General features: G+C 59.0%; 100 protein-coding genes and 4 pseudogenes (1 of these 104 running past the window's edge). 56 read left to right on the plus strand and 48 right to left on the minus strand.

Translation table 11 applies throughout. The annotated features are described in order from the left end of the window. Positions 1 to 6,231, minus strand: partial view of an AAA domain-containing protein gene (locus tag ACODR6_RS27540; protein ID WP_489025486.1) — the 5' portion only. It extends 105 nt beyond the left edge of the window; only the first 6,231 of its 6,336 coding nucleotides appear in the window; its start codon is at positions 6,229 to 6,231; the stop codon falls past the left edge of the window. After that, complete coding sequence (locus ACODR6_RS27545; RefSeq protein ID WP_489025488.1) at positions 6,228 to 8,534, minus strand: hypothetical protein; 2,307 nt, start codon at positions 8,532 to 8,534, stop codon at positions 6,228 to 6,230. Before ACODR6_RS27545 ends, ACODR6_RS27540 begins: the two co-directional genes overlap by 4 nt. Before the next feature lie 405 nt (positions 8,535 to 8,939). On the opposite strand from ACODR6_RS27545, the gene ACODR6_RS27550 reads away from it, so the two are divergent. Continuing rightward, positions 8,940 to 10,145, plus strand: coding sequence for a DNA sulfur modification protein DndB (locus ACODR6_RS27550; protein WP_489025490.1), 1,206 nt, complete (start codon positions 8,940 to 8,942; stop codon positions 10,143 to 10,145). Positions 10,146 to 10,158: 13 nt separating this feature from the next. Here the strand turns inward: ACODR6_RS27550 and ACODR6_RS27555 are convergent, their stop codons facing one another. The 14 genes from ACODR6_RS27555 to ACODR6_RS27620 all read right to left on the minus strand — a co-directional run bounded on the left by ACODR6_RS27555 (position 10,159) and on the right by ACODR6_RS27620 (position 21,954). Then, entirely contained in the window at positions 10,159 to 11,025 is an 867-nt protein-coding gene (locus tag ACODR6_RS27555; RefSeq protein WP_489025492.1) for an HAD family hydrolase, read from the minus strand. Further along, positions 10,979 to 11,878: a hypothetical protein gene (locus ACODR6_RS27560; RefSeq protein WP_489025494.1), complete on the minus strand. Its 900-nt coding sequence runs from the start codon at positions 11,876 to 11,878 to the stop codon at positions 10,979 to 10,981. Before ACODR6_RS27560 ends, ACODR6_RS27555 begins: the two co-directional genes overlap by 47 nt. Further along, the gene (locus tag ACODR6_RS27565) at positions 11,875 to 12,438 is read right to left on the minus strand and encodes a VUT family protein (protein ID WP_489025496.1); all 564 of its coding nucleotides are present in this window, start codon (positions 12,436 to 12,438) and stop codon (positions 11,875 to 11,877) included. The genes ACODR6_RS27560 and ACODR6_RS27565 overlap by 4 nt, the downstream gene beginning before the upstream one ends. Positions 12,439 to 12,451: 13 nt before the next feature. Further along, on the minus strand, positions 12,452 to 13,153 hold the full coding sequence (queC, locus tag ACODR6_RS27570; protein WP_489025498.1) for a 7-cyano-7-deazaguanine synthase QueC: 702 nt from the start codon (positions 13,151 to 13,153) through the stop codon (positions 12,452 to 12,454). Between the two features lie 13 nt (positions 13,154 to 13,166). Beyond that, positions 13,167 to 13,523 carry a 6-carboxytetrahydropterin synthase QueD gene (queD, locus tag ACODR6_RS27575; protein ID WP_182208017.1) on the minus strand — a complete coding sequence of 119 codons (357 nt, stop codon included), beginning with the start codon at positions 13,521 to 13,523 and terminating at the stop codon, positions 13,167 to 13,169. Then, the gene (queE, locus tag ACODR6_RS27580) at positions 13,520 to 14,152 is read right to left on the minus strand and encodes a 7-carboxy-7-deazaguanine synthase (RefSeq protein ID WP_489025500.1); all 633 of its coding nucleotides are present in this window, start codon (positions 14,150 to 14,152) and stop codon (positions 13,520 to 13,522) included. Before queE ends, queD begins: the two co-directional genes overlap by 4 nt. After that, positions 14,152 to 15,270, minus strand: coding sequence for a DGQHR domain-containing protein DpdB (gene dbpB, locus ACODR6_RS27585; protein WP_489025502.1), 1,119 nt, complete (start codon positions 15,268 to 15,270; stop codon positions 14,152 to 14,154). Before dbpB (ACODR6_RS27585) ends, queE begins: the two co-directional genes overlap by 1 nt. Beyond that, the gene (gene dpdA / locus ACODR6_RS27590; RefSeq protein ID WP_489025504.1) at positions 15,188 to 16,555 is read right to left on the minus strand and encodes a tRNA-guanine transglycosylase DpdA; all 1,368 of its coding nucleotides are present in this window, start codon (positions 16,553 to 16,555) and stop codon (positions 15,188 to 15,190) included. The genes dbpB (ACODR6_RS27585) and dpdA overlap by 83 nt, the downstream gene beginning before the upstream one ends. Then, positions 16,552 to 17,673, minus strand: coding sequence for a DGQHR domain-containing protein DpdB (dbpB, locus tag ACODR6_RS27595; protein ID WP_489025506.1), 1,122 nt, complete (start codon positions 17,671 to 17,673; stop codon positions 16,552 to 16,554). The genes dpdA and dbpB (ACODR6_RS27595) overlap by 4 nt, the downstream gene beginning before the upstream one ends. Continuing rightward, positions 17,670 to 18,584 carry a DUF6884 domain-containing protein gene (locus ACODR6_RS27600; RefSeq protein ID WP_489025507.1) on the minus strand — a complete coding sequence of 305 codons (915 nt, stop codon included), beginning with the start codon at positions 18,582 to 18,584 and terminating at the stop codon, positions 17,670 to 17,672. The genes dbpB (ACODR6_RS27595) and ACODR6_RS27600 overlap by 4 nt, the downstream gene beginning before the upstream one ends. A 422-nt stretch (positions 18,585 to 19,006) precedes the next feature. Continuing rightward, complete coding sequence (locus ACODR6_RS27605) at positions 19,007 to 19,588, minus strand: dienelactone hydrolase family protein (RefSeq protein WP_489025509.1); 582 nt, start codon at positions 19,586 to 19,588, stop codon at positions 19,007 to 19,009. A 162-nt stretch (positions 19,589 to 19,750) separates the two neighbouring features. Beyond that, entirely contained in the window at positions 19,751 to 19,951 is a 201-nt protein-coding gene (locus ACODR6_RS27610) for a hypothetical protein (RefSeq protein ID WP_489025511.1), read from the minus strand. 132 nt (positions 19,952 to 20,083) lie between these two features. Beyond that, positions 20,084 to 20,533: a response regulator gene (locus tag ACODR6_RS27615; protein ID WP_489025512.1), complete on the minus strand. Its 450-nt coding sequence runs from the start codon at positions 20,531 to 20,533 to the stop codon at positions 20,084 to 20,086. Further along, on the minus strand, positions 20,530 to 21,954 hold the full coding sequence (locus ACODR6_RS27620) for a sensor histidine kinase (RefSeq protein ID WP_489025514.1): 1,425 nt from the start codon (positions 21,952 to 21,954) through the stop codon (positions 20,530 to 20,532). The genes ACODR6_RS27615 and ACODR6_RS27620 overlap by 4 nt, the downstream gene beginning before the upstream one ends. A gap of 972 nt (positions 21,955 to 22,926) precedes the next feature. Between ACODR6_RS27620 and ACODR6_RS27625 the strand changes: the two genes are divergently transcribed. Then, positions 22,927 to 24,639, plus strand: coding sequence for a sensor domain-containing diguanylate cyclase (locus ACODR6_RS27625; protein ID WP_489025516.1), 1,713 nt, complete (start codon positions 22,927 to 22,929; stop codon positions 24,637 to 24,639). A gap of 39 nt (positions 24,640 to 24,678) precedes the next feature. Here ACODR6_RS27625 and ACODR6_RS27630 read toward each other — a convergent pair whose 3' ends face one another. Together ACODR6_RS27630 and ACODR6_RS27635 are read right to left on the minus strand one after the other, a co-directional pair. After that, positions 24,679 to 25,164 (minus strand): NUDIX hydrolase, encoded by a 486-nt coding sequence (locus ACODR6_RS27630; protein ID WP_489025518.1) that lies wholly within the window; start codon positions 25,162 to 25,164, stop codon positions 24,679 to 24,681. A gap of 725 nt (positions 25,165 to 25,889) precedes the next feature. After that, positions 25,890 to 26,606 carry an SDR family oxidoreductase gene (locus ACODR6_RS27635; RefSeq protein WP_489025520.1) on the minus strand — a complete coding sequence of 239 codons (717 nt, stop codon included), beginning with the start codon at positions 26,604 to 26,606 and terminating at the stop codon, positions 25,890 to 25,892. A gap of 135 nt (positions 26,607 to 26,741) precedes the next feature. On the opposite strand from ACODR6_RS27635, the gene ACODR6_RS27640 reads away from it, so the two are divergent. Continuing rightward, positions 26,742 to 27,677 (plus strand): AraC family transcriptional regulator, encoded by a 936-nt coding sequence (locus ACODR6_RS27640; protein ID WP_489025522.1) that lies wholly within the window; start codon positions 26,742 to 26,744, stop codon positions 27,675 to 27,677. Positions 27,678 to 28,289: 612 nt separating this feature from the next. Further along, positions 28,290 to 28,487, plus strand: coding sequence for an alpha/beta fold hydrolase (locus ACODR6_RS27645; RefSeq protein WP_489025524.1), 198 nt, complete (start codon positions 28,290 to 28,292; stop codon positions 28,485 to 28,487). Between the two features lie 126 nt (positions 28,488 to 28,613). Here the strand turns inward: ACODR6_RS27645 and ACODR6_RS27650 are convergent, their stop codons facing one another. The 3 genes from ACODR6_RS27650 to ACODR6_RS27660 form a co-directional block, all read right to left on the minus strand. Then, complete coding sequence (locus ACODR6_RS27650; RefSeq protein WP_489025526.1) at positions 28,614 to 29,558, minus strand: NmrA family NAD(P)-binding protein; 945 nt, start codon at positions 29,556 to 29,558, stop codon at positions 28,614 to 28,616. Positions 29,559 to 29,781: 223 nt separating this feature from the next. Beyond that, positions 29,782 to 31,083: a beta-ketoacyl-ACP synthase II gene (fabF, locus tag ACODR6_RS27655; protein WP_489025528.1), complete on the minus strand. Its 1,302-nt coding sequence runs from the start codon at positions 31,081 to 31,083 to the stop codon at positions 29,782 to 29,784. An 88-nt stretch (positions 31,084 to 31,171) separates the two neighbouring features. Continuing rightward, a complete protein-coding gene (locus ACODR6_RS27660; RefSeq protein WP_489025647.1) occupies positions 31,172 to 31,759 on the minus strand; it encodes a TetR/AcrR family transcriptional regulator in 588 nt (195 codons plus the stop codon). A gap of 166 nt (positions 31,760 to 31,925) precedes the next feature. Between ACODR6_RS27660 and ACODR6_RS27665 the strand changes: the two genes are divergently transcribed. The 4 genes from ACODR6_RS27665 (at position 31,926) to ACODR6_RS27680 (ending at position 36,055) form a co-directional block, all read left to right on the plus strand. Continuing rightward, the gene (locus ACODR6_RS27665) at positions 31,926 to 32,741 is read left to right on the plus strand and encodes an oxidoreductase (protein ID WP_489025530.1); all 816 of its coding nucleotides are present in this window, start codon (positions 31,926 to 31,928) and stop codon (positions 32,739 to 32,741) included. Positions 32,742 to 33,158: 417 nt separating this feature from the next. Continuing rightward, complete coding sequence (locus tag ACODR6_RS27670; protein WP_489025532.1) at positions 33,159 to 35,120, plus strand: methyl-accepting chemotaxis protein; 1,962 nt, start codon at positions 33,159 to 33,161, stop codon at positions 35,118 to 35,120. After that, a complete protein-coding gene (locus ACODR6_RS27675; RefSeq protein WP_489025534.1) occupies positions 35,120 to 35,416 on the plus strand; it encodes a hypothetical protein in 297 nt (98 codons plus the stop codon). The genes ACODR6_RS27670 and ACODR6_RS27675 overlap by 1 nt, the downstream gene beginning before the upstream one ends. Before the next feature lie 114 nt (positions 35,417 to 35,530). Beyond that, positions 35,531 to 36,055 (plus strand): AraC-like ligand-binding domain-containing protein, encoded by a 525-nt coding sequence (locus ACODR6_RS27680; protein WP_489025536.1) that lies wholly within the window; start codon positions 35,531 to 35,533, stop codon positions 36,053 to 36,055. A gap of 200 nt (positions 36,056 to 36,255) precedes the next feature. On the opposite strand, the gene ACODR6_RS27685 is transcribed toward ACODR6_RS27680, so the two are convergent. Beyond that, positions 36,256 to 38,352, minus strand: a complete 2,097-nt coding sequence (locus ACODR6_RS27685) for a sensor domain-containing protein (RefSeq protein WP_489025537.1) — start codon at positions 38,350 to 38,352, stop codon at positions 36,256 to 36,258. After that, on the minus strand, positions 38,349 to 39,029 hold the full coding sequence (locus ACODR6_RS27690; protein WP_489025539.1) for a hypothetical protein: 681 nt from the start codon (positions 39,027 to 39,029) through the stop codon (positions 38,349 to 38,351). The genes ACODR6_RS27685 and ACODR6_RS27690 overlap by 4 nt, the downstream gene beginning before the upstream one ends. A gap of 754 nt (positions 39,030 to 39,783) precedes the next feature. Here ACODR6_RS27690 and ACODR6_RS27695 point away from each other — a divergent pair. Next, positions 39,784 to 40,782: a helix-turn-helix transcriptional regulator gene (locus tag ACODR6_RS27695; protein WP_489025541.1), complete on the plus strand. Its 999-nt coding sequence runs from the start codon at positions 39,784 to 39,786 to the stop codon at positions 40,780 to 40,782. Between the two features lie 617 nt (positions 40,783 to 41,399). Here ACODR6_RS27695 and ACODR6_RS27700 read toward each other — a convergent pair. Continuing rightward, on the minus strand, positions 41,400 to 41,678 hold the full coding sequence (locus ACODR6_RS27700; RefSeq protein ID WP_489025542.1) for a hypothetical protein: 279 nt from the start codon (positions 41,676 to 41,678) through the stop codon (positions 41,400 to 41,402). Between the two features lie 193 nt (positions 41,679 to 41,871). Between ACODR6_RS27700 and ACODR6_RS27705 the strand changes: the two genes are divergently transcribed. Further along, on the plus strand, positions 41,872 to 42,804 hold the full coding sequence (locus ACODR6_RS27705; protein WP_489025544.1) for an NAD(P)-dependent alcohol dehydrogenase: 933 nt from the start codon (positions 41,872 to 41,874) through the stop codon (positions 42,802 to 42,804). A 37-nt stretch (positions 42,805 to 42,841) separates the two neighbouring features. Beyond that, positions 42,842 to 43,435: pseudogene (locus ACODR6_RS27710) on the plus strand (helix-turn-helix transcriptional regulator); the annotation flags it as partial. A gap of 87 nt (positions 43,436 to 43,522) precedes the next feature. Here ACODR6_RS27710 and ACODR6_RS27715 read toward each other — a convergent pair. Both ACODR6_RS27715 and ACODR6_RS27720 read right to left on the minus strand, forming a co-directional pair. Next, a pseudogene (locus ACODR6_RS27715) lies at positions 43,523 to 43,777 on the minus strand (DinB/UmuC family translesion DNA polymerase); the annotation flags it as partial. A 12-nt stretch (positions 43,778 to 43,789) separates the two neighbouring features. Beyond that, positions 43,790 to 44,089 (minus strand): annotated as a pseudogene (locus ACODR6_RS27720) (transposase domain-containing protein); the annotation flags it as partial. 231 nt (positions 44,090 to 44,320) lie between these two features. On the opposite strand from ACODR6_RS27720, the gene ACODR6_RS27725 reads away from it, so the two are divergent. The 3 genes from ACODR6_RS27725 (at position 44,321) to ACODR6_RS27735 (ending at position 46,331) form a co-directional block, all read left to right on the plus strand. Then, positions 44,321 to 45,112: an AraC family ligand binding domain-containing protein gene (locus ACODR6_RS27725; RefSeq protein WP_489025546.1), complete on the plus strand. Its 792-nt coding sequence runs from the start codon at positions 44,321 to 44,323 to the stop codon at positions 45,110 to 45,112. A gap of 96 nt (positions 45,113 to 45,208) precedes the next feature. Further along, the gene (locus tag ACODR6_RS27730) at positions 45,209 to 45,601 is read left to right on the plus strand and encodes a cupin domain-containing protein (RefSeq protein ID WP_489025548.1); all 393 of its coding nucleotides are present in this window, start codon (positions 45,209 to 45,211) and stop codon (positions 45,599 to 45,601) included. Between the two features lie 43 nt (positions 45,602 to 45,644). Beyond that, positions 45,645 to 46,331, plus strand: coding sequence for a GNAT family N-acetyltransferase (locus tag ACODR6_RS27735; RefSeq protein ID WP_489025550.1), 687 nt, complete (start codon positions 45,645 to 45,647; stop codon positions 46,329 to 46,331). Here ACODR6_RS27735 and ACODR6_RS27740 read toward each other — a convergent pair. From ACODR6_RS27740 to ACODR6_RS27750, 3 genes are all read right to left on the minus strand, one after another. Further along, the gene (locus tag ACODR6_RS27740) at positions 46,321 to 46,530 is read right to left on the minus strand and encodes a diguanylate cyclase domain-containing protein (protein ID WP_489025552.1); all 210 of its coding nucleotides are present in this window, start codon (positions 46,528 to 46,530) and stop codon (positions 46,321 to 46,323) included. The two genes, ACODR6_RS27735 and ACODR6_RS27740, sit on opposite strands and share 11 nt — an antisense overlap. Before the next feature lie 484 nt (positions 46,531 to 47,014). Further along, positions 47,015 to 48,181, minus strand: coding sequence for an IS110 family RNA-guided transposase (locus tag ACODR6_RS27745; protein ID WP_489025554.1), 1,167 nt, complete (start codon positions 48,179 to 48,181; stop codon positions 47,015 to 47,017). Positions 48,182 to 48,288: 107 nt separating this feature from the next. After that, the gene (locus ACODR6_RS27750; protein WP_489025556.1) at positions 48,289 to 49,284 is read right to left on the minus strand and encodes a LacI family DNA-binding transcriptional regulator; all 996 of its coding nucleotides are present in this window, start codon (positions 49,282 to 49,284) and stop codon (positions 48,289 to 48,291) included. 180 nt (positions 49,285 to 49,464) lie between these two features. Between ACODR6_RS27750 and ACODR6_RS27755 the strand changes: the two genes are divergently transcribed. The 7 genes from ACODR6_RS27755 (at position 49,465) to ACODR6_RS27785 (ending at position 55,098) form a co-directional block, all read left to right on the plus strand. Beyond that, the gene (locus ACODR6_RS27755) at positions 49,465 to 50,418 is read left to right on the plus strand and encodes a sugar ABC transporter substrate-binding protein (protein WP_489025558.1); all 954 of its coding nucleotides are present in this window, start codon (positions 49,465 to 49,467) and stop codon (positions 50,416 to 50,418) included. 124 nt (positions 50,419 to 50,542) lie between these two features. Then, positions 50,543 to 51,664: an ABC transporter permease gene (locus ACODR6_RS27760; protein WP_489025560.1), complete on the plus strand. Its 1,122-nt coding sequence runs from the start codon at positions 50,543 to 50,545 to the stop codon at positions 51,662 to 51,664. Beyond that, positions 51,664 to 52,452 (plus strand): ATP-binding cassette domain-containing protein, encoded by a 789-nt coding sequence (locus ACODR6_RS27765; protein WP_489025562.1) that lies wholly within the window; start codon positions 51,664 to 51,666, stop codon positions 52,450 to 52,452. The genes ACODR6_RS27760 and ACODR6_RS27765 overlap by 1 nt, the downstream gene beginning before the upstream one ends. An 81-nt stretch (positions 52,453 to 52,533) precedes the next feature. Beyond that, a complete protein-coding gene (locus ACODR6_RS27770; RefSeq protein ID WP_489025564.1) occupies positions 52,534 to 53,328 on the plus strand; it encodes a TIM barrel protein in 795 nt (264 codons plus the stop codon). Positions 53,329 to 53,354: 26 nt separating this feature from the next. Further along, on the plus strand, positions 53,355 to 54,374 hold the full coding sequence (locus tag ACODR6_RS27775; RefSeq protein WP_489025566.1) for a Gfo/Idh/MocA family oxidoreductase: 1,020 nt from the start codon (positions 53,355 to 53,357) through the stop codon (positions 54,372 to 54,374). A gap of 54 nt (positions 54,375 to 54,428) precedes the next feature. Continuing rightward, positions 54,429 to 54,722 carry a MurR/RpiR family transcriptional regulator gene (locus ACODR6_RS27780; RefSeq protein WP_489025568.1) on the plus strand — a complete coding sequence of 98 codons (294 nt, stop codon included), beginning with the start codon at positions 54,429 to 54,431 and terminating at the stop codon, positions 54,720 to 54,722. A 19-nt stretch (positions 54,723 to 54,741) separates the two neighbouring features. After that, complete coding sequence (locus ACODR6_RS27785; protein WP_489025570.1) at positions 54,742 to 55,098, plus strand: hypothetical protein; 357 nt, start codon at positions 54,742 to 54,744, stop codon at positions 55,096 to 55,098. Between the two features lie 235 nt (positions 55,099 to 55,333). Here ACODR6_RS27785 and ACODR6_RS27790 read toward each other — a convergent pair whose 3' ends face one another. After that, positions 55,334 to 55,795, minus strand: coding sequence for a MarR family winged helix-turn-helix transcriptional regulator (locus tag ACODR6_RS27790; RefSeq protein WP_489025572.1), 462 nt, complete (start codon positions 55,793 to 55,795; stop codon positions 55,334 to 55,336). A gap of 477 nt (positions 55,796 to 56,272) precedes the next feature. Here ACODR6_RS27790 and ACODR6_RS27795 point away from each other — a divergent pair, with 477 nt between their 5' ends. Both ACODR6_RS27795 and ACODR6_RS27800 read left to right on the plus strand, forming a co-directional pair. Further along, positions 56,273 to 58,198, plus strand: a complete 1,926-nt coding sequence (locus ACODR6_RS27795; protein ID WP_489025649.1) for an FAD-binding monooxygenase — start codon at positions 56,273 to 56,275, stop codon at positions 58,196 to 58,198. 303 nt (positions 58,199 to 58,501) lie between these two features. Beyond that, positions 58,502 to 58,873, plus strand: a complete 372-nt coding sequence (locus tag ACODR6_RS27800) for a winged helix-turn-helix transcriptional regulator (RefSeq protein WP_489025574.1) — start codon at positions 58,502 to 58,504, stop codon at positions 58,871 to 58,873. Between the two features lie 194 nt (positions 58,874 to 59,067). Here the strand turns inward: ACODR6_RS27800 and ACODR6_RS27805 are convergent, their stop codons facing one another. Next, entirely contained in the window at positions 59,068 to 60,015 is a 948-nt protein-coding gene (locus ACODR6_RS27805) for a LysR family transcriptional regulator (RefSeq protein ID WP_489025576.1), read from the minus strand. A gap of 174 nt (positions 60,016 to 60,189) precedes the next feature. On the opposite strand from ACODR6_RS27805, the gene ACODR6_RS27810 reads away from it, so the two are divergent. From ACODR6_RS27810 to ACODR6_RS27840, 7 genes are all read left to right on the plus strand, one after another. Further along, positions 60,190 to 61,038: a class II aldolase/adducin family protein gene (locus ACODR6_RS27810; RefSeq protein WP_489025578.1), complete on the plus strand. Its 849-nt coding sequence runs from the start codon at positions 60,190 to 60,192 to the stop codon at positions 61,036 to 61,038. A gap of 61 nt (positions 61,039 to 61,099) precedes the next feature. Further along, positions 61,100 to 62,602: an aldehyde dehydrogenase family protein gene (locus tag ACODR6_RS27815; protein ID WP_489025580.1), complete on the plus strand. Its 1,503-nt coding sequence runs from the start codon at positions 61,100 to 61,102 to the stop codon at positions 62,600 to 62,602. Beyond that, a complete protein-coding gene (locus ACODR6_RS27820) occupies positions 62,599 to 64,401 on the plus strand; it encodes a thiamine pyrophosphate-binding protein (protein WP_489025582.1) in 1,803 nt (600 codons plus the stop codon). The genes ACODR6_RS27815 and ACODR6_RS27820 overlap by 4 nt, the downstream gene beginning before the upstream one ends. After that, positions 64,398 to 65,255 carry an ABC transporter ATP-binding protein gene (locus ACODR6_RS27825; protein ID WP_489025584.1) on the plus strand — a complete coding sequence of 286 codons (858 nt, stop codon included), beginning with the start codon at positions 64,398 to 64,400 and terminating at the stop codon, positions 65,253 to 65,255. Before ACODR6_RS27820 ends, ACODR6_RS27825 begins: the two co-directional genes overlap by 4 nt. Further along, positions 65,252 to 66,022: an ABC transporter permease gene (locus tag ACODR6_RS27830; RefSeq protein ID WP_489025586.1), complete on the plus strand. Its 771-nt coding sequence runs from the start codon at positions 65,252 to 65,254 to the stop codon at positions 66,020 to 66,022. The genes ACODR6_RS27825 and ACODR6_RS27830 overlap by 4 nt, the downstream gene beginning before the upstream one ends. Beyond that, entirely contained in the window at positions 66,001 to 66,801 is an 801-nt protein-coding gene (locus ACODR6_RS27835; protein ID WP_489025588.1) for an ABC transporter permease, read from the plus strand. Before ACODR6_RS27830 ends, ACODR6_RS27835 begins: the two co-directional genes overlap by 22 nt. A 131-nt stretch (positions 66,802 to 66,932) precedes the next feature. Next, positions 66,933 to 67,910, plus strand: coding sequence for an ABC transporter substrate-binding protein (locus tag ACODR6_RS27840; protein ID WP_489025590.1), 978 nt, complete (start codon positions 66,933 to 66,935; stop codon positions 67,908 to 67,910). 337 nt (positions 67,911 to 68,247) lie between these two features. On the opposite strand, the gene ACODR6_RS27845 is transcribed toward ACODR6_RS27840, so the two are convergent. From ACODR6_RS27845 to ACODR6_RS27885, 9 genes are all read right to left on the minus strand, one after another. Next, a complete protein-coding gene (locus ACODR6_RS27845; RefSeq protein WP_489025592.1) occupies positions 68,248 to 68,436 on the minus strand; it encodes a tautomerase family protein in 189 nt (62 codons plus the stop codon). A gap of 80 nt (positions 68,437 to 68,516) precedes the next feature. After that, a complete protein-coding gene (locus tag ACODR6_RS27850) occupies positions 68,517 to 69,950 on the minus strand; it encodes an NAD(P)(+) transhydrogenase (Re/Si-specific) subunit beta (protein ID WP_489025594.1) in 1,434 nt (477 codons plus the stop codon). 20 nt (positions 69,951 to 69,970) lie between these two features. Beyond that, positions 69,971 to 71,539 (minus strand): Re/Si-specific NAD(P)(+) transhydrogenase subunit alpha, encoded by a 1,569-nt coding sequence (locus ACODR6_RS27855; RefSeq protein WP_489025651.1) that lies wholly within the window; start codon positions 71,537 to 71,539, stop codon positions 69,971 to 69,973. 285 nt (positions 71,540 to 71,824) lie between these two features. Then, complete coding sequence (locus ACODR6_RS27860; RefSeq protein ID WP_489025596.1) at positions 71,825 to 72,787, minus strand: ABC transporter substrate-binding protein; 963 nt, start codon at positions 72,785 to 72,787, stop codon at positions 71,825 to 71,827. A gap of 47 nt (positions 72,788 to 72,834) precedes the next feature. Then, positions 72,835 to 73,614 carry an ABC transporter permease gene (locus ACODR6_RS27865; RefSeq protein WP_489025598.1) on the minus strand — a complete coding sequence of 260 codons (780 nt, stop codon included), beginning with the start codon at positions 73,612 to 73,614 and terminating at the stop codon, positions 72,835 to 72,837. Then, positions 73,611 to 74,390 (minus strand): ABC transporter ATP-binding protein, encoded by a 780-nt coding sequence (locus tag ACODR6_RS27870; protein WP_489025600.1) that lies wholly within the window; start codon positions 74,388 to 74,390, stop codon positions 73,611 to 73,613. Before ACODR6_RS27870 ends, ACODR6_RS27865 begins: the two co-directional genes overlap by 4 nt. Before the next feature lie 3 nt (positions 74,391 to 74,393). Then, positions 74,394 to 74,903 carry a cupin domain-containing protein gene (locus tag ACODR6_RS27875; RefSeq protein ID WP_489025602.1) on the minus strand — a complete coding sequence of 170 codons (510 nt, stop codon included), beginning with the start codon at positions 74,901 to 74,903 and terminating at the stop codon, positions 74,394 to 74,396. 8 nt (positions 74,904 to 74,911) lie between these two features. After that, positions 74,912 to 76,135: a M24 family metallopeptidase gene (locus tag ACODR6_RS27880; protein WP_489025604.1), complete on the minus strand. Its 1,224-nt coding sequence runs from the start codon at positions 76,133 to 76,135 to the stop codon at positions 74,912 to 74,914. Positions 76,136 to 76,156: 21 nt separating this feature from the next. Then, positions 76,157 to 77,128: an NAD-dependent epimerase/dehydratase family protein gene (locus ACODR6_RS27885; RefSeq protein WP_489025606.1), complete on the minus strand. Its 972-nt coding sequence runs from the start codon at positions 77,126 to 77,128 to the stop codon at positions 76,157 to 76,159. A gap of 204 nt (positions 77,129 to 77,332) precedes the next feature. On the opposite strand from ACODR6_RS27885, the gene ACODR6_RS27890 reads away from it, so the two are divergent. Together ACODR6_RS27890 and ACODR6_RS27895 are read left to right on the plus strand one after the other, a co-directional pair. Continuing rightward, positions 77,333 to 79,228 (plus strand): methyl-accepting chemotaxis protein, encoded by a 1,896-nt coding sequence (locus tag ACODR6_RS27890; RefSeq protein WP_489025608.1) that lies wholly within the window; start codon positions 77,333 to 77,335, stop codon positions 79,226 to 79,228. 288 nt (positions 79,229 to 79,516) lie between these two features. Next, a complete protein-coding gene (locus ACODR6_RS27895) occupies positions 79,517 to 80,230 on the plus strand; it encodes a TetR/AcrR family transcriptional regulator (RefSeq protein WP_489025611.1) in 714 nt (237 codons plus the stop codon). Positions 80,231 to 80,504: 274 nt separating this feature from the next. Here ACODR6_RS27895 and ACODR6_RS27900 read toward each other — a convergent pair whose 3' ends face one another. From ACODR6_RS27900 to ACODR6_RS27910, 3 genes are all read right to left on the minus strand, one after another. Then, complete coding sequence (locus ACODR6_RS27900) at positions 80,505 to 81,173, minus strand: dienelactone hydrolase family protein (RefSeq protein ID WP_489025613.1); 669 nt, start codon at positions 81,171 to 81,173, stop codon at positions 80,505 to 80,507. Positions 81,174 to 81,297: 124 nt separating this feature from the next. Then, entirely contained in the window at positions 81,298 to 82,185 is an 888-nt protein-coding gene (locus ACODR6_RS27905) for a carotenoid biosynthesis protein (RefSeq protein WP_489025615.1), read from the minus strand. A 218-nt stretch (positions 82,186 to 82,403) separates the two neighbouring features. Beyond that, on the minus strand, positions 82,404 to 82,760 hold the full coding sequence (locus ACODR6_RS27910; RefSeq protein ID WP_489025617.1) for a hypothetical protein: 357 nt from the start codon (positions 82,758 to 82,760) through the stop codon (positions 82,404 to 82,406). Positions 82,761 to 83,064: 304 nt separating this feature from the next. On the opposite strand from ACODR6_RS27910, the gene ACODR6_RS27915 reads away from it, so the two are divergent. Both ACODR6_RS27915 and ACODR6_RS27920 read left to right on the plus strand, forming a co-directional pair. After that, a complete protein-coding gene (locus tag ACODR6_RS27915) occupies positions 83,065 to 84,018 on the plus strand; it encodes a LysR family transcriptional regulator (RefSeq protein ID WP_489025619.1) in 954 nt (317 codons plus the stop codon). Between the two features lie 218 nt (positions 84,019 to 84,236). Beyond that, positions 84,237 to 84,629, plus strand: coding sequence for a hypothetical protein (locus ACODR6_RS27920; RefSeq protein WP_489025621.1), 393 nt, complete (start codon positions 84,237 to 84,239; stop codon positions 84,627 to 84,629). Between the two features lie 4 nt (positions 84,630 to 84,633). On the opposite strand, the gene ACODR6_RS27925 is transcribed toward ACODR6_RS27920, so the two are convergent. After that, positions 84,634 to 85,638, minus strand: coding sequence for an AraC family transcriptional regulator (locus ACODR6_RS27925; RefSeq protein ID WP_489025623.1), 1,005 nt, complete (start codon positions 85,636 to 85,638; stop codon positions 84,634 to 84,636). Between the two features lie 156 nt (positions 85,639 to 85,794). On the opposite strand from ACODR6_RS27925, the gene ACODR6_RS27930 reads away from it, so the two are divergent. From ACODR6_RS27930 to kce, 6 genes are all read left to right on the plus strand, one after another. Then, positions 85,795 to 86,919, plus strand: a complete 1,125-nt coding sequence (locus ACODR6_RS27930) for a sugar ABC transporter substrate-binding protein (RefSeq protein WP_489025625.1) — start codon at positions 85,795 to 85,797, stop codon at positions 86,917 to 86,919. Positions 86,920 to 86,992: 73 nt separating this feature from the next. After that, the gene (locus ACODR6_RS27935) at positions 86,993 to 88,528 is read left to right on the plus strand and encodes a sugar ABC transporter ATP-binding protein (RefSeq protein WP_489025627.1); all 1,536 of its coding nucleotides are present in this window, start codon (positions 86,993 to 86,995) and stop codon (positions 88,526 to 88,528) included. Next, positions 88,525 to 90,564, plus strand: a complete 2,040-nt coding sequence (locus ACODR6_RS27940; RefSeq protein WP_489025629.1) for an ABC transporter permease — start codon at positions 88,525 to 88,527, stop codon at positions 90,562 to 90,564. The genes ACODR6_RS27935 and ACODR6_RS27940 overlap by 4 nt, the downstream gene beginning before the upstream one ends. Before the next feature lie 44 nt (positions 90,565 to 90,608). Further along, positions 90,609 to 91,157, plus strand: coding sequence for a cupin domain-containing protein (locus ACODR6_RS27945; RefSeq protein ID WP_489025631.1), 549 nt, complete (start codon positions 90,609 to 90,611; stop codon positions 91,155 to 91,157). After that, positions 91,157 to 92,089 carry a 3-hydroxyacyl-CoA dehydrogenase NAD-binding domain-containing protein gene (locus ACODR6_RS27950; protein WP_489025633.1) on the plus strand — a complete coding sequence of 311 codons (933 nt, stop codon included), beginning with the start codon at positions 91,157 to 91,159 and terminating at the stop codon, positions 92,087 to 92,089. The genes ACODR6_RS27945 and ACODR6_RS27950 overlap by 1 nt, the downstream gene beginning before the upstream one ends. Before the next feature lie 16 nt (positions 92,090 to 92,105). Further along, positions 92,106 to 93,038 carry a 3,5-dioxohexanoate:acetyl-CoA acetone transferase gene (gene kce / locus ACODR6_RS27955; RefSeq protein WP_489025635.1) on the plus strand — a complete coding sequence of 311 codons (933 nt, stop codon included), beginning with the start codon at positions 92,106 to 92,108 and terminating at the stop codon, positions 93,036 to 93,038. 207 nt (positions 93,039 to 93,245) lie between these two features. On the opposite strand, the pseudogene ACODR6_RS27960 reads toward kce, so the two are convergent. Further along, positions 93,246 to 93,518: pseudogene (locus ACODR6_RS27960) on the minus strand (IS66 family transposase); the annotation flags it as partial. Positions 93,519 to 93,629: 111 nt separating this feature from the next. Between ACODR6_RS27960 and ACODR6_RS27965 the strand changes: the two are divergent. From ACODR6_RS27965 to ACODR6_RS27995, 7 genes are all read left to right on the plus strand, one after another. Continuing rightward, on the plus strand, positions 93,630 to 94,748 hold the full coding sequence (locus ACODR6_RS27965; protein WP_489025637.1) for an NADH:flavin oxidoreductase: 1,119 nt from the start codon (positions 93,630 to 93,632) through the stop codon (positions 94,746 to 94,748). Between the two features lie 440 nt (positions 94,749 to 95,188). Beyond that, entirely contained in the window at positions 95,189 to 95,437 is a 249-nt protein-coding gene (locus ACODR6_RS27970) for a LuxR C-terminal-related transcriptional regulator (protein ID WP_348529280.1), read from the plus strand. 309 nt (positions 95,438 to 95,746) lie between these two features. Further along, complete coding sequence (locus ACODR6_RS27975) at positions 95,747 to 95,923, plus strand: hypothetical protein (RefSeq protein WP_162854294.1); 177 nt, start codon at positions 95,747 to 95,749, stop codon at positions 95,921 to 95,923. A 178-nt stretch (positions 95,924 to 96,101) separates the two neighbouring features. Continuing rightward, a complete protein-coding gene (locus tag ACODR6_RS27980; RefSeq protein ID WP_142859880.1) occupies positions 96,102 to 97,130 on the plus strand; it encodes a DUF3991 and toprim domain-containing protein in 1,029 nt (342 codons plus the stop codon). 66 nt (positions 97,131 to 97,196) lie between these two features. Next, positions 97,197 to 97,802, plus strand: coding sequence for a DUF1419 domain-containing protein (locus ACODR6_RS27985; RefSeq protein ID WP_142859647.1), 606 nt, complete (start codon positions 97,197 to 97,199; stop codon positions 97,800 to 97,802). Positions 97,803 to 97,815: 13 nt separating this feature from the next. Next, entirely contained in the window at positions 97,816 to 98,217 is a 402-nt protein-coding gene (locus ACODR6_RS27990) for a DUF3085 domain-containing protein (protein WP_142859646.1), read from the plus strand. A 112-nt stretch (positions 98,218 to 98,329) separates the two neighbouring features. Next, entirely contained in the window at positions 98,330 to 103,441 is a 5,112-nt protein-coding gene (locus ACODR6_RS27995; protein ID WP_142859644.1) for a DEAD/DEAH box helicase family protein, read from the plus strand. Here ACODR6_RS27995 and ACODR6_RS28000 read toward each other — a convergent pair. Continuing rightward, a complete protein-coding gene (locus ACODR6_RS28000) occupies positions 103,438 to 103,869 on the minus strand; it encodes a type II toxin-antitoxin system MqsA family antitoxin (protein WP_142913686.1) in 432 nt (143 codons plus the stop codon). The genes ACODR6_RS27995 and ACODR6_RS28000 overlap by 4 nt on opposite strands. Before the next feature lie 2 nt (positions 103,870 to 103,871). Next, positions 103,872 to 104,183 carry a type II toxin-antitoxin system MqsR family toxin gene (locus tag ACODR6_RS28005; protein ID WP_142859641.1) on the minus strand — a complete coding sequence of 104 codons (312 nt, stop codon included), beginning with the start codon at positions 104,181 to 104,183 and terminating at the stop codon, positions 103,872 to 103,874. Positions 104,184 to 104,497: 314 nt separating this feature from the next. Here ACODR6_RS28005 and ACODR6_RS28010 point away from each other — a divergent pair, with 314 nt between their 5' ends. The 6 genes from ACODR6_RS28010 to ACODR6_RS28035 all read left to right on the plus strand — a co-directional run bounded on the left by ACODR6_RS28010 (position 104,498) and on the right by ACODR6_RS28035 (position 110,261). Continuing rightward, positions 104,498 to 106,252 carry a ParB N-terminal domain-containing protein gene (locus ACODR6_RS28010; protein ID WP_142913687.1) on the plus strand — a complete coding sequence of 585 codons (1,755 nt, stop codon included), beginning with the start codon at positions 104,498 to 104,500 and terminating at the stop codon, positions 106,250 to 106,252. 99 nt (positions 106,253 to 106,351) lie between these two features. Next, positions 106,352 to 106,825 (plus strand): hypothetical protein, encoded by a 474-nt coding sequence (locus ACODR6_RS28015; protein ID WP_142859637.1) that lies wholly within the window; start codon positions 106,352 to 106,354, stop codon positions 106,823 to 106,825. Next, complete coding sequence (locus tag ACODR6_RS28020; protein WP_142913688.1) at positions 106,822 to 107,715, plus strand: DUF7007 domain-containing protein; 894 nt, start codon at positions 106,822 to 106,824, stop codon at positions 107,713 to 107,715. The genes ACODR6_RS28015 and ACODR6_RS28020 overlap by 4 nt, the downstream gene beginning before the upstream one ends. Beyond that, positions 107,712 to 108,047, plus strand: coding sequence for a hypothetical protein (locus ACODR6_RS28025; protein WP_142913689.1), 336 nt, complete (start codon positions 107,712 to 107,714; stop codon positions 108,045 to 108,047). The genes ACODR6_RS28020 and ACODR6_RS28025 overlap by 4 nt, the downstream gene beginning before the upstream one ends. Positions 108,048 to 108,433: 386 nt before the next feature. Further along, positions 108,434 to 109,021: a hypothetical protein gene (locus ACODR6_RS28030; RefSeq protein WP_142859631.1), complete on the plus strand. Its 588-nt coding sequence runs from the start codon at positions 108,434 to 108,436 to the stop codon at positions 109,019 to 109,021. A 313-nt stretch (positions 109,022 to 109,334) separates the two neighbouring features. Continuing rightward, entirely contained in the window at positions 109,335 to 110,261 is a 927-nt protein-coding gene (locus ACODR6_RS28035; RefSeq protein WP_142859629.1) for an ArdC family protein, read from the plus strand. A 3-nt stretch (positions 110,262 to 110,264) separates the two neighbouring features. Here ACODR6_RS28035 and ACODR6_RS28040 read toward each other — a convergent pair whose 3' ends face one another. Further along, entirely contained in the window at positions 110,265 to 110,441 is a 177-nt protein-coding gene (locus ACODR6_RS28040) for a hypothetical protein (protein WP_162854295.1), read from the minus strand. Between the two features lie 454 nt (positions 110,442 to 110,895). On the opposite strand from ACODR6_RS28040, the gene ACODR6_RS28045 reads away from it, so the two are divergent. From ACODR6_RS28045 to ACODR6_RS28055, 3 genes are all read left to right on the plus strand, one after another. Then, the gene (locus ACODR6_RS28045; protein WP_142913690.1) at positions 110,896 to 111,204 is read left to right on the plus strand and encodes a DUF736 domain-containing protein; all 309 of its coding nucleotides are present in this window, start codon (positions 110,896 to 110,898) and stop codon (positions 111,202 to 111,204) included. 170 nt (positions 111,205 to 111,374) lie between these two features. Next, positions 111,375 to 112,430, plus strand: coding sequence for a Fic family protein (locus ACODR6_RS28050; protein ID WP_109461990.1), 1,056 nt, complete (start codon positions 111,375 to 111,377; stop codon positions 112,428 to 112,430). 421 nt (positions 112,431 to 112,851) lie between these two features. Further along, on the plus strand, positions 112,852 to 113,156 hold a 305-nt coding region (locus ACODR6_RS28055), incomplete at its 3' end, for a DUF736 domain-containing protein (RefSeq protein ID WP_269835454.1).

Raw genomic sequence — 113,156 nt, forward strand, 5'->3', positions numbered from 1 at the left:
ACCATCAAAGCATAGTGTCCCGTTCAACCTGGCGACCTGATCGGTAAGCCTGCCCTCGGGGCTCAGAGCTTCCTCGAGGACCGCGTCTTCCAGACCACCATATGCCGCCAGAAGCTTGCCCAAATGCCCGTCAGGCTCCTGCTGAGCCCGCTTCACAGCGAAACTGGCCAGTTCCCACAAGGTTGGCCGACGTTGTGATTGGCTGATAAAATCGGCATTGACCTGTTGCACGGCAGTCGAAAGTTCATACAGCGAGGAACGTTCGGCACCGATTGTTTCGGTTCCGTAGAGAACCCGAAGGATTGGGCTCGGGACGGGTCTATCGTCAAGTTGAAGCGTCGCGGATATTGCTGCAAGAGACCCCGGATCGTACGGGTCGAGGTCCTGCCAAGAGGCATGGCGATCGTGATTGTCGAGGAAACGGCGATAGATCGCGTCTTCGTCCGCGTTGGGGCACCGGCCGAGCCCCTCGACCCAGTCGTTCTGAAACGCGGCAAAATTGGCGACGAAAGCGCGCGCCGTACCATCGCCAAAAGCGCCGGCTTCGCAGACTGTGATCTCCAGATCCTCTGAATCCTTGAATTGGATTGGCAGGCGTGCGTGGGCGATAACACGCCTCTCGTCACCGCCACCGAATTGAGAGAAGGAGGCCTTGATCCGATTGGCCAAGCTGTGAATGAGCGCACTCTTCAGGTAACGCCGGAAGCTGCCCTGATCCGAAACCGAGGAGATGGCGTCCTGGAAGATTTTCTGAAACCGCTGATCGGAGAGCGATTTTGCGACCGCCTCGGTGCGGGCCACTGTCAGAAGCGGATGTTGCGAAAGAAGCGATGACCGCGTTTCTTCGAACAGTTCATAAAGGGCCTTCTCACCCCAGAATGTGCGCAACCGGGTAATCTTGCGACGCAGGTCTGGATCTGCAGCGGCGCTGACGATCAGTTCGGCGCCTCGCATCGCCTCGTAGCTGTTGACACCGGCAAACGTCGCCTTGCTCTCGATCAAGAAGCGAAGCATCTGGCCCGATCGCCATCGTTTGAGTTGCTCATCCTGGTCGAGGTCGGCGAGTTCAGCATCAACCACCCGGTCAAGCATTGCGGCGTTCAGACGAAGGCTGACCCCTTCCGTCTGCACATGGTAGCCATGCAGCATTGGCCGATTGTCGCCGGGCGCCGTGAACGTCTGGGTGAAGGTGACCGGCTCGAGACGGGAATCCTCCAACTTCGCTTCGGCATCGGCACCCCAATAGACTTTGGCAAGCGCAAGTCCGGTTGTCTGCCCTCCCATGCCATCGCCCTTGTAGTACTCGACCTGGTCGATCCAAGGACCAAGCGGGCCGGGATCTATCGCGGTTGCTGCGGCGTCCTGTTTCTTGATGATCGGGAACCCGCGTAAGGTGCTGCGTGAATCATGTCGAATACGCTGTGGCTTGTCCGTTCCCGCGGGCGTCATCCGGGCAGTTGCCCCGTTAATGCTCCAGTCGGACTGCCACGCCGCCCCAAACATCTGCCCGAGCCTTTGAGCCGTCACGCGGCCCGGCCTGAAGTAATCGGGGACAAGATCCTTGAGGAGGTGGCTCGCATCGTCGGGAAGCCTTTGCAACCACGCATTGGCATCGTCGCCGAAGGGCCTCTTTTGATAGCCCGCCTGATAGTCATCTGGCGCGAACCAAGGCTCGTTTCCATTCGCCGGGGGGATCCACACCACATCCGTGCCGTCATATCGCCTCGACGCATTCCCAGGTGCGAGCGTGGCGAGGCCGATCGTGACATCCTCCGGCCGGTCGTCCTTACCGGCGACTTCTACGATGATCCGTGGCAGATTGATGGTATCGAACAGGAGGTCGGGTATCCAATCGCACCGTGTTCGCAAGACCCTTGCATCGTCGTTGGGATCGCCCCCGGTGGTGTTTGCCGTCGCCGCGCTCCATAGCGATGAAAGGGATTCCCTTTCAAATTGACGCCAAGCCTTTTCACCGAAAATCGCTTCGACGAACAATTCCGCCGCTTCCATAGCCGCCGCCGGCGGGTTCCAATAGTTGATGGCGACCCGATGTGTGCGCTGGTAGCGCGATAGCGCGTCCAGGGTTGCCGAAAGGACATGCCCCCGCCGGACAAAATAGTTCCCGGGATTCATCGGCGTTTCAAAACCAATCGGCTCGATCATCTCGCGCGGCTTCTGGAACCACCACGTGTCTCGGTTTGAGTAGATCGAGAGCGTCACCGCGGTCGTGGGACGATCGTCTGCACCACGGCCGCCGCGCCCCTTGCGCTGAACAAAGCTCGCAAGATTAGCGGGTGAGTAATGCTGATAAACCATCGAGATTTCCGGATCGTCATAGCCGACTTCCAAGGACGAGGTGGTAAAAACGATATCGGAAGAACGGATGAGCGTTTCTATCCGCCCAGTCGCGCCGGAGAATACAGGTTGATTGGCAACCGTCAGAGGGCTGCCGGGAACCTTTCGGCCGCCGGCCGAGATTTGTGCCTGATCATTGGCTGCAAAATACCAGCATTCGCCGTTTCGAAATGCGTCACACCCATGCGGTTCACCGCAGCAGACCGAGCGCTCGTTGCCAGTCACGGGATCATCGGGGAAGTCTGCAATTCGTAACTTTGCCAGCGCTTTATTTTCCGCATCTTGATAGGCGGCATGTAACCGTCGAACCTTGTCGATGGAATCCAGGAAGACAAGGCTGCGGAAGCCGCCAGCCTTGCCTGTCCTTCGACGCATTCCATGCCCCAGGCACATGATGGACTGAATGGAGGTCGAGGCTCCGGCGATGTCCTTTCCTCTCGATTCCACTTCGGGCTGGATGAAATAGAAGTACTCCCGGCCTTTGGGGTTTCGCTGCTTTTCCTTCGCTTCCGGTGACAGCAGGTCCGCCGCTTTCGATGCACCGATCAGTTTTGCCCATGCCGCACCCGGACTGCCGAGAGTGGCACTCATTCCGATCATCAGCATCGGATCGTGAGGATTGTTCACGCCAATCCGAGCCGCAAGGCGCTGAAATGTGTAGCCGACCTGGGCACCGTGAATGTGCGAATAGAGATGGATCTCGTCAGCGACGAGGATTTTCGGCGAAAGCCAGCCCGGATCGTCGCCAAAGATGCGTCCGTATCCAGGATCGTGCATCCATTGATGAAGCGAGTCTGTTGTTGGAAGGAAAAATGCCGGCGGCGTGCGCTGCAGTTTATCCTTAGAGCCAATCCATCCGTCGAATGCCCAGTCGCAGGAGGTGCATGCAATGCGATCGGCGTCCGCCCGGCCGGCGTCGACCTTCAGCGTCAAATCTGACGAGCAGCGGGGACAATTGAACAGCGGGAAGCTGAATTCGTTGGTACCAAGTGTCTGCCAACCTGCATTCACATCGTGGTCGCGCAGATTTGCAAAGGACCGAGGGACTTGCGCAATCTGCACACCGAGCGTCAGAACCGGCATGCCCATTTGAGTGTTGAACTTCGCCAGATAGCCAGCAATGCGCTGGGCCTGATTTGTCGCCAGACGAACACGAGGATAAGCGAGAATCGCGCGCACGCCGCGCTTGCCCGACAGGTAATCCGCAGACGCGCCAGCGATTAGCGGCAAGATCGCTGCCTCTGTTTTGCCCGAACCTGTATCAGCTGCAATCGCCAAAGCAGTTGTGCTGCCCGTATTCCATGCACGCGTGATCGTCCCAAGGCTCCTGGCCTGAAATCCTGCGATCTGCGGATCCACCCCCCAGAGTTCTTCCAGCATGCCAAATAGTGCATCGAGAGACTTTACGTGTGCCGCGGTGACGTCAGGCTTGAGGGCGTCGATCGTTTTTTTGAGCGAGACGTTGCGCTCCGGCTTGTCCCGGTCACGCAGTTCCACTTTGAGACTGCGGACTAGGAATGGCCTTTCGTCCGCGTCATCATTTTCGAAACGCTGTTTGACGTAGCGGATCTCGCGGGCAAGTTCTGCCATACGCGAGCGTATTCTGCCTTCACCGGCCATCATCAACCAGCCATTGGCGGCCAGTTTCGGCAATGCCGCGGCGACCTCCAATCGAGACCGGCCGGTGGTGTCCGCAAGTCCTGCCGCAGACGTCCACCCCTCAAAGACGCCAAAGTTGATCCGATTGGCCTCGATGTCTTCCAAGGCGTTGAGGATCTCGAAGTCGCTGTCGTCGAGTCTCGGCGGTTCTTCCAGTGGCGTCGAATTTTGCTCAGACGTTTTGTCGTTCCACTCCAGCAACCTCGTTGTGCCGCTTACACGCCATGCAACAAGTCCCTCGGCGTGAAGCCGATCGATCTGTGGCTTCAATAGGTCAGATCCGGCTCCGTCCATCCATGCGTATGGCTTTCGCACCTTGTCGTAGAAGGCGAACGTACTGCCGCTGGTATTGCGAGCGATGACATCCTTGAGGGTCCGGCGGACAGTGTCTATCTCGACATCAAAGACCTTTCGACGCTTCTCGAATGGCTTGGCGCGCCAGAAGTGGCCGTATGACCCGGGACGGTGCTCGAGGCCGAGATATCCCATGGCATGGAGTTGTGCGAGGCCGGGCAAGACATCATCTTTGCGCGCCAGCGCCCGCTGGATCTTGGCAATAGTAGCACTTCCGTGTGGATCGACCAGCGAGACTTGCTCAACGGCCCGAAAGAGAAGATTAAGATGCTCGGGCAGGGCATCTCCTTCGTTCTCCTGGTCATCTTCGATCGGCTCGAAGGGCTCGATTGCAGGACTGTTTTTGAACCCGAATGACCGGATTTCGATCGGTACCTTGGCACCGGCATTGTCCGCGACGAGAGCCGAGCCCCGGACAGGCGCACTCATCGCGAATTCTCGCAGGAGTTCCGCCTTGTCCATCTGCTCTTGATCCGTGGGTATGGCATCGAGCAGGCGTCGTCCGACGAGCATCACCAGTTTCTTGCGCGCTCGTGTGATCGCCACATTGAGCCGCTCCGAGGCGAATATGAAGTCAGCTTCGGCGACAGCGAATTCGGGGTCCGAAACGCAATAGGAAAGGAAAATCGCATCCCGTTCCTTGCCTTGAATGCGATCGACGGTCTCAACGAAAGCATTGGCTCGCAAGTCGATCGGCAAGCCGTTGCGGAGGGCGGCATTTTGCGCGCGATGCGGACTGACGATGGCCAATCGCTCTGACCAAAAGTCGGCAGGCAAGCCACCCGTCTGCTCCTTTGCCGCAACGCGTTCTGCAAATTTCTCAGCCAGTCTCGATACCAGGCTGGCTTCAAAGGGATTGCTGGTGGCTGCGGTTGGACCATCGTGCAGTATCACGACGACCGGATAGTCCGGATCGAGTGCCGCAACTTCCCAATCCTGCAAACCATCTTTCCAGCCGGGTGCAAATTGAAGGCGGCTCTCGGGAACAGCCGATCGGTAGGAACCTGGATAGAATTTCGTTTCCGGATAGTGGGCAAGTGGTTGGTTGAGCCGGAAAGTCTCGTCGAGCGCGAACTCTGGCACCGCAGCCGACTTCAGGAAGCCGTAGAGGGATCCTCCCAGTTCACGTTGTCCCATCTTTATCTCACGCCCCGAACGGATCGGCGGGAGCTGGCGGTCGTCCCCCGCAACGATCAGTCGGCCGCCGACGCGGAGCCCCGCTGTCGCCATCAGCCCGTGGGACAGAACCATCTGTGAGGCTTCGTCAATACAGACGAGATCGAACGTGTCGGAGGTGAAACCGTCGCCGTTCTTCGACGCGCCAAGAAGTCGATTTACCGTCCAAACCGACGCGCCCAGTACGAACGCATCTTCAGCGAGATCGTCAAGGGCACTGGCGACAGTATCGTTGCTGATGATCTTGCGGTGCTGCACATCGGATCGAAGTCCGCTGGCAGGGCCATTTCCGAAATAGCGGACGTCGACGCTTGCCGGGCAGTGCTCAGCGGTGCTTCTGGCTACTGCATCGATGACATTGCCGATAGCGTTGCGCGTGAAGGCGGTCACCAGCACCCTTGCACGTAGACCCGCCGCCCTTCTCGAATGGATGTATCCGAGTATCAGCCAGCTCAAGAGATGCGTCTTGCCTGTCCCCGGAGGGCCGAGAATGAGGCCGGTTCTGGTCGATGCGAGGCCCTGCCACGCGGCGACTTGCGCCGGGCGCAGAGGATGTTGGCGCTCTTTCGCGAGATTTGGTACCGCAAAATCCGTCAGTCCAGACAGCCATATGTCCGGGTCGTCTGCCCCTTGGGCAAACGAAGCTGGATCGCGCAGGAATGACAGCGTTTGGCTACGGATATTCACTTGGTATCTCCTGCGGCGAGATAGCTGAGAAAGCGTGCTGCCCGATCGGTGTTGACGTCGAAAAATGCCTTGTCGACGAACCAATTGTTTCGCCCGTGGCGCTGCATGACGCCCTGAAACATCGGGCCTTCGAACACCGCGCGATCCATCTCCAAGTGAAGGACATGGGGGTCAGGTGCTGCAGTGTTCGCCTGTTGTCTGATGCGGCATGCAAATGCCGGCCAGAGAGCGGGATTGAGCCGGTTATCGGGGTCGTCGTCGGTGAGGATCAGTCCAAATTCGCCAGCATTCAGTTCCGCACTTTGGCTTTCGATCGGCACCGAAAATTGCATAAAGACCTTGCCGCCGCGCTTTTGAGAATCGCGAAAGTAGAGGTTGGCGAAGCACTTTCCGGTGTCGCGGCGCCGCTCGGCCGGCTTGGCGAGGTTGATCAACGCGTCGAGCATCCCGGCGCGGTTTTCGAGAAGTTCGCAGGCAAGCAGAACGTCCAAGTCGACAGCGTTCAAAGGGTCGAAGGTAGCCTGGAACCGAAAGGGCTTTTTAGCCAGGCGCAGCAGAGCCTTCCCGCTCGAGGCCGCTTTTCGGTTTTCAAGCAATATCCAGTCCGTCAAAGCCTGTATGGCAGACAGTCTGTCGGAGACGTCCCGGCGCACATCGTCAAAGGAGGTTCTGATTTCACCGTTCTCGCGCAAGTCGCGAATGACGTCGATCGACAAGAGCGATGAGAAGGGGCGCTCAAACTGGGGTGCGGGACTGTAGGCGCGCGGATCGGCGGTGCCGAGTATCGCCTGGGAGACCTGACGAAGATCGTATGCGACGCTGACAGGCACGGCCCACAATTGCTCGATGACGGACCTGAGCGCTGTGGCTGGAAGATGGTGGACTCCCCGCAACTCCGGCTCGGGAACAAGATGGTCGGGCGGGAACAGGCGCACGAGATGGAGCAGCCCCGATCTGATCCTTTCATCGTCAAGGTGGCGTCCAATTGCCGCTTGAAGGTTGATCACCTCGGAGGGTTCGAAAAAGAGGATATGGGCGTAGATCGACTGCTGATCGTCGCCCTCGACGGCTATATTGTGAGCGTCAATCGCCGTGAGGTCGCCGATCAAGGCCGCCAGCACTTCCACCAGCGCAGCGATCTCATCAACCGAGTTTCCGGACCGAACAACCTTGACGAGGTCTGTTTTCACGGCACCGTTGTCGACACGTCTATAACCAATGGCTGCAATTCGCTCGTCGACGGGATCATGATCGACTGAAATTAGCAAAGCCGCATCGATGCGAGGTGGCATCAGGTAGGTATTTTGCTCCTCCGTACGAAGGGTTGTCCCTTCCGCCAGCGCTGTCGCTCGGTTGACAAGCAATCCGGCCCGCCTGGAGAGTGACCAGCTGATGCCGGGTGCCTGAGCAAGACCCTTTGCGGTCGCAAGTTGACCGACCGACTTTACGCCGAGGTTTTGAAGAGACCGCTTGGCTTCGTGGGTTAACCCCGCAACCGCTGAAACGTCCCGAGAGAATGGCGGGTTGCGGTCGTCGATTGCAGAGCGACAGTGCTCCAGAAAATTACATTGCTCGCATTTGAAATAGACATGGAATTGGGTGTGATCCAAGCCGGCGCCGACCTGCTTTGAAGCGATTTCCGGCAGACGTTTCGCGCAAAAGTCATCAACAAGGCGGACATAGGGGTCGAGAGCAAACTCATCGACCTGCCACTCATCGGAATCCGCGGGACTGTCATCCTTGATCCGCCAGATCTCACCCGTTTTGCTGATCGACGTGTCCGAAATCTTCATCTCATCGAGAAGCGCCTTCAGAACCCGCGCGTAAAAGGCGACCTGCGTCTTGTGGAAGGGGGTGGCGCGGCGGGTCGCCTTAACGTCGATGATCGTTAATTCGTGGTGACCTGGCTCAGTGGTGGAGGCCGATCGACGGACCAGATCTGCAAGATTGCGATTGAGGTAAAGCCCGGTCCCATCGAGGAAACGTACAGGCCCGCTCGGTCGAAGGTTCATTTGCGCAGCGTAGACTTCCTGGCGCTTACCCCGGAGAAAAGTGCCGGTCAAAACTTCACTGAGGGCGTTATCGCCGGCCGCGGGCCGCAAAACCTTAGATTCTCGCGCAAGTCTTTTGACGACGCGGTCTTCGAACTGGTTTCCAAGGATCGCCCACCGCTGTTCTCGCACGTCGCGGGCGATCGGAATCGCTGCCAATTCGACATCGGAGGAAAGCTCATACCTGACTTTTCTCTCACAGCGATACTGGAACCACGACTTGATCGTCGACGCGCTAAAACCCTTCGCCATATTCAACCCGTGCTTGCGACTCGAACATCAAGGCGAACGATGACGAGCTTCGAAGCCGAGCGCAAGCAATTGGTTTTATTAAAACAATCGGGCCGGAATGCATTTCACATGCCAACTAGAGCGGGTATATTGCTAAGCTAGGCCAGTATGTTTCTTCGCGGGCTTGGTATATTGGAGAAGGCCTGTTTGACAGATGTACCGATCAGAATTACAGATCGACCAGGGCAACTCGGAGATGAACCCGAGGTGTGGTCGATCTGCCGATCGTCATGAAATTATTCGGTCAGTCGGCTGCCTGAACGTGCGGTGCGGCAGGAGTACGGTGCGCAACGAGAAAGGCCGAGAGCAGCTCCACACTGGTCTCGGCCCGCAGAATGTATCCTCGTGAAAGGAACTCAGGTACCAATGGCAATCCAGATTCCTGTGGTCAAGGGAAGGACGCTCTCAACGGACTACTGGCTGGGCAGCCTGTCGTTTTCAGCGATATCGAAATACGTCAAACTTCCGGAAAATAGCGACTGGGACGACGTGTTCGGCGGAAAAGGCGGGCAGGAGGCGCAGCGCAAGCTTGCCAAGGCGCGTGTGATCAACGAGATCGTCCCTTATCTCCTCAACAGCGATGATGCATTCTTCTCATCGCTCGCGCTGATCCTCGTGCCCGCAAGTGGTAGTCGGCTCAAGGAAGGCTCAGATTTCAAATTCATCCCGATTGCAGCAGACAGCAAGATCGGTACGCTTGAGATCGACGAAAGTGTCGATATGTTTCCAGCCGACGGGCAGCACCGCGCTGCCGCTATCATTGAAGCATTGAAGCAGGACCGTAGCAGGATGACGCCACAGGAAGTTCCGGTTGTCCTCCTGCCTTATGTCGACAAAGAGAAATTGCGTCAGCATTTCAGCGATCTCAACCTGAACGCAAAGCCTGTCTCACAGTCGATCGGCTACGCTTTCGAAAGCCGAGACCCGATCGTGATCATCACGAAGCGGATCATGAAGGATGTGCCGCTGTTCGAAAAGCGCGTGAATGAACTCTCGAATTCGCTTGCGAAGAAATCTCCCGACGTCATCACGATGGGGACACTGGTTCAGGCCCACCACATCCTTCTCGAAGCGTTCTACGGTGCGAAATACAAGGATGAAGGCGAGATCACCGAGCTCCGACAGATTGATCCAGCCGATGATCGTGTTGGCGCCGTCGCAGAAAAGCTGCGGGACGTCTGGGAAGTCATCATCGATAACATCCCGGAATGGGATCTTCTGATGAGCGGCAAAGTGTCGGCGCGCGAGTTGCGGGAAGGGGACGAGGCCAAAGGCGCGCCAGGATACGTGTTCGCCTTTGGTCTCGGCTGGCAGGCGATCGCCACCGCTGCTGCGGCCCTTATCAAAGACGAAAGAGACGACTGGTCGGAGGACCTTGCCCACTGCCTGCGTGCCGTCGATTGGAACAAGGGCGGACATTGGCACGGGATCGCCATGGTCGGTGACCGGGTCAATAATACGGGCCCGGGCATCAAGGCGACTGCCGGTTATATCCTGCAGACAGGCGGGCTCGGTACGGACGGAGGCGAAGTCGGCGCCCTCGTCAGCGCGGTGCCCCAGGATCCGAAATAGGCATGGATGACGATCATGTCTTGTTCTGGAACCGCAAGTAGCCTTGCTCCCCACCCGCCGGTTGCGGTGGGCGGGCGTCTTTTTCCACGCCGATGACAAGCGCCGCTGCTTCGTCGAACGTAGAGGCCTGAAGCGCCGCAATGTTTCCCGTCTGTCGTTCCCACTTCGGCTGGAACGCCCCGGGGATATAGATGGTCGTCAGACCGGCTTCGCTGGCCGGCCTTATATCTCGGGTCAGTTGGTCGCCGATCATGTAAACTGTCTGGCCCGCTCTCGCCAGGCTTCTTACCCGTTGGAACATCCTCGCGGTTTTCGGCGCCTCGAAAACCCGGTCGATGTAGTCGACGAGGTCATGATGCTCGATTGTGCGCATGACGCGTTTGCGGCTCCCCTCGGTCAATACCACAGTCGTTGCGCCGACCAGTGCGAGCGCACGAAGCCCCGTCAGGACACCATCCAGGAGCTCTGGCGGCCTTGAAATCAACTCGATGTAGGTATTTTCGATCTGAGAGATCATACCAGCGGCCAGACCGGATTGCGATCCGTCGCTCCAGGCGCGGCGCACCGCTTCGCGCTGCGATAAGCCTTGCTGGGCGAGCGCGAGAGCTTGGATAAGAAGTCGCGGGGGATAGCGAAGTCCTAGATGATGCTGCTCGGCGAGCGCCTGATCGAAAGCCCTGATATAGTCCAAACGGTCCTCGACACGGCTCTGCTGGCCAGAGGCCTCTTCGACCAGCGACAGCAAGGTCAACTGCGCTCGCGCGAAGACCCCATCCGTGTCCCAGAGCGTGTTGTCTGCGTCGACAAAGACAAGAGGTCCAGTCAAACCAGTGTCAATGCGCTGCGCCGCAGGGCTGACCATTTGCTGCCGTGGAGACATTGCTTCCACCCGTGACGCACACCGCGGAGATCGGTGTCTCTATTCGAATCACCGAATTAGACTCCTTTTTCGCTGGCGGCACAAAGGCAAATACCGGCGCAGTCACCACAATCCAAAGGATCAACGCCTTGATGGCCGAGGATTGCAGACGTTGTGCCGGTTCCAAGACCCGGACCTTATCGGCCACTTTCACTGCAACAAGATAAGTTTCGACGATGTAGTTCCGGAGATATTTTACTTTGATGTCCGGCGTAATTTTGCAATCGGTGTCGATGAAAGCATGCGCCCAGTTTTTGGGTTCCGTCCAAGAGATAGGCATCCAGAAGACCAAGGATCCAGGCTCTTCCGCGCGTGTTTTCGTCGGATATCTGAAGCGGGACCGGATCGCGTGAAACGTCACCAGGGCGCCGAACGTCGCGAGCAGTGCGAAAGCGGCGAACAGGCCGTAGCTCGCAATGATCAGCCCACTTATGATGATTTGCTTGGCTCCATTCCAATCGACCGCGGAAAGCGGGTAGCCGTCTGCAAGACGATTGAACAGGAGGCCGGAAAAGGCCGACATGAAGGTCAAGATGGTGAGCAGCCTGGTGGCCTTGCCGTCCTGATAGTCCGTGTGCTTCGTGACCTCATTAAGAGATTCGCGCGCGAGTTTCAGTGCATCATCCAGCTTGCCATCGTCTGCTGCGATCTTTTTGATCTCTTCTTCGATCGTGGCGATGACGACCCCGTCATCGATCCGCTCGTCCCCGGTCCCTGTCGCGGCACTCCGCGGGAAATACGTTATGGGCCTGCCGAAAAAGGCCTCCAAAATCGCCTGAAAGCACCCCAGCGATTCTTTGCCCTTGTCCGTCATGCTGGCATCAGCCCCAATCGTCGGTCACGGTTGCGGATCCAAAAAAGGACTGGAAGCGCGGCTACAACCATGATCAGTTTGCCCACAACCTGTCCAGCCAGAAAATCGAGGGAGCCGAAGGCGAGCCAAAGAAACATCACACTGTCGACGACGAGACCGGCAACACTGCTGGCGAAGGCTGCTTTAACGAGCCCTTTTCTCTGCAAAGGCGTGAACACCAGCAAGTCGACGAGTTCGGACATCAGGAACGCGCTCGCAGATGCCAGCGCAAGCGCGGGTGCCGTGAAAGTCGTCGACAGGAATGCACCAAAGATGATGGCTCCGATCGCCCAGATAAGTCCGAGGCGTCGTTGAACCAGATCACGCAATACAAGGGCGAGGCCAACGAGCAGGACCCCGCTCGGTGCGGTAAGGCCAAAGCCTACCGGTATCAGGCATGGCCCGTTTGGCACGCAGACCGTACCAACATGCCCGATCATGTAATTGGCAAGCGGAATGCAGGCGGCGAAGCCAGCCAGGAATATCCCGCCTTCAATCCATTGCCGATGCCGCATATTCATCCCGCTCTCCTTGTCACACTTCTTCTGCCACGAATTTTTCGTAGCCCTTCGCTCTGAGATCGCATGCTGGGCATGTCCCGCAGCCATAGCCCCAGTCGTGAAACTCACCACGCTCGCCGAGATAGCAAGTGTGGCTGTCCTTCACGATCAGATCAACGAGGGCCCGGCCGCCGAGGTTCTTGGCCAGTTGCCAGGTCTGCGCCTTGTCGATCCACATCAGTGGCGTATCAAGGACGAACCGCTTTTCCATTCCGATATTGAGCGCCACCTGCAGGGCCTTGATCGTATCGTCCCGGCAGTCGGGGTAACCGGAATAATCGGTTTCGCACATGCCGCCGACGATATGCTTCAATCCGCGGCGATAGGCCAAGGCTGCCGCAAAGGTCAGAAAGATCAGATTGCGGCCGGGAACAAACGTGTTCGGCAGGCCGGACTCGGCCATCTCGATCTGCATGCCGCTTGTCAGAGCGGTATCGGAGATTTCGCCAAGGGCCGGGAGCGAAATCGTATGATCCTCGCCAAGGCGATCCGTCCAGAGAGGGTTTTGCGCTCGCATCTGGGCGCGCAGCGTCTCGCGGCATTCGAGTTCGATGCGATGGCGCTGACCGTAATCGAAACCCACCGTTTCGACCCGCTCGAACCGATCGAGCGCCCAAGCAAGGCAGGTCGTGGAATCCTGTCCCCCCGAAAACAGCACCAGCGCAGTTGTCGACATCACACGCTCCCCGTTATTCGCCTTCATATTCTGCCCAGCAGGCCGGTGTTTCGAACACTTTGACCGAGTTCAACTCGTCGAGCAGCGGTTTGACCTTTCGCCAGATCCAAACCGAGATGTTCTCGGCTGTCGGGTTTTCGAGGCCTTCGATATCGTTGAGTGTATGATGATCGAGGCTTTCGAGAACCGGGCCGAACACTTTCTCCACATCAAAGAAGTCGATGACGAAGCCTGTTTCAGGATCGACCGAGCCCTTCAATTGCAATTCGACCCGGTACGAATGGCCGTGCATCCGATGGCACTTATGTGTCGCGGGTACATTCGGCAGACGATGAGCCGCCTCGAAGGTGAATGCTTGCGTGATTTTCATGGGATCCCGATCATCTTATGTGTTTGGAGGCTAAGGCGCCAACGAGGGTTCTCAAGGCAGAATGCGGTCACAGCTGCGACGTTCTCGCTTTGGGTAGGCCCGTCCATCGGCTGGAGGAAATAATGGTCGAAGGCGACATCCGGCAGATCGTCGGGAAGCAGGTCGGCTTGCGGATAAACCAGCTTGAGTTCACTTCCCGATCTCAGATTAAACGGCGCTCCGGCTTTCGGGCTGACACAGATCCAATCGATACCGGCAGGCGGTTCGATCGTCCCGTTCGTCTCGATCGCGATCTCGAAGCCATAGTCGTGAACGGCAGCAATCAACGCCGCATCAATCTGCAGAAGGGGTTCGCCGCCGGTAAAAACAACGTATCGCCTGCTCTCCTTGTTGCCCCAGGTGCGAGCGATCGCTGCCGCCAGGTCCGCTGCATCCCGAAATTTGCCGCCGCCATCGCCGTCTGTGCCGATAAAATCCGTGTCGCAGAACTGGCAGACCGCCTTATGGCGGTCCTCCTCGCGGCCCGACCAGAGATTGCATCCGGCGAAGCGGCAGAATACAGCGGCCCTGCCGGCCTGGGCTCCTTCACCCTGTAGGGTCTTGAACAGTTCCTTGACCGCGTAGCTCATCAGGCACCCGCTATCGTTTTTTGGCGCGATTCGTCGACATTCCCCTGGGCCTCATTGCGCCGACGTCGGATGTCGGTGCGAACGATGGTGACCAGGTATTGGGCGAGCGTCGTGATATCGCGATTGACGTTCTGAACCGATTTCCAGTGGCGCTTGTCGTTTTCCGCAAAATTCCATTCGCCTGACGTCCAGGCCGTCGTGTCGATCAGGCAGGCAAGACCCTTGGCGAAGTCGTCGAATGTGCGGGCGCCGTCGAGCAAGACCAGAATTTCCATGACGTAGCCCAGCGACATGATGCCAGCGCCATGGACAAGCCTCGACGTCTTCGGCGTGTGGTTTTTCCACTCGTCCTTGAAGACGTATTGGACGGCTTTGTAGAAGTCGCTGATCAGCTTGAAGCAGAGGTCGGGACCGTCCGGTTCGCGGATCAGTTCGCGCATCACGCCGTCGCTCAGCGAATTGATGATCACCCGTTGTATTGCGGTATCGCGGATCATCCCGCCCGGATTGGTGTGCTGGTAGACCTGACCCTCAAGTGAGGAGCTTTTATCGTAGTTCAGACGCGCGGCGATATCGGCAGCGACGGAGCGGTCGCCAAGCCGCCGCGGAAGACCGGTAACGGTCGGCAGCAGTTCATAGATCAAAGACTTCGGAAGTGGCCGGGTATTGTTGATCAGGACGAACTGACGGCGCAACTCCTCATCGTCTCGGCAGATAATGGCCGAGACGAACACTTGGAAATCCTTCTCGTGGACCTGGCCAAGGGCCGTCAAACGCTGTTGCCCGTCAACGACCATCCCGGGCGCTCCGGATGCAACGTCGATTTCGACGACGCAGCGACCATCGCCGCCTTCGTCGCTGATCTCGACATTGTTGGTGAACGCTACGACGATCGGATTGGGGAGGATCGCCTCCGGCTTTTCCAGATAGTCGCGGATCTCACGGATATGGCCGGCGATCTGCGGACGCTGAAACCCACTCAGTCCACCTTCGGCATCGCGGGCAACCCGTTCGATGACCGCAAATTTCTGCAGGTCAGACGCTAGCGCTGCAAATGAAAGGACTGTGTGCGCTTCGCTCTGTCTGGCTCTGATCGCTGGAAATTTGAGTATCGTCATTTCGCCCACTGTTACTTGGGAGTTGGTCAACAAGGGCGTTGTAGACGCCCAGATTATGAATACCGCGCCGTTTGTTGCGGTTGCTTGCCCGGAAGATCACGACTTCAATCGAAAGGGCCGAGCAGATCGGGCACGAGCAACGTTTCCAAGGCTGGTCGGCCAGGGTGCGCTTGTAGCGGTCTCTCAGATCCTTGACGGCCTTCGCACCCGGCAAGTCGGCAATCGTTTCGCCCATGACTGCAGGCGTTGCATATTCGAGAACCGCGTCGAGGGTTTCTTCGAGATCGGCTTGGCCACGGTCATAGGATCTCAGCGCGGCGAGCGCGTTTTTCTCCATCGAAACGAGTTGTTCCTGGTTCACGGCCCCGCGCTTTGCAAGCCGCATGAGCTTGGGATTTTCGAGCGCCTGGGGAACCCGGATCGCAGTGTAGTAGTCGAGTTTGCCAGCCGTGTTTGGCAAATAGTAGTTGGCCTTGGCGTCCTTGAACGCACGGATCAAAGGAGAGGTCGTGTCGAAACTCGTGATGTTGAAGGAGCCAAACGTGTCTATTTCGTCGGCCTTTGCGAAACCGAGAATGTGGAGGCGCGTGCTGTCTGGAATAACACCACGGATCGCGGCAATGCAGGCTTTGATCTGCGGGGCCTTCAACGGCACGGTACCGCCGAGAGCAAGATAGTCGTAGCCCATCGCGACCAGGCGACGTGCCCCCTCGGCCATGCTCCCCGGTGACCAGCCTTGAATGACGCCCATCGGCGTAAACCGGTTCGACATATGCTGGGTGGATGTGCGAAATGCCGAGGCGTTCTCGAGCGTAATTTCGAAGCGTCGGCGCGCCTCCTCGGTACCGCCCTCGAAACCCTTCAGGCTCTCGTCGAAATCGAAGATGATATGGTCGACCGAGCAGCCGTGAGTGAAGCGGGCATCGTCGTAAAATTCGGCGGTGTCGTCCGGCGTATACGGCGGTTTGTCTTCCTTGTGGTAGGTAAAGGCGCCGCAATCGCCAAAAATCGGCAGTTGCTCGAATTGTGGTTTGTCGAGACGCAGAAACTCACGCGCGCCGACGCGGCGGAAGCGCATGGCCTGGGCTTCCGTGTATTTTCCGCCAACGGCGGCCCCGCCCACAATGCCGCGCGAAACCAGCATCCCCTTGTACGGGGCATATCCCATGATCTCATGCGGATAGGCATCGTCCCAATAAGGGGTCCGGCCCTCTGAGTAACGGTCTCTGATGAAATCGTAACCGGGATCGACGTGATCGAGGCTGTCAGCAAAGATAAATCTCATCGGGCCGGCCTGGATAACTTGCGGTCAAGTTGCATCAAATGGTCGGCCAGCAACCGGTTATGCTGCGGCGTCCCCTGGATTTCGTTCCATTGCAAGCCGAGACCCTCCCATGCCCCTTCAGTCCAGGCGCAAAGAGGCGCGATCCGCTGCAGGGCCTGTCTAACTTCTGTTTCCGGCGTTGCGGAACTGTCGGCGCGCAACATTATCTGGTCCATCAAAGCTCCGACCGCCTTGATCCCGGCCGAGTGCATCAATCGGCTTTCCGTCGGTTGCTTGCCCCATGCGTCGGAAAAAACGTCGCGAACCGCCGTCCAGTAAAGAACCAATGCGTCGTACATGGCGTCGGGATTGTACGCGTCGCTCGCAAGATATTGGCTCAGGGCGCCATGGGGGGCCTTGAGATTCTTCTTGATTGTGTCGATCAGCGCGGTGTCGTTGACGACGTTATCCTCTTTTCCGGTATCGGAGGCTCGACGGATGAGCCGATAGAAAGGAGATTTCTGTTGCCTGTTGAGGAGGTTGCACAACTCGCTTGGAAGACGGTTTGCTGCGAGATCCTTTGGCAAGAGTGTACCCACGGCGGGAAGCAGTTCGTTGATCAGTCGCACATCCAGCGCTTTGACCTTGTTGACCAGAATGAACTGTTCGCGATGAACCTGAACGTCCTGAGACACGAAGCCGACGACGGGAACCGGGAAACGGCTATCCTTGGCTTTGGCAAGGGCCAGCGAGCGCTGCTGACCGTCAACGATCCAGGCTGCACGATGACCGTCTTCTCCGATCGGGATGCTCAGTGTCCCGGATTGGCCAACCTCCGTAAGCCCTTTCGGCTTTGGGCCGCGGGACACGTCGAACGCGACCTCGGGAGACAGAGCCAAGGTAATCGCATTGGGGAAGAGTACGGGACCGCTGTCCAGGAACTCGACGATTGCCTTGACGTGGCTGCGGATTTCCTTTCGCTGAAACCCCTTCAGATCCTTTTCGTCGCGATGGATTCGGCTGATATCTGCGATCCTCGTGAGATCAGAACCGTGCAGGAAAAAGGCGTAGACGTCGATGCCGTCGCCCTGCTGCGTTTTGACCGCCCGAACCAGAAGAGTGTTATCATCACCACTCATAGGGCCTTCTCCTCGCGAATCCCGGCCACCAGCCCCTGAAAACGTTTTTGCTCGCAAGCGATATTCAACTCGTCGCGCAAGATCCGCAGCAGCTTGGTGGTTCGTCCTTCGGCTCGCGCCCAATGTTCGCGCACAATCGATTTGATCTCAGCGTCAGACAAACGGGCGCCGACTTTGGCGATCGGACGCGTCCATGTCGACATGACCGCTTCCACTTGACCACGATGGATATCGATACCTGCGGTCGGTTCCTTGAGGAGTACGTTCTCGATAAAATGGCGGGCAGCACGGGCTGCAAAGTCGGACTTCGTCCCGGGCAATGTACTCTCGGGACCATCCAGGCGGTCATCGTAAGGAAGGCGTGCAGCTTCCAGGCGCGGATCGAGTTCGGACGCAAAGCGCCCTCCCGTGATCCGGATCTTCCGGCCAGCCTCAGCGGATAATTGCGCGAGAGCAGGGGCGATCATGCGCAGGTAAGGGGAGGGAAGGCCAATCACCACGACATGAGGTGCCGCCTCCACCATGCTGACGAGCGCTTCGGCGCCGCCCAAGGCGGCCCACCAGTCCGCTTCGACACAGCCGTCAGGCAGCTTCGGCATGACACAGTCCGCATCACCCCTAGAAACCGTCAGATTGTAGGAAGGGACGGCATCATCTCTATGGACGAGGCCGAGGCCGGCCGAGACAATATAAAGATCTGCGCGGGCGGTATTTGACGCCTTGCTGGCCTCGACAAAAGAGCGGCCGGCATAGAGGTCTCTCGCCGGGCCGGTCGCCTCTGCCGTCCTAAGGCGCTCGGACCAAGCATTGGCCACCTCCGACAGCGTGCCGCATGGCAGGTCTCGAGCAGAAAGCAAAGGGTTGTGGGTAACCCGCTTTCTCTGAGTGCAGGCGGTGAGGATTGCGGTCATAGTGGCTGTCTCTGTGCGGCCGTTACCCTCTTACTGGAGCAACCAAAATCTGAGTCCCAGATAACTGCGCCGCAGCATTCTGGTCAATACAGAAACTGCGCAACTGGAATAGGCATCCCCTTATTACTGCAGACCAGGTCAATTGGTTCGAGTAGTTTTCGTCTCGTGATGAGGTCACGACTTGGGCCACACCGAGGTTCATTATAAGGGCAAGTCTCGCCGCCTATAGGCAGGATATTTGGCTGAGAGTTTCCGTCGTGCAGCCGACAGCGGTCCGCCAGGTGGCCAACATCGCAGTCTACTTAAGCTATCTGACCAACCTGTCGCCGGTTCGCATCTCTTCAACTGCTCCGGCTTTGGAGTTTATCGTAAGCGCCGTTATGGGACGCCATTTCGTGAATGAGTCAAGCCGCCGGCATGGATCAGACGCGATCCAGGAACTCAAGCACTCGGACGGTGAGTAGGGCGGACGCGTCCGCGTCGTACGACGGGAGCGAGCTGTCGGCGAAGTAGTGCTGATCGCCCGGGTACAGGAAAAGCTCCGCATCCTCGACCTTCCCCACAATCTCGCGGGCGGCATCGATGTCGCCCTCGCCGATGAAGATCGGGTCATTGTCCATACCGTGGATTGCGACCGGCACGCCGTCCGGCCAGGGTCCGAAAGCCCACGTGCCGCTAATCGGCAGGCAAGAGTAGAATAGCAGGGCTCCCAGCGCTCCGGGCCGGGTCTGTGCAAGCTTCTGTGCCGGCAGCACTCCAAACGAGAACCCAGCGTAGACGAGGTCAAAAGGCAGTTCGTTGGCGACGCGGACGCCGCGCTCCCGCATTTCCTCGAATCCGATCTCACCGACGTAGGCGAGACCCTCGTCGATACTCTGGAAAGTGCGTCCGCCGAACAGGTCCGGCGTGTGCACGATGTGACCTCTGGCCCGCAAGTCGTCGGCAAACGCGCACACACCTGGGGTCAGCCCCTGTGCGTGGTGGAAAAGCAAGACCTCAGCCATACGGAGCCTCCGGTTAGGATGGTCGGGTGCATGTTTGATCACCCTACCGCGTCATCGCCTCGCCTGGAAGAATGCCCACACGTTTTAGGCGTAAAATTCCTGCCGTTACCCCGCAAAGCGCGCAGTTCGCTATCCGGACCGCTAAAACTGTCTCATCCCCCGTCAGATCAGCAGCCGCACCAAGGCGTCCTCATCCTTCACCCCATGCTGAAAAGACTGGATAATCCGACTGGCTAGTTCCTCGCGCTCGGTATCGGTCGTGATCTGCTTTGCCGTGATGAGCTGGTCAAAGACCCTTTGACAAAGGGCAACGTCAGCGTCGTTCAAGGCGTTATGCCCTTGCGCAATCTGTGACGGGATCATCGTTGCCCTCACTTTCCCGAGGCTCAAGGGTAGGGCGAAAACGAACGGGTTCAAGCATTCGAGGGCGGTAACACGAAGTCGTGAGGCATCGTTGGGGTCTGGTGACCGCCCGCTCGGGCGTAGCAATGGCATCTATCCCAGATGCCGTTTGATCAGCTTGATCAAGGCCTCGGCGGTGTAGGGCTTCTGCAACCAGGCGATCGGCGAGGCTGCCGAACCTCTTTCGCGGGTTTTCGCATCTGAATGCGCGGAGGCAAAAATCGAGCGGACACCAAGCTTTTTAAACAACTCGATCGCCGCCTGGACGCCATCTTTGTGACCGGCGAGGCGAATGTCCATGATCGCTAGATCCGGACGGTCTGATCCTGCCATGGAAATTGCCTCATCGGCCGTCACTGCAATGCCGATGACCTCGAAGCCGGCCTCGCAAAGGCGATGTTCAATCTCCAGCGCGATAAGATACTCGTCCTCAACGATGAGGATGCGTGTCGGCTTTCCTGCTCCCGCACCCTGTTTGGCACCCTCAACGGATCCAGGGGCGGAGCTATTGTCGTTGTTGGCAGGTGGATCCAAGGCGATCATAAGTCAAGGCTGCTTTCCGGTTGGAACTGACCGGCGAAGCGGACGGTGCATTGCGCACCGGGGCCGGGAGCGACCGAGAACGAGCCTCGCAATTGCCGAACCAGTCCAGAGACGAGACCGGTTCCAGACGACCGTCGTCCCGTGACTTTGAAATCGAAGCCAGGCCCGTTGTCGCGGACAATCAGCAGGAAGTCGCCGTCCGACCGTCTGAGCGACACCCAAATTTCGCAGTTGCCTGCCTCGTCACAGCCGTGCTTTGCCGCATTTGTCAGTAGCTCATTCAAAACGAGAGCGAGAGGCATGGTAACGTCATTCGCCAAGCTTCCGGCGTCGGAGTCGACGTCAATGTGCAGAGTGACGTTGTCCGAGAATGCTTGCCTTGCGCTGTCGCAGACGGCGTTCACGAAATTATTCGCATTCACCTCGGAGCGGTCATGCTCGGTATAAAGAGCGTGCTGCGCGGCAGCCATGGCGCCGACGCGCTGAGCTGCATCACCCAGAACAATGCGTGCCTCGCGGCTGTCACTCTCGCGTTCCGCCGAACGGAGCAAAGCGCAGAGCATCATCATGTTGTTTTTGACGCGATGGTTGAGCTCATCGAGGAAGACCCGCTGATTGGTCTCGGCCAACTTGCGGTCGCTGATGTCCACGAGCATGTTCACCGCCCCTGTCAGCACACCGTCATCGTTGCGCATTGGCGTTGGGAAGGGAAGGAATGGAAACATCGAGCCATCGGGCCGCTGAGCCATGGCCTCCACGCCACGGATGGGGCGATTTTCCCTAAGAGCGATGGCCATCGGGCATTCGTTATGGGGCAGTGGCTGCCCATCGGCAGTGAACAGCCGAAAGGTCACACACCATTCGTCCTCACCGATGATCGGCTCCCTGCCGGCCAATTCAGCTGCCGCACGGTTGAAATATGTGATCTTGCCGTCGGCATCCGTCGTGTAGACAGCGGCTGGAAGCGCTTCAAGAACCTGGCGCATTTCTTCGTCCTTGCGCGCCAGCTGGCGCCTTGCATGGACGATCTCCGTAACATCGACCGTGAAGCAGCGGGTGTTGATGAATTCGCCATTGCGGAACTGGGCGCTGGAGGTGGTCTCGACGTGCTTGATCGATCCATCCTTGGCCCGCATCCGGGCTGGGAAACGGACGAGCTTTTCGCCAGCGCTAAGGCGTGCAAGCATTTCGCTGATCGTGTCGGCGTCTGCATGAAATTCGGAAATGTGCCGACCTATATATTCGTCGGCGGCATAGCGGAGCAGATCGAGTTCGGCCTGATTGGCGCGCAGGATCGTGCCGTCGGGCCCGATCAAATGCAGCGCGACAGCTCCGTTTTCAAAAAAGTCTTCGTAATCGTCAGGAAAAACATCAGTCTGAGAGACAATGGGACTGCCACTCACAAGCTCAACTTTTCCCATCCGTCCCCTCGCTTCCGTCATTGGCGCAGATTTAACCCTTTTAAACCCCGCCAAGCGTGCTTGGTTCCATCACGTCACGCAAAATGCGTGACGTGGGAAATGGCTCCGACCTGTTGCCTCCCTCCTCCAGAACTAAGATGGAACCCCGACGGCATATTCCGGAGAGGATCAGCGATCGCAGCATGGACACCGAGCGGAATTGCGAAACTCAGCCCGCAGCACCTCGATAATCTCATGCCGCGAGCGCCCTTCCGCGTGTAGGTCTATGACCCTTGCGACAAGGCCGGCGTGATCATGAGGAATCTTCAGCTCGTCACATGCGTCGGTGACGATCGACCGGAGCGTTTCAACGTCGTCGAGATTAAGCGCGAAATCTGAGAACAGGCCCAATTCCACCTCCTCGTCCGAGGGGCAGCATCATGCGTCTGCTACCGCAAGCTCCCACACAGGTATGATAATCGTTAGTTTTCTGCAGTCCAGTGAATTGAGCCGACAAGGGCGGGTATCGGTGCCGATGATCCCTGTCGCCGAGATGGGCTTGGCAAATGGCCGACCACCGGCTGCATTAGCTCCAGCCCGCGGCATAGCCGAACTGCGCCCCGGCAATTACGATCGTCGACGGCCGCGGTGTGACGAGACCGGGCGCGAGAATTTCCAGCAACCGCGGTTTCGAGCGTTCAACAATGCACCCTGGTCGATCCGAGACTCGGTCATGCGTGCCTCCAGGCGGGAGGTCATGGCCGGCGCCTGGGGACGAGGGACTGTGTCGACAAATTGCCCTCGCACCTCTTTTTCCCGGCGCTGGCGCAGTGGCGCCTGCCAATCTGATCGCTGTTGCAACATATGGGAAAGCGCCCTGCTGAGCCAGTTTCCGCACGCATTCATTTTAAAATAATACGCCCTAGATAGGATCGCGTGTGCTGCTGATGGTGCCCAAAGACCAAGCACACAAAAGCTGTCAATCAGATTGGAATGGAAGTGTCGCGGAATTCCCCTATCGATATTCAGGCCTGGCGAAATGAAGAAATCAGGACCGAGCTCGAGCATCGGACCAAGGTTACCCCTGCCATGCTTCATTCGATCAATAAGGACGGGCTCCTTATGTCGGTCAGCGACGCGTGGCTGGACAAGCTCGGCTACACCCGCGAGGAAGTCATCGGCAGGCGTTCATCGGAATTTTTGACCCCCGAGTCGCGTGCTAGGGCCATGGCGGAGGTCCTTCCGGCGTTCTTTCTCACCGGTCGCAGCGACAATGTCGAATACCAGATGGTTTGTAAGGACGGCCGCATTATCGATGTTTTGCTGTCAGCGGTTCTCGATCGGGTTCCCGGGGAAGCGGGAGGTGTTTCACTGGCCGTCATCACCGACATAACGGCGCTCAAGACCATAAAGCGCCAGCTGGCCGTAAGCGAGACGCGCTATCGGGACCTCGTCGAAAGCCAAACGGAATTGGTGTCGTTGGCAAACCCCGAGGGCGAACTGCGGTTCGTCAACCACGCATACGCGCATCACTATGGGCGCGAGCCCGACGACATGATCGGGAGGAGCCTGTTCGATTTTATTCCGGAGACTGACCGGCCGGCGGTTGAGAACCATTTGCGCAAGGTTTGCACGGCCGACCATAGCATCGAAAATGAAAATCAGGTGGTGTTGCCCGATGGTCGGGTCAGATGGATGGCATGGACCAATAAGGCTCTGAAAAGCCCGGACGGTCGGGTGACCGCTATCCATTCGGTCGGCAGGGATATCCATGATCGGGTGTTGGGAGAGCAGCGCCTGAAGGACAGCGAGGCACGCTACCGGCTGTTGGCCGATCATGGAACGGACATGGTGTTCCAACTCGATTGTGATCTCGTGAATCACTATGTCTCTCCAGCGTGCCGCGATATCCTCGGTCGAGAGCCAGAAGAGCTGATCGGCATGCAACCGATGGCAATCGCCCATTCCGAGGATGTCGATCGCATGCGATTGGCGTTTCGCGAGCTTCTCGCGGGACGACTCGAGCGGAATTTGCTCCTTTGTCGCTTGCTCCATCGCGACGGGAAATGGATCTGGGTTGAGGCGCAGCTAAAGACGTTGAAAGATCCGCAAGCGAACACGCCTTCGGGCATCATCGGAACCCTGCGTGACATTTCGGCTCGCAAGGCGATCGAGGAACAACTTCAGGAAGCGAACCGTCGGCTGCAGGCGCTGGCCGACCAGGATGGATTGACCGGTCTTGCGAACCGAAGATCGTTTGATGCCGCCTTCTCGCGGGAATTCGATCTCGCGTCGCAAGGGGGCAAAGATCTCGCTCTCCTGATGATCGACGTAGATTGGTTCAAGCTCTTCAACGATGGCTATGGCCATCCCGCCGGCGACGTCTGCCTCAAAGAGATTGCGGCGGCAATAAGAGACCAGGTTCGTCCGAGCGATATTGTTGCACGTTATGGCGGCGAGGAATTTGCTGTGCTCTTGCCGGTTGCCAGCCCGGCACAGGCGATGGCCATTGCAGAACTCATCCGAAAGAGCGTCCCGGAATTGGCCATCGAACATAAGGGCAGCCCAAATCGGCGTGTGACAGTGAGCGTTGGGCTTGCGTCGCTGCCGGCAGGATCCACCAGTCAGGATTTGCTTGGAAGCGCGGACCGGGCTCTCTATAAGGCGAAAGAAGGCGGGCGAAACACCGTCGCCGAAGACCTTTAGCGTCATTCCCGCTGACCGCCACTAGCGGCCATATTCAAGTCAGTCGCCGGTCTTGAGATCACGCAGGCGTGTAAACAGGCCTTTCAACTCAGGCTCGCGCACGCGTCGCGCTGCTTCGGTTGGCGGCATCCATTCGATCGTCCGCTGGCCCTGCTCCGGGAACCCATCACGCTGGCTGTCAACGGCCAGGAGGTGCACCTGCACAAGTGAGGGAACGGTTTTTCCGGGTTCGAGAAACTTCAAATAGGTGAAATAACCAATTGGCTTCTTTTTGACTTTGCCTCTTATTCCGGCCTCTTCCCACGCTTCTCGCTGTGCGGCCTCATGCGCTTTGAGCCCCTTGATCGGCCACCCCTTTGGGATAGTCCAGCGTTGGGTCTCACGGGTGGTGATCAAAAGGACCTCGATATTGCCCGCGTCGTCGCTGCGATAGCATATCGCCCCGACCTGCTCGGCCATGTTGCCCGCCAGCAATGCTTCCGTGTGAGCGGCGAGACGAGCGAGATGAGGTTGGCTCTTGTTCATTGCACTCAGGAGCGATTCACGACCATGATACTGACACCCTGATACTAGCAAGATTCTGCTCGGCATTAACTAATGCATGGCGCAGCGCGGGGGCGAAACGTCAAGCAAGGCTGCTTGTTTCACAGGGATGGAAGGATCCGTCAGCTATTAAGCGAACCTCTGCTGATTTATAATCGGTTCCATGGAACGTGCTCGCATCGACCTATTCAAACACGGTTGGGCGTCTCTCGCTATGAGATACCCAGCCCTTCGCGCATATTCGTGTCTCACCCCGTCTATTCGGGAGCTCTGCGAGGACTACAGTGAAGCGGTATTGGTTCGAGATCGATTGCGGCTGACGGGCGCCAACGAAAATCAGTTGTTGGAATACCAGGAGCTTTGCGACGAGCTAGAAAAGGAAATTCTGCGCTATCAAAGCTTCTACCCCTGACAGACAGGGGATTGGTAATCAAACTCGTACCCGGGCGGGTTGAGCCGGTTACTTCAAGACCTCTGCGAACCATTTTTCCGGCTGTCTCTCTGTCATCCGAGTCGCCGTACCTTGCTGCTTTTTCGAGAAGCCAATTTGTTTGTCAGGGCGTTGCGAGGTTGGGGAGACCGCCCCGGCTGTTCGCGGAGGTCTGCCGTAGCAAAAGGGGCGAAATTCCTGACTATTCCTTTTTTTGAAAGATCGAATTCATTAAGGCAGTACGCAGCATCGCCGCGTCCCACCGATTGAATGAAGCTCACCAGGGTAGCGTGCGCTTGTCATTGATGAAGATACCCGTCCGTCCATCGCTCGCAGCCGCAAGCCGGACGATAATCTCCGCCGCCTGCTCAACTGTCCGGTATCCGGTGTTGCCGTTAAAGTCGGTCTTCGTATATCCGGGATCTGCGCTGTTAACGCTGATGTGGAAGGGTGCCAACGCCTTGGCAAACGATACGGTCACAGCGTTGAGGGCAGACTTGGAGCTGTTATAGCCAAGGCTATTCACACCATAGAATTCGCTCTCGGGATCAGTCAGGGCGCCAAGCGAACCAAGTTCGCTGCTAACGTTGACGACATTGGAGGAGCCCGCGGCCTTCAGAAGAGGCAGGAATGCCTGGATGACGCGGATGGGACCGAACACGTTGATCTCGTAGACCTGACGGATATCTTCAAGGGTCTGGTCCGCGGGATTGACGAATGCGCCCGGGATACCTGCATTGTTGACGAGCGCGTCGAGTTTGCCGTCCTCTTGACGCACTCGTTCCACCGCAGACTTCACGCTTCTATCGTCCTCGACCGCGATCTCGATAAAGCGAACATCGTGGTGGAGCGCGCGCAGAGTATCCGCTGCTGTCTCGCCGCGACGAGAATCGCGCGCTCCGAGCCACACGCGATATCCCATTTCTGCGAGCCGCCGGGCAGTTTCGAAGCCGATGCTCTTGTTGGCACCCGTGATCAATACATTCTTCGACAAGGTCGTTTCTCCGTTCTAGTTGCCTGTCCAATATGAGAGGGCGGCCTTCCGATCGCGTGCCAAATTCTATTGAACTCTTGCCTAATCCTGCCGAAGGCCTTGCGCACATGGGAGGCCAATGTAAATCTAAACGCCATGAAAAATGGCGAAGAACTGAAGTCCCTGATCGAGAAGTACTCGCGCAGCAACCGCACGGTGACCGCCATTCCGCGCGTCGGTCTGATGCGAGCAGAACGGATGAGCGAGCCGACGGCAAGCATGACGGAACCCATCATGTGTCTGGTGCTGCAGGGGGAAAAGACCATCACGTGCGGCGACAACGTACTGCACTATGGCACGGGCAGCTACTTCGTCGCCTCAATCGAGTTGCCTGTCTTTGGGAGAATATCGGAAGCAAGCCGTCAGACGCCTTTTCTCGGTGTCTCGTTCAAATTCGATCCGCGCCAGATTGCCGACCTCGTGATCGACACGCCGGATACGGAGGATCCGCAATTCCTGTGTGGTCTCGGCGTTAGCCCGAGCGATCCGCAACTCGAAGACAGCTTTCTGCGAATGTTGCGGCTTCTCGACAGACCAAAAGAAATATCCGTCATGGCACCCATGATTGAGCGTGAAATCCTCTTCCGCCTGTTGCAGGGACCACAAGGAGCAAAGCTTCGGCAAATTGCACAGGTTGACGGCCGCCAGTTTCAGGTCAGGAGGACGCTCGTGTGGATTCGCGAACACTTCACCGAACCATTCAAGGTCGAAGATCTGGCGCGGATGGCTGGAATGAGTGTTTCGGTGTTTCACCGTCATTTCAAGGCAGCGACGACCATGACACCCATTCAATATCAAAAGCGGTTCCGTCTCCATGAGGCACGTCGTCGACTGCTGGAGACCCCAGGCCACGCCGCTCGTGTCGCTTTCACAGTCGGATACGAAAGCGCGTCCCAATTCAGCCGGGAATACGCGCGGCTATTCGGGCTTCCGCCCGCCCGCGATGCAATCCGGCTTCGGGCAAAGGCGGTTGCACACGCAACCCAGGAACCGTCAGATGATGTTGAAAAACGGCTCGAATTCGCAAGCTGAGCAACACGATCATCCGAAGGGCCAGCAGTTCGACTCCTTTCAACTGCATCAAGCGTGGTCGGCCTCAATGCTCGGCGCTGCAGACGCAATCGTAAACTTAATAAGGGGATCCTTCGCCGTCACTTGACCACCGTGAACATTCAACGGTTACGCAAGCGGTTCCAACGGCACGCCAAGATGCAACTGGTCGGCGGGAATAGGCTTACGAACCCGTGGGTTCGCTGAGTGCACAAATTCAGCGGCTGGAAAGCTGCTTCAAGAAGGCTTCGCGCAGACTCGGAACCCGAAGCACAGGGATGATTGGTGCGAATGATATTAATTTTAGGTTAAACAATATTCGGCACTTGTTATCGATAGAGGCCGCCCAGCGTACAGGAGCAGTGATCGCTGAGCGGCCGATGAACAATACAAAATATTGAGATGGGAAGGGTCTGGGTTTCTTTCGCGATCACACCTGGCTTGGACGCTGTATGGTGCTAACAGCCTTCCACCGAAAACATGCGGCGAGTGCTCGACATCTTCGCCTACGACCACAAGCTGGTGTCGGACGAATAGGCTGAGCTTCGTTACGAAGCGAGCGTGCGGCCCGGCTTCCAGAAGAGCTTTTAATCTATGTTCGCACTACCGCGCCAAGCTAGTGTCGATGCCCTGGCTTCGGACGAAGCAACCATCGCGTGCTTGCAGCACGCTGCCCTGATTGTGCACGGTCGCGAGGACAAAGTGATCCCGCCGGAGACAAGCCTCCGTCTTTTAAATCTTTTACCCAATGCGGCCCTTCACATGTTCAGCAATTGCGGGCATTGGACTTAGATCGAGCACGCGGCCAGTTCAACCGTCTCGGGGAGGAGTTTCTGACCGCAGACCGATAAGTTTGACCCACCCACAATCTACAATGCCAAGCGGCTGCACTCTGCCCTTGGCTACAGATCGCCAGTTTCACGTTTCGATTTCTCGCCCCCGGAATTCGTCAAGCGTAAATTCGTTTGCGTGGAGTTTGACGAAGCTGTGCATGCTGGTGGGTTCTTTTCCGACAAGCCGCACAAAATCGTCAGTCAAACGGTTGTACCGGCCTTGTCGGTGCAAATCTGCCATTACCGCCAGATGATCGATCACATGTGGTGGCACTCCGAGGTCCCGTAGTTTGCCTGCCCACGCAGCAATGGGCACATCCCGGTACCGGATAGTGCGCCCGAGCACATCGGAAAAGATCGCGGCGTAATGGGCCGGATCGGAGGAGGTGGGCCCGGTCAGATTGTAGATCTGGCCGATATGCGGCCCAGGATTGGTAAGAATAAACGAAACAGCGTCGGCGACGTCCACGGCTGAGATTGGTGATGTCTTGCTGTCGCCAAGCGGGAGAACCAATTCATCTTTCTCCCGGACGTTGGCGGCGGCGAAACGGAGGAAAAAGCCCTCCATAAACACCGTCGGTCGCACCGTGACGACGGGTAAACCAGACCAGACGAGCGCCTGTTCGGCGAGCCAATGCAGCTTGTGTTGGGGGCTATCGGTCGTTTCGGTAATGCTCATCTGCGTCACCGTCATCTGGGACATGTTCACAAAAACTTCGACACCGTGGTGGCGTGCGACGGCGGCCGTATTGACGGTCGCCTCCAGATAGGAAGCCGAAACCGACATCCCGAAATAAATTCGCGAGACGCCCTCAATCGCCCGGTGCATAGAGGTAAGATCGGTCAGATCACCGACGACGATTTCAGCGCCCAGTCGACGCAAAGCTGCCGAGCGGTCATCCTCCCTCCGGACGAGGGCACGGACCTTGAACCGATGGGCCAGAAGTCTTTCAGTGACGTTACGGCCTACTGCGCCGACCGCACCGGCTGCCCCCGTTACCAGGATCGGGCGTTCGTTTGTTGAGTCCATGTGCTCCTCCTCGGATTTCATATTGGTGACGGGCCGGTTCGTGTTCGATCCGCCTAGTTAATTGCCAGCAGCGATGACCAGCTGGCTTTCTCTGAGGTCCATTTGAAGCGGGCACTCTTCCTTGGCCGCCCAGAGGCTAGAGATTTGAGATCTCATCGCCTTAATCTCAAAACGGACCGGCAGCTACAAAAGCACAGCATTTGCACCTATTCAGCTATGCCAGTCAGAAAATGCTCGCGACCATCCTTTCTGTGGATCTGGCAGGCCACCGACGGAAAATTGCGCTGGCATTGACCCCACCGAATCCGAAACCATTCGAGATCGCATAGTCCGCGTCCAGCGGCCTCGCCCTGTGGGAAACGAAATCGATACCGTAGCTCTCCGGATCAGGGGCGTTCAAATTCAAGGTTGGTGGGGCCACCTGATCTCTGAGCGCAAGGATCGTGAAGATTGCCTCAAGTCCACCCGCAGCGCCCAGAAGGTGCCCCGTAGCGGACTTTGTTGCGCTGACTGCTATGGCGGAGTCGGCGCCGAACACGCTTTTGATGGCGTTGATCTCCCCGCGATCGCCGACTTGCGTGGAGGTAGCATGCGCATTCAGGTGGCGAATATCGCCGGGCGCAATGCCGGCCTGAGAGATTGCGATCTCCATTGCCCTGCGGGCACCATTACCATCTTCCGGACCAGAGGTGACATGATGAGCGTCTGCTGTCGTGCCATAACCGACAAGTTCCGCCAGCGGCTCCGCACCTCTTGCAAGCGCGTGGCTCAGCGCCTCTATGACCAGAATGCCCGCTCCTTCGCCCATTACGAAGCCGTCACGCAGCATATCGAACGGGCGTGACGCCTTCTCCGGCGTCTCGTTGAAGCCCGTCGAGAGCGAACGCGCTGCAGCAAAGCCGCCGAGGCTGACGATGTTCATGCAGGCTTCGGTCCCGCCGCAAACTGCGATGTCTGATTCATTCGCCCGGATGAGGCGAGCGGCATCGCCGATTGCCTGTACGCCCGCAGCGCACGCTGTGACGGGCGCGCCGAGCGGACCCTTGAAGCCATACCGGATCGAGACCTGCCCAGCTGCCAAGTTGACGAGAAAAGATGGGATAGTGAATGGTGAGAGGCGACGGACCCCACGCTGATCAACCGTACGGACCGCGTCCGTAATGGAGGGAAATCCGCCAATGCCTGAAGCGATAATCGTCGCGGTCCGCAATTGATCAACTTCGGAAGCCGGCTTCCATTTCGCTTGGGTGAGCGCCTCTTCTGCTGCGGCCAGCGCAAAAAGGATGAACCGATCGACCTTGCGCTGATCTTTGGGCGCGAAGACGGCATCGGGGTCGAAACCGGCCTCGGGATCCTCTTCGATGGTGGGGACCACTCCGCCGACCTTCGCGGGTAAATCTCCCACAGCATCGTCGGAAAGCCGTCGAATTCCCGACCGACCGGCCAAAAGGCTAGACCAGGACGTGGGCACGTTTGCGCCGAGGGGACTGACAGCTCCCATCCCTGTGATAACAATACGTCTCATGCGGATCTACCTGTCGATTTTGTTCGCCGCCTTCGGAGGCTAACGGAATTTAGGTCTCGGCGAGAGCGTGCGCCCGCCAAGGAAGCATTCAGTCGTTCTGCGAAGATCCAGCGATACGCTTGATCTCCTCGGCAGCGACATTGAGGACATCCTGCGACATGCCTTCGTCTGTCATGACACGTGAGAGCGTGACGGCACCCACCAACATAGACAGAATGGCCATCGCCGCGTGGTATGGTTTCCCCCCCTCGGCGTGAGGTAGCAATTCATCAAGGATCTGCAGATGGGCCTCTATGCCGTCCTGAAACGGAGCGCGCACGTCTTTGCTTTGACGCGCAGCATCGGCGCCGAGAGCGACCAGAGGGCAACCGTCGCCGGTTTCGTCGCGGTGGTCGGCGGACAGATAGAGCTCGATCACGGCTGCGAGGGGATCCGAACTCCGTGCGGCAATCGCTGACCATCTCCGCGTTGCGCTCTCCATGGCCCGTCTCGAGGCGAGCACTGCGAGATTATCTTTGGAGTCGAACTGCTTGTAGAACCCGCCCTGGGTCAAGCCGGCCCCTTTCATCAGGTCTTTTAATCCGATCCCGTCGAATCCGTGCTGCCGAAACAGCCGGCTTGCGGCATTGATGACGGCTTCGCGGTTGGCCTCGGCTTGCGCTCGACTGACTTTCATTTCGGCTTCCATTTAGATTTCATTTGACATCAATACCACTGATAGAGTTAGGTCGCAATCTAAATCGAGGGCGTCGCCTGTCAAGAAGGGCCGATTCTACAGCGACAGCAGACATTCCCATTCAAGACCTGCAGCGCCACGGATGGCGCGTCGAAAAGGAGATTACATGAGTATCGATAATCGCGGAGTGGCAATCGTCACGGGGGCGGCGGGCGGCATCGGCCAGGCAATTGCAGGCGCTCTTCAGTCCGCCGGCTACAAGGTCTTCGGCACGAGCCGGAAAAAAATGACAGGGAGCAGGCAAGGGATGGTCATGTTGACTTGCGACGTGACGGACAGCGATTCTGTGTCCGCTATGGTAGCCGAGGTCATGAGACAAGCTGGTCGTATTGACCTGCTTGTCAACAATGCCGGCGGTGCTCTCATCGGTGGAGCTGAGGAATCATCTGTCGAGCAGGCGCAGGCTTTGTTCGACCTCAATATGTTCGGCGTCTTACGCGTTACCAACAGAGTCCTGCCGATCATGCGAGGCCAGCGCAGCGGCCGCATCATCAATATCAGTTCGGTGGTCGGTTTCATCCCGAGCCCCTTTAGCGCGCTCTATACGGCAACGAAGCACGCTGTCGAGGGATATACTGAATCTCTCGATCACGAGGTTCGCACATTTGGGGTTCGCGCTGTTTTGGTCGAACCGGCGTTCACCCGCACGGCGCTGGACCATAACGCAAGCCAGCCTGATCAAATGCTTGGCATCTACGACAAGGCACGGATCCTGATGAATTCCGTCTGGAAAGGTTCTATCGAAGCGGGCGATCCCCCTGAGATCGTCGCCCAGACCGTAGTGACGGCAGCGACAGCGAAAACACCGAAGCTCCGCTACCCGGCGAGTAAGAATGCGCGTCAACTCTATTTTCTGCGGCGCTTTGTCCCCGCCAATGCATTCGACAAAAGCCTTAGAAAGCAGATGAAGCTTCTCCCCTAAGCCAACTATCATTAATTGTGAGCCATTGAACTACGACGGCTCCACTCGACGCCGACTTATGCTTGTCTTGCAAAGGGCCGGTAGGGTGATCTCGCGATGCCTCGATGCAGCCTTGCATGAGCTTGGGTTACCGGTGAACGAGCTTGGATACTAACAATCTGACGGGGCTGATATCCACTTTTCGCCACACTGTCCGTTTTGCGGCGACAAATAAATTCGCCCGGACAAACTCAAATCCCTGTTAACAAAGATGGGCGAGTTCTGTGAGGCGGCGCCAAGCGGATCAGTAGATGATCAAGCCGACGCACCCACTTCCGCCCGAATGAATTGCGGCGGTTCTTCCCATCAAAGTTCGATTGGCGCAAGGCATCGCGATATCGGACTTGATCATAGCGCCTATCTTCAGGAGTCTCAAAATTGAAACGCACCTTTTTTTCCTTCGGAATCGGAACGCGACTTGGGATCGGTTTCGGGTTCCTCCTCCTCTTGATGTTAGGGCTGACGGAATACTCCGTGACGCAGGTCAACGCTATTAACGGAGGTCTTGGGCAGATTAATGATATCAATAGCGTCAAACAGCGCTTCGCCATTAACTTCCGCGGCAGCGTGCACGACCGGGCAATCGCCATCCGCGATGTTACCCTGGTCGAGACCGCTACAGATAGGCAGGCGGCCGCTGAGTTGATTGCGAAGCTCGCTGATACCTATGCCGTCAATGAAAAGAGGATGGCGGAGATCGTATCCTCGGCGGCAGGCGCATCGGCGGAAGAGAAGACGATCCTTGCCGAAATCTCTGATATCCAATCCAAGACCAATCCGTTGGTAGCCCAGATCATCGCGCTCCAGGAAAAGGGCGACGGAGCGCAGGCAAAGAAAATCCTGCTTGAACAGGCGCGCCCCCTGTTCGCTTCCTGGCTGCGTGCCATCAACAAATTTATCGACTACCAGGAAGTGCTGAACCAGAATGTAGGCGGGGAGGTTCGCCAATCCGCCAGTGGTTTCCAGACAATGGCATTTGGCTCGCTGGCAGGCGCCATTGTATTGGCGATCGTCGCCGCCTTCCTTTCAAGCCGCTCGATTACGAGGCCGATCGCAAGGCTGCAATCAGCTCTGCAGCATATGGCGGGAGAAGAAGGCGCAGGAAGCGACATCACCCTTGACGCACGGCGCGATGAAATCGGCGATCTCGCGCGCGCTGTCGGTGCTCTCCGCGAGGCGCTTAGCGAGCAGGCCGCGCGGCGCGCCCAAAACGAAAGCAGACGCGCTGCCGCGGAACGCGATCAGTTCGAAAGCACCGCCCGGGAGCGGGAGGCCGCGGCAACGGAAACCAACAATGCCGTCGAGCAACTGGGTCAAGCCCTTGAGGCGATGGCCGACGGCAATCTCGCCTTCCGCCTTGTCCGACCACTCGTGCCGTCCCTGGACGCATTGCGTGAGAACTTCAACAATTCCGCCGATAAGCTGCAATCAACACTGAAAGCAATCGGCGGCAGTGCGTTCTCGATTGACGCCGGTGCTGCCGAGATCAGCACGGCATCCAACGATCTTGCCCAACGTACCGAGCAACAGGCTGCTTCGCTTGAAGAAACCGCAGCTGCCCTCGACGAGATCACGGCAACCGTTAATGGCTCAACCGCCCGTGCTGAAGAAGCGCGCACGGTAGTCACCAAGACGCGGGAAAATGCCGAGCGCTCCGGCATTGTCGTCAAGCGAGCCGTTCATGCGATGGGGCAGATTGAAAGTTCGTCCAGCGAGATCAACAGCATCATCAGCGTCATCGATGAAATCGCCTTCCAAACGAATCTGCTGGCGCTCAATGCCGGTGTTGAAGCCGCCCGTGCTGGTGAGGCCGGCAAGGGTTTTGCCGTTGTGGCCCAAGAGGTGCGGGAATTGGCGCAGCGATCCGCGAGAGCCGCCAAAGAAATCAAGCAGTTGATAAACACCTCCGCTGAACAAGTGCGCTCCGGCGTAGCGTTGGTCGATGAGACGGGCAAGGCGCTGACGGAGATCGTCCTGGAGGTGCAGGAGATCAACCGTCACGTGGATTCGATTGTTGAATCGGCAAAAGAACAATCGTCGGCTCTCCGGGAAATCAATGCCGCCGTCAACGCGATGGACCAATCGACCCAGCAGAATGCCGCGATGGTCGAGGAGACATCGGCCGCCGGACAGAAACTGGCAGAAGAAGCGGCCGCACTTTCCTCACAACTTGCAAAGTTCCGTTTCGACGGGGCACAGGCGGGGTCGATCCGCTCTTCCGGTTCCACACTCCAGCCGAGGTCTTCTGCGCCTGCGGCCATGATCCGGAAGATTTCATCAACGTTTGGCGGCGGCAGAGCCGCCACGGCCTCCGCAACGCAGCAATGGGAGGATTTTTGATGACCAACATTGCCACTTTCCCTTTGAGTATTCCCAGCGGCCATTCGAACCCGAGCAAACTCGGCATCGCACTTGAAAAGGAGGCTATGGAAAGTGCCCGTGACCTTATCCAGGACGTCCTTGCCAAGCTGACAGTCATTCAGAATCAACTTGCCAAGGCGGAGACCGTGGGTGTCGCAAATTTTCTTGGTCAACGACATGTTGACCCTTGCCGGAGAAATTCCGCTCCCGATGTTGCGGGGCGTACCGATGATTCTGAATGCCATTGCCGAGAGCCGGCGGACCAACCGATCTGAAGTCCTCTCGACGAGGACTTCGTTGGATCCAACATAAACGCTGTTTCTAGAGGTATGTCTCAATGCCCGAGAGCATTGGTTCCGTCTTTATTCCTCGTTTTGAAGGTTCCACCTTTGACGAAATGGTCGGTGCGTTTTCGCGGGCTGTCTTGTTCGTTTTTGGCTTCGCCCCTTGGCAGTGAGCAAGATTTTCGATGGAAGGCAGATGCGTGGTCAGATGGTACCTTGACATTGATCTCGGGCCTCTACCAGACTTCTTGGGAAGGGCGATCAGTACCGGAAGCTCCCGAATCTCTGCTGATTCTTGTGCCGCGCACGGGCCGCCTCGACATTACGTGGGGCAGCAAAACTGTCAGTGGGACTTCCGGCCAAGTTCTGCTGACCCACAACCACGAGGCAGAACGCTTCATCGTGAACGGAGAAGGTCATCGATCCGACGTTCTTCGGCTGGACTGGTCCGTAGTCAGGAAAACAGTCACAGTACTGATGGAGTCACCTTTTGAAGGTAGCCTGGACTTGGAGCCGAGCCTCGATCTCTCTACTCCAGCCGGGCGTTTAGCAACGTTGCTGAAACAATTATTACTGGAATGCGAAACAACGGTCCGCTCCTACGCTTCCCCATTGCTATGGCGCATCTGACACAAACGCTTGCCGATCTTCTAATCAGATCAATTCCACATCGCTTTTCCACGGGCTTACAGAGCGAGAGTAAGTTGGTTTCACCGCGCAGTGTTCGACGCGCCATTGACTTCATGCATGCAAACGTCAGTCGTGGGGAACATCGCACCCCGAACACCGTGGACAGCCCACGAAGACAGGGAGGTAGCGGCGGAGAGCTATTAAAGCATTGCCGGAGATATACGATGACTCTTAAGGAAGTCAGTCTTCTTCATCGGCTTGCCGTAGAGCCAGCCTTGACCGAAATCACATCCGCTTGCAGCCAGGCATTGTGCTTGCTCTTTCGTCTCAACTCCCTCCGCCACGGTGGTTAGCCCGAGACATTGCGCCATTCGTATAATCGAGAACACGAGGTCTGCTTTCCGCTTGTCGGACGTGACGGCTGCTACGAACGACCTGTCGATCTTAAGCGTATCGAGATTGAAATCCGCCAAATAGGACAGTGCAGCAAAGCCGGTTCCGAAATCGTCAAGCGCGAACCTAACGCCGGCGTTGCGAATGGTTGAAATAGTTTCGCGATTGGTGTCGTTGTCGGTAAGCAACGCGGACTCCGTAAGCTCGAATTCAATATATTTCCGGTTGGAAAGATGGGCATCGATGATCTGCAAAGCGTGCTGGGCGAAACCTCTCTTGCTCAATTGCTTCGGCGATATATTGATGGCGACGGTAAGAGGCTGCTTTCGGGTGTTGTTGAGTTCGGCGGCAAACTTGCAGGCTTCCGCCAGCACCCAATCACCAATCTCGGAAATGATATCTAGCTCTTCGGCGACCGGGATGAACTCGGCGGGAGAAATTGGGCCAAGAGTAAGGGAATGCCAACGCAACAATGCTTCGCACCCCACCAACTCTTCGGTTTGCAACGATACCTGGGGCTGGAAAACGAGCTCGAATTCCTCGCTGTCGAACGCCTGTCTCAAGCAGCTGCTCAGTTGGAAGTACTGCTGAGCCTTCTTTATCAAGTTTGGGGCATAGAGACGAAATTCGTTTTTACCTGACCTCTTGGCTTCATACATAGCCAAATCGGCATTTCGGATAAGCTCGTCCGAACTTGCGCCATCCCGCGGAAAAACTGCCACCCCTGTGCTGCAAGTTACATAAAATTCGTGTTCGGAGAAGCAATACTTTCCCGCGACGGTATTTGATATTCGCCTTGCGACCTTCGCCGCCGTGTCGCAATCAGTTGTTTCCGGCAAGAGGATCATGAACTCGTCACCACCAAACCGTGCGATTAGGTCGCTATCTCGAACACTTTCTTTGAGCCTTTGCGCTATCTCTTTCAGCAAACGGTCGCCGGCCTGATGCCCCATTGTATCGTTAACGAACTTGAATCTATCTAAATCAATCATAGCAACGGCAAACGATCCTCCCGCGCGTCGCGCGGCCTCGATTGCTGCCTCAAGCTTTTCTTGAAAAAACTTCCTGTTTGGCAAGCCAGTCAAAGCATCCGAATAGGCAATTTCGACAAGCCGGCGCTGCGCAAATTTTAGGTCCGTCGCGTCGCGATAAATAGCAAGCACACTTTGGACGTTGCCGTGTTCATCGCGTTCTGGCACTTGCTTCGCAAGGCAACATTTCAACTCGCCGTCGATTGATTGCCATTCGAATTCAAATTCGGTGCTTTGATTGGTTTCTGCCACCTGCAAAATTCTCTTCTGAATCATCGCGGCAACATCGGCTACAGGAAATTCAACTGGCGATCTTTCAAGCAATTCATCGGTATTGAAGCCGAGTAGTGCAGAAAAAGCAGGGTTGACGTACAAGCGCTTACCATCCAAGCCGTACCTAACGATCATGTCCGGCGTATTTTCTACCAGGGTACGAAAATGGTATTCACTTTGCATCAATGAATCAGTGTGCTTCCTCAGAAGGGAAATATCCCGACCGAAAGCTATGGTCCCTACGATCTTCCCCTCATCGTCCCGGCGGGGTACAATGCGTATGTCGGAATATCTAATCACGCCGTCTTCATCAGGCGCAGCGAGTTCTATGGTCTGTGTTTCACCAGTGCAGATGGTATGGTGCGACGCTTTCATCAATTTGTTAAAGCGTCCATCCGGCCAGATATCGATGGATCTCTTTCCGATAGCGTGGCCGATATCGACAAATGCGAGCCGGATTGCGAGTTTTTTGTTGAGGTAACAAATTCGGTCTTGAAGATCGAATGCAATGATATAGTCGGGCGAGTTGTCCGTGACATCCGCCAGTGGGAAGGGTATGGGGAGCGTATCCGCAAGCTTCACGATGTTATTCTTCATCATGCTCGAATCCTACCTGTGAGCGCGCCGGGAAGCTTCTGGCGGAGGCCAGGCGAGGCTATCGGTGTGCTCGTCTCGCCAGTGATGCGTGGACCGGAAGCAACCTCGAGCTTGAAGCGGCGACGAGACCGCGCAATTTCGTGCCTTCCTCTTTGGGGCCTGACGCGGGGGCAGCCGATTCTTCCACTTTGGCCGAGTTCTGCTGCCTGCCCTGATCCATCAATTTTGTCGAGGAGCCAACATTGACAACGACCTGATCGAAGGTGGCGGCGTCTTCCTTCAGCGAAGCAGCATGCTCGTCCGTCCATTTGGAGAGATCTTAGGGCACCGGAGGCGAGCCACCAGGGAAGGTCTCTAATGAGGCCGATGCTGCCGGCACTCGAGGACAGCGCGGCTTTGAGTTGTCGAATTAAATGGCTAAAGCCCTGGCGCAATAATACGACGTGGTTTGTTTTCTCTACGAGAAAGACGTCAGTGCGGTCGCCAGACGCAAATTCGTCGTAGATCATGTAGGTGGATTGAAATGCCGCATCAGATCTTCTGCGCTCTTCCGCCGATCTTTCAAATGGCACGAAGACTTCGTTGAGCATGACATGAACCGACTCACCACCAGCATTGGCAGGTTTCTGAAGCGAATCGACATCGAGCGAATTTTCGTCGTTCCGATAGAATGTATGCATCTGACTCGCCCAAAATTCACATGACTACACGCTTCTGGTCCGTCGTCAGATAAAGATGGTAAGCTTAATCCATTCTTACTCCATCACCCGCAAATGATGTTTCGTGCGAAAATCGGATATCGGGACGAAAGGTGGATACCGGAAATCTCGGGCTTTAGTGAATGAGCTCGGCACAGTATCGGGCTCGGGATAAATTCCTGATCCCACATCGACACACTCTAGGTGAAGAGCTGGAATGTTCACTGAGCTTTGGCGATCTCGGAAGAATTTTATCCTTCACATAGTTGGACGCAGTCTAAAATGCGGTCATCCGAGGATCAGTAATCGCTATTGGAATGAGAAAAATCGACCCACATCGGGCGGGCCGTCGAGACAATGGTTGATCGTACTGCCATCGCGCGGGCGATGCCGACGATAACAAACCGGGTTCGGGTCGCTGGGTTGCACTGCGGTGATCATCAAATCGCGCCGTGGCCTGCACTACTACCAACGCATTCAGGCGCATTCCTCGTCGGTGCTTGTTTCTGTTTCAAAGCCCGCGTCAGGCTGCCGCTGTATGGAGTCTGCCGAAGTTGTGAGGGTGAGGCATGAGCCCTAGCAATTCAAACTAGATGGCGGGTAGTTCACAATTGTAAGATTGCAGCCGTACTCTCTGCGTGATAAAGATTGCGAACAACATCTAAATTCCGCAAAATTCGACCGTCCACAGGGCTCAGGCCGAGCCAATAGCTATGCTGGACATTAAAGGTGTCAGGTGAACGGTAATTCCAATGCTGAACTACAATGGACGGGCGCAAACTTCGAAAGTAAGTTGAGCACGTTCAGTCACGCTGGTCAGTTCCACGCGGTGCCCACAAATACAAATGGATGCTTCGATTGGGCGGCCAATGCGCGCTCTCACGGCCCATTGAGGTTTGTTGAACTCGCGTGCAACGGCGAGTGCGATCTATGGGCAACGGCAGATACCCCGGAATTGCTAACTATCCATGTCGCGCGAGAGGGCCTCGCCGGCCTGACCCGACGACAAACCACAATAGCAGCATCACCGGGTCAAATATTGCTCGGGCATAGCCGTGAGGCAGATCGCTTCCTAGTGCGGGGAATGTTCCATCGATCGCAGAACATCTTCATAGACTGGGGCATGATTTCCCAAGCGTTCGGCGAACTTTTTGAAATGCCCCTTAATGGATCGCTCGACCTGTCAACACTAATTGATAGATCCGGTGCTTCGGCACATTTGATTAAGAATCTTGTCGAAACAATCATCTGCGGCATGAATGGGGACGCCATCTTGCTTCAGTCACCCATAGCGTTTGGTAACCTCACCAATGCACTTGCTCATTTACTGGTTCTGTCGGTGCCTCACCGCTATTCCGACCAACTGGAACAAAAGAGATTCCTACCAACACCGTGGCACATTCGCCGTGCTATCGATTTCATGCATGTGAACATCGGAAAGCCGATCACGATTTCGATGGTGGCTCAATCCGCCAATGTCTCAGTTCGCACGTTGGAAAACGGCTTCCGAGCGTTCAAGGAGGCTACACCGGCCAGCTACTTGAGAACACTAAGATTGAGGGCAGCTAGGCAAGATCTTCTCGATCCCTCGAACCAACAAAGCATCAAGGAAATCTGTCTGAAGTGGGGCTTCTTCCACGCAGGCCGTTTTTCTGCAATGTACAGACACTTTTACGGGGAAGGGCCGCAGCAAACCCGGAAACGGGAACCTCGATTGGACCGCCTCTCAAAGTGAGCCGATCGGCGCGCCTACATCGTTGATAGCGGGCAATAGAGCCGTGAGTTGAGGCCGCAGGTGGCGCGGTTCCTTTGGGCTGCTAATGCGCCGGCATTTCCGAGTGCGTGTGCGTTGGTGATGGCCTCGCCGATCTGTTTGCAGCGGCACGCTGAGGGGTTGCCAACAAAACGGGACGAGGTCTCCAAGACGCCGTACGCGACGAGGAGGTGGTTGCGATCGAAAGCGCCATGGCCGAGCGGGCGAGGGAGATGGGAGATTCCCGCAGCCATGGCGTTGCCCGTCGTCATGTCGAGCGAACTTATCTAGGCAGGACGAGGCGATCCTTGCAAATATAGCCGCGCTTCCCTCCCCATGGATTGAAGGCGACGACAAAGTTTTCGACGCAAAAAGGACATACGTGGGCCGTTCCGACCAGCCGCGCTGTGAAATTGAGCACGTCACCTGCCGAAAGCACCGCGGTGGTGGTCATTGGCGCTGGCAAGTCCATCATGCTCGCAGCGCCTCGCGATGAGAGCTGGCTCAGGGGCAACGAATTTTTGCCGTGGCGACGTCCACGAGCTTGCGGGGCGGTGGTGGTCCTATCAGGCTCGGCCCCGCGTCGATAACCGCTTCGCTCAGCAGGAGGATCTCGTCGATGGCCTCGGTGCGGGGCAGAGTTTTGATCGCCCCCAGATCCCGCAGATGGACGCTGAAGGGGGCGGTCCGAACGCGGCCGGTTCATGACGGTTGAAGTCGTCGCCTTGCTTGGTCGTCAGGACGGGTACGATCAGCGGGTTGAAGCGAAGCGCGCTCACCAGCACCTCGATCAACAGCGACAGGCCGGAAATTCTTTGGTCTAGCAGCAAGGCGCGCACCTCCTCGGCAATTGTAGTGTGCTTGCCGTCGCGATCCATGCCCCAGTCGGAGGGGATGCTGCGTCCGCTTAATGGCATTCATAACCATCGACATGCTCCAAAAATCCGGAGCGGGAATTTCTCTCCTGATAGGTCAACAGCCTAAAATATGCGATAAATCATTGCTGACAAATTCTGTCACTGCCTTGCGCTACGTTAGGGCAATCTTCCGCAACGCAAATGAAAGATCATTGTGAAACGTATTCAATACACCCGATATGGTGGTCCTGATGTCATGCATCTTGATACCTTTGTCCTCAGCGCACCCAAATCCAATGAGGTGGCCGTTAAGGTAAGATTCGCCGCCATCAATCCGGTCGACTGGAAGCTGAGGAATGGTTACCTTAAAATGGTCACAGGCAAGACTTTCCCGCGGGGGATGGGCTGTGATTTCTCCGGCACGGTGACCTCGGTTGGGGCTGACGTCACCCGCTTCAAACCGGGTGATGCTGTGTTCGGCCTGACGCACGTCAAGGATTGTGGTGCGCTCGGCGAGGCCGTCGTCGCCTCGGAAAGATTTCTTGCCAAGAAGCCAGATGCCGTCTCTTTCGAGGACGCAGCCTGCCTCGGCACTCCTGGCGTTACTGCCTGGAATGGCCTGGTCGATAAGGCTCGCCTAAAAGCTGGGCAACATGTTTTCGTTAACGGCTGTATGGGCGCCGTCGGCTCGGCGACAGTGCAGATAGCTCGGATGCTTGGTGCTACAGTGTCCGGCACCTGCAACGCGGACGCTATGCCTCACGCCCGGGAACTTGGGGTCACCAATATTTTCGACTACCGCACCACCGACCTCGCGAAACTCGGCGGCCGCTTTGACGTTGTTTATGACACGGCAGGAGCGATGTCGGTTGCTGTAGGTCTCGGTTTGTTACGGAAAGGAGGAGTATTCCTCGATATTGATCCGACACCTGTAAAATTCATCCGCGCGTTGTTCAATCGGCGGCTCAAACCGATCATCTGTACGGCGCGGGCCGAGATCCTGGACGGTTTGGCAAGTGCTGCTGAGAGCGGAAAACTTCGGTTGCCGGTTAGTGAAACTGTACCTTTGAGTGGAGCGATCCCCTTGATAACGGCCCTTGAACGGGGCTTGAAATTAAAAGGCAAAGCGTTGGTCGCAATGCAGTAGACTACACCAGGCACTACTTGGCTGATAGGCTGTTCCAATGTCAAAAAGCAAGCGACTGTTCGATCTCATGCAGATGCTACGCCGCCACCGGCGGCCGATTCGGGGAGCTGATCTTGCACGGGAAGCGGGCGTTTCGCTGCGTACAGTCTATCGGGACATTGCAGCCCTTCAGGCGCTCGGGGCGATAATCGACGGCGAGAGTGGGGTCGGTTATGTGCTCCGCCCCGACTTTCTGTTGCCACCGCTGATGTTCTCGAAAGAGGAGATTCAAGGCCTCGCCCTCGGCGCAAAGTGGGTAACGCAACACGCCGATCCAGAGTTAGCGCGGGCGGCAGCGGATGCGATGGCAAAGATCGGCGCTGTATTGCCCCCGGATATCCGCGATGAAATGGAATTCAACGCCTTCTATGTGTGCAATGCTGCAGACAATGCTCAACCACTCGATCTGTCACTGTTGCGCCTGGCTTTCCGCGAGCAGCGCAAGTTGCGGATTGTCTATTTCGCGCCCTCCGGCGAGCGAACTAGGCGGGTGATTTGGCCGATCGGGGTCGGATTCAACGGCAAACGCCGCATAGTTGGCGCTTGGTGTGAATTACAACATGACTATCAGATGTTCCACCTTGAATGGGTGGAGGAGGCCCAGCTGCTGGAAGAGCGGTATCCTGGCCGCCGCCGCGACCATGCCCGGATCTTGCAGGGCCGAGTCAGCGAAGTTTCACGGCCGAACGATCGGGGCCAGCAGCAAGTCGATGATATCCTCGAGGTCGGTGATCGCCGGTAGGGGGGAACCGTCTTGCTACGGGTGATCTGGTTGAAGTCGGCATATTTTGACTTTGAGCGTCACCGTCTTGGCGCCGATCTCGTCGGCCTCGCAATAACCCCATACCTTTTCGATCAGCGGCTGAAGCCTTTCGCGGGCCGGCTCGTAGGTATGAAGGTCCTGCGAAAACGTATCCTCGGCGCAGACGGATTGTAAGCGAGGTTCTCAGGCCACGGGCTGGAGGACAGGTTTGCCGGGATAACCATATGACCAGGGCAATAACTCGTCGATTGACTGTTGGATGGCCGTTCACGATCTTGGTGAGGACGTCGGTAAGATAGGCCAGCGGCTCGACGCTGTTGAGTTTGGCAGTTTCGATGAGCGATGCGATGGTAGCCAGTGTTCGGCCCCGGCGTCGGAGCCCGCGAAAAGGGCATTTTTTCGATTGAGAGCAAATGGCCTTGTGGATCGTTCGACGGTGTTGGAGTCGATCTCTATGCGGTCGTCATCGATAAAGAGGTCAAGCCTTGGCAGCGTGACAGTGCATCGCTGAGCGGAGAGCGTGGTCGCATTTCGATCATGTCCTTTTCGGACAAATCGGCGGGGACTTCACGGGCGGGTTATTCGGGGTCCATATGGCGGACCGAGCGTATCGCTCGTGCAGCACGGCACCGACTTGTCTCAGTCCTGAGACGCGTTTAAGCTGTCCGAATGCAGGCAGGATTTATTTTCTTGTCGCCAGAGCGACAGGCGCTTATGGCAACGAATGAGGCGGCGGAACGGGCGGCTGTCGGCTATGCCATGGACTACCCGGATGGACTTGTATCGGGGATGCATAGTCATTCAAAAGCGCAACTCGTGTACGGTATTACCGGTGTAATGCGGGTGGAGACCGAAGAAGCCCTATTCGTTCTGCCCCCAACGAAAGCCCTGCTGTTGCCCGCAAACGAGCACCATTCCATCACCATGGAAGGCAGAGTGGCGATGCGCGGACTATTCATGAATCATAACCTCGCGGAGGCCGTTGCCGACGAAACACGGGTCATGGCTGTCAGCCCGCTTCTTCGCGAATTGATCGTCGCAGTCTGCAATGAGCCGGTTGATTGGGAACTTCAAGGACGTGTCCCTCATATGATCGCGCTCATCCTAGACGAAATCAGGCATGCGAAGACATTGCTGACGCGCCTCCCTCTCCCCCACGATGATCGGTTGGCTCGGCTCGCCCAAGCGATTATCGCAAACCCCAGTGATCCAAGAACTCTTGAGGATTGGGCTGATACGTGCGGTGCTTCCAGCCGGACATTGGCGCGACTTTTCCATCGCGAGACCGGCATCAGCTTTGGGCAATGGCGATTACAGGCGAGATTAAATGCGGCCTTCGTGCTACTGATGACGCATGGGGACATTTCCCTCGTTGCGGCCGCCGTCGGCTTCAAAAGCCAATCTGCATTAGGCGTCGCCTTTCGGCGCTCGTTTGGACTCACACCGGGACAAGCTCGCAGCTTAAATATTCGCCCGATTTCGAGCCTCGAAACATCCGCTATTTGACCGTTTCACGACAAATTATGGCCATCTATTGTTCGCCGACGTTGTGCATAATTGCGCCGGTAGTCAACAAGCCATCCTACGCTAAAGGAGACGCGGATGAGCATCGGGCTTTTTGAAGATATTAGGGTTGTTCGGGCACATGAGCTTGAAGAAGGTCCAATTACGCCAGGCCAGAACCGTCGCAAGGCGGTGGAAGCGGGCGACCTTTGGGTTGGCGAGTGCCATGTCACTGCCCTTGATCAACCCAGTCAGTGGCACCACCACAAGGATTTCGACAGCGTAATGTACATGCTTTCTGGCCGTATCCGGGTTGATTACGGGGTGGGCGGCAAGAAGTCATTTGAACTTGGCGAAGGGGACTATGCCTACTTCCCGCGCCGCGCGATCCATCGCTGCCAAATTCTCCAAGGTGGAGACAAAGTTCGATATGTCTTTGTTCGGGTGGGAAAGGGCGAGACACTAGAAAACGTCGATGCCCCGGAAGCATGACGTTTAGCAATTCTAACAGACAGTCCCGGAATAGGAGCCTGAAATGGCCGAAGAAATGCAGCAATGGACGCCACGTCAGCGACCCAACATTCAGGAGATGGAGGGCCGCCTAGTCCGGCTGGAAAAGCTCGACGCCGACAGGCACTCTGATGATCTTTTCGCCGCCTCGGCACAAGCTGATGGTGCTGATCGTTTTCGATGGCTGCCTGATTTTCCGCCGACGGATAGGTTTCACTTCCGTGCATGGGTGGAGAGTTCGGCAGCGAGTGAGGATCCCTTGTTCTTTGCAGTGATAGACAAGGCAACAGGAAAGGTCGCCGGTCGCCAAACGCTTATGCGCCTTGATGCTGCCAATGGCGTGGCCGAAATTGGGCACATCTACTGGGGATCGCTTATCTCGCGCAAACCGGCAGCGACAGAAGCACTCTACTTGTTCGCTCGTCATCTGTTTGATGACTTGGGTTATCGACGCTTTGAATGGAAATGCAACAACGAGAATCTACCTTCGAAACGAGCAGCTTTGCGATTTGGGTTCCAACACGAAGGTCTTTTCCGCCAACACTTGATCGTCAAGGGATTCAACCGGGATACGGCTTGGTTTGCAATGCTCGATAAGGATTGGCTTGCCCTCAAACCTGCATACGAGGCATGGCTCGCGCCAGAAAATTTTGACGTTAACGGTGAGCAGAAGTGTAAGCTCGAAGAGTTTCGCCGACAATTCAGCAGCTAGTGATGGCGGGTCGAAAGGCACGGGGGGCTAGTGCGGCGCCAGCGCAATACCCTCCGCCATAGCGGGCAACAAGGTCGTGTTTGCTGCGCGTGTAGCGTTCCAGCACCCTGGCGATTTCCGTGAGGCAGGCGTCTCCTGCCGGTTGCCCGTATCGGTCCTTGGAGCCTTTGACAAAGCGGCATCCACCATGGGCAAGCATCAGTAAATCCTGCCCAAGCCCGCCAAGCTCGCTGGCGAGAACCTCGTCGAAGCGGCGCTATCCGGCTTCCCTCAGGCATTGGTCTCATCTTCAGTCAACTTGCGCGCGCGAATACCGGCTCTAATACAGTTGAGAGCGTCGTAATGCCGCTTGATGAGCGGGGTCAGCAGTCGATTCCTTTCACATCAGGTTTTTTGTCAATGGTTCATTTGGATGGCATCACAAAGCCTCCTTTGTTCGCAGATCCACGGTCTGAGCCCATCGCTTACCGGCTCGTTATCGAGCCTGTACAACCTCACATCCGGTCGCCGCTCTTGGCGGCAGGCACCAATTTCCCGCTTTCGCGGGCGCGGCTCAGGAGAACGGGACCAATCTCAAGACCGGCAGTTGAAGCCAAAAGGAATCCCGGTCCGTTCACCTGGATCCGACAGGGGGTGATCACACCCTGAGGATTAGAATTTACTTTTTGCGGCCGTTTCGCGCGTCAGGCAGCTTTCATGATTGCACCTTCGATTACGACGCCGGAACTCACGTACTTCCAGAGTGCAACGAGCAGTTTGCGGGCCAAAGCCACGATCGTCGGCTTTTTGAGGCGACCGCTGTTGCGGGCGATGCGCTCCTTGAACCAGCAGGTCAGCGCCGAACTCGGTTGATGGCGGAGCCATAACCAGGCGAGCTCTACCATTGTCGCTCGCAAACGCGGATTTCCCGCCTTAGAGACACCTTGCTCGCGATTGACGTTCCCGCTTTGCCAAGGGGAGGGAGCAAGGCCAGCGTAAGACGCGATTTGCCGTCGATTGTCGAAGTGTCGGAACAGGCCTTCCGTGTAGAGTATCGTAGCGAACTCCGGACCGATTCCTCTGATTCCCAAAAGCGCCGTCGCGCCTGCCGGCGTTTCCGGCGTCTCCTGGACGACCAACGCATCTCGCTCTGCTTCTACGGCCTTGATTTGTGTGAGTATCAATTCGAGGCGATCAAGCTCTCTGCAGATTTCTGCCTTTAAATGCTTTGATAGCGGACGGCCATCTCCAGTTCGAACCTCGTCCAGACGCTGGCGACGATCGCGATTTACAGGCTCGTACTCTCGTATTCCTTGCGTGAAGAGCAACCCCTTGATGCGATTGACGTGGAAGACACGTTCGGCAACCAGGGTCTTTCGCTCCCGTCCGATCCGACGATTATCGTCCTCCTCAGGTGTGAGAAGTTTGACCATTGAGCACGCCCGTGGCTCGCCACGTTTCCACGCCATCAAGGCCCGGATCAGCGTTTCGCCGTCGATGCGATCCGTTTTTGCCCGGCGATGGCGGCGGGGCATGGCAATGGACGCGGCCTCTACAATGTGGCTCTCAATCCAGGTTTCCTTGCTGAGTACCCGTCCTAGCCAAAAGCCATCAAGTCCAGCCTCTTGGATTACCACCAGCGGGTAAAGTCTGTTCTTTCGCCGTTGGGCTTTCTGGCGAAGGGCGGCAAGACACGAGAACAGGCCGGCAGTGTCACCTCCCGTGACTGTATGGCGAGACATCTTTTCGCTGCCTGGCGATAGCGCGGTCACAAGCCATGACGATTTGCTCAGTTCCAACGAGATGAAAATTGCGCCAAGATCGACGGCGGTAGCGGTCTGCGCTTGAGTTTGATCTGCTGTTATCGGCATGATTGGCCTCCAGAGAGTTTTCTAGCGACCTCACTCTGCCACTGTGCAGGCCGCTACTCACCCCTGATGGGATCTCAACTGGCTTAGGGGTTTCCTCAATGCGAGGTTTACGTCGAGCGCCGAACGATCAGCTTGCCGGGTAGGGTGACGGTTTCGGCTTCGACCCTTCCCAAGATCATGGCGATGATCGCCTGGACCATTTCATGCCGGGGTTGCTCATAGGTGGTGAGGCTGTAGGCGTGCGATCCGCCAAGCTCGTAATTGTCGAAGCCGACGATTGCAATGTCTTCGGGAATGCGAAGGCCGAATTTGCCTCGGATCTCGTCCATCGCTCCGAACGCCAGAATGTCGTTCTCGCACATGAGGACATCCGCTCGATCAGCGGCCGCTGTTTTGGAAAGGTAATCTCGAACTGACGTCGCGCCGGCTTCGGCGCTGTACTTCTCGGCGGACAGGAGCTCGACGTTGCGGATACCCTTCTCGGCCCAGAATTCCGCAAAATGCTGCCGACGGCGAAGGGCGGTCGATAGCGCCGCCGCTCCGCTCATGAAGGCGGGGCGGCGGTATCCCTTGTCGTAAAGGTGGTCGACGATGTCCCGGAGGGCGAGTTCGGCGTCGCAGACGACGGCCGGCACGCCATCGATCTGGCTGTCGCGGGCGAGCACGAACATCGGCGGCAAGACGTGGCCGAGCTGGCGATCGGTCAGGGTTTCGTCGCGGAACGCGGTGCCGAAGAGAATGATGGCGTCGACCTGACGCTGGTCGGCGTGGAGCAGCGCATTCACGTGGTCGAAATGATTGTTGATGTTGATGAGCATCGCAACCAGGCCGGCCGCCTGTAGCTGCTCCGTCAGCGTCTCGAGGAAGGGGAGCTTTTGCGGGTTGGCAAAGTCGTCGACAAACACTGCCACCTGCCGCGTCGAGTTCGTCGCGAGACTGCGCGCCAGGAGGTTGGGCGTGTAGTTGAGGGCAGCAGCCGTCTCCAGGACCTTACGCTTGCTCTCCTCGGTGATCGACGCGCCTGGCGTGAAGGCCCGGATGACCGTCCATTTCGACACTCCGGCGGCTTCCGCCACCTGTTTTGCTGTCGCCCGCTTCCGCATTACGCCTCCCGAAGAAAATAGAACAAACATTCCATTTTCCGATTCCGGTGAAATGAATGCTTGCTTTTAGCCTATTCGCCGATATGATGCACCCGTTTGCACCCGGTAGCAAAGATTTTGCACCCGGTAGCATTCGTTTTTAAGCCGTCCTGTGGAGTGGACGGCCCGGAGGAGGAAAAAATGAAATCAATTCTGAAGAAGCTTGCTTATGGTGTCGTCGCCGTCGGTATTGCCACGTCGTGGTCGGTCGGCGTGAAGGCTCAGGAGCAACCGAGCATCATCGCCGTCACGCATGGGCAGGCGTCGGATCCGTTCTGGTCGATCGTCAAGAACGGCATGATGCAGGCCGCCAAGGACAGTAACGTCAAGGTCGACTATCGCGCGCCGGAGACTTTCGACATGGTTGCAATGGCCCAGCTCATCGAAGCAGCCGTCAACCAGAAGCCGGCCGGCATCGTCGTCTCCAATCCTGATCCCGACGCGCTCGGCCCGGCTATCGAAAAGGCGGTCGCCGCCGGTATTCCGGTTATCTCGATGAACTCGGGCATTTCAGCCGCCGAAAAACTCGGCATCAAGCTGCATGTCGGCCAGGACGAGATGCCGGCGGGCATCAAGGTCGGGGAAAAGCTCAAGTCGCTCGGCCTGAAGCATGTCCTCTGCGTCAACCAGGAAGTCGGCAACGCCGCGCTCGACCAGCGTTGCGCCGGCACCGAGAAGGGCTTCGAAGGCGGCAAGGTCACTGTCCTGCCGACATCAGCGGACCCCGCCGAAATCGAATCGAAGATTCAGGCTGCTCTGACCTCCGATCCGTCGATCGACGTCGTTCTCGGCCTGTCGGCACCGCTCGTCGGCGAGCGTGCGGTTGCCGTCGTTGAGAAGATGGGCAACGGCGACAAGGTCAAGGTCGCATCCTACGACCTCTCTGCCGGTTTCCTTCAGGCGGTCGCCGATGGCAAGGCTCTCTTCGCCGTCGACCAGCAGCCTTACCTGCAGGGTTATCTGCCTGTGACCTTCCTCGCACTCAACGCCCGCTATGGCACAATCCCGGCAGGCAACGTCGCCTCCGGCCCGAGCTTCGTCGAGAAGGACGCGGCTGCTTCGGTTATCGAGAAATCCTCCCAGGGTATCCGCTAAGCGGAAACCGCGGCAGCTCCCACCGAGGGTGGGAGCTGCTCTTCACAGCCGTATCGTTTCTGCCGCGCGACCTTGATCGCGGCGACGACGGCGCACGGATAATGTCTATTTCCGAGGTATGACCATGACGCTGGCCAACGAACAGAACGGAGCTACGGCCCGTCCCGACGAGCGGCTGAAGAAGGTTTCGACCACGAGGGCGCTGCTGCGGCGTCCGGAGCTCGGTGCCGTCGCCGGACTGGCGCTCGTCACGATTTTCTTTTTCTTCACCGCCAATCCCGCCATGTTCACACTTGCCGGTGTGATCAACTTCATGGCGCCGGCTGCGCAGCTCGGCATTCTGGCAATCGGCGCCGCTCTGTTGATGATCGGCGGCGAGTTCGACCTTTCCATCGGTTCGATGGTCGCCTTCGCCGGTCTCGTCTTCGGCACCGCTCTTGTCGTCCTGCACCTGCCTCTCAGCGTCTCGATTCTGATTACGCTCGCCTTTGCCGTCGTCATCGGTGTCACGAACGCGCAGCTGACGATGCGCACGGGCCTACCATCCTTCATCGTCACCCTGGCGTTTCTCTTCATCCTGCGCGGCCTGACGCTCGTCGGCCTGAAATGGGCGAGCGGCGGAGCAACCCAGCTTCGGGGCATGAAGGAGGCCGCGGCCGGCAGCCCGCTTGCGCCGCTCTTCTCAGGCGATGCCTTTGCCGGTCTGTTCTCCTGGCTTGGGAGCCACGGCATCATCGAAACCTTCCCGAGCGGCGCTCCCAAGGTTCCCGGCATTCCAGTCGAGATCCTGTGGTTCGTGCTGATCGCGCTCATCGCCACCTGGGTGCTGCTGCGGACGCGCTTCGGCAACTGGATCTTCGCCTCCGGCGGCGACCCGCGGGCTGCCCGCAAGTCCGGCGTCCCCGTTGCCCGCGTGAAGACCACTCTCTTCATCGTGACGGCGATGTGCGCCACTCTCGTTGCCATCCTCACCGTGCTCGATGCCGGATCGACGGATGCGCGCCGCGGCTTTCAGAAGGAATTCGAAGCGATCATCGCGGCCGTTATCGGCGGATGCCTGCTGACCGGCGGCTACGGCTCGGCGATCGGCGCCTTCTTCGGTTCCATCGTCTTCGGCATGGTTCTGATCGGGCTGACCTACACGTCGATCGACCAGGATTGGTATCTCGTCTTCCTTGGCGGCATGCTGCTGACGGCCGTCATCTTCAACAATGTCATTCGCAAACGCGTGACGGGAGAACGCTGATGAGCACGTCCAAGACGCCCATCGTCGAGATCAGGAACCTGGTCAAGCACTTCGGCTCCATCATCGCGCTCAATGGCGTTTCGTTGAGTGTCCATGCCGGGGAAGTCCTCTGCCTTCTCGGGGACAACGGCGCCGGCAAGTCCACCCTCATCAATACGCTGTCGGGCGTGTTCAAACCGACATCGGGAGAATTTCTCGTCGACGGGCAGCAGCGATCCTTCACAGGCCCGCGCGACGCGCTGGATGCGGGGATCGCGACCGTCTACCAGGATCTCGCGATGATCCCGCTGATGTCGGTGACCCGGAACTTCTTCATGGGCCGCGAACCTCTGAAGGGCTTCGGCCCCTTCAAATACATGGACATGGACTTCGCCAACAACGTGACACAGGACGAGATGCGCAAGATCGGCATCGACGTGCGCGAGCCCGATCAGGCGGTCGGCACGCTCTCCGGCGGCGAGCGCCAGTGCGTCGCCATTGCCCGCGCCGTCTATTTCGGCGCGAAGGTTCTCATTCTCGACGAGCCGACCTCGGCGCTCGGCGTCGCCCAGACCTCGATGGTTCTGAAGTATATCGACCAGGTCCGCAACAAGGGGCTCGGCGTCATTTTCATCACCCACAACGTCCGCCATGCCTATGCGGTGGGCAACAGGTTCACGGCACTCAATCGCGGCAAGACGCTCGGAACATTTGCGAAGAGCGAGATCGACCTGGACGGCCTTCAGAACCTGATGGCCGGCGGCAAGGAACTGCAGTCCCTCTCCGAGGAGCTCGGCGGAACAATCTGACTGGTCGCTCCGGAACAGACATCCGGTTCGGCGCATCCGCGCCGGGCCGCGACCTTCCATACCCCTCAAGCAGGAACACTCATGAGCACTGCCAGCAATTCACCCTTCCCATTGGCCGCCTGCGCCGAAATGCTGTGGCGGGACAAGCCGATCGAGTGGCGCGCCTCGCGTCTCAAGGAGATGGGCTTCGGCGTCGGCCTCTGGAACTGGCCGGAACACGACATCGGCAAGCTTGCGGCAACAGGCGCGAGTTTCACGATCATGAACGGCTATCTGACCGGCCGTCTCACCGACGACGAAGGCGCCGACGAGCTTCTGCGGACTGCGCGCGAAACGGCGCAAGTCGGCAAGCGGCTCGGCGTTCAGCGGCTGAACCTTCATGGCACCGGCCTCGGCGATCGCGGCCTTCCGGTGCAGCCGATCGAAGTCGTCACCGGCGCGATGTGGCTGAAAGCGCGCGATACGCTTCGCCGGATCGTCGACCTGGCGGAGCAAGAAGGCGTCGTCTTTACGCTGGAAAACCTGAACCTGCCGGTCGATCACCCTGGCGTGCCGTTCGGCCGCGCCGAGGACACGCTGGCGCTCGTCTCCAGCATCGATCACCCCAGGCTTCGTCTCAATCTCGACCTCTACCATGCGCAGATCGGCGAGGGGAACCTGATCGAGCTCTGCCGGAAGAGCCTGCCATGGATTGGCGAGATCCAGGTCGCCGACGTGCCGGGACGCTGCGAACCGGGCACAGGCGAAGTCAACTGGAATGGTATCGCCAAGGCGCTGAACGCAATGGGTTATTCCGGGCCGATTGGCATGGAAGCCTGGGCCGCGGGTGATCCAGAGACAGCGCTCGAAGCGTTCCGCGCCGCATTCACGATCTGAAATCACGAAATTACAGGACGAATCCTATGCCCAAGATCAAATCCGTCAATGTCGGCCTCATCGGCGCCGGCCGCATCGGCTCCTTTCACGGCGAAACCGTCGCCCGCCGGCTGGTCGATGCCGAACTCGTCGCCATCGCCGATCCGGCGCCGGGGGCTGCGGCGAAGCTCGCCGAGCAACTCGGCGTCGATGCTGCATACACCGACGTCGCAGAACTGCTTGCCCATCCCGGTCTCGACGCCGTGATCATCGCAACGCCGGCGCGCTTCCATACCAATGTCCTCGTGCGGGCGGCCGAGGCCGGCAAGGCGATCTTCTGCGAGAAGCCGATGGCCCTGACGCTCGAGGACGCCGATCGTGCGATTGCCGCTGCGCGTTCGGCGAATGTCGCGCTGCAGGTCGGTTTCAACAGGCGCTGGGACCAGGCCTTTGCCGAAGGCCGCGCCGCGATCGATGCCGGCAAGATCGGGGCGCCGCAGCTCATCCGATCGTTGACGCGCGATCCCGGCCCATTCGGCGCCGATCCCGACAGGATCCCGCTCTGGACCATCTTCTACGAGACCCTGATCCACGACTTCGACACGCTGCTCTGGCTGAATCCGGGCGCCAAGCCGGTCGAAGTCTTCGCAATGGCCGACGCGCTCGTTCGTCCGGATGCGAGGGACAGGGGCTTCCTTGACACCGCCGTGGTGAATATCCGCTTCGACAACGGCTCGGTCGCCGTCGCGGAAGCGAATTTCTCGGCGCTTTACGGCTACGACATCCGGGGTGAAGTCTTCGGTTCGGGCGGCATGGTGACCATGGGTGATGTCAGGCGTTCCAGCATGACGCTCTTCGGCAAGGACGGCGTGTCCAGCGATACCTGGCGCCGCGACACCGACCACTTCATTCAGGCTTATACGGCTCAGCTCGCATCCTTCATGGCCTCCGTCCGAAACGGCGAAGTGAGGAGCGGGCCGACAGGAGCAGACGCTCGCAACGCCCTGGCGATCGCGCTCGCCAGCATCGAGTCCGTCTCCAGAAAGCAACCTGTCACCGTGCGGTGATGAGCGAGGTGCGCCGGCCTCCGGCGCACTCCACTCCAGCGAGGAGCCATGTTGATGAACGCATTGAAGAAGCCCGAGAGCTTCGGCGAGCTGAAGGGCATGATCGTGGCGACTGGGCTACGGCTCCCCGAGCAGCAGGAGCGTGTGGCGAGAGCGATTCTCGCCCGGCCAGATATTGTCGCTTTCGGTACGATCAGTTCCGTCGCCGGCGCATGCGCCGTCTCCCCAACCACGGTTGTCCGTGTCGCGAACGCCTTGGGATTCGAGACCTTCAAGGAGTTCAAACTGTTCTTTTGTCAGCATCTGCGGTCGCTCTCGGCAAGCGGACGCGCGATCAGTTTCCAATAATTCGTATCACAGAGCTTGAATGAACAGCCTCGATTGCCTGACCGCCGGCGTAAGTCTTGCCGTTGGCCAGCTGTCATCGGCTAACGATGGTCTAGAAGATCTCGGCGCCGACATTTCGCTCGAAACCTGCCTCCGCGCAGCGGCGGGCAAGACTACCGGGGCGTGGAAGCCGGCCGAAAGCTTCGTGCGATGCCGTCATATTAGACCTTTTGCTCGCTGGTATTCCGGTGAGTTGGCGGAAAGGTCGGTAGATGACGAGATTGCGCCCGTCGCTAGCCATCGGCGCAGCTTCGCGATGGGCTGCGAAGTGATGGTTTACGGCGAGGTGCCAATGATGGCGCCCGGATCGCCGCTTGAGGCGATGCCTGGAGAATAATCATGCCGGAGGGAAGGGTTTCCGCCTTCGCGGCACGGCGGACGGAATTTTCGAGACGCCTCATCTGTGAATACGGTCTTCAGCGCGCCTACCACCGGGAGGACGTAGGTCTAAAAGCGATAAAATAGGGCCAAACGACACGCGCTCACTTCGATGCAGAGGCGGGCCACGATGTATTCTACCACTGGTGTCAAGCTGTTTCGGGTGCAAGGGCGGTCGGATGCCAAGACGTTTTCTAGCCAGCCGCTTTCAGAGGCACTCGTGACGCATCATTATTCAGTTCGACTAGTTGCGACAGAATCCGCATGAAAGCCTTGCGGTCTTCGGGCGCAAGTGGCGCCAGGATACGTTCCTGTGCAAGGAGGACCCCGGGCTCGACCTCTTCGAGCACAGCTTTACCATGTGGAAGCAGGTGCAACAGCTTGATGCGCTTATCTTCTGTGTGAGCTTTCCGAACGATCAGGCCCTTCCCTTCCATGCGTTCCAAAACGTTTCCCAGCGTCGAACGGTCGAACGCAATCGTTGCCGAAAGCCGCGTCGCGTCTATGCCTGGGTTGTCGCGGATTGCAACCATGGCGGCATATTGAACGGGAGTGATGTCGACGGGCGCGACCCCCTCTAGGAAAATTGACACAGCAATCTGTTGAGCCCGGCGAATGAGGTGCCCCGGCATCTCGTAGAGGTCGTGCTCCGACATGATCCAATAGACCCTTTGAAAGTGCCGTATTCGGGCAGACTGACAGTATACGTTCGTTCGGCGTGGTTTCAAACCGCAAAAAGTGATCTCAGGCTAATCCAATGTTTTTGCAAGCTTCTTTAAGCCTCATATCGCAGTTCTACTGTCAAGTTCACGGTTTGATTTTAGAAAAAAATTGACACGGTAAAAATCCTCAGCATACTGTCAATCGTCGTTTGGTGGATGATCATTCGGTTTTCCGAACGGAGATCCGAGTCACGAAGCACGTGGAGAGCGTTGGTCGATGTGAACAGTCCATCGACAGATAAGTTGCTCGGCAGCGTCGCCGATGCTGGCGTGGACAAGGTCGGTGCGGCCGTAATCGCTCCAAGGGCTTCGATGCGTGGCGCAGGTCGCGCCGCAGGAACGCCAAAGCATTGCCGCGGCCACCACGGCCGCGGTGGACCTGTGTTGAATTTTTCAGATCGAGGCAAAACTATGCAGTTTCACCTGAATGGGTTTCGCACTGGGGATCCGGCAGTCGCCCAGAGCAAGCATGCCGCCCATGCAAGTACAGAAACACTGCCGGATGATGTCGATGTACTGATTATTGGCTGCGGCCCGGCAGGCCTCACGCTTGCGGCACAGCTCTCCGCCTTTCCGACGATCCGGACCTGTATTGTTGACCAGAAGCTCGGACCGCTCCAGCTTGGTCAAGCCGACGGGATTGCATGCCGGACGCTGGAGATGTTCGAAGCGTTTGGTTTTGCCGATCGCGTCCTCAAAGAGGCGTACTGGGTCAATGAAACCTCTTTCTGGAAACCGGATGAAGCCAATCGTGACAATATCGTCCGTCACGGCCGTATCCAGGATGTCGAGGATGGGCTGTCCGAAATGCCCCATGTCATCCTCAATCAAGCGCGCGTACACGATTTTTATTTGGACCTGATGCGAAAATCGCCGAGCGGGCTGGAGCCACACTACGGACGGCGTCTTGTTGAGCTCGTCATCGATACCGATCCTTCCAAATCCCATCCCGTCACCGCGCGCTTCGAACGCATCGAAGCAGGGCATGAGGGTGAATTCGAAACGGTCAGGGCACGCTATGCGGTCGGTTGCGACGGAGCTCGCAGCACGGTGCGCAGTTCGCTTGGACTTGCGTTGAAAGGCGATTCAGCCAATCAAGCTTGGGGCGTGATGGACGTCCTCGCGGTGACCGATTTCCCCGATACCCGCCTTAAGGCGGTCATCCAGTCGGCGAGCGAAGGCAGCATCTTGCTAATTCCGCGCGAAGGCGGCTACCTTATCCGCATCTATGTCGAGCTCGACAAGCTCGCCGAAAATGAACGGGTTGCCGGCAAGAACATCACCATCGATAAGCTGATAGGCGCCGCGCAACGCATCCTCCACCCATATACACTGGATGTGAAGGAAGTGGCCTGGTGGTCGGTTTACGAGATCGGCCAGCGCCTTTGCGACAAGTTCGACGATGTACCAGAGGACCAGCTAGCGACACGCCCGCCGCATGTCTTTATTGCTGGCGACGCGTGCCACACCCACAGCCCGAAAGCCGGGCAGGGGATGAATGTCTCGATGCAGGACGCCTTCAACCTCGGCTGGAAACTGGCCTCCGTGCTGGATGGCCGCTGCGCGCCAGACCTGTTGCACAGCTACTCCGCCGAACGGCAGGCGGTCGCCCGCGAATTGATCGATTTCGACCGCCAATGGGCGAAGATGCTGAGCACGCCGCTCAAGTCTGCGAGCCATCCCCACGGGATAGACCCGGCAGAAGTGCAGAAATATTTCGTCAGGTCTGGACGCTATACCGCCGGCACCGCGACCCGCTACGGGACATCGAAGCTGACCGGCGAAGCAACCTATCAGCACCTCGCCAAGGGCTTTTCGATCGGCACGCGCTTTCATTCGGCGCCGGTTGTGCGTCTCGGTGATGCCAAGTCTGTCCATCTGGGCCATGCTGCCAAAGCCGACGGTCGTTGGCGACTATACGCATTCGCGGGGGAGGGGGACAGTGGCCAATCCGGCCGAGCCATTGCGGCCCTGTGCGATTTTCTCAGCGACGCACCTTCATCTCCGTTGATACGATATACGCCGAAGGGCGGTGACATTGATTCCATCATCGACGTGCGCGCGGTATTCCAACAGCCCCATCGCGATCTAGCGATCACGACGATGCCTGCATTGCTTTTACCGATAAAGGGACGGCTTGGCCTGCGCGATTACGAGAAGATGTTTTGCCCCGATTTCAAGGCCGAAATTGATATCTACGATCTACGCGGCATTGATCGCCAACAGGGATGCATCATTCTTGTGAGACCAGATCAATATGTCGCTCACGTTTTACCCCTCGAAGCGCGTGAAGATCTCAGTGGGTTTTTCGACCGATTCATGCTAAGCGGCTCGTAAGGTTGCCTTGCCGAGCAGTCCCGTCACCCGTTCCTGAACGAGACCGTCAAAATTACAGTCGCATCTGAGCTCTCGGGCTTGACTTTTCCGATGCCAACTTCCGTTTCAAAGTATCATGGTTGGTCGCCGTCGATGACACTCACGGTAAATGCGTTTATCGCTTCCGGTGCCAATCGCGACTGGCGGAGGAGAAGTCGCCAGCTAAATTGTAAAAGCTCACGAGAGCGGTTGTATCTCTAGTATCTAGAATAAACTTTGTAAAACTGATAGGTTCACTCTGGGGACATTTGGAGTGGAAGTGCGATGCTTGATCTTGAGCCAATATGTTTTTCATCGGATTGTCCAAGCCGCGCGCTGTTCGATCAGATCGCCGATAAGTGGTCAATGATGGTCCTGGCGGTACTCTCCGACGGTCCGCAAAGGTTTAATGCGATCAAGCGCCGTTTGGAAGGCGTCACCCAAAAGGCGCTCACTCAGTGCCTTCGGAGATTAGAACGCAATGGTTTGATCTCGCGTCACGTGATCCCGGTTTCGCCCGTCGCCGTCCAGTACGAAATCACGCCATTGGGAAGGACGCTGCAGCAACCATTTAAGGAGCTGCATTTATGGACTGTCGATAAGCTGCCGCAGGTCGAGCAGGCAAGGCAGAAATTCGACCAAGGGCTTGGCCGCTAATCCCGCGCTTATGGGACGAAGCCTGTCGCCGCTTTGAGACAAGGAAGGGACGTGATCTGCGTTCGGCGAGCACACCTGAGATCCCCGCTGCAGGAATGGCACTGTTTTCTCCGGTCTGACGGTAGCCGAGAGCCTTTGGCATCGATGTCGAGAATGGGACTACTCGACTAGGCCAGAGCTTATTTCAAAATGGATTAGGGCAACGGGGCAGGGTCGCGATCGTACAATTGATCGTGGATGCCGTGCGTGAGGCTCTCGAGCAGGAGAAGTTGAAAGCCGGAGAGCCTCTTGCCAGCTCGTCTGACACAATAGACCGGGACCTCCAAAGCAATGCCCGGAGTTTCGACATGTCGCAAGATATTAGAAGCAATCTCATCCCGAACCGAAGACGCAAACAGGAAGGCGACCCCTGCGCCCGCCCGTACGGCTTGCTTTATCGCCTCGGCATGGCCGAACTCCATCACGATTGATCGGCGCGAGATTCCAAACTCCATCAGCGCATGTTCCTCGATCTCGCGGCGGGGCGTCCCGGATTGAGCGGTAACGAAATCGAGTCCGGCCAGCGTGTTTGCGTCCACGCCTGCAGCGTCCAAATCATAGTCTCGCGGCGCACAGAGGATCAGTCGGTCTGCTGCGATCCGCTCGACCTGCAGTCCCCCGATCTCGTGGCGAGGGTCAAGGATGGTGAAGGCGAAATCGCAATCGCCGTTTCGGACCTCCTCGGTCACCAGCATTGGCGAGGTTATGCGCACCGATACCTCGCTGCCCCGATATCGCGCACGGTAGCCCGTGATCAGCTCCGGTAGCACGTAAGAACCTAACGTCATCGACGCACCGACGATCGCCTTTCCAGCTATGCCGCGCTGCCTGTCAGCCATCTCACGTTCGATTTCGTGCGTGCGACTCACTACCTCCTTTGCCCACTGCAGCACGCGGCGGCCATCATCAGTGAGCGCGATACGGCGCCCATTGCGCTGGATCAGAGTTGCGCCAAGCTTTTCGGACAGGGATTTGACATGCGCCGAAACTACCGGCTGCGCAAGGTGCAGCCGTTCCGCAGCGCGCGAGATGCTGCCGAACTCGGCGACGAGACAAAATATCTCGAGCTTATGGATCGAGAGTTGAGAGGCTGCTGAGCGCATTCCCATTCATAGCATAGAGCAGATGAATTGGGCCAGAACTATATATTAGAAGAGAGGTCTTATCAGCTGTACGTTCACTTCGGACCGGCGGGGAGTGGAGTTAGTCGGCTATCGCAAAAGCTGGGCGGCCTTACTCTCCAGGCGAGGCGGAAGGGGCACGGGATTCACATCCCGATGTCCGAACGGGCGACGATAAATACCGCGAAATGTTCGCGCGTATTTCTGAGAGGAGAAGTTAACTTGTGTTGTGCAGATGCAGGCTCACATCAGGCCGCTGTTGATATTTCCGATACGGCGACCGCGTCAGTACCGCCTTCGCCTCATTTAATCGAAGAGCTTGTTGCGGCGAACCAAATTCTTTTCGACCAAGGTGTTGTAGATGCCTTCGGCCATGTCAGCGTTCGGCACGACAAGCGTCCAGATCGATTTCTGCTAGCGCGCAATATGGCGCCGAGCCGGGTGACGGCAGAAGATATCGTCGAGTTCACGCTCGACGGCGAGGCGGTCAACGCAAAAGGTCGCAAAGTCTACCTAGAGCGGTTCATCCATAGTGAGATTTATCGGACACGGCCAGACGTGATGTCGGTCGTCCATAGCCATTCCCATTCTGTTGTTCCCTTGAGTGTGGTCAAGGGAATGCGGCTGAGACCGATCTTTCATATGGCTGGCTTTATCGGGCAAGGCGCACCCGTCTTTGAGATTCGCGAGACCGCGGGCGATGCGACTGACTTGCTTGTCAGCAACAATGCGCTTGGCCAGGCGCTGGCAAAACACTTCAATGGGCACGACATCGTTCTGATGCGCGGCCACGGATCAACGGTCGCTGGCGGCTCCGTCAAACAGGCGGTGTACCGGGCAGTCTATGCCGAGCTTAACGCTCGATACCAACTTCAAGCAATGCAGCTCGGAGAGGTGACTTTTCTCACCGAGGAAGAGGGCAAAACCGCCGTCGAAAGTGTGGAGGGGCAGCTTCAACGTCCGTGGGACATGTGGCTTGAACAGGCGCGATCTCGCCGGAACTGATGGTTCCAGAAGACGGATGCGCCCGCGTTGAGAGCTTGCGCAATATGATGGAGGAAACGCGATGAACGAGAGAGTGGAAGCCCAGTCCGATACCGTCGAACTGATCCTGCCAACCAAAACCGGCCTCTATTATGGTGGCCAGTGGCACGAGGCATTGGATAAGCGTAGGGCAGAGGTCTACAGTCCGTCTACAGACAAGCTGCTCGGCAGCGTCGCCGACGCGGCGGCGGAAGATGTAGATGCTGCGGTGAATGCGGCCAAGAAAGGCTTCGAGGAGTGGCGCAAGGTCGCGCCGTTGGAGCGTGCGAAGATTCTCAAGGCGATGGCCGAAGTCTTGCGTCGCAATGGCCGGGAACTCGCGATGCTGGACGCGGCAGACGGAGGCAGTCCCTATACGGAGATGCTCGGCGACGTAATGGCAGCTGTCGCGTCAATGGAGTTTTTTGCCGGTTTGGTCACCGAGATGAAGGGCAATTCCATCCCCATTGGCCCAAATGCCGTGAACTTCTCTGTTCGTGAACCGCGCGGCGTGGTCGCACGCATCATTCCATTCAACCACCCCTTCATGTTTTGCGCAGGCAAGTCGGCCGCTCCGCTTGCAGCGGGCAATTCGGTGATCATCAAGCCGCCGGAACAGGCGCCGCTTTCGTCGCTCCGGCTGGCGGAACTCATCGGTGGCCTGCTTCCGCCTGGCGTCTTCAACGTGCTCCCCGGCGGCCGTGAGGCCGGCGCGGCGCTCAGCAGTCACACCGACGTCAACATGGTCGCGTTGATCGGCAGCGTTCCGACCGGTCGCGCGGTGATGAAGGCCGCAGCGGAAACGATCAAGCCGGTCTTGCTGGAACTAGGCGGCAAGAATGCGCTGATCGCCTTTGCGGATGCGGATCCGGAAGAGGTCGCGACAGCTGTTGTTGGCGGAATGAACTTCACTTGGTGCGGGCAATCCTGCGGATCCACCAGCCGTGCCTTCCTCCATGACGACATCCACGACGCCGTCGTCGCCAAGCTTGCGGAACGGGCGGCGCGCTTCAAGCCCGGCATTCCCACGGATCCATCGACGACGATGGGCGCCCTCGCCAGCAAGGTCCAGCACGAGCGGGTCATGCGTTATATCGAGACCGCCAAAGCCGAGGGAGCTCGGGTCGTCTGCGGGGGCAAGCGGCCTTCGGCGCCGGAACTTGCAGACGGCAATTTCGTCGAACCGACCATCTTCGCTGACGTCACAATGGACATGACCATCGCACGGGAGGAAATCTTCGGGCCGGTCTTGTCCGTACTGCGCTGGAACGATGAAGCCTCCATGATCGAACAGGTTAACAAGCCGGAATATGGCCTGACCTGCTCGATATGGACTGACGACCTTACGACGGCGCATCGAACCGCGCGCCAGGTGCAAGCCGGTTACATCTGGATCAATGAGACCAGCAAGCATTTCCTAGGCTCCCCTTTTGGCGGCTTCAAGCAGTCGGGACTTGGACGTGAAGAGTGCTTGGAGGAGTTGATCGCCTTTACGCAGGAAAAGAATATCCATATCAATCTGAACCGGGGGCGTACCCCGCGATGAACGATATCACAACCACCACCGTTCCAGCGGGCTCTCTCTTGGGCGACATCGAGCAGCCCTCGAGGCTGCTCCCCACAGGCGACGCACTTTTTGGCAGCGATGTTATCGCCGAAACACTGCGATCGCTGGATATTCCCTTCATCGCGCTCAATCCAGGCGCCAGCTATCGGGGTTTGCACGACAGTCTCGTCAACCATCTCGGCAACGTTAGTCCGCAGATGCTCCTCTGCCTCCACGAGGAACACGCCGTCGCGATCGCCCAGGGCTGGGCGAAGGTGACAGGCAAGCCCATGCTGGTCTGCGTGCATTCGAATGTAGGCCTGTTCCACGCAACCATGGCGATTTTCAACGCCTGGTGCGACCGGATGCCGATGATTGTGCTCGGGGCGACAGGCCCGGTCGATGCGGCCAAGCGCCGTCCCTGGATCGAGTGGATACACACGGCGCAAGACCAGGGGGCCATCGTCCGGCCCTATGTAAAATGGGACGCGCAGCCAGCATCCCCAACGGCCGCCCGGGAAGCGCTGCTGCGCGGGGCGTGGCTCGCAAAGACGGCGCCACAAGGTCCGGTCTATATCAATCTCGATGCCGGGATGCAGGAGGAACGGCTAATCGCGCCTCTCGAGCCCATCGACCCCACGCGCTATATCCCGGACGTTGCCGCATCGGCTTCGGGCGGTCAGATCGCCCAACTCGCGCGCTTGCTTGGAGACGCCCGGGACGCCGTCTTCCTCATGGGACGCGTCAGCCGCAGTGAGGAGGGCTGGGCGCAGCGCGTTGCGCTGGCTGAGCGGTTCGGCGCGCAGGTGGTGACGGATCTTAAGATCGGCGCCGCTTTTCCCACCGACCATCCGCTGCACGTCGGCAGTCCCGGCGTTTTCCCTCTGCCCGAGGCGATGAATGCGATTGCGAAGGCCGATCTTATCGTTAGCTTTGACTGGGTCGATCTTGCCGGGACATTGCGGATGGCCTGTAAAGGCGCCCCCGCGGCAAAGGTCGTTCAGGTTTCCCTTGATCATGTCTTGCATAACGGCTGGAGCGCCGACCACCAGGGCTTGCCGCCCGTCGATCTGTTCCTGGCAGCTGAACCTGACGTCGTGGTTTCGAGCCTGATCTCGACGCTCGATGCGATCGACGTATCCGTTTTGCCTGCTACGGTACCCGCGCCTCCTGCCAACGTCGAAGGGCAGATAACCGTTCCTGATATGGCCGCGGTTCTGCGTCAGGTGGTCGCCGATAGGCCTGTATCGCTGCTTCACCTTCCATTGTCCTGGGACGGCGCATCCTGGCCCTTGCGGCATCCGCTCGATTTCCTCGGCTCGGATGGCGGCGGGGGCCTTGGTGCGGGGCCAGGCATCGCGGTCGGCGCGGCCTTAGCGTTACGCGGTTCCGGCCGACTGCCGATCGCGATATGCGGCGACGGCGATTTCCTGATGGGCGCGACGGCTCTATGGACGGCAACGCACTACCGCATTCCGGCCCTGTTCGTGATCGCCAACAACCAATCCTTCTTCAACGATGAAGTGCACCAGGAACGCGTGGCTCGTATCCGCGACCGTCCCGTCGCAAACAAGTGGATCGGCATGCGGATGACTGACCCCGAGATCGATATCGCCGCAATGGCGAGGGCTCAGGGAGCAATCGGGTTTGGCCCTGTGGAATCAATGGATCAGCTTGAGGACGTCTTCAGGCAAGCCGTCGAGGCGGTCGAGCGCGGCGGTGTTGCAGTCGTCGATGTAAGGGTTGCCACGGGTTATACACCGGCTATGGCCAGCTCTCTGACGAGGGCAGAGCCATGATGATTGAAACAAAGCTTTCCTCCACGGCTGAACCTTCGGATGCTCCCAAGTTTTCAGGACCGCCACCCCTGACTGTCGAGAACGTCACAAAGCGCTTCGGCGATGGTCCGAATGCACTGACGGCCGTCGATTCGGTGTCTTTCACGTTGGCACCCGGAGAGTTTGTGTCGGTCATTGGCCCGTCCGGGTGCGGGAAGTCCACACTTTTCCATGTGATCGGAGGGTTGACGAATGCCACCGAAGGGAGCGTTCGTGTGGAGAACGACACGATCAACGGGCCGCATCCGGCCATCGGTATCGTGTTCCAGGAGGAATCGACTTTTCCCTGGCGCAACGTCATTGACAACGTTGCCTTCCCGCTCGAACTGCGGGGCGTGGGGAAGCAGGAACGCCATGCCGCTGCCTCGCGTTACATTGACATGGTTGGGCTCTACGGCTTCGAAAAGCGCCTACCGTCTGAACTGTCCGGCGGTATGCGTCAACGCGTCTCCATTGCCCGTACGCTTGCAGCAAAGCCGCGCATACTGCTGATGGACGAGCCTTTCGCTGCACTGGACGAACAGACTCGCCTGCTGCTCGGAGACAAGGTGCTGCAGATCCAGCAAGACCTTCAGCAGACGTCTCTTCTCATTACGCATTCGATAACAGAAGCGGTGCAGCTTTCCGACCGAATCCTCGTCATGAGCTATCGGCCAGGCCGCATAAAACGTGTTGTGAACGTTAATCTTCCGCGCCCGCGAACTTCCGACGTTGTCAGCAGTCCGGAGTTCGGCGCGATCGTGGCGGATATCTGGGCGGATCTCCGGGAGGAGGCCACGCGTGGGTTGTCCGATTCGGAACGGGGGCGTAAATGAAGCGCCTTTCCAACGTGGAACATTCAATCCCGGCCGCGCTGCTGGGAATTGGAACGATGGCAGGTGCATTGGCGATTGCTCAGGGATTGATCCTAAGCGAGGTCCTCAGCTCCTATATAGTTCCACTGCCAACGGATGTTCTTGCAAGTTTCTGGCGCGTCGTAACGGAAGAGGGGGTCGCTGGTCGCTTCCTTCTGACCGTTGGCGAAACCCTTGCCGCCAGCACGCTCATTCTTCTTGTCGGCGTGCCAGTAGGTCTCTTGCTCTTCCGGTTCAAAAAATTGCGATTGGCGTTCGAACCCTGGCTGGCGGTCCTGGCGGCTGCACCGCTCGTGCTTGCGTATCCTCTTTTTCTTGTGCTCTTCGGGCGGAGTTCACTCACCATCATCATAATCGGCTTTTTCGCCGGCGTGGCGCCGGTGGCGCTCAAGACTATTGAAGGATTCGCTTCGACTCGCCGTGTTCTGATCGATGTTGGTCGCAGTTTCAGGCTGACGCCGGCCCAGGAATTCCGCCAGATCCTCATGCCAGCGGCACTGCCGCAGATTTTCGTCGGCCTACGGCTGGGGCTGATCTTCTGCCTGATCAATATAGTTGGCGTCGAATTCCTGATCAATCTCGGCGGGCTCGGCCAACTCATCAACGATCTTGCCGAGCGTTACGATCTGCCCGGTACCTATGCCGCTATCTGCTTCGTCGTGTTCGTCAGTGTTCTCTTCTTCGCTATTCTCGACAGGGGTGAAAAATGGCTGCAACGACGCGGATAGTTCTCGTTCCGGCACGTATCAATGTCAGCGTTGCGGTCATTCGCCTAATCGCCGCGGGGATGCTGCTCGCAATCTGGCAGGCACTTGCTTTCTCCGGTCTGTTCTTCCGTGACGTGGTGCCGCCGCTCCAGACCGTCGCGTCCGGTCTTATCGCCGTTTTCACGGACGGGAATTTCTACATCAACCTTGCTGTTACGGGCTTCGAGTTCGGCCTGGCGCTGATCATCGGCGGGATCGTCGGCTTGCTTGTCGGAGTGCTGCTCGGCCGCAACGCGCTTCTATCGCAGGCCTATGAGAGCTGGCTCAGCTATCTCGGACCAACACCGAAGATTATTCTGTTTCCGGTAATGATCATGATGTTCGGTGTCGGTAGCGGCTCGAAGATCGCCATGGGCGCCATCGCGTGCTTTTTTCCCATCGCCATTAGTGTCGCGTCGGGCATGCGGGGCGTCGATCCAACGTTTCAGCGTGTTGGGCGTTCGCTCCAGGCCAACGCCTGGCAAATGTTCTTCAAGATTGAGTTGCCCGCCATGGTCGCCCCCCTGGTCAACGGCTTCCGACTTGGATTTGGCGTCGCCATCATCAGCGTGCTACTCGCCGAAACAAAGCTTTCAAACCAGGGTATCGGCTTCATGATCATCAACGCCTACACGCGGTTCGACATGCCGCAGATGTACGCACTGCTCATCGTCACGATTACCTTCGCAGCGGTTGTCAACGCAAGCGCTGAGCGCATTGCCAAACGTTTCGGCGGTAACCCATCCGAGCGGAGGACCTAGCCCTTCGGAAATCTGCTCGACTTCCGTGACGGCAAAGACAGAGGAGGTGTCACGGATGGTAATCGGCAAGTCTGATGAATTAGTTCAACACCCACAGCTTGCGTATATCAGTTTAACAGGGAGGAAAGTAAATGAACCGTCGTGATGTATTACGCCTGATTGGCGCGACAGTGCCTGCCATCGTCTTAAGCACCAACCCGGTTTGGGGCGCCGAGGAGAAGTTCAAAGTTGCCATCGGCCAACGCGGGAACTGGGAAAATTCGATCTGTGAACTGGGTCAGAACGCTGGCTTCTTCAAAAAACACGGCATTACCCTCGAGTTGCTTTACACAGAAGGTGGAGGGCAAACGCAACAAGCTGTGATCGCCGGAAGCGTCGATATCGGCATCGGCGTCGGAACCTTTGGCGTGCTGGGTGCCTTCTCCAAGGGCGCGCCTGTGCGGATCATCGGTTCAGGGATGATCGGTGCTCACGATTTGTATTGGTATGCTAAGGCAGGCGGCCCCATCAAGACGATGAAGGATGCGGCCGGCAAGACGGTCGCCTATTCGACCAATGGCTCGTCAAGCAACCTTGTCGTGCTGGGACTCGAGAAAAACCTCGGCATCGAGTTCAAGCCCACGGCGACTGGCGGCCCGGCTGCAACCTTCACTCAGGTCATGTCTGGTCAGATCGATGTTGGCTGGAGCTCACCGCCCTTTGGTGTCAAGGACGTCGATGCCGGTCGCATTCAGATCGTCGCGCGAGGGAGCGACGTGCCTAGCTTCGCCGACGAGTCGGTGCGTGTAACGATCGCCAATGCCGCCTCCCTGGAGAAGCGGGCGGAGGCCTATGGTCGGTTCATGAAAGCTTATCGAGAGACGCTGGAGTGGCTCTACGCCGATCCAGCCGCACTCGATGCCTACGGGGTCTGGGCCGGCGTCGAGCCCGTACTGGCGAAACGGGTGCGAGACGAATTCTACCCGAAGAAAAACCTTGATCCGGATAAGGTCAACGGTCTCGACAAGCTGATGGTCGATGCAGTGACCTATAAATACCTCCCCGCGCCCCTTGATCCCGAGCAGGTTAAAAAACTGGTCGTAGCTGGAACCGGAACGCTTGCACCGTAGCTCAACGATTTGGCAAGTACTCCGCTCCGGCGTCGCTGCCTACAATTGCCGCAGCCTTTGATGGCCGCGGCAACAATGCCCTACCTTCTTCAGATTGAGGCCAGCATTAAGCAATTTCATTTGAATGGATTTCGCACCAGCTCGGGCAGGCGGACAGCGTCGCCTGCCGCACGATAGAAATGTTCGAAGCATTTGGTTGCCGACCGTGTCCTCAAGGAGGCTTAAGGGCCAACGAGACTTCCTTCTGGAAGCTTGACGAGGCCAATCGTGACAGCATCGTCCGCAGATCGAACGGCCGCAAGAGAGGTCTTCGGTCCGGCCCCGATGATCGCTCTGCTCAAAGATCGCCTGCGACGAACTGAGCTGTTCCAAGTCCAAAGGACCAGTCGTCGTCTGAGTTCTCGGTGAAGGAGATCATGGTGTCCGACGACTGGATGTCACAGTGTTTCTTCAGGTCGCTGCAGAGGTTCCGGTATAGTGCCAGCTTTGCCTCGCGCATACGAGGACGCGACACGACTTCAAGCATTGGGGCATTGCTTCTAAGATTCTAATTCGTCTATTCGCGTATTGTTAGAGCAGGCCACCAAATGCTTTTCGCGGCCGCGATTAACCCATCTTGAATAGCAGTTCAGACACAGACATCTTGGCGTCGCCATAGAACATGCGAGTATTTTCCTTGAAGAATAGCGGGTTCTCGATGCCCGAATAGCCGGTGCCCTGGCCGCGCTTGGAGACGAACACCTGCTTGGCCTTCCAAACCTCTAGAACCGGCATACCGGCGATCGGCGAGTTGGGGTCTTCCTGTGCGGCCGGATTGACGATGTCGTTGGAGCCGATGACGATCACGACGTCGGTCTCGTGGAAGTCATCGTTGATCTCGTCCATCTCGAGCACGATGTCATAGGGCACCTTGGCTTCGGCCAGCAGCACGTTCATGTGGCCCGGCAGACGGCCGGCCACCGGATGGATGGCAAAGCGGACACTTTTGCCGGCAGCGCGCAGCTTGCGGGTGAGTTCGGAAACAGCTTGTTGAGCCTGAGCCACCGCCATGCCGTAGCCAGGCACGATAATGACGCTGTCGGCATCGTTGAGAGCAGCTGCCACGCCATCAGCATCGATGGCGATCTGCTCGCCGATGATCTCCATCTGCGGGCCGCTGGTCGTGCCGAAGCCGCCGAGGATGACCGAGACGAAGGAGCGGTTCATTGCCTTGCACATGATGTAGGAAAGAATCGCTCCGGAGGAGCCGACCAGGGCGCCGGTGACGATCAACAGGTCATTACCGAGCGAAAAGCCGATCGCGGTTGCGGCCCAGCCGGAATAGCTGTTTAGGATCGACACCACGACCGGCATGTCGGCGCCGCCGATGCCCATGATCAGGTGATAGCCGATGAAGGAGGCGAGCAGCAGCATCAGGACAAGCGTCCAGGCGCCTTCGCCATTGACATACATCATGAGTAGGATCAGCGAACAGATCGCCGCACCGGCATTGAGGAAATGCCCGCCCGGTAGCTTTTTCGCCTTGCCGTCCACCTTTCCTGCAAGCTTGCCGAAGGCAATGACGGAGCCAGTGAAGGTGACCGCACCGATGAAGACACCGAGGAACACCTCGACATTCATGATCGTAAGCTCCACCGGCGTCTTATGGGCAAGGATGCCCGCAAAGCCGTCTAATGCTGCGCGGGCCGCCTCATGCAGGTCAGCGACGCGGGCCGCCTCGACATGGGCATTGAAGCCGATGAACACGGCGGCGAGACCGACGAAGGAATGAAGTGCGGCGACCAGCTGCGGCATCTCGGTCATCTGCACACGTGAGGCGAGGTAATAACCGAGCACGGAACCGCCGGCGATCATCAGAAGAATGACGAACCAATTGCCGACCCCAGGTCCAAAGATGGTTGCGACCGCGGCAAGCCCCATGCCGACGATGCCGTACCAGACGGCGCGCTTGGCGTTTTCCTGACCTGACAGGCCCCCGAGCGACAGGATGAAGAGAACTGCAGCGGCGATATAGGCGGCTGAGACGATACCAACGTTCATTTTTGAAATTCCTTAGCGGCTCAAGACTTCTGGAACATGGCGAGCATGCGCCGTGTCACGAGGAAGCCGCCGACAATGTTGATGGTGGCAATCAGCACGGACAGTGCCGCGAGTGTAATCACCAGCCAGCTCCCGGAGCCAATCTGCAGGACCGCGCCCAGGATGACGATACCGGAGACGGCATTGGTCACCGCCATCAGCGGCGTGTGCAGCGAATGCGATACGTTCCAGATCACTTGGAAGCCGACGAAGCACGCCAGCACGAAGACGACGAAATGGCTCATGAAGCTTGCCGGCGCGAATGCCCCGGCGAGAAGCAAAAGCGCAGTGCCGCCAGCGAGCAGCATCCCCTGATTCTTCGTCTGCGCTTTGAAAGCGGCCAACTCTTGTACCCGCTTCTCCTCCGGCGTCAGTTCCTTCGCCTTCTCCTTCGGCTTCTGTGCCGCGATTGCCTTGATCTTGGGCGGTGGCGGCGGATAGGTGATCTCACCCTGGTATGCAACGGTCGCGCCGCGGATGACATCGTCTTCCATATTGTGGACGAGCTGACCGTCCTTCCCCGGCGTCAGGTCTGCCAGCATGTGGCGGATATTCGTCGCGTAAAGCGTCGAGGCTTGGGCCGCCATGCGGCTCGGAAAATCCGTATAGCCGATGATGATGACGCCATTGTCGGACACGACGCGCTGATCGGCGATAGTCAGATCGCAATTGCCGCCGCGCTCGGCCGCGAGGTCGACGATCACCGAACCGGGCTTCATCACCGCAACCATGTCGGCGAGCCAGAGCTTCGGCGCATCTCGGCCGGGGATTAGCGCCGTGGTGATGACAATGTCGATCTCAGGGGCGAGTTCGCGGAACTTTTCAAGCTGTTTCTCTCGGAACTCCGGCGACGAGGGTGTAGCATAACCGCCGGTGGCGGCATCATTCTGTTGCTCATCGAAGTCGAGATAGACGAACTCGGCGCCCATGCTCTCGATCTGCTCGGCCACCTCTGGCCGAACATCGAAGGCATAGGTCATGGCGCCTAGCGAGGTGGCCGTGCCAATCGCCGCAAGACCGGCGACGCCGGCGCCGATCACCAGCACCTTGGCCGGCGGCACCTTGCCAGCGGCCGTCACCTGGCCGGTGAAAAAACGCCCGAAATTATTACCTGCCTCGATTACTGCCCGGTAGCCGGCGATATTGGCCATCGACGACAACGCGTCCATCTTCTGAGCCCGCGAGATGCGCGGCACCATGTCCATGGCGATGACATTGGCGCCGCTTTCCATCACCAGATCGAGAAGCTCAGGGTTCTGCGCCGGGTAAAAGAAAGATATCAGCGTCTTTGCGGAGGCGAGATACCTCGCCTCCGCTGCACTCGGCGGTCGAACCTTCACAATGACGTCGGACGCATATAACGCCGTTGTTTCAGTAACGACCGTGACGCCTACCGCACGATAGGCGTCGTCCGAGAAACCCGCCGCCTCGCCCGCACCCGTTTCGACAAGACAACTGTAGCCGAGGCGCTGCAGCTGTTGAGCGCTTTCGGGTGTCATTGCCACCCTCGACTCCTTAGGATGACACTCTTTAAGAGCTCCAATTCTCAGTACCACTTCCAGCCCTCTCCCACCTTGTCGTGTTGCCACGCAGAACATGATTTCACGTTGACTGTCCTGATGCAGCTGTCGCAAAGCCCGCGTTCACCATGGCCCCGACCGCTAGCCAACTGTCATTCAAAGGCCAAGCGTTCGCAGTTGCCATTTAACGTCCCGACGCTGGCCACTTCCGCAAGCTTCGGTGACAAGTGTAGATCGGCAGCTCAGCGGTCGGAACGTTGATCAGGACTTGCGACTACGGTCGACCAAGGGCCGCCCGTAGTCTCTCGTAGGGACCTACTTCCCGCCTTCACGCGCCATGGGCGCAACCACGTCTTCGTAGGGGAAGGCATTCGGCATGGTCTTCATGTCGACGGATATCTTCTGCGTCTGATCGATATTCGCGCGCGTAAAGCGGCCGTCCTGCGAGTAGGTTTTCTCCAACCGCGCAAGCGCCCCTTCGAGCACCTTAATATCGGTATTTGGGAAGCTTTTTTTAGCGATCTCCAACGTCTGCGGTTTGTCGCCGTGTATAATTTTCAAAGATTCCGCTAACGCATCAAATACCGCCTTCGCTTCCTCCGGCGATTTGTCAACAAAGGCCTTGCTGGTCGACAAGGGCGACGACGAAAAAGCGTCAAGCTGCTGCGGCACGTCAACCAACGTATCCGCAAGACCTTGCTGGGTTCCGATGGTGACGAAAGGCTCAAACAGCATGGCGGCGTCGGCCTGCTTGCTTTTCAGGGCCCCCAGCAACTCACCGCCGCCGCCGACGGAAACGAAACTTAGGTCCTTGTCTGGATCCAGCCCCGCCTCTTTTGCGAAATACCTTGCAAGGTTAGAAGTCAGCGATCCTGGGCTGGTAACCGCAACCGTTTTGCCTTTGAGTTCGGCAACCGATTTCAGCCCAAGTTCTTTGCGCGAGATAAGAGCAAAAGTGACTCGTGACATTTGTGCAAAGAACAACTCGATGTCTACGCCGCGGGCACGCATCAAGCCTACCTCCGGGAACCCGATCGCAACAATGTCAACCTCGCCAGCAAGATACGCTTTCATCGCTTCTCCGCCGCCGCGGCCGGTGATCACATCGACTTCAACGCCATGTTTTTTGAAGAGGCCCTTCTCCTGGGCGATGTAAATTGGCAGGGAATCCAGCGAGGCAACCGGCAGCAAAATCTTCACTGGTTCAGCCTCGGCGGACGACGACCATAATGCTCCCAGCACAAGGCTGATTGCGGTAACAGCTCTAAAGTTCATCATTGCACTTCCTCCCGTTGTAGTCGTTGCTCTCCTCAGCAACGTGGTTGTCATTTTTGGTCTGAGAACTTGTGTGGTACCAACAGGCGTCCCAATACATCGACCCCGAAACTGAGGACTGCAGCAAAGATGGCGATTGTGATGATACCTAGATAAAGGGTAGGGGTGTCCAAGGTCCCTGAAGCATATAGGATCATGTGGCCAAGGCCTGCGCGTGAGGCAATAAACTCGCCGATGATCGTCCCTATTAGAGCGAGACCCGAACCAATCTTCAGTCCAGTGTAAACGCTCGGCAATGACGAAGGCACGATTACCTTCCAAAAGATCTGGAGGCGACTTGCACCCATGACTTTGAGGGCGTTGACGAATGTCGCGTCGAGCCGCAGCGACGCGGTGTAGACTGGGATAAACATCGCGAAGAAGACAATGTATATGCTGATGCCGATCTTCGACGCTAGACCAAGGCCGAGCCACAGAATGAATAGTGGCGCAATCACGATTACCGGAATACCGTTGAGCGTCATCAGAAATGGCTCAATGATGCTCGACACGATGCGCTGTTGAGGCAAGATTAAGCCAGCTGCCATGCCGAGTAACGAGCCCGCTACTAGACCGAGCATTGTCTCGAAAACGGTGATACCAAGGTTCGGCAGGAATGAGCCATTCGTCCACTGGATTTGCAGTGCGGCGTAGATATCGCTGGGGCTAGAGAAGAAAAGCTGACTCATCATACCGTAGCGGACGCCAAGCTCGGTCCCGATCAGGATGAGCGCCAGCACGAATAGCCGACCAGCAATGACAAGCGCGTGGTGCGTAGTCGTGGTATTCATGTCTTCGCTCCCATGCCCGTGACGCTGATATCCAAAGCATTCCAGATGCGCTCGTAGAATTCGGAGAAGCCCGGCATTGTAAGCGCGGCAGCAACGCTTTCCGCCTGGCGGCTAAAGGGTACCTCGTATATTTCCTTCACAGTTGCTGGCCGCCGGGTGAGGACGACGACCCGGTCGGCCATCGCCAAGGCCTCGGAAATGTCGTGCGTGACGATCAGCATGGATCGGCGGCCGGCGCGGCAGATCTTGACGACATCATTCTGGATGACAACGCGCGTCTGAGCGTCGAGCGCCGCGAATGGTTCGTCCAGTAACAACACCGTCGGCTCAATTGCCAGCATCTGCGCCAGAGCTGCGCGCTTCTGCATACCGCCCGAGAGGGCGTGCGGATACTTCCGCTCGAAGCCGCCCAAACCGTACTGGGCCATTAAGGCTGTGGCGCGCTGCCGGCGAGCCGCTTTCGGCTCGCCGCGAATTTCAAGGCCGAGTTCGACATTCTCAACGACCGATCGCCAAGGAAGCAGCGTTGTCTGTTGAAACAACATTCCAAGCCGAGGGTCGGATCCTTTCACGACCTTGCCGTCGATGAGCGCCTCACCGGCGCTCGGCTTTCGTAGACCGGTAGCAAGGCTAAGCAGAGTTGATTTGCCGCAGCCGCTAGGCCCGATGACCGCGACAATCTCATCTTCACGGCACTCAAACGATACATTTTTCAGTACGTCGATCGTGCTGCCTCGTCCGCCGAATGAGAAGCTGATGTTCCGAAATTCGAGCATAGCCTAACCTGCGTTGGCTGCGCCCAACACCGGCTTGCCGATGTCGAGCGGTTTTGCATCAATGAGAACGAACGCCACGCGGGCCCGTGCCTTACTGCGGTTCGCCCAGGCATGATTTGTCCCGCGCTGCACCATGACATCGCCGGTCTTCATCTTCACCGTCGAGTCGTCCATATCCATCTCGATCTCGCCTTCCAGCACGATGACGTAGTCGACGCTCTCGGTTCTATGGAGGTATGGCTTGTTGTCCGGCGGAAAATCAATAATGGCGAAACGGCTTCCGCATGGGGGAGGCGCGGTACCCATGATCCGGGCGCCCATGTCTTCGATTGCGGTGCCGGCAGGAATTTCCGCCGGGGCGCAATCGGTCGACCAGATTAGGGTCGATACGGTTCCTGGAGACGGGTATTTGGCATTTGCGGCCGCGCCATCGATGAGCACCTTGGCGACATTACCTTCATGACCGGTAATGATGCGGCGGATCGGCGGATAGTCGGGCTTGATCTGGGTCATATCAGCGGTCACACTTCGATGGTCTGGAAATCTGTGGGATATTCGTGCAAGCGACGGGCACCGTTTTCGGTGATCACGACCGTCTCAGCGAAAACGCAACCCGTTTTGCCATCGTGGAATTTCGGATCGTACAGATCGATGTTGAAGGCGAAAACCATTCCCGGTCGGAATTCATCGCCGAGCTTCTTGAGCGCTGCCTGATCTGCCTGCATGGCATGATGACGATATCGCGGATACTCTAGCGATGCCAGTCCGTGGCCGTGGATGCCCGTCTCGCAGATGCCAAGGCCCTGGGCATGGATAACGTCACGCACCGAGTCCATTGCGACGGAAATGGGTCGGCCTGGTCCGAAGTTCTTCATGCCCTCCTCATATGCCGCGAGGCAGCCCTCGTAGATGCGGTGCTGTTCATCAGTCGCCGCACCGAGCGAAAACGTACGCTCGACGTGCGTGTAGTAGCCACCGATCTTGGGATGGATTTCGCAAATGATTACGTCGCCGCGGTCCATCGTTCGCGTCGTCGGCAGGCGGAACGGATGCGGGTAAGGCAGCGGATCGCACGCCCATAAGAATAGCGTCGGCTCTTCGCCTCCGTTGGCGAGCATGGTCTCCATCATGCCGCCATATACGGCCGATTCCCTGATGCCGGGCCGCGCGATGTCGCGGCAGGTTGTCAACATAAGGTCACCCAGACCGGCCGCACGAGCCAGGAGTTGAAGCTCCTCATCGCTTTTTACGGTGCGCATCATCTCCATCATATCATCGAGATTGACGAACTCAGCCTTGGGAGCAAGCTCCCTGAGGCGAGTATAGACGCTGTGTGGCAACCAGCCGTCTGGATCAAGTGGACCTGCCAGCCCGTCCATGCCAATACGGCTATTGGTCAGCCCCAGCTCCTTAAGCCGGTCGATGACGCTGTCGGCCCAGGTGCCACGCTTTGGGCGGACGTCGGAAATCCAATCCTGCGCCGCCCGCCAACCATCGATGAACGTCGGCATCATCACGAACGATGTCGGTTCGCCCTTGAGCGGAAAAACGAGAATGTTGAACTCGGCATTTCCACCGATAGGCGACAGATAGCGCGCGTTCGCCGTGCAGAAATCCCATATCGCCGGCCAGCCCCATAACACCAGGCAATCGAGGCCCCGTGCCTCCATTTCCCTTCGGGCTAGCGCCCAACGGCGGTCTCTCTCGGCCAGTGACAGCCGCACTAGTTCCAATTTCTCACGCATTGCGCTCTCCTCCCGTTTTACTCAGATGCCCTGCGCCTGCATGCGCTCGAGACTATTGACGTAGTCGTCCACCGCGCGCTCGACGTCATATTCAGGCCGGAAGCCCAATTCGTCACGGGCGCGGCTGACGTCGTAAACACCGTGCGGCGGAAAAGGCATGCCAAAGAAATTATCACCCGGACCGATTTCGATCTGTGCGCCTGGAATGCGTTTGCGGACTATGCCAGCGATATCAATCAGGCCCATTCCCTCACCGCTGCCTATATTATAGACGCGACTTGGCACCTTCTCCGCCACGGTCGCCAAATAAATCGCGAGAGCGGTGTCCTTGTTGTAGATGAAGTCGTCCACGGCTTCAGCTCCATATGGGTGCACGAAGGGTATGCCATGGAACGGGCTTTCGACGATCTGGCTTGTAACGCCCATCTTGCCATGCCGCGCAGTCTTGCCCGGACCGTAGGTGGTTGCGAAGCGTAGTATCGCCGCGTCCACGCCGAAATTGTTGGCATAGTAGAGCATCGTCTGCTCGGCCATCAGCTTGGCGCTGTCATAGATGCGCTGCGGATTTTTCGGCATGTCCTCAGGTATCGGCTTGTAGTGCGGTGCTCCATACTCGCCAAGGATCGGACCGTAGACACCCTTTGCGCTGGTATAGACGACGCGCTTTACGTCAAATAGGCGCGCGGCTTCGAGCACGTTGACCGTACCCATGACATTGACCTGGATGCTCAGCGCTGGATTGGCGGCCGAGACCGCACCAACAAAGGCGGCAGCATGAACAATGTGAGTGATCTTGTGCTGCTTTATTACTCCCAGGAGCCGCGGCATGTCCAAGATGTCGCCGGCTTCGAAGTCAATCCTGTCGGCGATGTCACCAATTAGCCGGTCTTCGCGATGTCGAGCAAAAACGACCGGACGATGTCCCTCGAGCACAAACTTTCGGCTCGTTTCCGCGCCGATAACACCCATACCCCCAGTGATGAGAACCCGCATTTTCCTCCTCCTCACACTTAATTAACTCTCTCGTGAGTTAATCACGACGGCAGGCGTGAGTCAATGGCAGTTTGACATCAGATCATCAGGATGGCTGCTGCAGCGACCACCACCCGAATGAATCGGGCTTAAGCGTGCAATTTCGACATTTTCTCCGGGAGCCGCCAGCACAGGCAGGTCCGGGCTCAGATTCGAGGGGTCTCAATGTCTTTCCTAAAGAATATGAATATCCGCGTGAAAATACTTTCAATTATGGTTCCACTCTGTGTGGTAGGCTTAGGTGGCGCTGGATTTATGGCCTACGGCTTCAAAGAGGCGGCGACCCGCTACTCCGCCTTTCTTGCGACAGACAGCATGGCGGCGGGTCTGACATCGCGCTCTGTCTCTTCGATGGTCAACGTGCTCTACAGTGCTTACCAAATGATGGCTTACGACAGCACCTCTCGTCACTTTGCGAACATCAACAAAACCTACGCATCGAATAGAGCCGCAGCTGTTGATCGACTGAAAAATGCAGCCGCTTTGACTCCGGAAAACGCCGCGGCACTCGCTGAATTTGCGAAGAGAGCCGAGGGCATTTTCGCGATGACCGATAAGGCAATTGATTTAGATGCAAAGGGGCAGACAAATGATGGAATAAAGCTCCTGGCTGAGGCCGATCCCATCGTTGACAAGTGGCGTGATGATCTACGCGTTTACTACAACGCACGCTTGGCTGAGCTCGACACGAAAAGTAATGAGTTGACCGACCAGACAAACGGAACAATTTTGATCACTTTAAGCTTTATAGCTGCTTTCTTCGTTGCCGGTATCGTGACAGCTTTCCTTGTCGCATCGAAAGGGATTACCGCTCCGATTGCGCGGTTGTGCGAGCGAATGACCTCTCTGGCAGCAGGCGACACCGCGACAGAAATTGGCGGCATTGAACGTCAAGACGAAGTCGGCCAAATGGCCAAAGCAGTGCAGGTATTCCGTGAGAACGCGATCGAGCGTATCCAGCTTGAACAGGAGACCGAGGCCACTCGCTCGATGAGCGAGAAGGAACGCGTCGAGCGCGAAAGACAGAAGGCAGAGGAAGCTGCCGATGTACAGTTCGCCGTAGATAGTCTTGCCGCCGGTCTTTCGAAGCTGTCGGAAGGTGACGTGTCACACCGTATCACGGAGCCTTTTAGTGCCAGCCTTGACCCGGTTCGCAGTGACTTTAACCAGTCAGCGAATAAACTTCAGGCAGCTCTGAACAGCGTGGCACTGAACGCGCGTGGGATCGACGCCAGCGCCATTGAGATCCGATCGGCTGCCGACGATCTTGCCAAACGCACGGAACAGCAGGCGGCGGCTGTCGAGGAAACCGCTGCTGCCTTGGAGGAAATCACCATGACGGTGAAGGACAGTACAAAGCGCGCGCAGGAAGCGGGCCAACTTGTGGGCCGTGCCAAGGCCGGCGCAGAGCAGTCCGGCGAGATCGTGCGCCAAGCTGTTCGTGCCATGGAACAGATTGCAAAATCGGCTAACCAGATTTCCAACATTATCGGCGTCATTGATGAGATCGCGTTCCAAACCAATCTACTTGCATTGAATGCCGGGGTTGAAGCTGCGCGCGCTGGCGAAGCTGGTAAGGGCTTTGCCGTCGTCGCGCAGGAAGTGCGCGAGCTTGCCCAGCGTTCGGCAAATGCTGCCAAAGAAATCAAGGCGCTGATCACCACGTCCAACATCCAGGTGCAGCAGGGCGTTCAGCTAGTCGGAGACACCGGACAGGCACTGAAGACTATCGTCGCTGAGGTTCAGGAAATCAACCGGCACATTTTAGCTCTCGTGGTGTCGGCACAAGAGCAGTCCGACGGACTGCAGCAAATTAACACGGCCGTCAATCACATAGACCGCGACACGCAAAACAATGCGGCCATGGTCGAAGAATCGACCGCCGCTAGTCATAGCCTTGCGAAGGAAGTTGTTTCCCTCAATCAGCTTCTCGCGCAGTTCAAGCTAGTCGAGGGCGGGCATGCCGCGTCCGTCTGGCCAGCCGACAACGCCGCTCGTCCTGTCGAGTCTCCGGCTCGGATCCTGGGTCGCAAGATCGCCTCCGCCTTCTCTACGTCATGACCGTATGGCTAACCGTCATCTCGATGTAGGTGAGAATTTGACAGAGCCGCCCGATGCGAAGCATACTGACGATATGTGCAGCCTTGATCCCGAACGTGAGCAACGGGCGGTCAAAGTCACCGCATTTTCAGATGCTTTACTACGGCGCCACCTTCAACCACTGCGCGGCCCGCCTCGTTTGGCCCACCTGCCGTGCTAAATCACAAGTCCGACGAACAAGAACTTCTCATGCCGCTTGTCAAATCTGGATGCCAGCGGCAAAAGGATGGTTCCCAACCGGAGATTCCAATGTCGGTCCGCAAGCCACTTCCTTCATTGAAAAAATTGGCCGAACCTGCAGGTCTCAAGGGGGCAGGGGGGCGCAGCGGGTCCCCACGTGCGCGTGTCAACGTTCGCGACGCGGCCGCGACCCGACAGCGTATCCTTGATGCGGCAATGGAGGAATTCGCGGCCAATGGGCTGGATGCGGCACGCGTTGAAGACATAGCGGAAAAGGCCGGCGCTAATCGGCGCATGGCATACTACTATTTCGAGAGCAAAGAGGGGCTCTACCTAGCGGCTCTCGAACGCGCCTATCTTGAGCTCGTCGAAGTTGAAGAAGCTATTAACGTCGAATCTCTGAAGCCCCTGGAGGCGATTGAAGCGCTCGTTGCAGCCAAGTTCGAGCATTACGTGCGATATCCTCACTACATTGAATTCGTAAAAATGGAGAACCTGTACAAAGCGCGTCACCTAAAGACCTCTCGGCGCATTGCGGATATGCATGCTCCACTTATAAGGATTATCCAGCGTGTGCTCGATCGCGGCGAGGCACTCGGCGCAATTCGGAAGGGGGTGGATCCGCTTGATCTTTACCTCTCGATTTGCGCGCTCGGCTTCTTCGTCTTTTCGAATAGGCACACGCTTAACGTGATCTTCGACTCGGATGTGACTAACCCGAAAGCTCTGGCACGCCGGCGCACGTTGATTGTCGAAATGATTACATCATACCTAACGCCTTGAATCGTGGGCAATAAGCTGCGCTTGACAACTAGGTGCTCGAATGATCCGGCGCACGAATGAGTTGATTCTGCGCGCTGGGTACCGTGCTTGAGTAGACGGCCTCCAAGGGAAACGAGGAGTGGAGGCTCTTGAAGAAAATCCGGCTTTCTCCGGCTCTTTCTGCGTCTATTGGACCGCTGTCAGGCGCAAACGTATTTGTCAGTCGGAGCGGTGGAGGCTATGCCCCCGCCCACCGATACAGCGCCTCGTTTCACGGACGGTAGCGCAAGATTCATCAGCTCAGATTTTTGGCTAAGAAGGCCAAAGTCCGGTCCAGTGCTTGAGCGGCGCTCAATTCGTCATATGAACTGCGGGCATCGCAATTGAACCCGTGGCCCGCGGCGTAGGTATGAACCGGCACGTGCGGCAGCGCAGTTTTGATGGTATCTACGTCGCTCATCGGAATGAAGTCGTCGTGTTCGCCAAAATGCAGCATTAGCGGCACTCTTGGCTTGTGATCGAGAGATTTAATAATATTGCCACCGTAATAGCCGACAGCCGCTGCGACGCCGTCAATCGAACTGGCGGCCGCATAGGCTAGCGATCCTCCCCAGCAATAACCGACGACACCGACCTGGCCGTGTTCGGCTGCGGCGTTCACGGCTGCGGCAACATCGAGCATGGTCTTGTCGTGATCCACCTGTCCGACCAAAGCGGCGGCGGCCGGGTAGTCTTCCGCGGTATAACCGAGTTCTGTTCCAGGTTTGACGCGGTCAAACAACGCCGGCGCTATCACCAGGTAACCCTCAGCCGCAAAGCGGTCCGCGACGCGGCGAATATGCGCGTTGACGCCGAAGATCTCCTGCAGCACTACCAAGGCTCCCTTCGGTCTTCCAGCCGGCTCGACGCAATAGGCATTGATGGTAGCCCCGTCAGCGGCAGTTAGATTCATTACACGGTTCATGATCTGATCTTTCGTTGTTGTTGGAGAGGACTATGGGAGAATACCCGTTAGCGGCGCGTTTGCTGGCGGGAATCCAGTGCACCGAACCCTGGAAACAAATCCCGCGAGGTTCGCTGACAGGCTGTCAGTTCTCGCGTGAAATACTTCCAACGGTGCAGGAAATCCGGGCTACCGCCAGAAGGGATACGAAAACTATGGTAAAGATAAAAACTGTGAGCATGCTTTCCTGCAGTGCCTGCGCGTTCCACACCATGCCTGATTTGTCCGAGACTGAGCCAATGCCGGAGTTGCTGAACAAGTAGTCCATAACGACGCTCATACTTAGATTGAAATATAGAAGGGTGGCTTGCAAAAAGCCGCCACTATGACGAACGGTAGAGCCACGCTTTTCTCTGTGCCGAAGGAAAATGGCAAAGACCTGAAAAAACAAGTAGGTAACGAACCACCAGCCGAGGAAGTTCGTCAGCGGCACTCCGAAATAAGCACCGCCGTTCTCCCAAATCCAGACATGTCGGAGTGTCGAAGTGACGGGATCGGTGACGAGGTCGTACATTGTCATGATCGCGCCAGCGAAAGCTGGGAGAATGACTACTCCCAGGCCCTTGGAAAGACGGGTATCAACCTGATCGAAAAGGATATTTGCAACCGACCACGAGACGTATCCAATCGCGACATAAGCCGGACCGATGGTCACTGGAACGAGGAACAACTTCAATGGTCCTGTGTAGTGATAGTGCCCGAACGGAAATCCCGTAATTATGCTGGCATTTTCGAGCGCATTTGAAATTAACAATGCAGAAAAACAATAAAAAGCGATACTACCCCAGCCATATCTTCCAAGTCCGTGAATAATCATAAAAAGAAATGCTAGAGCAAAAAGTGGCGTGGGGTTGAAGAGCCCCATTATCGGCATGCCCACAAGGGTGTATGCGAAAGATAGGGCGACCACAATCCAGCTTGACAATGAGGCTCTTCTCTCGGCGCTCGATACACGTTCGATTGAATGGCTCATTTCACGATTCCTGTAGATGCTCGCAACCGAAAGCGATCGAGCGAAGTGGTGACATTTTCGCGTTCTGATGAAGTCGCGTATCCACATCAGCCCAGTCGCCGAGCGTCATCCGGCCGATGCGTTTGGAGTTCCGCCCTACGGTTCGGAAACGATGAGAAACTGCTGTCGGACGTCGACTTCTTCGGAATCGGAGCCGCCCTGTGCGCCGCAAAGTTCCCTCAGGAAACTCCCGAGACGACCAAAGCGAGCAATGTGCATTGAACTACTCCCATAAAAATAGGGCCCCAGGTCGTGCGGGCGTTCCGCAACTGGGTCCCGACATAGCCGTCAAGCAATTGGAGCAGCCCAGAAAGTGCGCTGAGCCACAGCATCACAATCAGTGGGGCCAAGACCGCTGCGGCGATGGTGACGACGGCTATCGGAATTGTGCGGGCGAGCGTGTAGAGCGCAAAGATTCGACTGGAGTCAGTCTGCGGGCCGGGTGCAACCATAGTCGGGCGGATAAGACCGGCGATGGCGAAGAAGGCGGCGGTGAGGACGTCTATAATGGTGACGGTGTAGAGAGCGGTTAGCATAGGATTTCCTATAAGGCTTGTTCACTGTGTTTGCGCCCAACTACTCTGCTGGGAGGGCATCGCGGTCAGCACGAAATAGATTCTGCCCGAGTGAGCAAGAATCCCTGGTCGCATTCTCCCCAACTGGAGAAATCGAAGCTTTGACATCCAAAGCTCTCTCGCAAGCCATTTTCATATGAAAGCGAGCGGCCAGAAACGTCGATGATTTTCGTTTGCGATTGTTGAAGTTCACCGTATCCGCGATTGCACACGATTATCAGCGATGCCACTTTATAAATCCAATGAATTGTTATAATGACGGTACATGCACGAAATTGATCTTCGTCGAGTTGACCTCAACCTGCTGGTGGTGTTCGAGACCCTCATGCGGGAACGGCATGTTGGCCGTTCGGGCGAAGCTCTCGGCTTGACCCAACCGGCGGTGAGCCACGCTCTGTCCCGGCTGCGTCACCTATTGAACGACCCGCTATTCATCAGGCAGGCCGGCGGAGTCAGGCCGACGCCGCGCGCGGAAGCGCTGAGCGCGCCGATTGGTCATGCACTGGCTGCGGTACGCACCGCGCTGGCCGAGACCGACGCCTTCAATCCCGGCCGCGCTGTTCGAACCGTGTCAATTGGAGCTTCGGACTATACGGACCTGGTGCTGATGCCGGCTTTGATGGCTGAAATGCGAATCTCCGCCCCCGGCTTCGACATCCGGCGGCGGCCGACAAGCCGGGAGGCTGTAGTGGGCGATCTGAGGCGTCGCGACATCGACTTGGCGATCGGCCCACTCGCGGCGGCCCCAGACGCGCTGGTTCTGACGCCGCTCTTCACCGAGCGTTTGGTGCTGGTGGCTCGAAAAAACCACCCGGCTCTGGCCACCGCCATGTCCCTGAACATGCTGGCCGAGCTCGACCATCTGCTGGTGTCGATGGACGGCACCGCGGGCAGTCTCGACGACCGGCTGCGCGATGCCGGCCTTTCCCGCCGCGTCGTCATGACCCTGCCGAATTTTTTGGCGGCGCCTTTCATCGTAGCGGCGACAGACCTCGTCTCACTGCTGGCTGAGCGTGTTGCGCGGCGGCTCGCCGACGCCGCAGCCATCGCTATTCACCAGGAACCGGCCCCAAGCCCGTCATGGACTATAGGCGTTGCGCGGCTGGCCGGTGCCGCCCCGGATCCAGCGATAGATTGGGTCGCCAGCGTGGTGGCGAAGGTTGCCACGACGATCGCAGGAGACCGGAGGTTTGACTATCCTGTAGATCGGCCGTCTTAACGTCCTTGGTCGATCGAACTGAGGAGACTGATCTGTTCTAATCAACGCTTCGAACTGTTCGATTTTGAGCGGAGTGTTCCGGTACATTGTCGGGCTATAGCCCAGTGACACGGTCGTCTGAGAGGCCCGTTGGCTGGTGGAAAGAGGATTGCTAACCCTCGGCAACCGTGTTCACCTTAAAGCAGGTGTGGGCATTACGCACGGATGCCGCGCTTCGGATGGTGACGCAGTTCGGCCTCGACGCGCAGACATTCACGGCCCGGACGGACTGGCTGCTCGGTCGCGGGATCGATCTGCCCGTTCATCTCGGATCGGCGGCCCCAGCGAAGGTGACGACGCGGCTGAAATACGCCGTGCAATTCGACATCGGCAACTCGCTCGAATTTCTAAGGAAACGCGGCACCTCCCTGGTCGGCCTCGTTAGCCATCATTCGCCCGAAGACTTCGTCGCGCCGATCGAAAACCACTGGCGCTCCAATCCGGCGCCCATCGCCCAGCTCAACGTCTTCCCGTTCGGCGGAATGCGGCGGACGTCGACTGGCTACGCGACCGGGGCCTTTGGCCGCCCGCCTGAGACCGATTCCCATGCCCGCGTACTTGGCGATCGCTGACCGGCTATTTCAGCAGCCGGAACTGGCCGGGCGTCGTGCCGTTCCAGCGTTTGAATGAGCTGCGGAAATTCGCCGCGTCGGCAAAACCTAAAAGCTCGGAAATATCCTCGATCGTGAATGCGGTCGAGGTGAGGTAGGTGCATGCGAGCTTGTTGCGCACCTGGTCGAGCAGCCCCGAAAAGGAGGTTCCTTCCGCCGTCAGTCTGCGCCGAAGCGTGCGCGAGGTCATGGCGAGCCTCGCGGCCACCTCTTCCATGGAGGGAAAACGGGCAGCGCTTTCCATGAAAATGCGCGACACTTGGCTTGACACCTTCGTCCGGTCGCTAACCGCGCCGATCAGATTCTCGCAGCTCTGCCGTAAGGTCGCGTAGGTGATCGGGTTCGTCAGCGGCGGTCTGTCGTCGAGGATGGAGAGGTCGTAGACGACGCGCGTGGCATCGGCGCCGAACGCGACGGGGCATTGGAACGCTTCCTCGAATATGCGGGCCTCCGCCGGTGGCGCAATGGTCATCTCGATCAACTTTGGGAGCCTGTCCGCATGTGCGATGTCCTTGACGTGCGTCACATGCTGCGCGAGCTGCTGCGTCATAAGGAACGCATGGAGCGGCCGGTCGTAGCCGACTCTCCGCTCGTCGGGGAAACTCCAGATGAAATCATCGCCGCGAATGTCCCAGGCGATCTCGAAAACCGGGGTCGCGAGCTGATGGTAGCGCACGGCGAATTCGAACCCGGAGCGCACGGATGGGCTGCAAAGAAGCGCGAACCCGTAGATCCCGTAGGCCGAAAGATGCAGCGATCTGCCGACGGCGAGCGGCAGCGCGGGATCGGGGCAGGCCTGCACGACATTTGTGCAGGCGGTGAGATAGTTCTGGATCGACGTCTGCGACGTTCCGTCCGCGAGCTGCTCGTAGCTGAGAGAGGTTCCGCGTAGCATCTCTTCGGGCGGGCAGCCAAAGGCGCGAGCGGTTTCGATCAGGGCATAGAGCTTGTAAGGCGCATAGGTCGGCATGGGTCGGCTCGATGATGACGAAGGCCTTGCGGCCCGCATCTATCTTCTAGCATGGCAATTGTCCGTTTAGCACCCCCTATCTGTCCGTTACTCACCTTTCGCAAGAGGTCTCATTCCGCGCAATCTGGCGGTCGTGACGATTGGGAGGAGGAACCCATGACTTTTGTGAAAGGTGCAATGCGCGCCGCCCTTTTTGGTGCGGCGTTGACGATAGTGACCGGCCCCGGGCTGGCCCGTGCGCAGGACAAGGGACCCTACAAGGTCTTCTTGAGCATGAGCTATGTCGGCAACGACTGGCAGGCCGAGGCGCAGAACATGGTCGCCGCCATGGCGAAGGCGCACCCAGACAAGGTCGATCTGCAAATCCAGGTGGCCGGGCCAGTCGCGCAGAAGCAGATCCAGCAGATCAACGCCATGGTGCAGGCCGGTGCCAATGCCATCATCGTCTATCCCATCTCGCCGACGGCGCTGAATTCCGCCATTAAGAATGCCTGCGCGCACGGCGTGAAGGTCTTCGCCTATGACAGCTCCGTTACCGAGCCCTGCGCCTACAATGTCGCGACCGATCAGGTGGCGCTGGCGACCGAGAGCGCGGAATGGGTGGCAGAACAGATGGGCCACAAGGGCAACCTGATATTCATGACGGGCGTTCCGGGCACCTCGGTCGATACCAGCCGCAACACGGCGGCCAAGGCCGTCTTCGCCAAATATCCCGATATCAAGATCGTCGCAGAACCGAACGGCATGTGGTCGCAGGCCGTGGCGCGCAAGGCGCTAACGGAAGTGATGTCGACCATGAGCTGGGACGACGTGCAGGGCGTATGGGGCGCCACGGCCTGCGTCCAGGCTTGGTCTCTCCAGATCGAGGCCGGCAGCAAGACACTTGTCCCATGCGGTGCTGAGGGCACCAACGGCATGCGGGTGATGATGCTTCCAAAAGGCGCGATCAAGGACGCGGCATCGCCCTATGCGCCGCTCGGCGCGCCGGGCATTTCGCTTGAGAGCCATCCGGGCGCCGGCGCCATGGCGCTGAAGCTCGCTTTGGACGCGCTCGACGGCAAGGACGTCGCGAAGGCCACCGTCATGCCGCTTAAGGCCGTCACCTCCGCCAATGCCAAGCTCTGCGAAACGGGCAGTTTCGCGGAACTCTCGGCCGGCTGCAACGTCTTCGATCCGGGCCTCGTGCCGTCCGGCTGGTTTGCCAACATCCTGAATGCCGCGACGCCGGAAGTCGGTTTCCAGGCCGCCCTCGTCGGACAGCCGGAGCCGGCGGGACAATAAATGAACCCGCACATCATGGTGGGGTGGCCGCGATCGCGACGCCCCACCCTTTTCCTGTTCCGAAAGCTTTATCATGTCCGCAGCGATCACCCTCGATCGAATTACAAAGTCCTATGGCTCGAGCCAGGCCCTGGTGGATGCGAGCTTCAGCGTGGGCGTTGGCGCCGTGCATGCGCTGCTCGGCGAGAACGGCGCCGGGAAATCGACACTCGCTAAGATCCTCAGCGGCATCGTCCGGCCGGATGGCGGGCAAATCGATCTGTTCGGCGAGAAGGTTTCATTCATCGACCGGCAGCATTCCAGCGCCCTCGGCGTCGAGACGGCCTTTCAGGAAATCCCGCTCGTTCCCGATCTGACGGTGGCGGAAAACCTGCTGATCCCGCGCCAGCCACTGAAATGGGGCCTCTTCCTCGACCGCCGCGCCGCCCGGCGGTACATATCTTCTCTGCAGGCGGATCTTGATCTCTCCGACATCGATCCCGGCGCGCTGGTGCGGGAACTGGCCCTGTCGCAGCGGCAGAAGGTAGAAATTGCCCGCGCCATCGCTCGCCAGCCGCGCATCCTGATCCTCGACGAGCCGACGGCGGCGCTGTCCAAGGCCGATGTCGATTGGCTGGGGGCGCGCATTGCCGAGTTGAAAGCGCGGGGTACCACCATCATTCTCGTGACCCACCGCATGCCGGAAGTGCATGAATTCTGTTCGGCCATGTCGATCCTGCGCAATGGCCGGCACATCAACACGCACAAGGTCGGAAGCCTGTCCGACGCCGAGGTGTTCCGGGAGATCATGGGACGGTCCGTCGATGCGACCTTCCCGGCGCGCCCGGTTCACAAGACGGCGCTCGCGACGCCGCCGTTGATTGAGACGCGCGCACTGACGGTCGCAAACCGGTTGCAGAGTATCGATCTCACCGTCAGGCCGGGCGAGATCGTCGGCGTCGCGGCGCTTCAAGGCATGGGGCAGGTCGAGCTGTTCAACGCGCTGTTCGGCGCGGAACGCCCCTCCGGCGGCCGTATCCTGGTTGCAGGGCGGGAGAGCCATTTCGCCGCGCCCGCGGATGCGATCGCGAGCGGGATCGGACTGGTGCCGGAAGATCGCAAGATCCAGGGGCTGGCGTTGCACCGCAGCGGCACGGAAAACGCCTCGCTGCCAATCGTCGGTGACTTTTCGCGCTTCGGCCTTATCGACCGCACGCGCGAGCGGGCAAAGGTCGACGCGGTATTCGCGGCCGTCAATCTGCACGCAAGGGCGCTCTACCAGACGCCGGCCGAATTTAGCGGCGGCAACCAGCAGAAGATCGTGCTGGCTAAGTGGCTCTTGACGCAATGCCGCACGCTTCTCGTGTTCGACCCGACGCGGGGCGTCGATGTCGGAACCAAGCACGAGATCTATACTCTTCTGCGCCGGTTCGCGGACGAGCAAAAGCCCGGCGGCGGCGTGCTTTTCCATTCGACCGAACTTCCTGAGCTGATCGGCGTCAGCGACCGGATCGTCGTTCTCTATCGCGGACGCATCGTTGCCGATATTCCCCATGCGCAGGCGAGCGAGGAGGGGATCGGTGCCCTGATGCTCGGAGCGCAGGCGCCGGACCAAAGGAGAAGCGCATGACGGCCGTCACCCTGCGGAGCCCGATGCTCGCCCGGTGGGCTGGGCGGCATCACGGAATGCTGGTGTCGCTTTCGACGCTGATCCTCGCCCTTGTCGTCCTCAACCTCAATCTTGCGGCCGGCTTCAGCTATTACGACATCTCGACGACCTTCGCGAGCACGACGACGCTCGCCATCGCCGCTACCGGCGCGACGATCGTGGTGACGGCGCGCGGGCTCGATCTGTCGGTCGGCGCCGTCGTTTCCCTGTCGAACTGCCTGATCGCCACGAACGTGTCCGACAGTCCGTCGTCGATGCTGCTGTGGGGGCTTGCGGGTATCGCGGCCGGGGCGGCGACCGGCCTCTTCAATGCACTCTTCATCGTCGTCTTCCGCCTGCCGTCGATCATCGTCACGCTGGCGGCCATGTTCATCGTCGAGGGCCTGACGCTTCTGGTGATGGAGCAGCCGGGCGGCGCGGTGCCGGCGGCCTTTTCCGATGCGTTCATGACTGATGCCGTCGCCGGCCTCGTGCCGATGCCGGCCCTGCTGCTGGCGCTGGTTCTTCTCCTCTGGATCCTCATTCGCGCGACCCGGCTCGGCACCTATATCTACGCGATCGGCAGCGACGAGGATGCGGCGCGCGCCAAGGGCGTGCCGGCCACGGCGACGCGCATGGCGGTCTATGTCATCGCGGGGGGGCTCTACGGGCTCGCGGGCCTGTTCCTGACGGCGCAGACGGGATCCGGGGACCCAACCGTCGGGCCGCCGATGCTGCTGCCGGTCTTCGTCGCTGTGGTTCTCGGCGGCACGGCCTTCACCGGCGGCAAGGGCGGCCCGCTCGGCACGATCTTCGGCGCCTTCACGCTCATGCTGATCGTCAATCTGCTACTCGTCTTCAACGTACCGGCCTTCTACGCGACCGTCGTGGAAGGCATGCTTCTGATCCTCGCCGTCCTGGCCTCGTCCGGAGCCCAGCTGCGTCATGCGGCGCAATCACTGCGGCTGGCCGCCTTGCGCCTGCGGGCGGGCGGCGCCGCGGCGCTCCACCAGCATTCCGGGGCAACCCCTGTACCGCGTGTGGATGACACCCTTCCGCAGCGGCCCCTCCTGCGCTGGATGCGCCGCAACCGCGCCGATATCCGAAGATCAACGCCGGCCTGGGGCGGCCTCGCCCTCGTCCTCTTCCTCACGCTCATCCTGTTCTACGGGCGCGTCGGGGTTGGCGGCTATCTCAACACGCTCTTTGTGCTGGCGAGCTTCCTTGCGATCCTGGCGCTCGGGCAGGGGGCCGTCGTTATCGCCGGCGGACTCGATCTGTCGATCCCCGCCGTCATCACCTTCAGCGGCGTCATGCTGTGTGAATGGGCGCAGCCCGGCACTGGCCTCGGTCACGCCGCGATCCCCGCCGTGCTGGTGACGGGCGCGCTAGTTGGGGCGCTCAGCGGCATCGGCATCGGCGTCGTCGGCATTCATCCGCTGATCATGACTCTTGCCGTCAACGGCATTCTGGAGGGCCTCACCCTCGTTGTCACCGACGGCACCCCGCACGGCCTGCCGCCCGCCGCCGTAGGCTGGCTCATGACCGGAAAGCTGTTCGGTATCACCCCGGTCGTCTGGTTTCTCGCCGCCTTCGCGATCGTCGCGCATGTCCTCCTGGCGCGCACATCCTTCGGGCGGAAACTCTTTACGACGGGCGAGAGCACGACCGTAGCCTTCTTTTCCGGCGTCGCGGTGGCCCGCGTCCAGGTCGCGACCTATGCGCTCAGCGGCCTGTGCGCCGCGCTCGTCGGCATCCTGCTCGCAGGTTTCAGCGGGCAGGCCTTCATCGACATGGGCACGCCGTATCTCCTGCCATCCATCGCAGTGGTCGTCATCGGCGGCGTCGCCATGACCGGTGGGCGCGGCAGCTATGCGGGCATGCTCGGCGGCGCGTTTCTGCTCACGGCCTTGTCCACCGTCCTGCAAGGCATGTTGCTGCCGCTGGCGATCCGCAACATCATCTTCGGCTTCGTTATCCTGACGGCCGTCATCGGCCTTCGCGAAAAACACCATTGACCGTTGGCGCGTGGCGCCCGGAATTTTTATGAGGAGGAAGCACCATGCTAAAAGACGTACGCCGTATCGTCACCGAGAACGATGAAAACGGTCGATCCCGCGTGATGATCGACGGTAGGGCCGACCAGATCATGACGGTTCTGACCGAACTCTGGCTGACTGAAGCCGGGCCTCACGATCACTCGAAGCCGGTCGATCTCGCCAAACGATCGCGGTCGCTGGAGCCGCCGAAGGGCGGCACCGTCTTCCGCTTCTTCCAGATCGCCCCGGAATCGCAATCGGCGCATTTGTCCTGGGACGAGCGACAAAAGGCTGGGCGCGACTGGTTCGCGGCGATGGGCGCTTCACATCTTCAGCCCGACACCACCCGTCACGAAAGCATGCATCTGTCGCCGACGACCGACTACATCGTGCTTCTGTCGGGCGAGGTCACCCTGGTCCTCGATACCGAGGAGCGCCAGATGAAACCCTTCGACGTCGTCGTCCAGCGCGGCACGAACCACGCGTGGGTCAATCACGGCACCGAGGACGCATTGATGCTGGCCGTCTTGGTGGATGGCGGCGCGGGAGCGGGAACGGAGCGCGGCCGGTGATGCGACCTACGGTGAAATGCGTCACCGTCGTCGGCTGCGGAACGATCGGCGCGAGCTGGGCGGCGCTCTTCCTGGCGCACGGGCTCGACGTCTGGGCGACGGACGTGCGCGCCGATGCCGAGGCCGGGCTGCGGGAGGCCGTCGCCGGCTTCATGCCGTCGCTGAGCGGGGCGATCGCGGCAGGCGGCGGCAAGGTGGGTTCTCTGGTCTTCACGCCCGACCTCGACGTCTGCTGCAGCAACGCCGATTTCATCCAGGAAAGCGCCATCGAACGCCTCGACGAGAAGATCGCGCTGCTGGCGCGGATCGATGCGGCCAGCCGTCCGGACGTCGTCATCGCATCGAGTTCGTCCGCCATCGGCGTCACCGACATGCAGGTGGCCTGCGCCCGGCCAGAGCGGGTCATCCTCGGCCATCCCTTCAATCCGCCGCACCTCGTTCCCCTCGTGGAACTCGTGGCCGGCGAGAAAACGCAAGGCTGGGCGCTGGAAGCCGCGGAGGCCTTTTATCTCTCGGTCGGCAAGACGCCGATCCGGTTGAACCGGGAGGTCTTCGGCCATGTGGCCAACCGCCTGCAGGCCGCCATCTTCCGCGAGGCGGTCAGTCTTCTCCAGTCGGGCGTCGCCTCGGCCGGCGATATCGACAGGGCCGTCACCGAGGGGCCGGGCCTCCGCTGGGCCTTGATGGGACCGTTCCTGACCTATCACCTGGCGGGCGGACCCGCCGGCATCCGTGGTTTCATGAGACAATTTGCGCCGATGCAGCAGACCCTGTGGGCCGAACTGGACGCGCCGGACCTCAATGAAGCCCTGCAGGCGCGGATCGTTGCGGCCGTCGAAGATGCCTATGAGGAACGCTCAATCACCGACATCAGCGAAAGGCGCGACAAGCGCATCGGCGCGCTACTGCGCGCCCGGGCCGACGAAAGCTAGAAAGGACAGCGACGCCGTGAACAGAAAAAAAGTCATCATCAGTTGCGCCATCACCGGCGCGATCCACACGCCCGGCATGTCGCCCTATCTGCCGGTAACCCCGTCCGAAATCGCCGCGTCGGCCATCGAGGCGGCTCAGGCGGGTGCCGCCATCCTGCATCTCCATGCCCGCGATCCCGAAACGGGGCGCCCGGACGCCGATCCGGAGATCTATGCCCGGTTTCTTCCGCGCATTCACGAGGCGACGGACGCCGTCCTCAACCTGACGACCGGGGGCGGCCTCACGATGACGGTGGAGGAGCGCCTGCGCGGGCCGCTGCGCTTTCAGCCGGAGATGTGCTCGCTCAACATGGGCTCGATGAATTTCGCCATCTTTCCGCTCGCCGAGCGCGGCTTCGACTGGAAGCACGACTGGGAACAGGCCTATCTGAGCGGTACCAAGGACTACATCTTCCGAAACACTTTCGGCGATATCGAAGGCATCATCGAGCGTCTCGGCAAGGCGCACGGCACGCGTTTCGAGCACGAATGCTACGATGTCGGCCACCTCTACAATCTCGCGCATTTCGTCGACCGCAAGCTGATCGAGCCGCCGTTCCTGGTGCAGACTATTTTCGGCATTCTCGGCGGCATTGCAGCCGAATGGGAAAACCTCGCCTTTATGAAGGCAACGGCCGACCGGCTGTTCGGCGATGCGTGTGAGTGGTCAGTGCTGGCGGCCGGCCGTAGCCAAATGCCCTTCGCCACCCATTCCGCCATGCGCGGCGGGCACGTCCGGGTCGGGCTGGAGGATAGCCTTTATATCGAGCGCGGAAAGCTCTCCACATCGAATGCCGAGCAGGTCCGTAAGATACGCGGCATTGTGGAAGCGCTAGGTCTTGAGATTGCAACACCGTCGGAGGCCCGCGCGAGGCTCGGCCTCAAGGGCCGCGACCGCGTCCGGATTTAGCTGCCATTGCAACAAGAGAAGCACGTTGAGACGGTTTCCATTAGGCATCAGCCTCAAGAAGCAGCTTCGGTGGCGGAAGATTGCATTCTGGAGCGTCTGATCGTTGCTCACCTTGCAATCAGCAAAGGGTGTGAAACGTTCCACAGTGAACTTCAGAAGTCGCTTATCGATCTGATATCCTTGGCCAATGTGCCGGCGGCTTCGCCATCTCGCGCTGCGCACGAACGACGAGTTCCTTCTTGTCAAAGGCACGAATTTCATCGAACGCTCGCTAAATTGTAGTCCACTTCGATCCGGCCATCCTCCAAAAAGGCTGCCATCCCGCTCCAATGGCTGGACGTGAAGGTGATGGCCATGCCGCGTTCCTTGACACCTCGTCTCTCAAATCAGTGAGGTGGACCTGAGTTCTCTAATAAATAAGAGCCGCTCACTCCGCCTGACGCTAAGCCGTATATCAGCGCCTTCCCCGCGCAGTTCCGCCGTAGTTGCCGCTAGGTATAGTGACGTATACCTAAGCACTCGTAAGTGCCTTCTTGACGCTAGGTGTACGATATATACCTATGAGGTCTCATTAACTTGGAGACTTTGTAAATGGTAAATTCGGATACCAGCGTGCTATTCCAGCCGCTGAAAATTGGATCATTGGAACTTAAGAACAGGATCGTCATGGCACCAATGACGCGACTGTTTACCGACAACGGCGTACCGGGCCCGCAGAATGCTGCCTATTACAGGCGCCGTGCCGAAGGCCAGGTCGGGCTGATCTTGTCCGAGGGCACCGTCATCGACCGTCCCGCCTCACGCAACGATTCCGGCATTCCGTTCTTCCATGGCGACGCGGCCCTTACCGGCTGGAAGCAGGTCATCGACGAGGTCCATGCGGTGGGCGGGCGGATGGGCCCACAGATCTGGCACACCGGCGCTGCGCGCTACATCAACAACTGGGAGCCCGACGCACCGGTGGAGAGCCCCTCCGGACTCGATGCACCCGATGCTCCGCGCGGCGTGGCGATGACCGAGGAAGACATTACTGATACCGTTGCGGCCTTCGCGAAAGCCGCGGCCGATGCCAAACGCCTCGGCTTCGACACCGTCGAAATCCACGGTGCGCACGGCTATCTCATCGACCAATTTTTCTGGGAAGGCACCAACCGCAGAGCCGACCGCTATGGCGGGCCGACGATCAAGGAGCGGTCGCGGTTCGCAGCCGAGATAGTTGCCGCGGTGCGTGCGGCCGTCGGTCCCGGCTTCCCGATCATCCTGCGCTTCAGCCAGTGGAAACAGCAGGATTACAATGTCCGCGTGGCGGACAGCCCCGATGTCATGGCCGAATGGCTGGTGCCGCTTGTGGAGGCCGGCGTCGATATCCTGCATTGCTCGCAACGCCGGTTCTGGGAGCCCGAATTCCCCGAAATCGATGGGGAGAACGGCCTCAACGGCGCCGGCTGGGCGAAGAAACTCACTGGCGCGACGACGATCAGCGTCGGCTCCGTGGGCCTCGACGGGGACGTCACCAACGCTTTCCAGGGCAGGGGATCAAAAAGCGCCGGCCTGGACCGGCTGGTCGAGCGGATGGAGCGTAATGAGTTCGACCTAATCGCCGTAGGACGCGCCCTTCTTGGCGATCCCGAATGGGTTACCAAAATCCAGGGGAGCGATTTCGCGAAATTGAACGGTTTTGATGCCGCAGCCCTCGGTGAGCTTGTCTGACGCCGACTTGGACGAGCGGGTTTCAAACCCGCTCGTCGAGGCTGACAGATGCTGTCATTCGCCTATTTAGGCTCTAATTCTTCAAACAACGTCTGTAGGATCGAGCTCAGCTTCTTTCAACGAGCAAGTGACCGTCCGCTAGGCCACCAAAGAGGAGGTGCGCAGTCTCAATCTGCGGGCAATCTCCAGCGACCCCGCTGGCGAGGAGCGGCGGTTTTACAACCGAACCGAACCAGAATGTCTTGGTGCGAGAGGCTCCGATGGCGCGTAGTTCCATAAATCGCATTATGCGAGATGTTATAACGTTACATGAAAAGGAGCGAAGAAGAGATTTCGACTTTCCGAGGCACCTTGGCTGCCGTCGACCAGGTCCCGGCGGCAGCTCTTTTTGTTGGGGCGTCGCCAACTCACCTCCACCGATGTTTCGATGAGGGCACTCGGTGCCACGCTCTCCGCCGACCACGGCGCAACCAACCGCGATTTTTGTCATGAAGGAATGGATACTTTCGCCGCTTGAAAAGAGCTGCATCCGATGGATTTATCGAGGCAGAACCGTCGCCGAGATCGCATCCCTCGAGGGTAAGAGCGTTGTTGATATCGAAAACTGCCTGCGAAGTGCTTTACGCACGCTGGAGGCAAAATCGATCGCGGAGGCGCTCCAGAAGGCGAACCTCCCTAACCCCGATTGAGGGGCAAATCACTCCCGACGCCCGCTCTTGACTTGAAAACGGAAGCGATCTTGTTGCCGAGAGCCGCGGGAAGCGTCTGGCTCAAATGCGAATGCCGTACCCGACAGAGCGTTCCAGCTGGAGCAAACCAATCCCGCTCTTTTGGATGGCGTCCTGGCCCGGTGCCGGATCTTCCACGATCAACCCGCAGGGGGTCCGCTAGCAAGCTGCGGCCGCTCCGGCTTCGCCTCGCGGTGATCGCGCCCGTCCTCGGGCCTTGTGAGGAGCCATCGAGCGGGAATTGGCCCGCTCCCGATGGAGCCACTTCAAATGTCGCACGATCTTTCTCTCGCCCAGTCCCACGCCTTCCAGCTTTCCCGCGACCTGATGGTCCCGGTCACTCTGTTCACGGTCGACGGCGAATACGGCGTCCTTCCGTCCGACGAAATCGACGCCGACGACGATCTGGAGATCGTCCATGAATTTTTCCCATGGGCGGCTCATTGAGCCGCCGTTCCTGAGTGCCGCTTGCGAGCGGCAGGCCGCAAGGGAGGCTTCGCCGCGGCCGACCCAGGCATTGCATGATCCGACAATTGTCAGCCGCGCCCTGGCGGCCTTTGCTCTTCGCGGCTGGTGGAAGCGTGCCCGAGAAGAGACGGGCAAGGAAATGCGAGGAAGAAGAGGCATGGACAGAAGAGAAATAGAGGCGCTCCGCGAACGGGTGAAGTGTGCTGCCGTTCTCGAGCAGACGGGCTTCGCCATCGATATGAAGGAAAGCACGCGGCGGGCAGTGAAGTTTCGACGGGGGAGCGAGATCGTCATCGTCACCCATGAGGGGCGCGGATGGTTCGATCCGCTCAGCGATGCAAAGGGCGACGTGTTCGGTCTCGTCGCGCATCTCGACCATGTCGACTTTCTCGAATGCGCCGGACGTGTTGCCGCGCTCGTCGGTATTTCGATCACGGAACCGGAATGGCGGTCTCCAAAGATAGAGCAAGACTACGACCTCTCTTTATCCGAGCGATGGCAAACACGCCGCCGTCCATGGCCCGGTTCGTCGACCTGGGCTTATCTCGATGGTCAGCGTTTCCTGCCGGCATCTTTGCTTCGCGCCGCGATCCGGCAAGATCGTCTGCGCGAGGGGCCATATGCCAGCATGTGGGCAGCGCATACCGACAGCGCCGGAGCCGTCACCGGTTGGGAGGCGCGGGGTCCCGAGTATCGCGGTTTTGCCTCCGGAGGGACAAAGGTTCTCTTCCGCCTGGGGCAGGACACGGCGTTGCGCCTGGCTGTCACGGAAGCTGCGATCGACGCCATGAGCCTCGCCGCCATCGAGGGGTTGCGGGATGGAACGCTCTATCTCAGCACCGGCGGCGGATGGTCGCCGTCGACGGAGGCGGCGCTGCGGCAGATGGCATCGCGGCCCGAGGCTCTGCTAGTTGCGGCGACAGACGCCAATCCGCAAGGCGAGATGTTTGCCGAGCGGTTACGGGCGCTCGCTGACGACGTCGGCTGCAACTGGTCGCGCCTTCGCCCGCCGGCGGACGACTGGAACGAGGCCCTGAAAATCAGGGAGAAAGAAAGGAGGGAGAGGAAGGAAGGCGGCGTGCCGCATTCGCTTCGCCCGCGTCAAGGGAGGCTTCGCCCGGCGGAGCCGGCCCTTGACCCGGCCGGTCGCGATGCCGGCGGCCCGGAAGGTGTCATGAAGGACTGAAGAGGATGGCAAGGTCGGAAGGACAGTGCCGCACTTCGGTCCGGAACCACTCCGAAGGAGCCGCAGATGAATCCCTCTTCCGCAATCCGCAAAGTCTTCCAGGGCGTCGCCTCACGCCAGCAAATGTACCGGATGTTCGATCGTCACGCCCAGCGTCCGAACCGCTGGGAGGATGACGCTGCCCCGCTCTATGCCGGCGAATGGTTCGAGATCGCCGATACCGAACATGACTACATGTTCGAAATCCTGCCGCCGCTCTGGATCCGTGGATCGATGTTTGCGATGCGCGAGTTTCTGACAGGATCGGTGACATCGGTGTTCTTTGCGCTGCGGATCGACGGCGTCATCCGGCATTTCCATGGCTATTGCGATCTTTCCGACCGCCAGGCCGTTGAACGCATGCGGGTCGAAATCATCGAGCGCGAGAGCCGGCCGGTGCGCGCCATGTCGCGCGAGGAACGGCTTGAGCATATCTGGAGTATGACGGCGGACGACTATCGTGGTTATGCTGGCGAGCGCTGGCCGGAGGAGTCGCGTGGCAAGCGCACGATCATGCTTTACGGCGGCCAGACGGGCAGCACCCTGAAGCTGCTGGACGATCTCTCCGACGACGAAATCGCAGCCAAGCTGCCGGTGCAACTGCGCCACCTCCCCTCGCCGATCGCCGCATGAAGGAGGTCGCGCCATGCTTTCCTTCCCGCTCACATCCGTCCGCGCGGTGATTGCCCGCGGTCGGGCCGATGCGGAGGCCAATGGTGGCTTTCGTGATCTCTATTACGGCCTGCGCCCTGGCAAGGACGAGAAGCCGGGCCTCTGGCTCGTCGGCGATCACGGCGTTTATCTGATGTCCAACGGCAAGCTGCTCGATGGCGCCAAGCCCTTGGTCGTCTATGCCGAGGAGTGCGATCCCAGCACCAATGACGACTGGTTCGACGTCAAACGCCGGACATTCGGCGGCGACGACGGCGTCGATTTCATCGACGCGGAACAGCTGGAACCGATGATGGCGGCGGCTCCAGAGGCGACGCACCTTCGCATCGCATTTCATCAGGACTCGATGCAGCTCACCCTGATCGCGAAGTCCTGATCACTGAGACCACCGGCCCCCGTCAGGCCACCAATCCCTGAACCCAGAGCGTACTTCAATCCCGCGAGCTTTTCCGCGGGTGATGACGCTCGCCTTTCCCGAGGAGAACTTCATGAGCAACGATCCCTTCACTCTCGACATGTTCGGCAGCAGCGCGCTGTCGTCCGGCCTTGGCCTCGGCGGCGTCACAGCATTTGGCGGTTTCGATGCCGTTGCTGCCAATGACGACGACCCCGAACCGACACCGCCCTCTTCTGCCCCGGCCTTGCCGGTCGCGACGGCAAAGCGTCCGGCGCCGCGGCGACAGGGCGGCCGGTCCAACTTCTACCTCGACGATGCCGATCGCGTTCTTGCGGCGACGTGGAAGGAACGGGCGCGCATCAATGTCGCGGCGATCCTGATCGCAAACAACATCGAGAAGCAGGACCGGCCGGCCACTCGCGAGGAGCAGCAGCGGTTGATCCGCTTTACAGGCTTTGGCGCATCGGAACTTGCGAACACGATATTCCGTCGTCCGGGCGAGCCTGACTTCCGCGCCGGCTGGAGCGAGCTTGGCACTTCGCTCCAGAGTGCGGTTTCGGAGGGAGACTACGCGTCCCTTGCCCGCTGCACGCAATATGCGCATTTCACGCCGGAGTTCATCATCCGGTCCATCTGGGCGAGCTTGCAGCGCCTTGGCTGGCGTGGCGGCCGGGTGCTCGAGCCTGGCATCGGCACCGGCCTGTTCCCCGCGCTGATGCCGAAAGCATTGCGCGATCGGAGTTTCTTCACCGGTATCGAGCTTGACCCTGTCACCGCCAGGATCGTCCGCCTGCTACAGCCGAAGGCGCGGATCATCAACGGCGACTTTGCGCGCGCCGATCTGGCGCCGATTTACGATCTCGCCATCGGCAATCCGCCTTTCTCCGACCGGACCGTCCGATCCGACCGGGCCTATCGCTCGCTGGGCTTGCGGCTGCATGACTATTTCATCGCCCGTTCGATCGACCTCCTGAAACCCGGCGCGCTCGGCGCCTTCGTCACCAGCGCCGGCACGATGGACAAGGCGGATGCGACAGCACGCGAACACATCGCCAAAACCGCGGACCTGATCGCCGCGATCCGCCTGCCGGAGGGCACCTTCCGCCGCGATGCCGGCACGGACGTCGTGGTTGACCTGCTCTTCTTCCGCAAGCGCAAGACCGGGGAGGCTGAGGGAGACCTCTCCTGGCTCGCCCTTGAGGAGGTGCGACCGGCGACGCAAGACGACGGCGCAATTCGGGTGAACCGCTGGTTTGCGCGACATCCTGATTTCGTGCTTGGCGATCATGCCCTGACCTCCGGCCCCTTTGGCGAGACCTACACCTGCCGACCGCGTGCCGGCGAGGACCTTGAGGCGGCTTTGCAGCAGGCGATCCTCCTGCTTCCCGAGGGCCGCTATGACGGCGAGCCGACCGAAATCGACATCGACCTCGAGACCGAGCTCGGCGAGATCGTCGACCTTCGCCCCGACAGTCGACAGGTCCGGGAGGGTAGCTTCCTCATCGACATCAGACGCGGTCTCATGCAGATGGTCGACGGCGCGCCGGTCGAAGTCCAGGTGCGCAAGGGCCGCACCGGCGACGGCATGCCGGAAAAGCACGTCCGCATCATCAAGAAACTGATCCCGATCCGCGACGCCGTGCGCGATGTGCTGAAGGCCCAGGAACAGGATCGGCCGTGGCGCGATCTGCAGGTTCGCCTACGAATCGCCTGGTCGAGTTTCGTGCGCGATTTCGGGCCGATCAACCACACCACCGTCAGCATCACTGAGGATCCCGAAACCGGCGAGGTGCGCGAAACGCACCGCCGCCCGAACCTGCAGCCCTTTCTTGACGACCCCGATTGCTGGCTGGTCGCCTCAATCGAGGATTACGATCTCGACACCGACACGGCCAAGCCCGGCCCGATCTTTTCCGAACGGGTGATTTCGCCCCCTGCCCCGCCGGTAATCACCAGCGCCGCCGATGCACTCGCTGTTGTCCTCAACGAACGTGGTCGCGTCGATATCGAGCATATCGCCGAACTGCTGCACAGACATGCCGATGCGGTCGTCGATGAACTCGGCGATTCAATCTTCCGGGATCCTGACGACGGGTCCTGGCAGACGGCCGACGCCTATCTCGCCGGCCCGGTCCGCACCAAGCTCGCTGTCGCTGAAGCGGCCGCGGGACTGGATCCAGCCTATGAGCGCAACGTTCGTGCGCTTCGGGCCGTACAGCCCGGCGACCTTCGCCCCTCCGACATCACCGCACGTCTGGGTGCGCCGTGGATTCCGGCGAGCCATGTCGTGGCTTTCGTCAAGGAGAGGATGGGCGCCGACATCAGGATCCACCATATGCCGGAGCTTGGCAACTGGACCGTGGAGGCGCGGCAGCTTGGCTACAGTGCCGCCGGTACATCCGAATGGGGTACCAGCCGCCGTGATGCCGGTGAACTGCTCGCCGACGCACTGAACAGCCGCGTTCCGCAGATCTTCGACGTCTTCAAGGACGCCGGCGGCGAGCGGCGCGTCCTGAACGTGGTCGATACCGAAGCCGCGCGCGACAAGCTGCAGAAGATCAAGCAGGCCTTCCAGGATTGGGTGTGGACCGACCCGGATCGCACCGACCGGCTGGCGCGGGTCTATAACGACCGGTTCAACAACCTCGCGCCGCGCAAATTCGATGGTTCGCATCTCAAACTTCCTGGCGCCTCAGGCGCCTTTGTTCTCTATGGGCACCAGAAGCGCGGCATCTGGCGGATCATCTCGTCCGGCTCGACCTATCTCGCGCATGCCGTCGGCGCCGGCAAGACGATGACGATGGCGGCCGCAATCATGGAACAGCATCGCCTCGGTCTGATCGCCAAGGCGATGCTGGTCGTGCCCGGCCATTGCCTGGCGCAGGCGGCGCGTGAGTTCCTCGCCCTCTACCCCAATGCCCGCATCCTGGTGGCGGACGAGACCAACTTCACCAAGGACAAGCGGGCGCGATTCTTGAGCCGGGCGGCGACCGCCACCTGGGATGCGATCATCATCACGCACTCGGCGTTCAGGTTCATCGCTGTGCCGTCGGCCTTTGAACAGCAGATGATCCACGACGAGCTCGAACTCTATGAGGATCTGCTGACCAAGGTCGACAGCGAGGATCGCGTCTCGCGCAAGCGCCTCGAACGACTGAAAGAGGGTCTGCAGGAACGCCTGGAGGGCCTCGCGACTCGCAAGGACGATCTTCTCACAATCTCGGAAATCGGTGTCGACCAGATCATTGTCGACGAGGCGCAGGAGTTCCGGAAGCTTTCCTTCGCGACCAACATGTCGACGTTGAAGGGTATCGATCCGAACGGCTCGCAGCGCGCCTGGGACCTCTACGTCAAATCCCGCTTCATCGAAACCAAGAATCCCGGCCGGGCGCTGGTGCTCGCTTCCGGCACGCCGATCACCAACACGCTTGGCGAGATGTTCTCGATCCAACGCCTGCTCGGACACGAAGCGCTTGCCGAGCGCGGTCTGCACGAGTTTGACGCCTGGGCATCGTGCTTCGGCGACACGACGACCGAGCTCGAAATACAGCCCTCCGGCAAATACAAACCGGTCAGCCGGTTCGCGAGCTTCGTCAATGTTCCGGAACTGATCGCGATGTTCCGCGCTTTCGCCGATGTCGTCATGCCGGAGGATCTTCGCGAATTCGTCAGGGTGCCTGATATCTCCACCGGCCGGCGGCAGATCCTCACCGCTAAACCGACGCCGGCCTTCAAGGCCTATCAGCAGATCCTCGATGCCCGTATCAAAGCGATCGAGATGCGCGAGGGACCGGCACAGCCCGGCGACGATATCCTGCTCTCGGTCATCACCGACGGCCGCCATGCGGCGATCGATTTGCGCCTCGTCATCCCGGTAAACGATAACGAAAAGGACAACAAGCTCAACCTCCTCGTCCGCAACGCCTTCCGGATCTGGCAGGAGACCAGCGAGGCCACATTTATTCGCCCGGACGGCAAGGCTTACGAGCTGCCAGGTGCGGCGCAGATGATCTTTTCCGATCTCGGCACCATCAATGTCGAGAAGACCCGCGGCTTTTCGGCTTACCGTTGGATCCGCGACGAGCTCGTGCGGCTCGGTGTTCCCGCTTGCGAAATCGCTTTCATGCAGGACTTCAAGAAAACCGAGGCCAAGCAGCGGCTCTTCGGTGATGTGCGCGCCGGCCGGGTTCGGTTCCTGATCGGCAGTTCCGAGACAATGGGCACGGGTGTCAATGCGCAGCTCCGTCTGAAAGCGCTGCACCATCTCGACGTCCCGTGGCTGCCGTCTCACATCGAGCAACGCGAGGGCCGAATTGTCCGGCAGGGCAATCAGCATGACGTGGTCGATATCTTCGCCTATGCCACGGAAGGGTCGCTCGATGCTTCCATGTGGCAGAACAACGAGCGCAAGGCCCGCTTCATCGCGGCAGCGCTCAGCGGTGATACATCGATCCGCCGGCTCGAGGATCTCGGTGAAGGGCAAGCCAACCAGTTCGCCATGGCGAAGGCCATCGCTTCCGGTGACGAACGGCTGATGCAGAAGGCTGGACTGGAGGCCGATGTCGCCCGTCTGGAACGGCTGCGCGCCGCCCATGACGACGACCAATATGCGGTCCGCCGGCAAATGCGCGATGCGGAAGGCGACATCGAGGTCTCGACCCGCCGCATCGCGGAGATCGGCCAGGATATCGGCCGGCTGGTGCCGACTACCGGCGACGCTTTCGCGATGACCGTTCTCGGCAAAGCCTACCAGGAGCGCAAGGATGCCGGCCGCGCGCTGATGAAGGAAATCCTCACTCTTCTCCAACTGCAGCAGGAGGGTGAGGTTCATCTGGCGAGCATTGGGGGTTTCGATCTTGTCTATGAGGGCGAGCGCTTCGGAAAGGGTGATGGCTATCGTTACCTCACCACGCTCCAGCGCACCGGCGCGGATTACGAGATCGATCTTGCGGTGACGGTGACGCCGCTCGGCGCCGTGTCCCGCCTCGAGCACGCGCTCGACGGGTTCGACGAGGAGCGGGAACGCTATCGCCACCGCTTGGAGGAAGCGCGTCGGCGGCTTGCCTCCTATCGCTCGCGTGAAGGCGGCGTTTTCCCCTTTGCGGATGAACTTGCCGAGAAGCGCAGACAGCTCCGCGACATCGATCAGGCCCTCGCCGATGATGCGAGGCGTACGGACGAAGCCGCTGCTGTTGCCGCTTAGCTTGCCTGTTGCCGCAACTCTTCGATGAGTTCCGGATGCCGGTCGAGAAGGCGCAGCAATTGGCTGGTCGGGCCGCTTGGCTCGACCAAGCCGCGCTCGTATTTGTCGAACGCGCTTTCACCAACCTTCAGGATGCCGCCTGCTTCACGTTGCGACAGTTTTAGTTTTTTGCGCACTCTGCGGATTGTCGACGGAGAGGGAATGCCTTCAACTTCTTCCTTCAACGCCCGCAAGGCCGCGTCCGTTGCCTCCATGTCGTTGCCGACATGAACACCTTCGTCGCCGCTATCGGGATAATATCCCGGCAGGTCGACCGTTTTGCTCTTGCCCTTGTAGGTCACGACAAACGGTCGGACGTCCCGGCGCAGCGTCTCTCCGGTTTCCGGTGAGATCATCGTTTCGGGCAGTATATTTGCTGCAACCGCCATTATCATCTCTCCTTGAATGACATGATCCGGAATTCCGTGATCACGTCCGCCTGGAATTTCACATAAAGCACCATGCCGTGCTCGGGGACCGGCACATGATAAACATCTTGCCATACCCGATGGTCTGCGTTCGCTGTCATCGACTTGTAGAACATACGGCGCTCGATGGTGTCGATGGTCGCGACGATGCCGGCGCGGTCGTAGCCCAATGAGGCGGCATCCCGCAGCGCCGTCGTCGTGATGGCAAGCGTCGAAATCGACCCCAAAACAGCTTTAACGGCCTCGAGATCGTATGTCGGGCGCCTTTTCTCCATGACTTTATATGACACCTTAATGGTGTCAAATCAAGCTTGTCGTTGTGGGGAAAAGATAGAGGAAAATCCGGGAGGAGAACCGGTCGCAGATCGGTCGTCCCGTCGCCGCTTGCGCTCAACCGCCGCCTCCGCATCCCGGCCACTCGTCCCGCGCAGGGCGCGAGGCACCCCGCTTGTCCTTCGAAGCAGGGACGCTCGGCCGCAGTTGCGCCGGTCCGCCCGTCCTGCGGTTCGGAAAGTGTCTTCGGAAAGAGATGAAGACAGGAAGGACCGGCAAGAGGCCGCGTCCCCGCATCCCGGAAGAGGAAAATCCCATGCATATCATGAAGGTCGATCCGCGCTCGTTGAAGGACAATCCGGACAATACCCGGCAATCCAAATCCACCCCGCAGGCCGATGCGCTGCTGCTCGCCACCATCAAGGCCGTCGGCATCATCCAGCCGCCCGTCATTTTTCCCGAAGTTGGTGGTGGGAACGGCTACGTCATTGAAGCCGGTCATCGTCGCACCCGCATGGCCATCGCCGCAGGCCTCGAGGAAATCGAGGTGCTCGTCGTCGAAGCCGCAAACGACAATGGCGCCATGCGGTCGATGGTCGAGAACATTGCGCGCGAACCGCTGAACCCGGTCGACCAGTGGCGCGGCATCGAACGCCTGGTCGCACTCGACTGGACCGAGGAAGCAATTGCGGTGGCACTCGCCCTGCCCGTCCGGCAAATCCGCAAGCTGCGCCTGCTCGCCAACGTCCTACCGGCGATGCTCGACCAGATGGCGTTCGGCGACATGCCGAATGAGCAGCAGCTCCGCACGATCGCGGCAGCACACCTCGATGAGCAGAAGGAGGTCTGGAAGGCGCAGAAGCCGAAGAAGGGCCAGCCCGCCGCATGGTGGCAGATTGCCAACGCGCTGAGCAAGACCCGGATGTATGCCAAGGATGCGAGCTTCGGTGACGATCTCAGAGAAGCCTACGGCATCGAATGGATCGAGGATCTGTTCGCTCCCGCGGACGAGGACAGCCGCTACACCACCAATGTCGAAGCCTATCTCGGCGCCCAGCAGGAGTGGATGACGAACAATCTGCCCAAGAAGGGAATGATCGCCGAGGTTTCTCAATGGGGCGAGGTGAAGCTGCCGCAAAAGGCAAGCCGCGTCTATGGCAAGCCCGGCAAGGGTGACCACACCGCCATGTATCTGGATCGGAACGGCAAGGTTCAAACCGTGCATTACCGGATGCCCGAGGAGAAGAAGACCAAGGGCAAGGGAGCGGTCGTCGGAGGTGGCGACACCGCTGGCGAGGATGCGATCGACGGGCCGAAGCAGCGTCCCGACGTCACGCAGAAGGGCCTCGATATGATCGGCGACCTCAGGACCGACGCGCTGCACGAGGCGCTCGCCCGCGCACCGATCGAGGACGACACGCTGATGGCCCTCCTTGTCCTCGCCTTTGCCGGCATGAATGTCCGGGTTGACTCCGGGGCAAACGACCACGTCTTCGGCGCGAAGCGGTTCGCCCGCCATGCGGCTCGGTTGCTCGACGCTGACGGCAAGCTCGCCTTCGACCGCGACACCTTGCGGGTTTCCACCCGCTCGATGCTGGTCGATGTGCTGTCGTGCCGCCGAGGCATGTCGAACAGCGGCATCGTGTCGCGCATAGCCGGCGACGCCATCGGCGCGGACGGATACCTCCCGAACATGGGCACAGAAGACTTCCTGCTTTGCCTGTCGCGGCAGGCGCTCGAGGCTTCGTGCGAGGGCACCTCGGTTCTCCCCCGCCCGAGGGTCCGCGAGACCCGTGCCGCACTGGTCGAGCACTTCAAGCAAGGGCATTTCGTCCATCCGGCCGCCCTGTTTGCCCCCGATCCGAAGGATCTCGCCGAACTGATCAAGCAGGGCGAGGTCGTGGAGGATTACGATACGGTGACCTCCGAGGAAACAACGGATCGCCTCGAAGGCGAACTTGCTGACGGCAGCGTCGCCGGCGAGGAGGCCGATTTTGCTGTCGCCGATCCGGAAGCCGGTGACGGCGCCGACGACGCGGTCGAGACCGCCTACGGCATCGCGGCCGAATAGCCGAAGCCCTCCCATCTTTTCCGATCGATCCCCCGCCGCCGGCCATCACCGGCGGCGGTTCGTTTCCATGAACACCGCAGAATTTCAAGGAGATGTCCAATGTCTGCGTCCCTGATCTACGATCTCGTCCCGATCGGCTCCATCATTGCCTGGTCCGATGGCACACCCCGCCCGCCCGAGCGCTTCAAGAAGAAGCTCGCGGCCTGGCAGACGCGCAACAGCAAGGGCCGGCTGATCCGCAAGGAGGGTCCGCGCTCCGGAAACTACAACTCGCCTGGCTATTTCACACTGCATGAGGCGGATTTCGGCGGGAAAAACACCATCGTCATGCGCATTCACCGAACCTTCGGCCTCGACTCCGATCTCACCTTCAAGGTGCTCGAGCGCCCCGCCCTCGGTTCGATCCGCGTCTTCGATCGCGCCGGTTCGAACGCGGAACTTGTCCATCTCGCGGACAATCGCGAGGCGGCCGCGGTCTGGCTGCAAGAACACGGCTATCCGAACGCCGTGCTCGAAGAGGTGACCGCCGACGAGGTTGCGGCTGCTCAGGTCGAAGGGAGGGCCGCCGCATGAGGACCTCAGAACTTCAGCATGAGCCGGTATCGGCTTTAGAGGATTTGGACGTGGAATTCGGCGTCAGCGCCGACGGATTTCCGGTCGCCCGGATCGGCGATACGCATCTGGCAATGATGCCGGCGCGCGATGGCGCGAGCTTCCTCGCGAGCGCTTGGCGGCTCGTCCATCCGCTTTCCGAGCTGACGCGCGCAGATTTCTACGGTCACGATGGCCGCCTCGAGGATGAGGCGGCTTTTCGCGCCCGGGTCTTCGAGACGGCCCAGCACAAGCGCGAGTTATCCGCCCTGAGGCGGATCCAGACCCGCATGACGGCCAGTACGCCCTGGGGACCGTCGCAGCTTGCGACCGTCTACGCGGAGGGGATCGTGTCCCATATGACGGCTGGCCATGGCGGGTTTCATCTGTCGGCCGAACGGAATCTTCGCGTCTCCCCGTTGCTGCGAAAGTCCTCGCACTGGTACGAGGAGGATGCCGAATGGGCCATCGTCGCCCTCTCCTTCCCGGAGCTCTTCACCTCATACGAGCGCAAAGGTGCGGACGAGACATTCCGCAACAGCTGGCCGACCGCATGGGAAGAGATCCACGGGCGCGAACTCGGGTCCGGCCAATCCTGGACGAAGGACCGGCAAGCCTTCGAGCGCAGGCATGCCGGCGACTGGGTCGTCGTCTCGGCGATCTATTCCAGCCACTATGCCGATATGACGGAGGTGGTCGCCACGCGCGGCGGCATGCGGGACCAACGTGCCGACGAGCGGCGCTTTCTTGTTCCGAGCGCCGAATATGCAACCCGCGGGCCGTTCGGCTTCGTCATCGATGAACAACGTCACGCCGTCTATGACGGTCCTTCGGACTTCATCGGCTGGCAGTGGCGGAGGACCGGGACATGACCCCGATCAGTCCGTGGGTGCTCCTTTCCCGCATGGAGGCGGCGCGTCGTCAGACGCGCCATCATCTCGATCTCGTCCATCGGCAGATTGCCACACGCGCTGAGCGCCTGGCCGTGACCGAAAAGGCGAAAGCCAAAAACCGCACGCACAAGCGCTCCGGCTCACGATGGACTCGGTCGGATGAGATGCTGTTTCAGGATCACCTCGATCGCCTGTCATTCGAACGTCGCGGCGAACTCGAGGCGCTCATCCGGAAACTGGAGCGTCAGGACCGTGCCATCACCACGCTACGGCTGAAGCTCGGTGACGCGGTTTGGCGAGAGGCAGCGTGAGAGGCAGCCGCCGGCAGCGCATTTGCGGAGTGTGCCCGCGTATTGGTGAGAGGCATTGCGAGGATGGCCATCGTTTCCCACATTCGGTTTCGGGGAGAGTCTCAGCCCCGTGCCGGCCTGCCCTTCGTGTTCGTTGCGGTCTGAACCGGCGGCCGGTCGTTTCAAGGCCGCTTTCGCGCCGCGGTGCGGCCAAAACAGCCTCGCTGCGCAAAGCGAACCCGCGTCCCGCGCAGGGTGCCCCCGCTTGGTCGCAAGCCCGCTCCGCTCGCTCAGCCGCTCCGGACCTGTGAAATCGCCCGTCCCTCGCCGGTTCCTTTTGACCGCACCGAAGGGCAGACCGGCACGGGGCCGGAACCGCTTCGGACCAAACCGAAAAGGAAACCGTTATGGCCAAGCCCGCGACCCCCAACCGCTCTTCCGCCCGCGTCGTGCAACTCCGCAAGGGTGCGACCCTCGAAATGGTCCGCCTCACCTGCCCCGACAGCGCCCAGGCGCTCAAGATCGCCGAAAGCTTCGGAACCGCACTGGTCGACAGCGACGGCATCCGCGACCTGCATGAGCGACTGATCAATGAGACCGCCGACAGCCTGGCGGAGGGCCTCGGCGAACGGGCGATGCAGATCCATCTCCAGCGCATCGTCGGCGCCTTCGTCGGATCGGCACATGGCGCCGGGCAGTTCTACTCTCGTGCGGTCACAGAAGCCCGCGACGCCACGGCGAAGGCGTCCAACGATGCCCGCGACGAGGATCTCGATGGTCCCGTTGGCTACGACAGCGCCGCCCAGCGCAAGCGCGAGTTCGCGGCCGACATGGGTGTCCAGGCTCATGCGCTCAGGATGGCGGCCGAGGGCGCCGTCGCAGCCTACGAGCAGGTCGTCGGCGAGACCTGGAAGCCCTTCGATCGCCCGGTCGAAAACCCCGGCGCCAATCTCGACCGCAAGGCGGCCGAAGCGCAAATGGCCGCCCTCGGGTAAAGCGGCCCGGGCGGCGCCCACGTGCCGCCCTACCCTCATCTTTCCAGCTTCCATCGGCCGGCTCCCAAGAGGGGCCGGCCTTTCCGCATGTCGCGCTGCCCCAGGGGAAAAACAGGCAAGGAAATGAGGAACCGGCCTATCGCGGCCCGTCCCTGTCGGCGGTCCTGCAGGAGCCCGGCTTGTGAGGTGCAACGGCTTCGCCGTCCTCCACGCTGTTTCGGCCGTTCCGGTGCGCTCCAAGCCCTTCCGCTCCTGCCCTCGGACCTCCGCGACGGGCCGCGATAGGCGCGGCTCGGAATAGGAGGTTTGAGACATGAACAGGAAAACCGAAGGCGAACGCGGCGATATCTACACGAGGATCACCGACCGGATCGTTGCCGATCTGGAAAAAGGGGTTCGTCCCTGGATGAAGCCGTGGAGCGTAGCCAACACTCAAGGCAGGATTACGCGGCCGCTACGGCACAACGGGCAGCCCTATTCGGGCATGAACGTTCTCCTTCTATGGTCCGAGGGGATGGCGAGAGGTTTCGCCTCTCCGGTGTGGATGACCTTCAAGCAAGCGCGGGAGCTCGGAGCCGTGGTTCGCAAGGGCGAAACCGGCTCGACTGTGGTGTTCGCGAGCCGCTTCACCAAATCGGAAACCGACGGCAATGGCAAGGAGGTCGACCGGGAGATCCCTTTCCTGAAGGCGTATTCTGTGTTCAATGTGGACCAGATCGACGGTCTGCCGGACCATCACTACCATCGTCCGGAACCGACTCTCGATCCGGTCGAGCGGATAGAGAATGCCGATCGCTTCTTCCGCAACACCGGCGCCGTTATCCGCCATGGCGGGACGCAAGCCTACTATTCGCCGGTGACCGACCATATCCAGATGCCGCCGTTCCAGACCTTCCGCGATGCGGCTTCCTACACGGCAACGCTGAGTCATGAGGCAACGCACTGGACCGCGAACCCGCGGCGCGTGGGCCGCGATCTCAGCCGTTATGCCAAGGACAAGAGCGAGCGCGCCCGCGAGGAACTCATTGCCGAGCTCGGCAGCTGCTTCCTATGCGCCGACCTTGGAATCGTACCGGAGCTCGAGCCACGGCCCGATCACGCGTCGTACCTTGCCTCATGGCTCGCCGTGCTTTCCGAAGACAGGCGGGCGATTTTTCAGGCGGCCGCTCATGCGCAGAGGGCAGTCACCTTCCTGCACGATCTGCAGCCTGATGCAGCTGATGAGAAAGTCGCGGCTTAAAAATCAGCGTCGGTCGTTGCATCCGCCAACGGCCGACACCTCTCTCGGCTCTCTCTGCTTGAGCGCGCCCTGATCTGGTGTCAGGTCCAGCTTGCCCCAGATCGAGGTTTTGCGGTCGGTCGGTTTGAGCTTTCGGGATTGCTTGATTTCGACGGTAAACGGCTTTGTCTGCTGACGCATGTATCCTCCAGGCGACGAATCGCGAGCACACGATACCGGGTTGATTACTGGAGGCAACTCCCACTCTGGCCGGTCCGTCGCCACCGAATTGCGGCTCTGGCATTGCGATAGAGAAACGGTTCGACCACAGCAATGTTCCGCTGGGTGAGGCGGTGGCAGGTTGCCATCAGCGTGTTCCTCTTGACCCGTCGGCATAGGCCACGTCCTTTGCGGGCTCGATGAGGCATGTCTGATCGGGGAGCGGCTTCGCCTCGATCGTCTTCCCGCAACGGCCATGCAAAACTTTCTTCCCCTGGCGGCTACGCCGCCATTCCTCGCGCGGCAACAAAGTTTCTCCCGGCCGCCCTCCATTCCATTCCGGCCTTATCAGGTGCGGTCCGATCGTCCCCGATCCTTGCGACAGCCATCGAGGCCGCGAAGGGCGCGGCCCGAAACCAACGAAAGGAACACGAAAATGGCAACGATCGGCACCTTCACCTCCACCGAAACCGGCTTCAACGGCTCGATCCGCACGCTTGCCCTCAACGTCAAGGCCCGCATCGCCCGCATCGAGAACCCCTCCGACAAGGGCCCGCACTACCGCATCTACGCCGGCAATGTCGAGCTCGGTGCGGCCTGGCAGAAGCGCTCCGAGCAGGACCGCGACTACTTCTCGGTCAAGCTGGACGACCCGAGCTTCCCCGCTCCGATCTACGCAACCCTCACCGAAGTCGAAGGCGAGGACGGCTACCAGCTGATCTGGTCCCGCCCCAACCGGGATTGAGATCCGGACGAGGCCCCGCTCGCCAAGGCGGGGCCTCCTCCCGACAACAGGGCGACCTCCTTCGTGCCGCGGCTTTTTCCCGTTCGTTCTTCCATATTGGATGAAATTGGATGGAAAAATGGATCTCGCTATGTCATACCCCATTTGGATGGAAACGGATGGGAAAATGGATGACGGCGCTCGATCTCTCCAAATTGCGTATCACGCCTGAGATCCTGTCGTTGATCGCCGAGATTGACGAATTCAAAGGCGCCTGGCGAGCGCTTGGTCGCATCGCACCCGATCGGCTGTCCAGCTTGCGGCGGGTTGCGACGATCGAAAGCATCGGATCGTCGACACGTATTGAGGGCGCGAAATTAAGCGACCGCGAGGTCGAAAGGCTGCTCTCGAACCTCCGTATCGGCTCGTTCTCCAGCCGAGACGAACAGGAGGTTGCCGGCTATGCCGAGGTGATGGAGACGATCTTCTCCGCCTTCGACGCAATCCCGCTTAACGAAAATCACATCCGCCAACTGCATCGGGATCTGCTCGCGCACTCGGTCAAAGATGAACGACACAGGGGAAACTGGAAAACCCTTGCCAACAACGTCGAAGCCTTCGACGAGGATGGACGAAGTCTGGGCGTCGTCTTCGCGACAGCCTCCCCTTTCGATACGCCGGGCCGAATGTCGGAACTAGTGGCCTGGCAACAAGCTCAGGAGAAGGATGGCACGTTTCACCCTCTACTCGTCGTCGCTGTCTTCGTCGTCGTCTTTCTGGAAATCCATCCTTTCCAGGATGGCAATGGCCGACTGTCGCGCGCTCTGACCACTTTGCTGCTTCTTCGGGCGGGTTATTCCTATGTGCCGTACAGCTCACTGGAAAGTGTTATCGAGCAGAACAAGGAAGCCTATTATCTCGCGCTTCGCCGAACGCAGGGCACGATACGAACGGACCAACAGGACTGGAATCCGTGGGTCGAGTTTTTCCTGCGGAGCCTGCAACGCCAGAAGCAGCGTCTCGAGCGCAAGATCGAGCGTGAGCGCATTCTCCTCGGCGACCTGCCGGAGTTGTCCGTCGCGATCCTCGAACTGGCGCGTGAGCGCGGGCGCGTCACGGTGATGGATGTGGCCAAAGCGACAGGCGCGAGCCGCAACACCGTCAAGGATCATCTTCGGGCGCTGACCGAGCAGGGACATCTGACCCTCCACGGAGCCGGTCGTGGGACCTGGTACGGCTTAAGCTGACGCCGGAGCGAAGCGTCCCCCGATCAGCCGAAATCGGAGCTATGGTCCAATTGTGCGCAGCCGCCATTGCCACGTGCCTTTGCCTGATATAGCGGGGCTCCATTCGCGGGCTCGATGAGGCATGTCTGACCGGAGACCGGCGTCGCCTCGATCGTCCTCCCGCAACGGCCATCCGAAACTTTCTTCCCCTGCGGACGCAACCCCACTCGACAGGCCGAGTGGGGACCCCGGCGTGCCGCATTCCTCGCGCAGCAACAAAGTTCCTCCCGGCCGCCCTCCATTTCATTGCGGCCCGGCAAGCCACCCCACGGCGCGATGCGCAATGGGGACCCCGGGGGTGCGGTCCGATCGTCCCCGGTCCTTTCGACAGCCATCGAGGCCGCGAAGGGCGCGGCCCGAAACCAACGAAAGGAACACCACAATGGCAACGATCGGCACCTTCACCTCCACCGAAACCGGCTTCAACGGCTCGATCCGCACGCTTGCCCTCAACGTCAAGGCCCGCATCGCCCGCATCGAAAACCCCTCCGACAAGGGACCGCACTACCGCATCTACGCCGGCAACGTCGAGCTCGGTGCGGCCTGGCAGAAGCGCTCCGAGCAGGACCGCGACTACCTCTCGGTCAAGCTGGACGACCCGAGCTTCCCCGCTCCGATCTACGCAACCCTCACCGAAGTCGAAGGCGAGGACGGCTACCAGCTGATCTGGTCCCGCCCCAACCGGGA

The organism is Rhizobium sp. FG96 (assembly GCF_057808655.1).

Excerpts from the sequence above, each read along its gene's own strand:
- ACODR6_RS27865 (WP_489025598.1), bottom strand. The coding sequence starts at position 73,614 with ATGAATACCACGACTACGCACCACGCGCTTGTCATTGCTGGTCGGCTA.
- ACODR6_RS27945 (WP_489025631.1), top strand. The coding sequence starts at position 90,609 with ATGCTAAAAGACGTACGCCGTATCGTCACCGAGAACGATGAAAACGGT.
- ACODR6_RS27835 (WP_489025588.1), top strand. The coding sequence starts at position 66,001 with ATGGCTGCAACGACGCGGATAGTTCTCGTTCCGGCACGTATCAATGTC.
- ACODR6_RS27925 (WP_489025623.1), bottom strand. The coding sequence starts at position 85,638 with ATGCCGACCTATGCGCCTTACAAGCTCTATGCCCTGATCGAAACCGCT.
- ACODR6_RS28005 (WP_142859641.1), bottom strand. The coding sequence starts at position 104,183 with ATGGAGAAAAGGCGCCCGACATACGATCTCGAGGCCGTTAAAGCTGTT.
- ACODR6_RS27605 (WP_489025509.1), bottom strand. The coding sequence starts at position 19,588 with ATGGCTGAGGTCTTGCTTTTCCACCACGCACAGGGGCTGACCCCAGGT.
- ACODR6_RS27685 (WP_489025537.1), bottom strand. The coding sequence starts at position 38,352 with ATGATGAAGAATAACATCGTGAAGCTTGCGGATACGCTCCCCATACCC.
- ACODR6_RS27895 (WP_489025611.1), top strand. The coding sequence starts at position 79,517 with ATGTCGGTCCGCAAGCCACTTCCTTCATTGAAAAAATTGGCCGAACCT.
- ACODR6_RS28050 (WP_109461990.1), top strand. The coding sequence starts at position 111,375 with ATGACGGCGCTCGATCTCTCCAAATTGCGTATCACGCCTGAGATCCTG.
- ACODR6_RS27810 (WP_489025578.1), top strand. The coding sequence starts at position 60,190 with ATGTCCGAACGGGCGACGATAAATACCGCGAAATGTTCGCGCGTATTT.
- ACODR6_RS27900 (WP_489025613.1), bottom strand. The coding sequence starts at position 81,173 with ATGAACCGTGTAATGAATCTAACTGCCGCTGACGGGGCTACCATCAAT.
- ACODR6_RS28035 (WP_142859629.1), top strand. The coding sequence starts at position 109,335 with ATGAACAGGAAAACCGAAGGCGAACGCGGCGATATCTACACGAGGATC.
- ACODR6_RS27770 (WP_489025564.1), top strand. The coding sequence starts at position 52,534 with ATGAGCACTGCCAGCAATTCACCCTTCCCATTGGCCGCCTGCGCCGAA.
- ACODR6_RS27615 (WP_489025512.1), bottom strand. The coding sequence starts at position 20,533 with ATGATCGCCTTGGATCCACCTGCCAACAACGACAATAGCTCCGCCCCT.
- ACODR6_RS27840 (WP_489025590.1), top strand. The coding sequence starts at position 66,933 with ATGAACCGTCGTGATGTATTACGCCTGATTGGCGCGACAGTGCCTGCC.
- queC (WP_489025498.1), bottom strand. The coding sequence starts at position 13,153 with ATGTCGACAACTGCGCTGGTGCTGTTTTCGGGGGGACAGGATTCCACG.
- ACODR6_RS27940 (WP_489025629.1), top strand. The coding sequence starts at position 88,525 with ATGACGGCCGTCACCCTGCGGAGCCCGATGCTCGCCCGGTGGGCTGGG.
- ACODR6_RS27980 (WP_142859880.1), top strand. The coding sequence starts at position 96,102 with ATGGACAGAAGAGAAATAGAGGCGCTCCGCGAACGGGTGAAGTGTGCT.
- ACODR6_RS27675 (WP_489025534.1), top strand. The coding sequence starts at position 35,120 with ATGACCAACATTGCCACTTTCCCTTTGAGTATTCCCAGCGGCCATTCG.
- ACODR6_RS27965 (WP_489025637.1), top strand. The coding sequence starts at position 93,630 with ATGGTAAATTCGGATACCAGCGTGCTATTCCAGCCGCTGAAAATTGGA.
- ACODR6_RS27975 (WP_162854294.1), top strand. The coding sequence starts at position 95,747 with ATGTCGCACGATCTTTCTCTCGCCCAGTCCCACGCCTTCCAGCTTTCC.
- ACODR6_RS27950 (WP_489025633.1), top strand. The coding sequence starts at position 91,157 with ATGCGACCTACGGTGAAATGCGTCACCGTCGTCGGCTGCGGAACGATC.
- ACODR6_RS27755 (WP_489025558.1), top strand. The coding sequence starts at position 49,465 with ATGAAATCAATTCTGAAGAAGCTTGCTTATGGTGTCGTCGCCGTCGGT.
- ACODR6_RS27645 (WP_489025524.1), top strand. The coding sequence starts at position 28,290 with ATGTTCGCACTACCGCGCCAAGCTAGTGTCGATGCCCTGGCTTCGGAC.
- ACODR6_RS27985 (WP_142859647.1), top strand. The coding sequence starts at position 97,197 with ATGAATCCCTCTTCCGCAATCCGCAAAGTCTTCCAGGGCGTCGCCTCA.
- ACODR6_RS28010 (WP_142913687.1), top strand. The coding sequence starts at position 104,498 with ATGCATATCATGAAGGTCGATCCGCGCTCGTTGAAGGACAATCCGGAC.
- queD (WP_182208017.1), bottom strand. The coding sequence starts at position 13,523 with ATGAAAATCACGCAAGCATTCACCTTCGAGGCGGCTCATCGTCTGCCG.
- ACODR6_RS27700 (WP_489025542.1), bottom strand. The coding sequence starts at position 41,678 with ATGGATCGCGACGGCAAGCACACTACAATTGCCGAGGAGGTGCGCGCC.
- ACODR6_RS27820 (WP_489025582.1), top strand. The coding sequence starts at position 62,599 with ATGAACGATATCACAACCACCACCGTTCCAGCGGGCTCTCTCTTGGGC.
- ACODR6_RS27915 (WP_489025619.1), top strand. The coding sequence starts at position 83,065 with ATGCACGAAATTGATCTTCGTCGAGTTGACCTCAACCTGCTGGTGGTG.
- ACODR6_RS27725 (WP_489025546.1), top strand. The coding sequence starts at position 44,321 with ATGGCAACGAATGAGGCGGCGGAACGGGCGGCTGTCGGCTATGCCATG.
- ACODR6_RS27740 (WP_489025552.1), bottom strand. The coding sequence starts at position 46,530 with ATGCTTGCCCATGGTGGATGCCGCTTTGTCAAAGGCTCCAAGGACCGA.
- ACODR6_RS28025 (WP_142913689.1), top strand. The coding sequence starts at position 107,712 with ATGACCCCGATCAGTCCGTGGGTGCTCCTTTCCCGCATGGAGGCGGCG.
- ACODR6_RS27935 (WP_489025627.1), top strand. The coding sequence starts at position 86,993 with ATGTCCGCAGCGATCACCCTCGATCGAATTACAAAGTCCTATGGCTCG.
- ACODR6_RS27620 (WP_489025514.1), bottom strand. The coding sequence starts at position 21,954 with ATGGGAAAAGTTGAGCTTGTGAGTGGCAGTCCCATTGTCTCTCAGACT.
- ACODR6_RS27550 (WP_489025490.1), top strand. The coding sequence starts at position 8,940 with ATGGCAATCCAGATTCCTGTGGTCAAGGGAAGGACGCTCTCAACGGAC.
- ACODR6_RS27920 (WP_489025621.1), top strand. The coding sequence starts at position 84,237 with ATGGTGACGCAGTTCGGCCTCGACGCGCAGACATTCACGGCCCGGACG.
- ACODR6_RS27930 (WP_489025625.1), top strand. The coding sequence starts at position 85,795 with ATGACTTTTGTGAAAGGTGCAATGCGCGCCGCCCTTTTTGGTGCGGCG.
- ACODR6_RS27690 (WP_489025539.1), bottom strand. The coding sequence starts at position 39,029 with ATGCATACATTCTATCGGAACGACGAAAATTCGCTCGATGTCGATTCG.
- ACODR6_RS27760 (WP_489025560.1), top strand. The coding sequence starts at position 50,543 with ATGACGCTGGCCAACGAACAGAACGGAGCTACGGCCCGTCCCGACGAG.
- ACODR6_RS27885 (WP_489025606.1), bottom strand. The coding sequence starts at position 77,128 with ATGCGGGTTCTCATCACTGGGGGTATGGGTGTTATCGGCGCGGAAACG.
- ACODR6_RS27990 (WP_142859646.1), top strand. The coding sequence starts at position 97,816 with ATGCTTTCCTTCCCGCTCACATCCGTCCGCGCGGTGATTGCCCGCGGT.
- ACODR6_RS27730 (WP_489025548.1), top strand. The coding sequence starts at position 45,209 with ATGAGCATCGGGCTTTTTGAAGATATTAGGGTTGTTCGGGCACATGAG.
- ACODR6_RS27815 (WP_489025580.1), top strand. The coding sequence starts at position 61,100 with ATGAACGAGAGAGTGGAAGCCCAGTCCGATACCGTCGAACTGATCCTG.
- ACODR6_RS27995 (WP_142859644.1), top strand. The coding sequence starts at position 98,330 with ATGAGCAACGATCCCTTCACTCTCGACATGTTCGGCAGCAGCGCGCTG.
- ACODR6_RS27775 (WP_489025566.1), top strand. The coding sequence starts at position 53,355 with ATGCCCAAGATCAAATCCGTCAATGTCGGCCTCATCGGCGCCGGCCGC.
- ACODR6_RS27880 (WP_489025604.1), bottom strand. The coding sequence starts at position 76,135 with ATGCGTGAGAAATTGGAACTAGTGCGGCTGTCACTGGCCGAGAGAGAC.
- ACODR6_RS27650 (WP_489025526.1), bottom strand. The coding sequence starts at position 29,558 with ATGGACTCAACAAACGAACGCCCGATCCTGGTAACGGGGGCAGCCGGT.
- ACODR6_RS28020 (WP_142913688.1), top strand. The coding sequence starts at position 106,822 with ATGAGGACCTCAGAACTTCAGCATGAGCCGGTATCGGCTTTAGAGGAT.
- ACODR6_RS27610 (WP_489025511.1), bottom strand. The coding sequence starts at position 19,951 with ATGATCCCGTCACAGATTGCGCAAGGGCATAACGCCTTGAACGACGCT.
- ACODR6_RS27800 (WP_489025574.1), top strand. The coding sequence starts at position 58,502 with ATGCTTGATCTTGAGCCAATATGTTTTTCATCGGATTGTCCAAGCCGC.
- ACODR6_RS28015 (WP_142859637.1), top strand. The coding sequence starts at position 106,352 with ATGTCTGCGTCCCTGATCTACGATCTCGTCCCGATCGGCTCCATCATT.
- ACODR6_RS28045 (WP_142913690.1), top strand. The coding sequence starts at position 110,896 with ATGGCAACGATCGGCACCTTCACCTCCACCGAAACCGGCTTCAACGGC.
- ACODR6_RS28030 (WP_142859631.1), top strand. The coding sequence starts at position 108,434 with ATGGCCAAGCCCGCGACCCCCAACCGCTCTTCCGCCCGCGTCGTGCAA.
- ACODR6_RS27830 (WP_489025586.1), top strand. The coding sequence starts at position 65,252 with ATGAAGCGCCTTTCCAACGTGGAACATTCAATCCCGGCCGCGCTGCTG.
- fabF (WP_489025528.1), bottom strand. The coding sequence starts at position 31,083 with ATGAGACGTATTGTTATCACAGGGATGGGAGCTGTCAGTCCCCTCGGC.
- ACODR6_RS27765 (WP_489025562.1), top strand. The coding sequence starts at position 51,664 with ATGAGCACGTCCAAGACGCCCATCGTCGAGATCAGGAACCTGGTCAAG.
- ACODR6_RS27850 (WP_489025594.1), bottom strand. The coding sequence starts at position 69,950 with ATGAACGTTGGTATCGTCTCAGCCGCCTATATCGCCGCTGCAGTTCTC.
- ACODR6_RS27860 (WP_489025596.1), bottom strand. The coding sequence starts at position 72,787 with ATGATGAACTTTAGAGCTGTTACCGCAATCAGCCTTGTGCTGGGAGCA.
- ACODR6_RS27890 (WP_489025608.1), top strand. The coding sequence starts at position 77,333 with ATGTCTTTCCTAAAGAATATGAATATCCGCGTGAAAATACTTTCAATT.
- queE (WP_489025500.1), bottom strand. The coding sequence starts at position 14,152 with ATGAGCTACGCGGTCAAGGAACTGTTCAAGACCCTACAGGGTGAAGGA.
- ACODR6_RS27625 (WP_489025516.1), top strand. The coding sequence starts at position 22,927 with ATGGAAGTGTCGCGGAATTCCCCTATCGATATTCAGGCCTGGCGAAAT.
- ACODR6_RS27910 (WP_489025617.1), bottom strand. The coding sequence starts at position 82,760 with ATGCTAACCGCTCTCTACACCGTCACCATTATAGACGTCCTCACCGCC.
- ACODR6_RS27825 (WP_489025584.1), top strand. The coding sequence starts at position 64,398 with ATGATGATTGAAACAAAGCTTTCCTCCACGGCTGAACCTTCGGATGCT.
- ACODR6_RS27805 (WP_489025576.1), bottom strand. The coding sequence starts at position 60,015 with ATGCGCTCAGCAGCCTCTCAACTCTCGATCCATAAGCTCGAGATATTT.
- ACODR6_RS27870 (WP_489025600.1), bottom strand. The coding sequence starts at position 74,390 with ATGCTCGAATTTCGGAACATCAGCTTCTCATTCGGCGGACGAGGCAGC.
- dbpB (WP_489025502.1), bottom strand. The coding sequence starts at position 15,270 with ATGACGATACTCAAATTTCCAGCGATCAGAGCCAGACAGAGCGAAGCG.
- ACODR6_RS27735 (WP_489025550.1), top strand. The coding sequence starts at position 45,645 with ATGGCCGAAGAAATGCAGCAATGGACGCCACGTCAGCGACCCAACATT.
- ACODR6_RS27795 (WP_489025649.1), top strand. The coding sequence starts at position 56,273 with ATGCAGTTTCACCTGAATGGGTTTCGCACTGGGGATCCGGCAGTCGCC.
- ACODR6_RS27875 (WP_489025602.1), bottom strand. The coding sequence starts at position 74,903 with ATGACCCAGATCAAGCCCGACTATCCGCCGATCCGCCGCATCATTACC.
- ACODR6_RS27780 (WP_489025568.1), top strand. The coding sequence starts at position 54,429 with ATGAACGCATTGAAGAAGCCCGAGAGCTTCGGCGAGCTGAAGGGCATG.
- ACODR6_RS27785 (WP_489025570.1), top strand. The coding sequence starts at position 54,742 with ATGAACAGCCTCGATTGCCTGACCGCCGGCGTAAGTCTTGCCGTTGGC.
- ACODR6_RS28000 (WP_142913686.1), bottom strand. The coding sequence starts at position 103,869 with ATGGCGGTTGCAGCAAATATACTGCCCGAAACGATGATCTCACCGGAA.
- ACODR6_RS27630 (WP_489025518.1), bottom strand. The coding sequence starts at position 25,164 with ATGAACAAGAGCCAACCTCATCTCGCTCGTCTCGCCGCTCACACGGAA.
- ACODR6_RS27600 (WP_489025507.1), bottom strand. The coding sequence starts at position 18,584 with ATGACCGCAATCCTCACCGCCTGCACTCAGAGAAAGCGGGTTACCCAC.
- ACODR6_RS27665 (WP_489025530.1), top strand. The coding sequence starts at position 31,926 with ATGAGTATCGATAATCGCGGAGTGGCAATCGTCACGGGGGCGGCGGGC.
- ACODR6_RS27640 (WP_489025522.1), top strand. The coding sequence starts at position 26,742 with ATGAAAAATGGCGAAGAACTGAAGTCCCTGATCGAGAAGTACTCGCGC.
- ACODR6_RS27745 (WP_489025554.1), bottom strand. The coding sequence starts at position 48,181 with ATGCCGATAACAGCAGATCAAACTCAAGCGCAGACCGCTACCGCCGTC.
- ACODR6_RS27790 (WP_489025572.1), bottom strand. The coding sequence starts at position 55,795 with ATGTCGGAGCACGACCTCTACGAGATGCCGGGGCACCTCATTCGCCGG.
- ACODR6_RS27905 (WP_489025615.1), bottom strand. The coding sequence starts at position 82,185 with ATGAGCCATTCAATCGAACGTGTATCGAGCGCCGAGAGAAGAGCCTCA.
- ACODR6_RS27845 (WP_489025592.1), bottom strand. The coding sequence starts at position 68,436 with ATGCTTGAAGTCGTGTCGCGTCCTCGTATGCGCGAGGCAAAGCTGGCA.
- ACODR6_RS27565 (WP_489025496.1), bottom strand. The coding sequence starts at position 12,438 with ATGAATATGCGGCATCGGCAATGGATTGAAGGCGGGATATTCCTGGCT.
- dbpB (WP_489025506.1), bottom strand. The coding sequence starts at position 17,673 with ATGAGTGGTGATGATAACACTCTTCTGGTTCGGGCGGTCAAAACGCAG.
- ACODR6_RS27545 (WP_489025488.1), bottom strand. The coding sequence starts at position 8,534 with ATGGCGAAGGGTTTTAGCGCGTCGACGATCAAGTCGTGGTTCCAGTAT.
- ACODR6_RS27555 (WP_489025492.1), bottom strand. The coding sequence starts at position 11,025 with ATGTCTCCACGGCAGCAAATGGTCAGCCCTGCGGCGCAGCGCATTGAC.
- ACODR6_RS28040 (WP_162854295.1), bottom strand. The coding sequence starts at position 110,441 with ATGCGTCAGCAGACAAAGCCGTTTACCGTCGAAATCAAGCAATCCCGA.
- ACODR6_RS27660 (WP_489025647.1), bottom strand. The coding sequence starts at position 31,759 with ATGAAAGTCAGTCGAGCGCAAGCCGAGGCCAACCGCGAAGCCGTCATC.
- ACODR6_RS27750 (WP_489025556.1), bottom strand. The coding sequence starts at position 49,284 with ATGCGGAAGCGGGCGACAGCAAAACAGGTGGCGGAAGCCGCCGGAGTG.
- dpdA (WP_489025504.1), bottom strand. The coding sequence starts at position 16,555 with ATGAGATTTATCTTTGCTGACAGCCTCGATCACGTCGATCCCGGTTAC.
- ACODR6_RS27560 (WP_489025494.1), bottom strand. The coding sequence starts at position 11,878 with ATGACGGACAAGGGCAAAGAATCGCTGGGGTGCTTTCAGGCGATTTTG.